Origin of the sequence: Pseudomonas knackmussii B13, assembly GCF_000689415.1 — a bacterium.
Taxonomy (GTDB): domain Bacteria; phylum Pseudomonadota; class Gammaproteobacteria; order Pseudomonadales; family Pseudomonadaceae; genus Pseudomonas; species Pseudomonas knackmussii.
Window position 1 is genome coordinate 4,964,412 of the sequence record NZ_HG322950.1, and the last position, 114,809, is coordinate 5,079,220.

Annotated in this window: 95 protein-coding genes, 4 tRNA genes and 8 pseudogenes (1 of these 107 only partly in view); 56 read left to right on the forward strand and 51 right to left on the reverse strand. The window is 64.3% G+C overall.

Annotated elements, in window-relative coordinates:
- The 8 genes from arnB to PKB_RS23260 all read left to right on the forward strand — a co-directional run.
- Nucleotides 1-223, forward strand: the 3' end of a protein-coding gene (gene arnB / locus PKB_RS23225; protein ID WP_043254912.1) for a UDP-4-amino-4-deoxy-L-arabinose aminotransferase. The gene continues 917 nt to the left of window position 1, outside the view; 223 of the gene's 1,140 nt are visible here — the last part of the coding sequence; its start codon lies beyond the left edge, outside the window; it ends in the stop codon at nt 221-223.
- A gap of 6 nt (nt 224-229) precedes the next feature.
- Nucleotides 230-1,237 carry an undecaprenyl-phosphate 4-deoxy-4-formamido-L-arabinose transferase gene (gene arnC, locus PKB_RS23230; RefSeq protein ID WP_043254914.1) on the forward strand — a complete coding sequence of 336 codons (1,008 nt, stop codon included), beginning with the start codon at nt 230-232 and terminating at the stop codon, nt 1,235-1,237.
- On the forward strand, nt 1,234-3,243 hold the full coding sequence (gene arnA / locus PKB_RS23235; protein ID WP_043254915.1) for a bifunctional UDP-4-amino-4-deoxy-L-arabinose formyltransferase/UDP-glucuronic acid oxidase ArnA: 2,010 nt from the start codon (nt 1,234-1,236) through the stop codon (nt 3,241-3,243). Before arnC ends, arnA begins: the two co-directional genes overlap by 4 nt.
- Nucleotides 3,243-4,124 carry a 4-deoxy-4-formamido-L-arabinose-phosphoundecaprenol deformylase gene (gene arnD / locus PKB_RS23240; RefSeq protein ID WP_043254917.1) on the forward strand — a complete coding sequence of 294 codons (882 nt, stop codon included), beginning with the start codon at nt 3,243-3,245 and terminating at the stop codon, nt 4,122-4,124. Before arnA ends, arnD begins: the two co-directional genes overlap by 1 nt.
- Nucleotides 4,121-5,767, forward strand: a complete 1,647-nt coding sequence (arnT, locus tag PKB_RS23245) for a lipid IV(A) 4-amino-4-deoxy-L-arabinosyltransferase (protein ID WP_043254918.1) — start codon at nt 4,121-4,123, stop codon at nt 5,765-5,767. Before arnD ends, arnT begins: the two co-directional genes overlap by 4 nt.
- Nucleotides 5,764-6,093, forward strand: a complete 330-nt coding sequence (gene arnE, locus PKB_RS23250) for a 4-amino-4-deoxy-L-arabinose-phosphoundecaprenol flippase subunit ArnE (RefSeq protein ID WP_043254920.1) — start codon at nt 5,764-5,766, stop codon at nt 6,091-6,093. The genes arnT and arnE overlap by 4 nt, the downstream gene beginning before the upstream one ends.
- Before the next feature lie 34 nt (nt 6,094-6,127).
- Nucleotides 6,128-6,532 carry a 4-amino-4-deoxy-L-arabinose-phosphoundecaprenol flippase subunit ArnF gene (gene arnF / locus PKB_RS23255; RefSeq protein WP_043254921.1) on the forward strand — a complete coding sequence of 135 codons (405 nt, stop codon included), beginning with the start codon at nt 6,128-6,130 and terminating at the stop codon, nt 6,530-6,532.
- Nucleotides 6,533-6,614: 82 nt separating this feature from the next.
- Nucleotides 6,615-7,973, forward strand: coding sequence for a UDP-glucose dehydrogenase family protein (locus tag PKB_RS23260; RefSeq protein ID WP_043254923.1), 1,359 nt, complete (start codon nt 6,615-6,617; stop codon nt 7,971-7,973).
- Between the two features lie 586 nt (nt 7,974-8,559).
- Here the strand turns inward: PKB_RS23260 and PKB_RS23265 are convergent.
- The 3 genes and pseudogenes from PKB_RS23265 to ptsP form a co-directional block, all read right to left on the reverse strand.
- Nucleotides 8,560-10,303: pseudogene (locus PKB_RS23265) on the reverse strand (PTS fructose-like transporter subunit IIB).
- 55 nt (nt 10,304-10,358) lie between these two features.
- Entirely contained in the window at nt 10,359-11,288 is a 930-nt protein-coding gene (gene pfkB, locus PKB_RS23270; RefSeq protein WP_043254924.1) for a 1-phosphofructokinase, read from the reverse strand.
- Nucleotides 11,288-14,167, reverse strand: coding sequence for a phosphoenolpyruvate--protein phosphotransferase (ptsP, locus tag PKB_RS23275; RefSeq protein WP_043254925.1), 2,880 nt, complete (start codon nt 14,165-14,167; stop codon nt 11,288-11,290). Before ptsP ends, pfkB begins: the two co-directional genes overlap by 1 nt.
- A gap of 229 nt (nt 14,168-14,396) precedes the next feature.
- Here ptsP and cra point away from each other — a divergent pair, with 229 nt between their 5' ends.
- Nucleotides 14,397-15,389: a catabolite repressor/activator gene (gene cra, locus PKB_RS23280; RefSeq protein ID WP_043254927.1), complete on the forward strand. Its 993-nt coding sequence runs from the start codon at nt 14,397-14,399 to the stop codon at nt 15,387-15,389.
- Nucleotides 15,390-15,394: 5 nt separating this feature from the next.
- Nucleotides 15,395-16,174: a TatD family hydrolase gene (locus tag PKB_RS23285; RefSeq protein WP_043254929.1), complete on the forward strand. Its 780-nt coding sequence runs from the start codon at nt 15,395-15,397 to the stop codon at nt 16,172-16,174.
- Between the two features lie 194 nt (nt 16,175-16,368).
- Here the strand turns inward: PKB_RS23285 and PKB_RS23290 are convergent, their stop codons facing one another.
- The 4 genes from PKB_RS23290 to PKB_RS23305 all read right to left on the reverse strand — a co-directional run bounded on the left by PKB_RS23290 (nt 16,369) and on the right by PKB_RS23305 (nt 22,389).
- Entirely contained in the window at nt 16,369-18,399 is a 2,031-nt protein-coding gene (locus PKB_RS23290; protein ID WP_043254930.1) for a methyl-accepting chemotaxis protein, read from the reverse strand.
- A gap of 156 nt (nt 18,400-18,555) precedes the next feature.
- Nucleotides 18,556-19,392, reverse strand: coding sequence for a regulatory signaling modulator protein AmpE (gene ampE, locus PKB_RS23295; RefSeq protein WP_043254932.1), 837 nt, complete (start codon nt 19,390-19,392; stop codon nt 18,556-18,558).
- Nucleotides 19,389-19,955 carry a 1,6-anhydro-N-acetylmuramyl-L-alanine amidase AmpD gene (gene ampD, locus PKB_RS23300; protein WP_043254933.1) on the reverse strand — a complete coding sequence of 189 codons (567 nt, stop codon included), beginning with the start codon at nt 19,953-19,955 and terminating at the stop codon, nt 19,389-19,391. The genes ampE and ampD overlap by 4 nt, the downstream gene beginning before the upstream one ends.
- 145 nt (nt 19,956-20,100) lie before the next feature.
- Entirely contained in the window at nt 20,101-22,389 is a 2,289-nt protein-coding gene (locus PKB_RS23305) for a DUF1631 domain-containing protein (RefSeq protein ID WP_043254936.1), read from the reverse strand.
- 284 nt (nt 22,390-22,673) lie between these two features.
- On the opposite strand from PKB_RS23305, the gene nadC reads away from it, so the two are divergent.
- Nucleotides 22,674-23,522 (forward strand): carboxylating nicotinate-nucleotide diphosphorylase, encoded by an 849-nt coding sequence (gene nadC / locus PKB_RS23310; RefSeq protein ID WP_043254939.1) that lies wholly within the window; start codon nt 22,674-22,676, stop codon nt 23,520-23,522.
- Here the strand turns inward: nadC and PKB_RS23315 are convergent, their stop codons facing one another.
- The 5 genes from PKB_RS23315 to PKB_RS23335 form a co-directional block, all read right to left on the reverse strand.
- A complete protein-coding gene (locus tag PKB_RS23315; RefSeq protein ID WP_242411187.1) occupies nt 23,523-24,593 on the reverse strand; it encodes a diguanylate cyclase in 1,071 nt (356 codons plus the stop codon).
- Between the two features lie 150 nt (nt 24,594-24,743).
- Nucleotides 24,744-24,819, reverse strand: a tRNA-Thr gene (locus tag PKB_RS23320).
- A 32-nt stretch (nt 24,820-24,851) separates the two neighbouring features.
- Complete coding sequence (locus tag PKB_RS23325) at nt 24,852-26,420, reverse strand: O-antigen ligase family protein (RefSeq protein ID WP_043254942.1); 1,569 nt, start codon at nt 26,418-26,420, stop codon at nt 24,852-24,854.
- A 12-nt stretch (nt 26,421-26,432) separates the two neighbouring features.
- Nucleotides 26,433-28,181, reverse strand: a complete 1,749-nt coding sequence (locus PKB_RS23330) for a sulfatase-like hydrolase/transferase (protein ID WP_167333376.1) — start codon at nt 28,179-28,181, stop codon at nt 26,433-26,435.
- A 197-nt stretch (nt 28,182-28,378) separates the two neighbouring features.
- Complete coding sequence (locus PKB_RS23335; RefSeq protein WP_043254945.1) at nt 28,379-28,783, reverse strand: pilin; 405 nt, start codon at nt 28,781-28,783, stop codon at nt 28,379-28,381.
- A 227-nt stretch (nt 28,784-29,010) separates the two neighbouring features.
- Here PKB_RS23335 and pilB point away from each other — a divergent pair, with 227 nt between their 5' ends.
- From pilB to yacG, 5 genes are all read left to right on the forward strand, one after another.
- A complete protein-coding gene (gene pilB / locus PKB_RS23340; RefSeq protein ID WP_043254947.1) occupies nt 29,011-30,714 on the forward strand; it encodes a type IV-A pilus assembly ATPase PilB in 1,704 nt (567 codons plus the stop codon).
- A 3-nt stretch (nt 30,715-30,717) separates the two neighbouring features.
- Nucleotides 30,718-31,935, forward strand: coding sequence for a type II secretion system F family protein (locus tag PKB_RS23345; protein WP_043254948.1), 1,218 nt, complete (start codon nt 30,718-30,720; stop codon nt 31,933-31,935).
- A 3-nt stretch (nt 31,936-31,938) separates the two neighbouring features.
- The gene (locus PKB_RS23350; RefSeq protein ID WP_043254951.1) at nt 31,939-32,811 is read left to right on the forward strand and encodes a prepilin peptidase; all 873 of its coding nucleotides are present in this window, start codon (nt 31,939-31,941) and stop codon (nt 32,809-32,811) included.
- An 85-nt stretch (nt 32,812-32,896) separates the two neighbouring features.
- Nucleotides 32,897-33,505: a dephospho-CoA kinase gene (coaE, locus tag PKB_RS23355; RefSeq protein ID WP_043254953.1), complete on the forward strand. Its 609-nt coding sequence runs from the start codon at nt 32,897-32,899 to the stop codon at nt 33,503-33,505.
- Nucleotides 33,502-33,711, forward strand: coding sequence for a DNA gyrase inhibitor YacG (gene yacG / locus PKB_RS23360; protein WP_043254955.1), 210 nt, complete (start codon nt 33,502-33,504; stop codon nt 33,709-33,711). The genes coaE and yacG overlap by 4 nt, the downstream gene beginning before the upstream one ends.
- 65 nt (nt 33,712-33,776) lie before the next feature.
- Here yacG and PKB_RS23365 read toward each other — a convergent pair whose 3' ends face one another.
- The 4 genes from PKB_RS23365 to PKB_RS23380 all read right to left on the reverse strand — a co-directional run bounded on the left by PKB_RS23365 (nt 33,777) and on the right by PKB_RS23380 (nt 35,690).
- Nucleotides 33,777-33,992: a hypothetical protein gene (locus tag PKB_RS23365; protein WP_043254956.1), complete on the reverse strand. Its 216-nt coding sequence runs from the start codon at nt 33,990-33,992 to the stop codon at nt 33,777-33,779.
- A 106-nt stretch (nt 33,993-34,098) separates the two neighbouring features.
- On the reverse strand, nt 34,099-34,806 hold the full coding sequence (locus PKB_RS23370) for an energy-coupling factor ABC transporter permease (protein ID WP_043254958.1): 708 nt from the start codon (nt 34,804-34,806) through the stop codon (nt 34,099-34,101).
- Nucleotides 34,803-35,270, reverse strand: a complete 468-nt coding sequence (locus tag PKB_RS23375; protein WP_242411188.1) for an FAD/FMN-containing dehydrogenase — start codon at nt 35,268-35,270, stop codon at nt 34,803-34,805. Before PKB_RS23375 ends, PKB_RS23370 begins: the two co-directional genes overlap by 4 nt.
- Nucleotides 35,271-35,273: 3 nt before the next feature.
- Entirely contained in the window at nt 35,274-35,690 is a 417-nt protein-coding gene (locus PKB_RS23380) for a GNAT family N-acetyltransferase (protein WP_043254962.1), read from the reverse strand.
- 97 nt (nt 35,691-35,787) lie between these two features.
- On the opposite strand from PKB_RS23380, the gene PKB_RS23385 reads away from it, so the two are divergent.
- The 3 genes from PKB_RS23385 (at nt 35,788) to PKB_RS23395 (ending at nt 38,006) form a co-directional block, all read left to right on the forward strand.
- Nucleotides 35,788-36,417, forward strand: coding sequence for a DUF1780 domain-containing protein (locus tag PKB_RS23385; RefSeq protein WP_043254964.1), 630 nt, complete (start codon nt 35,788-35,790; stop codon nt 36,415-36,417).
- A gap of 69 nt (nt 36,418-36,486) precedes the next feature.
- On the forward strand, nt 36,487-36,660 hold the full coding sequence (locus tag PKB_RS23390) for a DUF3094 family protein (protein WP_043254973.1): 174 nt from the start codon (nt 36,487-36,489) through the stop codon (nt 36,658-36,660).
- Nucleotides 36,661-36,707: 47 nt separating this feature from the next.
- A complete protein-coding gene (locus PKB_RS23395) occupies nt 36,708-38,006 on the forward strand; it encodes an NAD(P)/FAD-dependent oxidoreductase (RefSeq protein ID WP_043254975.1) in 1,299 nt (432 codons plus the stop codon).
- A 154-nt stretch (nt 38,007-38,160) separates the two neighbouring features.
- On the opposite strand, the gene cyoE is transcribed toward PKB_RS23395, so the two are convergent.
- From cyoE to cyoA, 5 genes and pseudogenes are all read right to left on the reverse strand, one after another.
- A complete protein-coding gene (cyoE, locus tag PKB_RS23400; RefSeq protein ID WP_043254976.1) occupies nt 38,161-39,048 on the reverse strand; it encodes a heme o synthase in 888 nt (295 codons plus the stop codon).
- Nucleotides 39,049-39,058: 10 nt separating this feature from the next.
- Nucleotides 39,059-39,397 carry a cytochrome o ubiquinol oxidase subunit IV gene (gene cyoD / locus PKB_RS23405; protein ID WP_043254978.1) on the reverse strand — a complete coding sequence of 113 codons (339 nt, stop codon included), beginning with the start codon at nt 39,395-39,397 and terminating at the stop codon, nt 39,059-39,061.
- A complete protein-coding gene (cyoC, locus tag PKB_RS23410; RefSeq protein WP_043254980.1) occupies nt 39,397-40,032 on the reverse strand; it encodes a cytochrome o ubiquinol oxidase subunit III in 636 nt (211 codons plus the stop codon). Before cyoC ends, cyoD begins: the two co-directional genes overlap by 1 nt.
- A gap of 3 nt (nt 40,033-40,035) precedes the next feature.
- Nucleotides 40,036-42,013, reverse strand: a pseudogene (gene cyoB / locus PKB_RS23415) (cytochrome o ubiquinol oxidase subunit I).
- Nucleotides 42,014-42,021: 8 nt separating this feature from the next.
- Entirely contained in the window at nt 42,022-42,948 is a 927-nt protein-coding gene (gene cyoA, locus PKB_RS23420) for a ubiquinol oxidase subunit II (RefSeq protein WP_043254982.1), read from the reverse strand.
- A 952-nt stretch (nt 42,949-43,900) separates the two neighbouring features.
- On the opposite strand from cyoA, the gene PKB_RS23425 reads away from it, so the two are divergent.
- Together PKB_RS23425 and PKB_RS23430 are read left to right on the forward strand one after the other, a co-directional pair.
- Complete coding sequence (locus tag PKB_RS23425; protein WP_043254984.1) at nt 43,901-44,980, forward strand: polyamine ABC transporter substrate-binding protein; 1,080 nt, start codon at nt 43,901-43,903, stop codon at nt 44,978-44,980.
- Between the two features lie 8 nt (nt 44,981-44,988).
- On the forward strand, nt 44,989-45,750 hold the full coding sequence (locus PKB_RS23430) for an MBL fold metallo-hydrolase (RefSeq protein WP_043254985.1): 762 nt from the start codon (nt 44,989-44,991) through the stop codon (nt 45,748-45,750).
- A gap of 102 nt (nt 45,751-45,852) precedes the next feature.
- Here PKB_RS23430 and PKB_RS23435 read toward each other — a convergent pair.
- From PKB_RS23435 to PKB_RS23445, 3 genes are all read right to left on the reverse strand, one after another.
- Nucleotides 45,853-45,928: transfer RNA gene (locus tag PKB_RS23435), tRNA-Lys, on the reverse strand.
- A 6-nt stretch (nt 45,929-45,934) separates the two neighbouring features.
- Nucleotides 45,935-46,011, reverse strand: a tRNA-Pro gene (locus tag PKB_RS23440).
- A gap of 9 nt (nt 46,012-46,020) precedes the next feature.
- Nucleotides 46,021-46,096: transfer RNA gene (locus PKB_RS23445), tRNA-Asn, on the reverse strand.
- 211 nt (nt 46,097-46,307) lie between these two features.
- Here PKB_RS23445 and PKB_RS23450 point away from each other — a divergent pair.
- The 3 genes and pseudogenes from PKB_RS23450 (at nt 46,308) to PKB_RS23460 (ending at nt 50,554) form a co-directional block, all read left to right on the forward strand.
- Nucleotides 46,308-48,659: a DUF1631 domain-containing protein gene (locus PKB_RS23450; protein ID WP_043254987.1), complete on the forward strand. Its 2,352-nt coding sequence runs from the start codon at nt 46,308-46,310 to the stop codon at nt 48,657-48,659.
- 3 nt (nt 48,660-48,662) lie between these two features.
- Entirely contained in the window at nt 48,663-48,995 is a 333-nt protein-coding gene (locus PKB_RS23455; protein ID WP_043254992.1) for a PilZ domain-containing protein, read from the forward strand.
- A 181-nt stretch (nt 48,996-49,176) separates the two neighbouring features.
- Nucleotides 49,177-50,554: pseudogene (locus tag PKB_RS23460) on the forward strand (IS1182 family transposase).
- Between the two features lie 110 nt (nt 50,555-50,664).
- On the opposite strand, the gene erpA reads toward PKB_RS23460, so the two are convergent.
- The 3 genes from erpA to PKB_RS23475 all read right to left on the reverse strand — a co-directional run bounded on the left by erpA (nt 50,665) and on the right by PKB_RS23475 (nt 53,686).
- Nucleotides 50,665-51,015, reverse strand: a complete 351-nt coding sequence (gene erpA / locus PKB_RS23465) for an iron-sulfur cluster insertion protein ErpA (protein ID WP_043254994.1) — start codon at nt 51,013-51,015, stop codon at nt 50,665-50,667.
- Between the two features lie 155 nt (nt 51,016-51,170).
- A complete protein-coding gene (gene argC / locus PKB_RS23470; protein ID WP_043254996.1) occupies nt 51,171-52,205 on the reverse strand; it encodes an N-acetyl-gamma-glutamyl-phosphate reductase in 1,035 nt (344 codons plus the stop codon).
- Nucleotides 52,206-52,282: 77 nt separating this feature from the next.
- Nucleotides 52,283-53,686 (reverse strand): chloride channel protein, encoded by a 1,404-nt coding sequence (locus tag PKB_RS23475; protein WP_084166705.1) that lies wholly within the window; start codon nt 53,684-53,686, stop codon nt 52,283-52,285.
- A gap of 184 nt (nt 53,687-53,870) precedes the next feature.
- Between PKB_RS23475 and hemJ the strand changes: the two genes are divergently transcribed.
- The 8 genes and pseudogenes from hemJ to PKB_RS23510 all read left to right on the forward strand — a co-directional run.
- Nucleotides 53,871-54,293, forward strand: coding sequence for a protoporphyrinogen oxidase HemJ (gene hemJ / locus PKB_RS23480; protein WP_197539286.1), 423 nt, complete (start codon nt 53,871-53,873; stop codon nt 54,291-54,293).
- Nucleotides 54,294-54,314: 21 nt separating this feature from the next.
- A complete protein-coding gene (locus tag PKB_RS23485) occupies nt 54,315-55,283 on the forward strand; it encodes an NAD(P)H-dependent flavin oxidoreductase (protein WP_043255003.1) in 969 nt (322 codons plus the stop codon).
- 101 nt (nt 55,284-55,384) lie between these two features.
- The gene (locus PKB_RS23490) at nt 55,385-56,461 is read left to right on the forward strand and encodes a DUF805 domain-containing protein (protein WP_043255009.1); all 1,077 of its coding nucleotides are present in this window, start codon (nt 55,385-55,387) and stop codon (nt 56,459-56,461) included.
- 64 nt (nt 56,462-56,525) lie between these two features.
- Entirely contained in the window at nt 56,526-57,314 is a 789-nt protein-coding gene (locus PKB_RS23495) for an SDR family NAD(P)-dependent oxidoreductase (protein WP_043255011.1), read from the forward strand.
- Nucleotides 57,315-57,372: 58 nt separating this feature from the next.
- Complete coding sequence (locus tag PKB_RS23500) at nt 57,373-57,711, forward strand: histidine triad nucleotide-binding protein (RefSeq protein WP_043255013.1); 339 nt, start codon at nt 57,373-57,375, stop codon at nt 57,709-57,711.
- A gap of 101 nt (nt 57,712-57,812) precedes the next feature.
- Nucleotides 57,813-58,460, forward strand: coding sequence for a 2-polyprenyl-3-methyl-6-methoxy-1,4-benzoquinone monooxygenase (coq7, locus tag PKB_RS23505; protein ID WP_043255014.1), 648 nt, complete (start codon nt 57,813-57,815; stop codon nt 58,458-58,460).
- 105 nt (nt 58,461-58,565) lie between these two features.
- Nucleotides 58,566-58,866, forward strand: a pseudogene (locus tag PKB_RS29350) (transposase); the annotation flags it as partial.
- 177 nt (nt 58,867-59,043) lie between these two features.
- Nucleotides 59,044-60,237: pseudogene (locus PKB_RS23510) on the forward strand (IS1182 family transposase); the annotation flags it as partial.
- Nucleotides 60,238-60,348: 111 nt separating this feature from the next.
- Here PKB_RS23510 and speD read toward each other — a convergent pair.
- Both speD and PKB_RS23520 read right to left on the reverse strand, forming a co-directional pair.
- The gene (gene speD / locus PKB_RS23515) at nt 60,349-61,143 is read right to left on the reverse strand and encodes an adenosylmethionine decarboxylase (protein ID WP_043255016.1); all 795 of its coding nucleotides are present in this window, start codon (nt 61,141-61,143) and stop codon (nt 60,349-60,351) included.
- A gap of 217 nt (nt 61,144-61,360) precedes the next feature.
- A complete protein-coding gene (locus tag PKB_RS23520) occupies nt 61,361-61,783 on the reverse strand; it encodes an OsmC family protein (RefSeq protein ID WP_015475289.1) in 423 nt (140 codons plus the stop codon).
- A 366-nt stretch (nt 61,784-62,149) separates the two neighbouring features.
- Between PKB_RS23520 and crp the strand changes: the two genes are divergently transcribed.
- Both crp and PKB_RS23530 read left to right on the forward strand, forming a co-directional pair.
- The gene (gene crp / locus PKB_RS23525; RefSeq protein WP_043255019.1) at nt 62,150-62,797 is read left to right on the forward strand and encodes a cAMP-activated global transcriptional regulator CRP; all 648 of its coding nucleotides are present in this window, start codon (nt 62,150-62,152) and stop codon (nt 62,795-62,797) included.
- Nucleotides 62,798-62,902: 105 nt separating this feature from the next.
- Nucleotides 62,903-64,174, forward strand: a pseudogene (locus tag PKB_RS23530) (transposase).
- A gap of 106 nt (nt 64,175-64,280) precedes the next feature.
- Here the strand turns inward: PKB_RS23530 and clpB are convergent.
- The 3 genes from clpB to rluD all read right to left on the reverse strand — a co-directional run bounded on the left by clpB (nt 64,281) and on the right by rluD (nt 68,710).
- A complete protein-coding gene (gene clpB / locus PKB_RS23535) occupies nt 64,281-66,845 on the reverse strand; it encodes an ATP-dependent chaperone ClpB (RefSeq protein WP_043255022.1) in 2,565 nt (854 codons plus the stop codon).
- A 180-nt stretch (nt 66,846-67,025) separates the two neighbouring features.
- Nucleotides 67,026-67,754, reverse strand: coding sequence for a peptidoglycan editing factor PgeF (pgeF, locus tag PKB_RS23540; protein ID WP_043255023.1), 729 nt, complete (start codon nt 67,752-67,754; stop codon nt 67,026-67,028).
- Entirely contained in the window at nt 67,751-68,710 is a 960-nt protein-coding gene (gene rluD, locus PKB_RS23545) for a 23S rRNA pseudouridine(1911/1915/1917) synthase RluD (protein WP_043255025.1), read from the reverse strand. Before rluD ends, pgeF begins: the two co-directional genes overlap by 4 nt.
- 147 nt (nt 68,711-68,857) lie before the next feature.
- On the opposite strand from rluD, the gene PKB_RS23550 reads away from it, so the two are divergent.
- The 4 genes from PKB_RS23550 to PKB_RS23565 all read left to right on the forward strand — a co-directional run bounded on the left by PKB_RS23550 (nt 68,858) and on the right by PKB_RS23565 (nt 73,183).
- Nucleotides 68,858-69,874: an outer membrane protein assembly factor BamD gene (locus PKB_RS23550; RefSeq protein WP_043255027.1), complete on the forward strand. Its 1,017-nt coding sequence runs from the start codon at nt 68,858-68,860 to the stop codon at nt 69,872-69,874.
- A 142-nt stretch (nt 69,875-70,016) separates the two neighbouring features.
- Nucleotides 70,017-70,247, forward strand: a complete 231-nt coding sequence (locus PKB_RS23555) for a PP0621 family protein (RefSeq protein ID WP_043255028.1) — start codon at nt 70,017-70,019, stop codon at nt 70,245-70,247.
- Nucleotides 70,240-71,829 carry a sensor histidine kinase gene (locus PKB_RS23560; protein ID WP_043255029.1) on the forward strand — a complete coding sequence of 530 codons (1,590 nt, stop codon included), beginning with the start codon at nt 70,240-70,242 and terminating at the stop codon, nt 71,827-71,829. The genes PKB_RS23555 and PKB_RS23560 overlap by 8 nt, the downstream gene beginning before the upstream one ends.
- Before the next feature lie 16 nt (nt 71,830-71,845).
- Nucleotides 71,846-73,183: a sigma-54-dependent transcriptional regulator gene (locus PKB_RS23565; protein ID WP_043255030.1), complete on the forward strand. Its 1,338-nt coding sequence runs from the start codon at nt 71,846-71,848 to the stop codon at nt 73,181-73,183.
- A gap of 110 nt (nt 73,184-73,293) precedes the next feature.
- Here the strand turns inward: PKB_RS23565 and thiO are convergent, their stop codons facing one another.
- A complete protein-coding gene (gene thiO, locus PKB_RS23570) occupies nt 73,294-74,403 on the reverse strand; it encodes a glycine oxidase ThiO (RefSeq protein WP_043255031.1) in 1,110 nt (369 codons plus the stop codon).
- A gap of 178 nt (nt 74,404-74,581) precedes the next feature.
- Here thiO and PKB_RS23575 point away from each other — a divergent pair, with 178 nt between their 5' ends.
- From PKB_RS23575 to PKB_RS29360, 8 genes and pseudogenes are all read left to right on the forward strand, one after another.
- Nucleotides 74,582-75,094 carry a GspH/FimT family protein gene (locus PKB_RS23575; RefSeq protein ID WP_043255032.1) on the forward strand — a complete coding sequence of 171 codons (513 nt, stop codon included), beginning with the start codon at nt 74,582-74,584 and terminating at the stop codon, nt 75,092-75,094.
- Between the two features lie 151 nt (nt 75,095-75,245).
- Complete coding sequence (locus PKB_RS30395) at nt 75,246-75,455, forward strand: pilus assembly FimT family protein (protein WP_043257687.1); 210 nt, start codon at nt 75,246-75,248, stop codon at nt 75,453-75,455.
- Between the two features lie 51 nt (nt 75,456-75,506).
- A pseudogene (locus PKB_RS29355) lies at nt 75,507-75,773 on the forward strand (GspH/FimT family protein); the annotation flags it as partial.
- A complete protein-coding gene (gene pilV / locus PKB_RS23590) occupies nt 75,764-76,252 on the forward strand; it encodes a type IV pilus modification protein PilV (protein WP_052355365.1) in 489 nt (162 codons plus the stop codon). The pseudogene PKB_RS29355 and the gene pilV, both read left to right, overlap by 10 nt.
- Entirely contained in the window at nt 76,249-76,941 is a 693-nt protein-coding gene (locus PKB_RS23595) for a PilW family protein (RefSeq protein ID WP_043255034.1), read from the forward strand. Before pilV ends, PKB_RS23595 begins: the two co-directional genes overlap by 4 nt.
- Entirely contained in the window at nt 76,938-77,402 is a 465-nt protein-coding gene (locus PKB_RS23600) for a PilX N-terminal domain-containing pilus assembly protein (protein ID WP_043255035.1), read from the forward strand. The genes PKB_RS23595 and PKB_RS23600 overlap by 4 nt, the downstream gene beginning before the upstream one ends.
- Nucleotides 77,403-77,422: 20 nt before the next feature.
- On the forward strand, nt 77,423-82,153 hold the full coding sequence (locus tag PKB_RS23605; protein ID WP_052355366.1) for a pilus assembly protein: 4,731 nt from the start codon (nt 77,423-77,425) through the stop codon (nt 82,151-82,153).
- 11 nt (nt 82,154-82,164) lie between these two features.
- A complete protein-coding gene (locus PKB_RS29360; RefSeq protein ID WP_084166710.1) occupies nt 82,165-82,581 on the forward strand; it encodes a type IV pilin protein in 417 nt (138 codons plus the stop codon).
- Between the two features lie 53 nt (nt 82,582-82,634).
- Here PKB_RS29360 and ispH read toward each other — a convergent pair.
- From ispH to murJ, 6 genes and pseudogenes are all read right to left on the reverse strand, one after another.
- Nucleotides 82,635-83,570: pseudogene (gene ispH / locus PKB_RS23610) on the reverse strand (4-hydroxy-3-methylbut-2-enyl diphosphate reductase); the annotation flags it as partial.
- A gap of 105 nt (nt 83,571-83,675) precedes the next feature.
- Nucleotides 83,676-84,113, reverse strand: coding sequence for an FKBP-type peptidyl-prolyl cis-trans isomerase (gene fkpB / locus PKB_RS23615; protein WP_043255036.1), 438 nt, complete (start codon nt 84,111-84,113; stop codon nt 83,676-83,678).
- Complete coding sequence (lspA, locus tag PKB_RS23620) at nt 84,106-84,624, reverse strand: signal peptidase II (protein WP_043255038.1); 519 nt, start codon at nt 84,622-84,624, stop codon at nt 84,106-84,108. Before lspA ends, fkpB begins: the two co-directional genes overlap by 8 nt.
- Nucleotides 84,617-87,451 carry an isoleucine--tRNA ligase gene (gene ileS / locus PKB_RS23625; RefSeq protein ID WP_043255040.1) on the reverse strand — a complete coding sequence of 945 codons (2,835 nt, stop codon included), beginning with the start codon at nt 87,449-87,451 and terminating at the stop codon, nt 84,617-84,619. Before ileS ends, lspA begins: the two co-directional genes overlap by 8 nt.
- Before the next feature lie 25 nt (nt 87,452-87,476).
- Nucleotides 87,477-88,415, reverse strand: coding sequence for a bifunctional riboflavin kinase/FAD synthetase (gene ribF, locus PKB_RS23630; RefSeq protein ID WP_043255042.1), 939 nt, complete (start codon nt 88,413-88,415; stop codon nt 87,477-87,479).
- A 105-nt stretch (nt 88,416-88,520) separates the two neighbouring features.
- Nucleotides 88,521-90,059 carry a murein biosynthesis integral membrane protein MurJ gene (gene murJ / locus PKB_RS23635; protein WP_043255044.1) on the reverse strand — a complete coding sequence of 513 codons (1,539 nt, stop codon included), beginning with the start codon at nt 90,057-90,059 and terminating at the stop codon, nt 88,521-88,523.
- Nucleotides 90,060-90,314: 255 nt separating this feature from the next.
- Here murJ and rpsT point away from each other — a divergent pair, with 255 nt between their 5' ends.
- On the forward strand, nt 90,315-90,584 hold the full coding sequence (gene rpsT, locus PKB_RS23640) for a 30S ribosomal protein S20 (RefSeq protein ID WP_009617555.1): 270 nt from the start codon (nt 90,315-90,317) through the stop codon (nt 90,582-90,584).
- Nucleotides 90,585-90,692: 108 nt separating this feature from the next.
- Here the strand turns inward: rpsT and PKB_RS23645 are convergent, their stop codons facing one another.
- The 5 genes from PKB_RS23645 to rplU form a co-directional block, all read right to left on the reverse strand.
- On the reverse strand, nt 90,693-91,157 hold the full coding sequence (locus PKB_RS23645) for a CreA family protein (protein WP_043255045.1): 465 nt from the start codon (nt 91,155-91,157) through the stop codon (nt 90,693-90,695).
- A 14-nt stretch (nt 91,158-91,171) separates the two neighbouring features.
- Nucleotides 91,172-92,290, reverse strand: a complete 1,119-nt coding sequence (proB, locus tag PKB_RS23650) for a glutamate 5-kinase (protein WP_043255048.1) — start codon at nt 92,288-92,290, stop codon at nt 91,172-91,174.
- Nucleotides 92,291-92,345: 55 nt separating this feature from the next.
- The gene (gene cgtA / locus PKB_RS23655) at nt 92,346-93,566 is read right to left on the reverse strand and encodes an Obg family GTPase CgtA (protein ID WP_043255050.1); all 1,221 of its coding nucleotides are present in this window, start codon (nt 93,564-93,566) and stop codon (nt 92,346-92,348) included.
- A gap of 151 nt (nt 93,567-93,717) precedes the next feature.
- Nucleotides 93,718-93,975 carry a 50S ribosomal protein L27 gene (rpmA, locus tag PKB_RS23660; protein ID WP_017521622.1) on the reverse strand — a complete coding sequence of 86 codons (258 nt, stop codon included), beginning with the start codon at nt 93,973-93,975 and terminating at the stop codon, nt 93,718-93,720.
- A 23-nt stretch (nt 93,976-93,998) separates the two neighbouring features.
- Nucleotides 93,999-94,310: a 50S ribosomal protein L21 gene (gene rplU / locus PKB_RS23665; RefSeq protein ID WP_043255053.1), complete on the reverse strand. Its 312-nt coding sequence runs from the start codon at nt 94,308-94,310 to the stop codon at nt 93,999-94,001.
- 240 nt (nt 94,311-94,550) lie between these two features.
- Here rplU and PKB_RS23670 point away from each other — a divergent pair, with 240 nt between their 5' ends.
- Together PKB_RS23670 and PKB_RS23675 are read left to right on the forward strand one after the other, a co-directional pair.
- The gene (locus PKB_RS23670) at nt 94,551-95,519 is read left to right on the forward strand and encodes a polyprenyl synthetase family protein (protein WP_043255055.1); all 969 of its coding nucleotides are present in this window, start codon (nt 94,551-94,553) and stop codon (nt 95,517-95,519) included.
- Nucleotides 95,520-95,660: 141 nt separating this feature from the next.
- Nucleotides 95,661-95,885, forward strand: coding sequence for a PA4570 family protein (locus PKB_RS23675; protein WP_043255057.1), 225 nt, complete (start codon nt 95,661-95,663; stop codon nt 95,883-95,885).
- 204 nt (nt 95,886-96,089) lie between these two features.
- Here PKB_RS23675 and PKB_RS23680 read toward each other — a convergent pair whose 3' ends face one another.
- From PKB_RS23680 to PKB_RS23705, 6 genes are all read right to left on the reverse strand, one after another.
- Nucleotides 96,090-96,707 (reverse strand): BamJ family beta-barrel-assembly machinery protein, encoded by a 618-nt coding sequence (locus PKB_RS23680; RefSeq protein WP_043255059.1) that lies wholly within the window; start codon nt 96,705-96,707, stop codon nt 96,090-96,092.
- Nucleotides 96,708-96,781: 74 nt separating this feature from the next.
- Nucleotides 96,782-97,081: a DUF6482 family protein gene (locus PKB_RS23685; protein ID WP_043255061.1), complete on the reverse strand. Its 300-nt coding sequence runs from the start codon at nt 97,079-97,081 to the stop codon at nt 96,782-96,784.
- 124 nt (nt 97,082-97,205) lie between these two features.
- Nucleotides 97,206-97,700, reverse strand: coding sequence for a TIGR00645 family protein (locus PKB_RS23690; RefSeq protein WP_043255062.1), 495 nt, complete (start codon nt 97,698-97,700; stop codon nt 97,206-97,208).
- Nucleotides 97,701-97,865: 165 nt separating this feature from the next.
- Nucleotides 97,866-98,207, reverse strand: coding sequence for a PA4575 family protein (locus PKB_RS23695; protein ID WP_043255064.1), 342 nt, complete (start codon nt 98,205-98,207; stop codon nt 97,866-97,868).
- Nucleotides 98,208-98,387: 180 nt separating this feature from the next.
- Nucleotides 98,388-100,874, reverse strand: a complete 2,487-nt coding sequence (locus PKB_RS23700; RefSeq protein WP_043255065.1) for a Lon protease family protein — start codon at nt 100,872-100,874, stop codon at nt 98,388-98,390.
- A gap of 99 nt (nt 100,875-100,973) precedes the next feature.
- On the reverse strand, nt 100,974-101,303 hold the full coding sequence (locus PKB_RS23705) for a TraR/DksA family transcriptional regulator (protein ID WP_043255067.1): 330 nt from the start codon (nt 101,301-101,303) through the stop codon (nt 100,974-100,976).
- A 233-nt stretch (nt 101,304-101,536) separates the two neighbouring features.
- Between PKB_RS23705 and PKB_RS23710 the strand changes: the two genes are divergently transcribed.
- The 4 genes from PKB_RS23710 to PKB_RS23725 all read left to right on the forward strand — a co-directional run bounded on the left by PKB_RS23710 (nt 101,537) and on the right by PKB_RS23725 (nt 105,561).
- Nucleotides 101,537-102,025, forward strand: coding sequence for a DUF3015 domain-containing protein (locus PKB_RS23710; protein WP_043255068.1), 489 nt, complete (start codon nt 101,537-101,539; stop codon nt 102,023-102,025).
- A gap of 55 nt (nt 102,026-102,080) precedes the next feature.
- Nucleotides 102,081-103,946, forward strand: coding sequence for an Lnb N-terminal periplasmic domain-containing protein (locus PKB_RS23715; RefSeq protein WP_043255070.1), 1,866 nt, complete (start codon nt 102,081-102,083; stop codon nt 103,944-103,946).
- A gap of 47 nt (nt 103,947-103,993) precedes the next feature.
- The gene (locus PKB_RS23720; protein WP_043255071.1) at nt 103,994-105,214 is read left to right on the forward strand and encodes an RtcB family protein; all 1,221 of its coding nucleotides are present in this window, start codon (nt 103,994-103,996) and stop codon (nt 105,212-105,214) included.
- Nucleotides 105,215-105,276: 62 nt separating this feature from the next.
- On the forward strand, nt 105,277-105,561 hold the full coding sequence (locus PKB_RS23725) for a hypothetical protein (RefSeq protein ID WP_242411191.1): 285 nt from the start codon (nt 105,277-105,279) through the stop codon (nt 105,559-105,561).
- 51 nt (nt 105,562-105,612) lie between these two features.
- Here PKB_RS23725 and ettA read toward each other — a convergent pair whose 3' ends face one another.
- Nucleotides 105,613-107,277, reverse strand: a complete 1,665-nt coding sequence (gene ettA, locus PKB_RS23730; protein WP_043255072.1) for an energy-dependent translational throttle protein EttA — start codon at nt 107,275-107,277, stop codon at nt 105,613-105,615.
- 380 nt (nt 107,278-107,657) lie between these two features.
- On the opposite strand from ettA, the gene PKB_RS23735 reads away from it, so the two are divergent.
- From PKB_RS23735 to PKB_RS23745, 3 genes are all read left to right on the forward strand, one after another.
- Nucleotides 107,658-111,785 carry an EAL domain-containing protein gene (locus PKB_RS23735; RefSeq protein ID WP_084166712.1) on the forward strand — a complete coding sequence of 1,376 codons (4,128 nt, stop codon included), beginning with the start codon at nt 107,658-107,660 and terminating at the stop codon, nt 111,783-111,785.
- Between the two features lie 148 nt (nt 111,786-111,933).
- Nucleotides 111,934-113,187 (forward strand): serine hydroxymethyltransferase, encoded by a 1,254-nt coding sequence (gene glyA, locus PKB_RS23740; protein WP_043255074.1) that lies wholly within the window; start codon nt 111,934-111,936, stop codon nt 113,185-113,187.
- 249 nt (nt 113,188-113,436) lie between these two features.
- Entirely contained in the window at nt 113,437-114,732 is a 1,296-nt protein-coding gene (locus tag PKB_RS23745) for an NCS2 family permease (RefSeq protein ID WP_043255075.1), read from the forward strand.
- Nucleotides 114,733-114,809: the final 77 nt, after the last annotated feature.

Here is a 114,809-nt window from a genome sequence, read left to right on the forward strand (position 1 = left end):
CCGCGAGGCCTTCATGCAGGCCCTGCAGCAACACCAGATCGGCACCGGCATCCACTTCGTCGCCACCCACCTGCACACCTGGTACCGCCAACGCTTCCCCGGGGTCAGCCTGCCCAACACCGAGTGGAACTCGGCGCGGCTGTGCTCGATCCCGCTGTTCCCCGACATGACCGACGCCGATCTGGACCGTGTGGTCGGGGCCTTCGAAACCATCCTTCGGTAATAGCTCGTGAAACCCTATCCGATCGACCGCGTCTCCGTGGTCATCCCCGTCTACAACGAAGAAGCCAGCCTGCCCGAGCTGCTGCGCCGCACCGACGCGGCCTGCCGCCAGCTCGGCCGCGACTACGAGATCGTGCTGATCGACGACGGTAGCCGCGACCGCTCCGCCGAGCTCCTCCAGGAAGCCGCCGAGGCGCCTGGCAGCCACGTGCTGGCAGTCATCCTCAACCGCAACTACGGCCAGCACGCGGCGATCATGGCCGGCTTCGAGCATTGCAGCGGCGACGTGGTGATCACCATCGACGCCGACCTGCAGAACCCGCCGGAAGAAATCCCGCGCCTGGTCGAGCAGGCCGCGCTGGGCTACGACGTGGTCGGCACCGTCCGCCAGAATCGCCAGGACTCGGCCCTGCGCCGCTGGCCGTCGCGCCTCATCAACATGGCCGTGCAGCGCTCCACCGGCGTCGCCATGAGCGACTACGGCTGCATGCTGCGCGCCTACCGCCGTGGCATCGTCGAAGCCATGCTGGCCTGCCGCGAGCGCAGCACCTTCATCCCGATCCTGGCCAACAGCTTCGCCCGCCACACCACCGAGATCATGGTCGGCCACGCCGAGCGCGAGCATGGCGAGTCGAAATACGACTTCCTGCGCCTGATCAACCTGATGTTCGACCTGGTCACCTGCATGACCACCACCCCGCTGCGCCTGCTCAGCCTGGTCGGTGGCGGCATGGCACTGGCCGGTTTCGCCTTCGGCCTGCTGCTGCTCATGCTGCGCGTGCTGTTCGGCGCCGCCTGGGCCGGCGACGGCGTGTTCGTACTCTTCGCCGTGCTGTTCATGTTCACCGGGGTACAGCTGGTCGGCATGGGCCTGCTCGGCGAATACCTGGGCCGCGTCTACAACGACGTACGGGCCCGCCCACGTTTCTTCGTCGAGCGCGTGCTGCGCGGCCAGGCCCTGCCTGGCAACACCCCCGCATCCCTTTCTCCTGTAGTTGAGTCCCTCGCCAAATGACCGCCAAGACCATCGTTTTCGCCTATCACGACATCGGCTGCGCCGGCATCGAGGCCCTGTTGGCCGCTGGCTACCAGATCGATGCTGTCTTCACCCACGCGGACGACCCGCGCGAGAACCGCTTCTTCGGCTCGGTAGCCCAGCTCTGCGCCCTGCGCGGCATCCCGGTGCACGCGCCGGAAGACGTCAACCACCCGCTGTGGATCTCGCGCATCCGCGAACTGCAGCCGCAGTACATCTTCTCCTTCTACTACCGCAACCTGCTCGGCGAAGAGCTGCTGGCCTGCGCCAGCCAAGGCGCCTTCAACCTGCACGGCTCGCTGCTGCCGCGCTACCGTGGCCGCGCCCCGGCGAACTGGGTGCTGGTCAACGGCGAGACCGAGACCGGCGTGACCCTGCACCGCATGGTCAAGCGCCCGGACGCCGGCGCCATCGTCGCCCAGCAACGCGTCGCCATCGCTGACGAAGACACCGCGCTGAGCCTGCACGGCAAGCTGCGCGAAGCCTCCCGCGAGCTGCTCGGCAAGACCCTGCCGGCGCTGCTCAAGGGTGACGTCCAGGAAACCGCACAGGACGAGAGCAAGGCCAGCTACTTCGGCCGCCGCACCCCGGCCGACGGCCAGATCGACTGGAACCGCCCGGCCCGCGAACTGCACAACCTGGTGCGCGCAGTCACCCAGCCGTACCCGGGCGCCTTCGCCCCGGTCGGCGAGCGCAAGCTGATCGTCTGGAGCTCGAAAGTGGTCGCCGGCAACGACGGCCGCCCGGCCGGCAGCGTGCTGAGCGCCGATCCGCTGCGCATCGCCTGCGGCCAGGACAGCCTTGAAGTCCTCGCCGGCCAGCAAGGCGACGCCGGCCTGTTCCTCGCCGGCCCGCAACTGGCCCGCGAAATGGGCCTGGTGGAAGGCTCGAAGCTGTATTCGGTGAGCAAGCCCAAGCGCAAGACCCGCGTGCTGATCCTCGGCGTCAACGGCTTCATCGGCAACCACCTGTCCGAGCGCCTGCTGCGCGACGGCAACTACGAGGTCTACGGCCTGGACATCGGCTCGGACGCCATCGAGCGCCTGAAGACCAACCCGGACTTCCACTTCGTCGAAGGCGACATCAGCATCCATACCGAGTGGATCGAGTACCACATCAAGAAGTGCGACGTGGTCCTGCCGCTGGTGGCCATCGCCACCCCGATCGAATACACCCGCAACCCGCTGCGCGTGTTCGAACTGGACTTCGAGGAAAACCTCAAGCTGGTCCGCTACTGCGTGAAGTACAACAAGCGCGTGATCTTCCCCTCGACCTCCGAGGTGTACGGCATGTGCACCGACCCGAACTTCGACGAAGACAAGTCGAACCTGGTGGTCGGCCCGATCAACAAGCAGCGCTGGATCTACTCGGTCTCCAAGCAACTGCTCGACCGCGTCATCTGGGCCTACGGCCAGAAGGGCCTGAGCTTCACCCTGTTCCGTCCGTTCAACTGGATGGGCCCGCGCCTGGACCGCCTGGACTCCGCGCGCATCGGCTCCTCGCGCGCCATCACCCAGCTGATCCTGCACCTCGTGGAAGGCACCCCGATCCGCCTAGTCGACGGCGGCGCGCAGAAGCGCTGCTTCACCGACGTGGTGGACGGCATCGAGGCGCTGGCGCGCATCGTCGACAACGAAGGCGGCCGCTGCAACGGGCAGATCGTCAACATCGGCAACCCGGACAACGAAGCCAGCATCCGTGAGCTGGGCGAGGAGCTGCTGCGCCAGTTCGAAGCCCACCCGCTGCGTAGCAACTTCCCGCCCTTCGCCGGCTTCCGCGAAGTGGAAAGCCGCACCTTCTACGGCGACGGCTACCAGGACGTGTCGCACCGCAAGCCGAGCATCGAGAACGCTCGCCGCCTGCTGAACTGGGAACCGACCGTGCACATGCGCGAAACCATCGCCAAGACCCTGGACTTCTTCCTCCGCGAGGCCATCGCCGAGCAGGAAGCAGCCAAGGCGGCGAAGGCGGGGAACAACGCCTGATGCAGGCGGGTCTGCGCATCGACGTCGACACCTACCGCGGCACCCGTGAAGGCGTGCCGCGGTTGCTCGAACTGCTCGACGAAGCCGGAATCAAGGCGACCTTCTTCTTCAGCGTCGGCCCGGACAACATGGGCCGGCACCTGTGGCGCCTGGTGCGTCCGCAGTTCTTCTGGAAGATGCTGCGTTCCAAGGCCGCCAGCCTCTATGGCTGGGACATCCTGCTGGCCGGCACCGCCTGGCCCGGCAAGCCGATCGGTCGCGATTTCGGCCACCTGATGCGCAAAGCCCAGGAGGCCGGCCACGAGGTCGGCCTGCACGCCTGGGACCACCACGGCTGGCAGGCCAACGCCGGCACCTGGAGCGCCGATCAGCTGCACAAGCAGATCGCGCTCGGGGTGGACACCCTCAGCGACATCCTCGGCCAGCGCGTGGACTGCTCGGCCGTAGCCGGCTGGCGCGCCGACGAACGCACCGTGCAAGCCAAGGAAGCCTTCGGCTTCCGCTACAACAGCGATTGCCGCGGCACCTCGCTGTTCCGCCCGCGCCTGGCGGACGGCAGCCTGGGCACCGCGCAGGTCCCGGTGGACATGCCGACCTACGACGAAGTGGTAGGCCCGAACCTGGCCGCCGCCGACTTCAACGACTTCATCCTGCGGCGCTTCAGGGCCGACGCACTGAACGTCTACACCATTCATGCCGAAGTGGAAGGAATCCTCATGGCAGAACAATTCCGCCAGTTGCTGGGCCGCGCCCGGCAGGGCGACATTCATTTCCAGCCGCTGGGCCAGCTGCTGCCGACCGATCCGGCGGCGCTCCCCGCGGGCCAACTGACGCGCGGCACGCTGGAAGGCCGCGAGGGCTGGCTCGGGGTCCAACGATGACCCAGCGCTTCTGGCCACTGGCAGTCGCGGTATTGCTGCTGTTCTTCATCGTCCCGCTAGGCCTGCATGGCCTGTGGATCCCCGACGAGTCGCGCTACGCGCAGATCTCCCAGGCCATCCTGCACAGCGGCGACTGGGTGTCGCCGCACTTCCTCGGCCTGCGCTACTTCGAGAAGCCCATCGCCGGCTACTGGCTGGTCGCGCTCGGCCAGATGCTGTTCGGCGAGAACCTCTTCGGCGTGCGCATCGCCTCGGTCGTGGTGACCCTGGCCAGCACCCTGATGGTGCTCTTCGTCGGCCGCCGCATGTGGCCCGACAGCCGTCGCGGCGAAGTCGCGGCGCTGCTCTACGCCAGCTTCGCGTTGATCGCAGGACAGGCCGGCTACAGCAACATGGACCCGCAGTTCACCCTGTGGACCAACCTCAGCATCGCCGCGCTCTGGCTGGCCTTCCAGGCCGAGGACCGGCGCGGCCGGCTGCTCGCCTGGGGCCTGCTGGGCGCCGCCTGCGCCATGGGCTTCATGACCAAGGGATTCCTCGCCGGCCTGCTGCCGGTGCTGGTCGCCCTGCCCTATGTATTCTGGCTGGGTCGCTGGCGCGAACTCTTCGGCTACGGCCCGCTGGCGGTGCTGGTCGCCGTGCTGCTAAGCCTGCCCTGGGGCCTGGCGATCTACGCCCGCGAGCCGGACTTCTGGAACTTCTTCTTCTGGCACGAGCACATCCGCCGCTTCGCCGGTGAAGACGCCCAGCATTCACGGCCATTCTGGTTCTTCGTGCCGCTGCTGTTCGCCAGCGCCCTGCCCTGGGCCCTGCTGATTCCCTCGGCATTCGCCCGCGGCTGGGCGCAGCGCCGCCAACCGCATGCGGTGTTCCTGCTGCTGTGGTTCGCCATGCCCTTCCTGTTCTTCAGCCTGGCCAAGGGCAAGCTGCCGACCTACACCATGCCCTGCTTCGCCCCGCTCGCCCTGCTGATGGCCGACGCAGTGCTCGCAGCCCTGGAGAGCGGACGCCTGCGCGTGCTGCGCTTCAACGGCTGGCTGAACCTGGTCGGCGGCCTGCTGGCCCTGGGCGGACTGGTGTTCATCCAGCTGCACAAGCCGGTTTACCACCACCAGACCGCTAGCGTTCTGCTGGTCGGCCTGGTGTGCCTGGCCTGGGCCGTCTGCGGCGGCCTGCAGCTGGCCCCCCCCCCCGCCCTCTGGGCCGCGCCGGCGGTGGCGGCCTGGCTGCTGGTGGCGGTGGTGCCGGCGGCCATGCCGGAGAAGATCGTCAACAGCAAGATGCCCGACCAGTTCATCGCCCAGTACCAGGACCAGCTCGCCTCCGCGCACACCTTGCTGAGCAACGACCTGGGCACCGCCTCGGCGCTGGCCTGGCGCACCGGTCGCGCCAACATCCAGCTGCTCAACACCGTGGGCGAGCTGAAGTACGGCCTGTCCCAACCGGACGCCAAGGGCCGCACGCTCAGTCTCGAGGAATTCCCCGCCTGGCTCGCCGAGGCCCGCAAACAGGGCTCGGTAGGCGTCATCATGCGGGTCAACAGCGCCGGCGACGAAGCCGAGCTCGCGCTGATGCCCAAGGACTCCATCAGCTACCGGGAAAACCACCTGGTGTTCCTGCTGATTCCACAGGCCGCACCATGACCGCCCTGCTGCTCGCCATCGCCTGCCTGCTCACCTGCCTCGGCCAGATCGCCCAGAAACTGGCCGTGGAGAGTTGGAGCGCACGCGAGCACAGCGCCCTGCAGAAAATTCTGTCGCCATGGCTGCTGCTGGCCATCGCCTGCCTGGGCTTCGGCCTGCTGGCCTGGCTGCTGGTGCTGCAACGCCTGCCGGTGGGCATCGCCTACCCGATGTTGAGCATCAACTTCGTATTGGTCACCCTCGCCGCGCGCTACCTGTTCCGCGAGCCGGTCGATGCCCGCCATTGGCTCCGCCTCCTGCTGGCCATTGGCTCGGCATCCTGCTGATCGGCGGCGGCGTGGTGCTGCTGGGAGTGCAGGCATGAGCCGCGCGACCGGCTTCATTCTCGCCCTGGGCAGCGTCGCCCTGGTCAGCTCGGCGCAGCTCGGCATGCGCTGGGCCATGAGCCGCCTGCCGGCACCACAGGAATGGCTGAATGCCCTGCAAGCGCTGGATACCAGCCTGCTGCCGATGCTCGGCGTGCTGCTCTGCGCCGTACTGGCCTACGCGCTGTCGATGCTGTGCTGGCTCGGCGCGCTCAAGTTTCTACCGCTCGGCCGCGCCTATTCGCTGCTGAGCATCAGCTACGCTCTGGTCTACCTCGGCGCAGCCCTGCTGCCCGGATTCGGGGAAAGCCTGAGCCTGTTCAAGACGCTGGGCGTAGGCCTGGTGATCGCCGGCGTGCTGGCGATCAACAGCCCGCGCCCGACGATGGATCAACCGTAATGAATTGCCCGCATGCTGCCGCCCCGCGCGGCGAGGCGATGCCGGCGCCAGCGCATCATTTGCAAGCTTTGGGATGTCCCGTATGAAAATCAGCGTATTCGGTATCGGTTATGTGGGCCTGGTGCAGGCCGCGGTGATGGCGGAAGTGGGCCACGACGTGGTCTGCATGGACATCGACGAGGACAAGATCGCCAAGCTCAAGCGCGGCCAGATCAGCATCTTCGAGCCGGGCCTGGCTGAACTGGTGAAAGAGAACCTGGAAGCCGGCCGCCTGCACTTCACCAGCGACGTCGCCACCGCCGCGGCCCACGGCCTGGTGCAGTTCATCGCCGTAGGCACCCCGCCCAGCGACGACGGTTCGGCCAACCTCAGCGCGGTGTTCGCCGTTGCCGAAGGCATCGCCCGTCACCGCAGCGAGCCGGTGGTGATCGTCGAGAAATCCACCGTCCCGGTGGGCACCGGCGACCGCATCAAGGCCCATATCGAGAAGATCCTGGCCGACAGCGGCCGCACGCTGAAATTCGATATCGTCTCCAACCCCGAATTCCTCAAGGAAGGTTCGGCCCTGGCCGACTGCCGCCGCCCCGACCGCATCATCATCGGCTGCGACAGCAACGAAGTGCTGGACGTGATGCGCGAGATCTACGCGCCCTTCAACCGCAACCACGACCGCACCATCGCCATGAACCTGCGCAGCGCCGAGCTGACCAAGTACGCGGCGAACTGCATGCTGGCGACCAAGATCAGCTTCATCAACCAGATCGCCGAGCTGGCCGAGCACCTGGGTGCCGACATCGAGTCGGTGCGCCTGGGCATGGGCGCCGACGTGCGCATCGGCTACCACTTCATCTACCCCGGCTGCGGCTATGGCGGCTCCTGCTTCCCGAAGGACGTCCAGGCGCTGATCCACACCGCCGCGGAAGCGAACTGCTCGAACGACCTGCTGCGCGCCGTGGAAGAAGTGAACCGCCGGCAGAAGAACAAGCTGTTCGAACGCATCAAGGCCTACTACAAGGGCGACCTCGCCGGCCGCACCTTCGCCCTCTGGGGCCTGTCGTTCAAGCCGAACACCGACGACATGCGCGACGCGCCGAGCCGCGACCTGATGGAAGCGCTGTGGCAAGCCGGCGCCAAGGTCCGCGCCTTCGACCCGGAAGCCATGTCCGAGGCCCAGCGCCTGTATGGCCACGACGAGCGCCTGACCCTGATGGGCACCCCGGAAGCGGTCCTGGGCGGCTCCGACGCGCTGATCGTCTGCACCGAGTGGCAGCAGTTCAAGGCGCCGGACTTCAAGCTGCTGGCCAGTCAGCTGAAAGCCCCGGTGATCTTCGACGGCCGCAACCTCTACGATCCCGAGCGCCTGGCGCGCTACGGCTTCGAGTACTTCCCGATGGGCCGCGGCGATTCCCATCGCCTGCCGGTGCCGACGCCCCGCGGCTGATCCCCGCCCCAACTCGCTCCTGCCCTGCGTAGGAGCGAGCCGACGCCTAGTTCTTGTTTGCGAACCTGATTCCGCGCCGATCTCCAACCTCGTCTTCCCAGTGAACGCGGGGATCCAAAAGGCTTCGTGTTTCTGCGCCGCTTATGTGTGTTCGGAGAGTCTTTGTTTCGCCTCTCGGCGAGTCACTTCTTTCAAACGCCAAAGAAGTAACCAAGAACGCTTGCCCCGTCATACGGGCCCGATGAAGCCGGGCTACCCTCACGAACTCCCCCGCACCGGAGGCCCGCCCCGAAAGTACGTCCCTGTACAAATCGGGGCTTGCGCGACATCCATGTCGCCCGACCTCCTCTACGGGGGTTTCGCTCGGCCTTCTGAAAGGGGCGTTCGGCGTGCTTGGATGTTTCGCTGGAAGTCCGAGAGCAAGAGCCGCCTGCGGTGCAGCTCTGGTAGGGCGAATAACCCCGAAGGGGTTATCCGCCGTTGTGCCGGGCTGCAACTCCAATCTCTGGGTCCCCGCGTTCGCGGGGAAGACGGATGGGCGTAGCGGACCTTGTCTGCGATCAGCAGGCGGTAGCCTGCCCAAACCTCACGCCCGCTCCGGCACCGCCATCGGCAATGCCGACTCGTCCCGCTTGAGCACCGCGTAAAGCACACCCGTCACCACACTCCCCGCGGCAATCGCCAGCAGGTACATCAGCGCGTGGTTGATCGCGTTGGGGATCAGCAGCACGAACAGCCCGCCGTGCGGCGCCAGCAACTTGCAGCCGAAGAACATTGACAGCGCGCCGGTCAGCGCACCGCCGGCGATGCTGGCCGGTATAACTCGTAGCGGATCCTTCGCAGCGAAGGGAATCGCGCCTTCGGAGATGAAGCACAGCCCCAGCACCAGCGCCGCCTTGCCGGCCTCCCGTTCGCTCTGGGCGAACTTGCGCCGGGCCAGCAGGGTGGCGATGCCCATGCCGATCGGCGGCACCATGCCGGCCGCCATGGTCGCGGCCATCGGTGCGTAGCTCTGCGAGGCGAGCAGGCCGACGGAGAAGGCGTAGGCCGCCTTGTTGATCGGCCCGCCCAGGTCGACGCACATCATCCCGCCGAGCAGCAGGCCGAGCAGGATGGCGTTGGCGGTACCCATGCCGGCGAGGAAGTCGGTCAGCGCCGTCATCAGCCCGGCCACCGGCTTGCCCACGACGTAGATCATCACCAGCCCGGTGAACAGGCTGCACAGCAGCGGGATCAGCAGGATCGGCTTGAGTGCCTCCAGGCTCTGCGGCAGCTTGAGGTACTGGCTGACCGCCTTCGCCGAATAGCCGGCGAGCAGGCCGGCGACTATGCCGCCGAGGAAACCCGCGCCCAGGCTGCTGGCCAGCAGGCCGCCGATCATCCCCGGCGCCAACCCCGGGCGGTCGGCGATGGACCAGGCGATGTAGCCGGCGAGCATCGGCACCATCAGCTTGAAGGCGGTCTCGCCGCCGATCTGCATCAGCGCGGCGGCCAGGGTGCCCGGTTCCTTGAATGCCGTGATGCCGAAGACGAAGGACAGCGCGATCAGCAGGCCGCCGGCGACCACCATCGGCAGCATGAAGGACACGCCGGTCAGCAGGTGCTTGTACAGACCGCGCGCCTCGCCCTTCACCGGCTTGGCCGTAGCTCCCGCGGTGTTCGCAGCGCTTTCCTCGACGCCCGCCTCCAGCGCCTTGCGCAGCATCGCTTCGGGCTGCTTGAGCGCCACGCCGGTGCCGCAGCGGAAGATGCGCTTGCCGGCGAAACGCTCGGTGTTCACTTCGATATCCGTGGCCAGCAGCACCACGTCGGCGGCGGCGATGTCCTCGGCGGCCAGCGGGTTGCGCGCGCCGACCGAGCCCTGGGTTTCCACCTTCAGGTCCCAGCCCAGTTTCTGCGCCGCCTGCTGCAGCGCCTCGGCGGCCATGAAGGTGTGCGCCACTCCGGTCGGGCAGGCGGTGATCGCCACCACTCGCGCCACCTTGGCCGGCACAGGTGCCTGCGTTTCGGCATTGCCCTGCCAGGGTTGCGCTTGGGCAGCAGCGCGTTGCAGGAAGGCAGCGGGGTCGCTCAGCGCTTCGGCGGGGCGCGCCTGCCAACAGGCGCTTGCCGGCAAAGCGCGCCAGATCCTGCGGCTGCGGGCTGATCACCACGACCAGCTCGGCAGCGGCGATCTGCTCGGCGCTCAAGCGCAGTTCCGGGCGTTGCGGCTCGTTGCTCTCGACGCACACCGACCAGCCCATGCGTTCGGCGGCGGCGCGCAACAGGCGCGCGCTGAGCAGGCTGGTGACCTGGCCGTTGGGGCAGGCAGTGATCAGGGCAAGTTTCATCGTCGTACCTCTTGTTATGGCGCCACCTCGGGCCCGCAAGCGGGCGGATGGCGAATCAATCGAGCGCGGACACCACGACCTGGCCTTCCAGCTCGGCCAGGCGCACGGGGTCGGCAACACCGAACTCGAACTGGGTGACAGCCAGCGCCGCGACCGCCGTTGCGTGGCGCAGCACTCGCTCGGCCGGCCAGCCGGCGAGCAGGCCATGGAGCATGGCCGCGAGCAGCGAGTCGCCGGCGCCCACGGTGCTGGCAACCTGCACGCGCGGAGGGCTCGACTTCAGGCATGCGTCGGGCGCGAACCAGTGAACACCCTCGGCGCCTTGCGAAAGCACCACATGCTCGATGCCGCCGTGCTGCAGTTGCCGGGCCTGGGCATCGACACCCTCGGCATCCGCCGGACCGCACACGGCAGCCAGCTCCTCGGCGTTCGGCTTGACCAGCCAGGGCTTGGCCGCAAGGCCATGACGCAGCGCTTCGCCGCTGCTGTCGAAAGCCACCCACAGCCCGAGCCGCTTGAGGCGCAGGATCAGCTCGGCGAGCCATTGCGGATCGACGCCACGCGGCAGGCTGCCGGAGACCACGGCAATGTCCTGCCCGGCGGCGAGGCGCGCGAGTTCATCCAGCAGGAGCTCCTGCGCGCCAGCGTCGACCAGGAGACCCGGGCCATTGATATCGGTAACGCGCCCGTCATGCTCGGCCAGCTTGATGTTGCTGCGGGTTTCGCCGGGCACGCGGACGAAGCCATCGCGAAAGCCCCGGCGCTGGAAAAGCGCATCGAAGGCAGCCGCATTGTCGGCACCGAGGAAGCCGGCCACGGTCAGCTGATGGCCAAGATCGGCAAGCACCTGGGCGACGTTCAGCCCCTTGCCGGCGGCCTGGGCCATAACCGCTTCGCTGCGATTCACCTCGCCCGGTTCGAGCCGCGGCAAGCGCACGGTCAGGTCCAGCGCCGGGTTCAAGGTCAGGGTCAGGATGCGGGCCATCAGCGATCCTCCCCCAAGGCCTTGGACACCAGCGCACGGACCTCGCCGGCAGACGCCAGGCCAAGCGCGGCCTGCGCCAGTTCGCGGGCCCGAGCCTGGTCGAGTTCGCGCACGCCCTGCTTGACCAGCGGAATGCTGCGCGCCGAAACACTGAGTTCATCGACACCAAGGCCGAGCAGGACCGGCAAAGCCTGGGCATCAGCAGCCAGCTCACCGCAGATGCCGACCCACTTGCCGTGGGCATGGGCCGCGCGCACGGTCATGTCGATCAGTTGCAGCACCGCCGGATGCAGGCCGTCGGCTTGCCCCGAGAGGCTCGGGTGGCCACGGTCGATGGCCAGCGCGTACTGGGTCAGGTCGTTGGTGCCGATGCTGAAGAAGTCCACCTCGCGCGCCAGGACCGGCGCCAGCAGCGCCGCCGAAGGCACCTCGACCATGATGCCGAGCTGCAGGTCGGCGCAGTCGTATTCGGCGCGCAGGGCCAGGGCCAGGTCGCGGGCCTGGCGCCACTCCTCGACCAGCCCGACCATCGGGAACATGATCCGCAGCGGGCGTCCGTCGGCCGCACGCAGCAGGGCGCGCAGCTGGGTCTCGAAGATTTGCGGGCGCTGCAGCGTCAGGCGAATGCCGCGCACGCCGAGATAGGGATTCGCCTCGTGTGGGATCGGCCAGTACGGCAGCGGCTTGTCGCCACCCACGTCGAGGGTGCGAACCACCAGCGGGCGTCCGTCGAGGGCGTCGAGTACGCGGCGGTATTCGGCCTCCTGGGCGACCAGGTCGGGCGCGCAGGGGCTGTCGAGGAAGACGAACTCACTGCGCAGCAAGCCCACACCTTCCGCGCCCAAAGCCACCGCCGTGGCGGCGCCGGCGCTGTCGCCGAGGTTGGCGCAGACCTCCACGGCATGGCCGTCACGGGTGTGCGCTGGCTCATGGCGGCGCGCTTCGGCAATTTCGCGGCGACGCTGCTGTTGGTCGCGTTGATGCAAGGCGTGCTCAAGCGTTTCGGCGCTCGGCGCGAGCATGAACTGGCCGCGCTCGCCATCGAGCAGCAAGGTGCTTCCCGGTTGCAACTGCAGCAGGCCTTCGCCGGCACCGACCAGCGCGGGAATGCCCAGGGCGCGCGCGATGATCGCGCTATGCGAGGTGGCGCCGCCGCGTACGGTGAGGATGCCCGCGACACGCTGTGGATCTAGGCGCGCCACATCCGATGGCCCCACCTCTTCCATGACCAGGATGTAGGGCTGCTCCGGCTCGGTCGCCAGCGCCACGCCGCACAGGCGCGCCAGCACGCGGCGACCGAGGTCGCGCAGGTCGGCGGCACGTTCGGCGAGCAAGGCATCGCCGAGTGCTTCCTGACGCTTGGCCGCTTGTTCGATCACCGAGTCCCAGGCTGCCTCGGCGCTGTCGCCGTGGACCAGGCGCTCGCTGACTTCGGCGGCCAGCTCGGGATCGTCGAGCAGGGCCTGGTGGGTGACGAAGATGTCGCGCACCGCCTTGGACTGGCTGCGCTGCACCAGGGTGTCGAGCTCGTCGGCGATGGCCGCCTTGGCCTCATTCAGCCGCAGCGCCTCGCGTTCGCTGGATTCGCCGCGCGGCGCATAGCTGAAGCGCCGGGTGACTTGCAGGTGCGCGGGCCCGCTAGCGATGCCCGGTGCTGCGGCGATGGCCGCCAGCCACTCGCCACTGGCCAGAGCCTGCGGCGGCTCTTCCGGCGCAGCGGCAACCACGGTTGCCGGCATCGCATCGGCGGGCAGGGGCATCACCTCCTCGCCCAGGCCTTGCTCCACCGCCTCGCGCAGCGCGGGAAGCGCGACCTCGGCAATCTCGGGTTCGGCAAAGAACTCCAGGATCTGCCCACGGCGAGCGCCCAGGCTGAGCAGCTTGCTGAGGCTGCGAATCGACACCGGCGCAGCATCGCTGTCGGCGACGCGCACACGCAACTCGCCGCTGAAGTCGCGAGCCATCGACATCAGCACCTGCGACGGCCGTGCGTGCAGACCGTGCGGGTTGGCCAGCGGCACACGCAGGCTCGGCCAGTCCACCGGCAACTCGCCGCCGAGTGCTTCGAGCACGGCGCGCGGCGAAGTGCTGTTGGCCAGTTCAGCGCCGCGCCCTTCCACCAGCAACGAGCAGAGGCGGTCGAGCACGGGACGCGCCGCGTCGCCATGCTCAGCCAGGCAGAACAGGCCACGCAGCGGTTGGCCGGCATGCTGCAGTTCGCGCTGGGCCGTGACGAAGGCGAGGCCCGGCCGGCTGACCTTGTCGCCACCGCTCAGCCACCAGATTGCATTGCCCAGGTACAGCGCCTCGCCCTGCTGCAGCGCCGCGAGAAAACCGCTTTCCGCGCAACCGGCGGCTTTCAGCCGGCGCGCGGCGAGCAGCAGGAGTTCGTCGAGGTCTTCGGCGCTCTGCTGCAGGCCAACCAGGCTGGAGTCGAGCGCCAGCGTTCCGGCGCCACCGCTCAGGGCCGCGAGCAGTTGATCGGCGGTCTGCGCCCCGCGCAGCTGCGCGCCGGTGTCGCCTTCGCCCAGGGCGCGGGTCAGCAGCTGCAACAGGTTCAGGTGCTCGTCGGAGCGCGCGGCTATAGCGATCGCCAAGTAGACGATCTGGCCATCGCCCCAGTCGACGCCTTCGGGGAAGTGCAGCAGGCGCACACCGGTACGCACCACCAGGTCGCGGGTCTGCGGCGTGCCGTGGGGGATCGCGATGCCCTGGCCCAGGTAAGTGGAGCCCTGCGCCTCGCGCGCCTGCAGGCCGGCGAGGTAGCCCGGTTCGACCAGGCCGTCGGCTTCCAGGGCCCGGCAGAGCAGTTCAAGGGCGGTCGGCTTGTCCGCGGCCCGCTGTTGCATGCGGACCTGCTGCGCGGTCAGTTCGAGCACATCGTTCTCCTCAGCGGCACGCCGGGCAGGAGCCGGGGCGGCCGTAACGGGGCGGTCATCCGCTTGTGTGGTGAACAGCCTTCGCGCTGTCCCCGATTGACCAGCATAGGCCGGTCCAGGCGAGGGGAAGCGCTTTGCTGAATCGTTTCACCTATTGAGACTGGCACGTTACTCGATAATGCGTGATCCTTGGAAGCCTCCAGTTGTCGGCAAGTGTCAGGGGTACCCGTTGAAACTCAGTGATATCGCTCGCCTGGCCGGGGTCTCGGTGACCACCGCCAGTTACGTGATCAACGGCAAGGCCGTGCAACGGCGCATCAGCGCGGCCACGGTGGAGCGCGTGCGCGCGGTGATCGACGAGCACGGCTACCACCCCGACCAGCAGGCCGCGAGCCTGCGCCGGGGGCAGACGCGCACCCTCGGTTTCATCCTCCCGGACCTGGAAAACCCCAGCTACGCGCGCCTGGCCAAGCTGCTCGAACAGGGCGCCCGGGCGCGCGGTTACCAGTTGCTGATCGCCTGCTCCGACGACGAACCGGAAAGCGAGCGCCAGGCGCTGAACCTGTTCCGCGCACGGCGTTGCGACGCACTGATAGTCGCCAGCTGCCTGCCGGCCGACGACGAGGCCCACCGGCAGTTGCTGGCCAAGGGCGTGCCGGTGATCGCCGTGGACCGCCAGCTCGATCCGCAACGCTTCTGCTCGGTGGTCAGCGACGACCGCGACGCCGCCCGGCGCCTCACCAGCACCCTGCTGCAACCGACGCCGCGTCACATCGCCCTGCTCGGCGCCCGCCCCGAACTGATCATCAGCCAGGAGCGCGCAGCCGGATTCGAACTGGCCACGCGGGGCTTCGCCGGCAAGCGCTTCATCGAGCACGGGGCGAACTTCAGCCGTGAATGCGGACGCCAGTTGATGGATGACCTGCTGCAGCGCCTGGGCTACCTGCCCGATGCGCTCATCACCACGTCCTACGTATTGCTCGAAGGCGTCTTCGACGTATTCCAGGCGCTGCCCGGCGGCTGGCCGAAGGACCTGCGCCTGGCCACTTTCGGCGACACCCAGCTGCTCGATTTCGTGCCGCTGAAGGTCAACGCGATTTCCCAGCAGCACGGGCTGATCGCCGAGCGCGTCCTGCAACTGGCGCTGGGCGCCATCGAGGACGCGCACTACCAACCGGGCGTGCAGCCGATTCCGCGCACCCTGAAACTGCGCGCCGAGTAAGCGCCATGCGCCTGATCGACACCCACAACCACATCGACTTCCCCGACTTCGACGCCGACCGCCCTGCCCTGCTCGAGCGCTGCCGCGCGCTGGGCGTGGAGCGCCAGGTGCTGCTGGGCGTGTTCCGCGAGAACTGGGAGCGGGTGATCGAGCTGGCCGAACAACACACCGAACTGCACGCCGCGCTCGGCCTGCATCCGATCTACCTGGCGCAGCACAAGCCCGAGCATCTGCGGGACCTGCGCGACATGCTGCAACGCCTGGCCGGGCACCCGAAGCTGTGCGCGGTGGGCGAGATCGGCCTGGACTACTACGTCGAAGAACTCGACCGCGAAGCGCAGCAGGCGCTGTTCGAAGAACAGCTGCGCATCGCAATCGATGTCGAGCTACCGGTGCTGCTGCACGTGCGCCGTTCGCACGCGGCGGTGATCGCCACGCTCAAGCGTCTGCGCGTGCCACGCCGGGGCATCGTCCACGCCTTCGCCGGCAGCCGCGAAGAAGCCCGCGAATACCTCAAGCTCGGCTTCCGCCTGGGGCTGGGCGGCGCGCCGACCTGGCCGCAAGCCAACCGCCTGCGCAAGGTGGTCGCGGAGTTGCCGCTGGAAGCGATAGTGCTGGAGACGGACGCGCCGGACATGGCGCCAGCGATGTACCCCGGACAAAGAAACAGCCCCGAGCACCTGCCGGCGATCTGCGAAGCATTGGCGGAACTAAGGGGTGTGAGTGCGGAAGAACTGGCCGCGGCCAGCACGCAAAACGCGCGGGAAGTGTTCGGCTGGAGCTGAAGAACCGCTTTTCGTAGGAGCGAGCTTGCTCGCGAAGGGGCTTCATCGGCGGCATCGGTGTCATGCGGTTCGCGAGCAAGCTCGCTCCTACATGAATCGTGCGCATCGCTACTTTCACCAACAACCCGGCATCCGTGGGATGGGGTGCATCCGTGCGGAACCACGGATGCCGGGTTGCAAGCGAAAACCCTGGGTCAGACGCGGAAGGCACCGATCAGGCGCTTCAGCTCGACCACCTGGCCGGCCAGTTCGCGACTGGCCCGCTCGGTCTCGCTGGCGCCTTCGGCGGTGCGCTCGCCGGCCTGGTTGATCTCGACGATGTTCTGGTCGATGTCGTGGGCCACCGCGGTCTGCTGCTCGGCGGCAGCGGCAATCTGCTGGTTCTGGTCGACGATCATGCCGACCGAACCGAGGATGTTCTCCAGCGCCTGTTGCACCTGGGTGGACTGGCTGACGGTACCGTCAGCGGTCTGGTGACTGCTGCCCATCGCCTTCACCGCCGCGTTCACACCGCTCTGCAGCTTGTCGATCATCTGCTCGATTTCTTCGGTGGATTGCTGGGTGCGCTTGGCCAGGGTGCGTACTTCATCGGCCACCACCGCGAAGCCGCGGCCCTGCTCACCGGCGCGCGCCGCCTCGATGGCGGCGTTGAGCGCCAGCAGGTTGGTCTGCTCGGCAACACCCTTGATCACGTCGAGCACGCGGCTGATGGAAGCGCTGTCGGCCGCCAGCTGGTTGATCACCGTCACCGACTGGTCGAGCTCGGCGGCCAGGCGCTGGATGCTGTTGACCTGCGAATCCACCAGGTTGCGTCCGCTGACGGTTTCCTCGTTCACGCTGTGCGCGCTGCCCACCGCGGCCGCGGCGCTGCGCGCCACTTCCTGGGCGGTCGCCGCCATCTGGTTCATCGCCGTGGCGACCTGCTCGATCTGGTTGCGCTGGCCGGCCACCGCCTGGTTGCTCTGGGTCGACACCGACTCCACGCGCTCGGTCTGCCGCTCCACTTCCGACACGGTGCGGCCAACCTGTTCGATGAGGTCGTGGATCTTGCGCACCGTCTCGTTGAACGCCTGGCCCAGCTCGCCCAGCTCGTCTCGGCTCTGCGCCTGGTAGTTGACGGTCATGTCGCCGGCGGCGACGCGCTCCATCATCTTGCCCAGGCTCTTCAGGGTCGAACGGGTGGAAACGTAGAAGCCGCCGTAGAGGTAGACGATGGCGAGGAACACCACCAGCAGGGCCACCACCAGCAGGACCATCTGGGCCTTCTTGCTGGCCAGGCGCTGCTGCAGCTGGGTGTCGAGGTAGCCGAGCACCTTGTCGTTGAGATGGTAGGTCTGGTCCATGGCCTGGCTGACCTGGTCGTAGAACTGCGTCCAGGGCATGTCGAGGGTGTCGGCCATCACGACCTTCTCCTCGAAGAACTTGCCGAGGCTCTTCAGCGTCTCGCGGCTGGCCACGGCCTGCTCGCCCAGCGCGGCGTGCGCGGCGGGGCTGGAGTCGAGCACTTCCTGGACCTTGAGCCCGTAATCGCCATGCAGCTTCTCGAGATCCTGCAGGAGGTCATCGAACTTGCTCGAAGAGGAAGAGTTGAGGAAGCCCTGCCCCAGGGCACCGGAGCCAATGACGCGGCCGCGGCTGATGGTTTCGCTGACCTTGGGCGTCACAGCCGTGATCAGTTCGGCGAGCTGGCGCACTTCGCCGCTGTCGTCCTGGCTCAATCCAGCCTGGCTGACAAGCATCTTGTTGAACACCTGGATGCTGGAGAGCAGATGCCCGGCCATGGCCGCCTTGCTCTGCAGCGCGCCTTCGGCGACCAGCGCCTTGAGCGCATTGAGCAGCTCGTCGCGCTTGGCATTGAAGGCGTCCACCTGGTCGGCATCCTGCACGACCGGCTGCATCCCGTTCAGCGACTCTTGCAGGCCTTGCTGCAAGTGCGTGATGCGGCTGTCGAGGTCGTTGGTGCGCTTGGCCTGGCCGAGGCTGACGTTGATCTGCAACAGGTCGTTGAAGGCCTCGGCATCGCGGCGCATCTGCAGGCTGGAGGCAATCAGCTGGAGACTCTGCAATTCGGCGCGCGTCGAAACGAACTGCCGATACGAATCACGCACCAGGTAGAAGTTGGTAACCAGCATCGGGAGGAAGAACAACACGCTGATCAGGCTGAACTTCATACCGAAGCTCAGGCGGTTCATCAGCGCGATGGCGGGGGCGAGCACTGTCTTCACGTAAGACGACTCCTGTTCACTTTATTGTTCTTGTCAGGATTTTCTAGCGGTGTTCGGTCACACCCCGAACGCGCGCAGGCCCCTGTGTAACCGATATCGGCAGGCAGTTCTGTAACTTAAGGTTAAAGGGCCATCACGGGCGACGTGCGGCACTGCTCAGAAGAACAGTGCCTCGAGGGCGAAGATCGAGTACCAGAGCAGGGCCGCGCGAACCAGCAGTTGCCAAAGGGCATCGAGGCTGGCAACACCGCGTGCGCCCAGGTCGCTGTCGTTGACGTCTTCGGCGACATAACCGGCCGCCGCAAGCAGGCGCGCCGCCGGCACGTCCCAGGCGAGCAGGTCGTGCAGCAGGATGCGCCCCACCGCGACGAAGTTGCCGACCAGGGCGAAGCTCAGCACCAGGGCGCGGGCCGGCAGCCAGTCGAAGGCGTGGCGCACTTGCGCGGCACGCTCACGGATTTCCGTGTGCGAAGCATGCTCGACGCTCAGCGCCAGCAGGCGGTAGACCAGCGCCGCCAGCGGACCGAGCAGCGCATACCAGAAGATCACCGCGAAGAAGCTCTGGAACGCCTGCCAGACCAACATGCCGTGGACCTGGGCGAAGAGCTCGCCGTCGTTGTCCGCCTGCACGCCCAGGTCACGCTCGGCAACATGGTAGGCGCCCTGCACATCCTCACGGCGCCAGGCGTCGCGGAACGGCCCGATGGCCCGGTGCACATCGCCACGCCCCAGGCTCCAGACCACCACCAGCAGGTGCACCGGCAGCGCCAGCAGCCCGTAGGCCACCGGCTGCAGCACGGTCAGCAGCAGCGCCAACAGCAACAGCGGCACCAGCAGCAGGACCAGCAGCCCGAGCCAAGGGCGCGAAGCTAGCGCAGGCATGCCTTCTACCCGCCGCAGCCAGCCGACAAAGAGACCGTCCCGCTGCAGACGCAGGCGCCAGCCAGAAAATTTCTCTACCAGCAGGACCAGCAACAACACGATGAAACTCATGCGGACTCCTTGGGCGAGTCGAGCGAAGCGAGAAAGCGCGGCCAGTCGAACGCAGGCCCCGGATCGGTCTTGCGTCCCGGAGCGATGTCGCTGTGGCCGCGGATGCGGTCGGCGGTGATGCCGGGATAGGCGCTCAGCAGTTGCCTGGCCAACTCGCCCAGCGCGGCGTATTGCGCGTCGCTGTAGGGCTCATCGTCCGTGCCTTCCAGCTCGATGCCGATGGAGAAGTCGTTGCAGTTGTCGCGCCCGTCGAAGAGGGAAACTCCTGCATGCCAGGCGCGCTCATTGCAGGAAACGAACTGGAAGACGCTGCCATCGCGCTCGATGAGGAAATGCGCCGACACCGTCATCGCGGCGATGCTTTCGAAGTAGGGATGCTCGTTGGCGTCCAGGCGATTCTGGAAGAAGCACTGCACCTTGCCGGTACCGAACTGCCCGGGCGGCAGGCTGATGTTGTGGATGACCAGCAGGGACACGAGCGTCCCTTCCGGGCGGGCATTGAAATTCGGCGAGGGGCAGTGGCTGACGCCCTGGCACCAGCCGCTCTGGGGATCGAACTGCATAGGGGCTCCTTGGCTGGGCCCACTCTAAAGCAGCTACTGACAGAAGAGAATTACAGCAGAAAGCCACACCGAGAAAACCCTGTAGAAGCGGACCTTGTCCGCGAAGCGCGGGCATGGCCGCCCCCAAGGGAGGTGTCGCTGCCTATCAGGCGTTCTTCAGCCGACGCAGGTTGCCGATCACCGATTCCAGTGCGCGATCGAACAGCAGGGCATCGTCCAGCAGGCGCACCGCGTTGCGGCGGAACTCCACGGCCAGGCCCATGCGGGTCTTCTCCAGCACCTTCATGCCGGTACGGTTGACGAAGATGTAGCGGCCGCTCGGCTTGATCACTGCAGCCAGCTTGCAACGCAGCTTGTGCTCCTCGTCTTCCTGGATTTCCACCCAGCTGCCGACGCGCAGCTCATCGACCTTGCGCAGCGACTCGTCGTCCTCCGCCAGCAGCTCCTCAGGCTCCGGCGCTCGGGTTTCGCCCGGTGCGACGAGAACGATCTCCTCCACCACGGCAACCATCGCCGGACCTGCCGGCACCGCCTCGACTTCTTCGTCGAGCAGCGGGATACCGTCGTCCAGCAGCGCTGCCGGTTCGGCGACCTGCGCTTCCTCGACCTGCTTGAAGCGCTGGAACGCCTGCACATGCAGGCTTTCCAGGCGGCTGAAGAACTCGCCGGTGGAGAACGGATCGAAGGCCGCGCTGGCCAGGCCGTCACGCAGCGACTTGAGCAACTGCGGCACCATCTCCAGCAGGCGCATGCGCGACTCCGGGTCCTCGTGCGGCTCGACGCTCCAGATCAGGTCGTCCATGGTCGCCAGGGCCGATTGCCACTGCTCGGACTCGATGCCGTGCTTGAGGCAAGTCAGCAGCAGCACCTTGCTCCAGGCTTCCTGCAGCAGGCGCACCACCACTTCCGGCAGGGTGCGGCCGAACAGGCGCTGGTTGAGCACATGCTCCACTTCCTGGCGCGCCATCTCGGCCCGCGCGCGACCTTCCTCGGCATCGCGGGTGCGCTGCTCGAGCAGTTCGCTGCGGCGACGCTCGTCACCGCTGAAGCTGGTGAAGTCCTCGAGCAGCTCGGCGAAGATCGCCGGGTCGTCGACGAAGTCGTTGAGCAGGCGCATCACCACCTGCTCGATCTTCTGGTACAGGCTGTCGCGCTGCAGATCGGTCTGCTCGGCCCAGCCCAGGGCCGCCGAAGCGATCTCGTTGAGCAGGCGGCGTGCAGGGTGGCTGCCACGGCTGAAGAAGGTCTTGTCCAGCACCGCGACCTTCAGCATCGGAATCTGCATACGGCCGATCAGCGCCTTGAGCGAGTCCGGCAGGGAGCGGTCGTCGAGGATGAACTCGAAGAGCATGGACACCAGGTTGATGACGTCCTCGTCGACCTGGCCGACCACGCGCGAGCGCCCGCTCTTGCTGCTGACGCGAGTGAGCAGGTGATCGAGCTGCTGGCGAACGTCGACTTCCTCGATGCTCTGCACCGGCAGGTGGGATTGCAGGTGCGACAGCAGGCGCATCAGGTCGCCGCTGGAAATCGGCATGGCATCGGCGGGCATCGCACGACGCGGAGCCAAGCTGCCGCGCGCCTGGGCGAGCAACGCCTGCAGGGTGCCGAAGGCTTCTTGTTGCTCGACGTCGACGTAGTCGCCGCCATCGGCAAGCGCTGCGCCTTCAGCGACGTATTCGGAAGCACTGCGCGATTGCGCGGTGCGTTGCTGCTGTTGCGGCGAGCGACGCAGCGGCGCGGATTTCAGCTCCGGCAACACGCCATGGGCCACCAGTGAATGGTTGGCTTCGGCGTAAAGCTGATCGGCCTCGCTGAGGACGTACTTCTCGAACAGCTTGAGGATGATCAGCTTGACCTTGATCTCCACGCCCAGGCCGCGACAAGCCTCGAGGAACGCCTCGCACAGCGGGCGCGGGCCCATCGGGTTGGTCTTGTCCTCCACCTTGCGGCTGACCAGGGTGTTCAGGCGCGTGGTAAGGTGCGCCAGGGCCACGCCGTCGCGGCTGAGAACCTTGTTGACCATGGCATCGACGGCTACCGACTCTTCCAGCTCGTCGTTCTGCACCAGCGACAGGTTGTCGAAAGACACCGCGTCCAGCTGCGGCGCCTTGCCGATCTCGTACTGGTTGAGGTTGGCGAAGTTCTCTACAAGCTTGTGCAGGAAGCCGCGCTCGATGCCCTTGCGCTTCAGGCGCAGGTCACGCATCGCCTCGAAGAAGGCGCTCTGCTCGGTATTGGTGGTGGCCCGATCGGCCATCTCGAAGAGGGTGTCGTCGGCGTTGTCGAAAAGCGCCTGCATGGCTTGGCGCAGCTGCAAGACGACCTTGTCGCGCACGGTGACCAGCGCAGCCGGCAGACGGCCGGCAGTAGAAGTCGGCGACTGTCCCGGAGCCGCTTTGTTCAGCGGCACTACGTTCGCGTCGTTCTGCATCGCAAGTCTCCTGCCACCGACCGGGCTCTGGCTGCCGGTGGCACAACGGTTCAGTGAAGCGTTGTCCGTAACGTCAATTGTATGGCGTCAAAAATAGAAATTCCCAGACGCATTATAGAGAAGCCTCCATGACAACCAAGACCCTTCTTACGCATTCTTGAGGAAATTCACACAAGTTCAGTCACCGTCCGTCAGACTCTTTCTTACCGACAGCGTTCCCCGACGAAACACACGAGCGCCGCGCCTGCCCGTATAATCGCGCCACCGCGAAACAGGAGCCCGTCATGCCGAACCTCACCCTTGCCGACCTCACCGGGGAAATCCAGGCCAACGTCCGTGCCGCCCTGGCCGAGGACGTCGGCAGCGGCGACATCACCGCGCAGCTGATTCCCGCCGAGCGCAGCGCCAGCGCCCGGGTCATCACCCGCGAAGACGCGACCCTGGCCGGCTGCGCCTGGGTGGACGAAGTGTTCCGGCAACTCGACCCGAGCGTGCGGGTGGAATGGAAAGCCCGCGATGGCGAGCAAGTCAGCGCCGACCAGACCCTGTTCACCCTGCAAGGCCCGGCCCGCGCCCTGCTCACCGGCGAACGCAGCGCGCTGAACTTCCTCCAGCTTCTCTCAGGCACCGCCACCCGCGCACGCCACTACGCCGACCTCGTGGAAGGCACCGGCGTGAAACTGCTGGACACCCGCAAGACCCTGCCCGGCCTGCGCCTGGCACAGAAGTACGCAATAACCTGCGGCGGCTGCCACAACCACCGCATCGGCCTGTACGACGCCTTCCTGATCAAGGAAAACCACATCGCAGCCTGCGGCGGCATCGCAGCAGCCATCCAGGAAGCCCGCCGCATTGCCCCCGGCAAGCCGGTGGAAGTGGAAGTGGAAGACCTGCAGGAATTCGACCAGGCCCTGAATGCCGGCGCCGACATCATCATGCTCGACGAACTGAGCCTCGAAGACATGCGCACCGCCGTCCGCCAAAGCGCCGGCCGCGCCAAGCTCGAAGCCTCGGGCGGCATCGACGAAAGCACCCTGCGCACCATCGCCGAAACCGGCGTGGACTACATCTCCCTCGGCACCCTGACCAAGGACGTCAAGGCGCTCGACCTGTCGATGCGGCTGAGCCTGTAATCAGGCCCGACAGCTTGTCTCCGCCGCGGAGGCGAGCACGATGCGGTCGCGCCCCTGCCCCTTGGCCTCGTAGAGCGCCTGGTCCGCACGGCGCAGCCACTCGGTCGAGTCCTGCATCGCCGGATCGAAGCCGGCGATGCCGATGCTCAGGCTGACGCGCAACTCCGGCACGTTCTCCCACTGCTGCGCGATCAGTTCACGACGCAGCCGCTCCAGCACATCGCGCGCGGCCTCCGGCTTCACCCGCGGCAGCAGGATGCAGAACTCGTCGCCGCCGAAGCGCCCGGCAAGGTCCTCGGCCCGCAGGTGCTGCCGAATGAATTCACTCAACCGGCGCAGCACCAGGTCGCCCACCACGTGGCCGTGCCGGTCGTTGGCGGCCTTGAAGTGGTCGACATCTATCACCGCCAGCGAGGCATCCTGCCGCGACTGCCGGCAATGCTCGAACTCCTGCTGCAGGCGCTCCTTCCAGTAGCCGCGATTGAACAGCTGCGTGAGGCTGTCCGTGCGACTCAGGTCGCGCAGCGCCTTCTTGTGCTTCGACAACTGGATGGCGAGTTGGTAGAGCACGAGGCCAATGGTCATCGGGTGGATGACCAACATAGGAATGCACGCGTAGAGAACGGCCTGGGACGTGTAAGGAGAGAAGCCGAAACCGAACAGTAGCCCCGCAACCAGCATGCCGACCGCCTGCAGCAGGAAGCCATTGACCACCAGGCGCGCACCGCCGTTGGCCGTATTGTTCATCGCGAGCATGGACAACATCATGACCGAAGGCAGCACATTGAACTGGATGGTGCCGATCCAGAAGCCGCCCATCAGCGAGTCGAAAAGCACGAACCGCCGCTCCAGCACCTTCACTGAAGCCGAACGTGACGAGATCTGGTAAGCCACCTGCGGCCACAGGAAGCAGAACCACAACAGCAGCGCCCAGACCCAGGCCGACCGTCCCTGCTCCCAGATCACCGCCGCCACACAGAAGAACCCGACCGCCAAACCGATGGCCCGCGGCAAAAGCACGCGTCGGGCAAAGGAACGACTGAACCTGGCGCTTTCGCTCGACTGCTTCACCGACCGCTCCATCCCCTACGGATGCATCAAAGGCTGCGGCAGTATAGTCCGGGCCCTGATGGCAATTCGACAGCCAACCAGCGGGAAGCAGTGAAAACAGGGCAGCCAGAAAGCAGAAAGCCCCGCCAAAGCGGGGCTTTCTGTTGAAGCTGGTGCCGGTAAGAGGAATCGAACCCCCGACCTTCTCATTACGAATGAGCTGCTCTACCGACTGAGCTACACCGGCGGCGGGGCGCTAAATTAACATCAGCCCCCCTGCTAGGCAATTGCCTCGGAATGGGCCCTAGATTCCCGCCCGCTCAGCAACATTGCATACCCCAGCGTCAGGAGAATGGAGGGCATGGCGTGATAAAGCACACCGTCGACCATCGAGAGTGCCAGCAGCGCGATGACAAGGGCACCACCGAGCACTCGCCTGTCGAAAAGCGAATCGACTGAACGCAGCGGAAATCGCGCTTTCACCAGTAGAGTCGCCAGACCGCCGCCGATGACCAGCAGCCCTGCAATCCCCCACTCGACCAGCAACTGCAGAAAAGCGTTGTGCGCTTGGACGAATCGCTTTCTAGCAAAGAACTCGTTGATGACATCGCCACCCCAGCCGAACCAGGGCTTTTCAACGACCAACTTCCACTGCAATGACCAGATTCGCAGGCGCCCAGTGCTAAGGGAGTTGACCGTACTGGCCTCCTCCGAACGCGCTAGCGCGGATAGCCACCCCAGCCCTGAGTCATAGACAGGAAACAGAGCCGCTAGAAGCAGCGCCAGCAAAAGCCCGATCAGCGCCCAGCGGAGTCTTTGCGATGAATAGAACCCGCGGAAAGCGAACAGCATGAAAGCCACACCAGCGGCGGAAGCGACGAATGCACCACGCCCACCCGACCAGAGCAAGAGGCCAGCGGCAACGACATAGGCCAGCCAGAACAGTAGAAATGCTCTGCCTTCGCAAGCCAGGAAAGCCCACAGGCAAAGGATTATGGCGGGACAGAGGAAATACCCGATGTGGCGGATATGTTTGAACAATGGCGGATTGAGGAACCAGTCGTACATGGACGGCTCCTCAAGGCGAAGCCAGAAGACCGAAACGACGACCAGATAAATGATCGCCATTGCAGCCAGGCCGGAGGCGACCCACAACGGCGCCTTGGCGTCGTGTCGAAACCAGCCAAGCAGGCAGCCAGCGAAAGCGATATGACCCAGGACCTCGAGCGCACGCCAGGCACTGATGGCTCCGGTACCCGATTGCACTGCTGCGAAGGTCGAGGGAAGTTGGACCAGCAGCACCGCGAGCAGCCACGCCGCCAATGCTTCCGCGGCCCTCGCGCCTAGACCGAAGGCGATCAGCCCCAGCACCACGCTGAAGGATTCGAACAACAGAATCTCTCGATGGAAGCGCTGGAGATCGCTGCCGGTCCCCAGCAGCAACCAGGAAAAGAGAAGAATCAGCGACGCACGAAAACAACGCCTGGCCGTATGAGCTTCGAAACGGGCCATACGCCAGAGAAGCACTATCAGCCAAAGCGCATGGGCCAACAGGAACTGTAGGACCAGCCAGGACCAAGGCTCTAGTCGCTCGGAGAGGATGGGCAGCAATCCGCCGAACAAAGAAAGCAGCCACATGCCAGCAAGGCCGAACCCGGCCGACCGCGAGACGTCGGGTACGGCGCGCCATACGGATACACCCAGCAGGAACAACTGGAATGCTGTGATCGGAGGGAAATAGAAGAGCTCAAGCGAGGCCTGAAGGAAAAGCCCGAGGAAAGCAAAAGTACCTACAACGGACCAACCCGAGATGGCCGAGCCCTTGCCCAGCCGCACCACTCCATCCATGGAGATTCCACCTTAGTGAACATACCGATTCCGATATGCCACTATTCTCGCGACATCCTCGTCTCGAGGCAATTGCTGCTGGGCGGGAATGCCCTTTTCATCGAGGCTGACGCTCAGGATGCGTTGACTGGCCGCTTCATACCAGGTGATCCGATCACGGCAGCGCAGGCCGATATCCTTGGAGGCCAACAGCTCTCCTATACGATCCTCGCGAATGCGCAGACGCCCTTGTGCATCGACCTCGTAGTAGGAGGCGGCTTGTTGGGCAATTTCCACTTCGCTGACAGTTCTGTAGTCGCTAGTTGCATGGAACCGAATACCGGTTTCCACCACCAGACAGGCGTCCTGGGGCGTTAGCGTAAATTCTCCGGTGCGCACATACCCCTCAACAGCACCACGCACATCGAGAAGCGATACCTGCTCAGAAACAGATGAGGAACTCGTAACAGGCCGGCCATTTTTGTAAGTGGTCGCGGCAAGCACGATGCGGTTTTGTCGATCACTCAGGATATTGGCCCCATGCCCAAAGCCGGAAATCTGCACGGGCTGGCCATCGAGCATGACAACGGACTCCACGTCCCCAAGCCCTTCGCCGTGATCGGATAGAACCAACACAAGCGCATCATCGAGCATGCCTTTTTTGCGCAAGCCACTCATCAATTGCCCAACCTGATGATCAACAGCAGTCAGCGCCTCCAACTGCTGCGCCAAGAACGAATTCTCGCGCTGCACCTTCGCTCGTGCATGCCTGGTTTTGAATGGGAAATGTGCTGACTCGAAGTGAACCGCCAGAAACAGCGGTCTATCGACCGTGGAAGAATTGAGCACCGACTGAACAAAACCGTCCGACGAATAGTTGGTATGGGCTGCCGAGTTGATATAGGAGTACGGCAGCAAAATTCGCCCCAGCCGAGTCTGAAGCAGTAGATTGTTCAATGGCGTGTCAGTCGGTGCCTGCAGAACAAAATCCAGTACCCCTGGTTTGGGCCCAACAACCTGATCGAAACCGAAGCTCTCATCAATATTGGAGAAACGCCGCTCATCGATGGCAAACACCGCACGATAGCCTTTACTCCGCAGTTCGGCCGGCAATAAACCGTCTTTCTGCACATGATCCATGTTGCGCAAGTTGAAAACGGCACCGTGCTCGCTAGGCGAGCGACCACTCAGCAAAGAGACCCATGCTGGGAAAGTACGCCCCAATGGCGTGTAAGCTCTCGTGTAATGGGTAGCATGAACCGTTTCCTGCGCGAGATTTGGCAGTAGATCAAGACTCCGATCGAATACATCTCCCGATAGAGAGTCCACGCCGATGATAATGACGTTTCGCTTGCTGGTAGCGTTGATCGACACTGCCCCCGAAAGACTTAACAGCCCCAGAGAAAAGCCGCCGCAAATCAAAACCCCGGCCAGGACGCTAAAGTGTCGAGCGCCATATACGCGTATGTAGACGAACACCAGCAACGCAACGAATATGCCCAGCAGAATCTTGCCGAGCAAGGCAGAGTCAAGCGTCGACAAAGTGATGGAATAGTTGGAGCGTGGGAAAAACCAAGCATTGGTGGATACAAGCAACATCCATCCGAAAAGCAAGGCAACCAATAAGGAAAGTGCTGGAGAGACACCCAGCAATCTGGCTAATCCGCGCGCCAGCCAAGTAAAGCAAGCCAGAGCAGCGGCACAAAGGATGGTGTTCGTCATCAGGAAAAGCAGCAGGTCTTCCCGCACTGTTGGTGATAATAGCGCTTCATCCAGGAGCATTCGCACCCGCGAATCGCCAATTGAAAGTGGACTAGGCTCCAGAAGCATGGGGAGGAAGTACAAGCCAAGGAACCCGCCCCACGCTATCCACCTTTTAAATGCCACTATTAGCACCTGCTTTATCGAACTTACACCGTACAAAAGAAAAACGCCCTGCATGGCAGGGCGTCTTCGAATACCGATAAGGCTATGCCTTATTAACGGCACTCAGCCGGAACGTACTTAGCATCAGAAGTAGTAGCACACTTCCAGGTGACAGGGCCGCCAGAGGCTTGGCTAGGAGTCAGCGTCAGAGTGACGCCGCCCGCCTTAGCAGTGGTCACTACAGTAATCTCGCCAGTATCACACTTCACCGACGAAACGTTATCAGTAGCAGTAGTGATATCAGTGAAGCCCTTACAAGAGTTTGCATCAATCTTGTTATTGCTCGCGATATTCTCACCAACTGTGGCCTTGACGCCAGATGCCAGAACCAGAGCTTCCGATACACGGGCACGGATGGTGTAGTCCTGATAGGCCGGCAGAGCGATGGCAGCCAGGATACCGATGATCGCAACCACGATCATGAGTTCGATCAGGGTAAAGCCTTTCTGAGCGTTCATATAACTCTCCTTGGAATGGGGTACGGTCTGTCGACCTGACTGGATCAAAGCACAAGCTGTGCCAAAACCGAAATAGCGCGAATTCCAGCGTCAACAGTCCATCACAAGTCAGCTGGCGAGCCCGAACCGGCAACAACTGACAAAAAATGGCACTCCCTGGGCAGGCATTTGGCACTAAATGGCAGGTGAGTTATAAGAACTGCACATTTTCTTTCGGCCCTTCCTCCATGAACGATCAAGTCGTCCTCTCCGGTCTCGCCCGCCAACTGGTGATTGCCGAGCTGCTCGATGAGAAGAGTGCGCAACAGGCTCAGCAGCAGGCACAGCGCAACAAGCTATCGCTGGTGACCTATCTGGTGCAGAACAAGCTGGTCAAGAGCCGCCCGCTGACCGAACTGGCCGCCGACCAGTTCGGCATCGCCTATTTCGATTTGGGCAGTATCGATAGAGATAGCATTCCCAAAGATCTGGTCAGCGAAAAGCTGGTGCGACAACACCGGGTCATTCCATTGTGGCGCCGAGGCAACAAGCTGTTCGTTGGCTTGTCCGACCCCACCAACCACCAGGCCGTCACCGATGTCCAGTTCAGCACGGGCCTGACCACCGAGGCCATACTGGTTGAGGACGACAAACTCGGCGATGCCATCGAAAAACTCTTCGAAAGTCCCACAGGAGGGCTAGATTCTCTCGCCGACGTCGACCTGGAAGGACTGGATATCGAGAGTGGCGACGCAGAGCGTAAGGAAGAGAGCATTGGCGGCGACGCCGACGACGCTCCCGTAGTGCGCTTCGTCAACAAGATGCTGCTGGATGCCATCCGAGGCGGCTCATCAGACTTGCACTTCGAACCCTACGAAAAGATCTACCGCGTGCGCTTCCGCACCGACGGCATGCTGCACGAGGTCGCCAAGCCGCCGATCCAGTTGGCCAGCCGTATCTCCGCACGCTTGAAGGTCATGGCCGGGCTGGACATTTCCGAGCGCCGCAAGCCGCAGGACGGCCGCATCAAGATGCGAGTGTCGAAGACCAAGTCCATCGACTTCCGGGTCAACACTCTGCCCACCCTGTGGGGCGAGAAGATCGTGATGCGGATTCTCGACTCGGCCAGCGCGCAAATGGGCATTGACGCATTGGGCTACGAGGACAACCAGAAGCAACTCTATCTGGAGGCGCTGAAACAGCCACAAGGCATGATCCTGGTAACCGGCCCCACCGGTTCGGGCAAGACGGTATCCCTGTATACCGGCCTGAATATCCTCAATACCCCGGACATCAACATTTCCACTGCTGAAGACCCGGTGGAGATCAACCTGGAAGGCATCAACCAGGTCAACGTGAATCCCAAGCAGGGCATGGATTTCTCCACAGCCTTGCGCGCGTTTCTGCGGCAGGACCCGGATGTGATCATGGTCGGCGAGATCCGCGACCTGGAAACCGCCGAGATCGCGATCAAGGCCGCGCAGACCGGGCACATGGTGATGTCCACCCTGCACACCAACAGCGCCGCGGAAACCCTGACCCGCCTGCTGAACATGGGCGTGGCCTCGTTCAACCTGGCTACCTCGGTCAACCTGATCATTGCCCAGCGTCTGGCACGCAAGTTGTGTTCGGCTTGCAAGAAGGAGCACGAAGTTCCGCGCGAAGCCCTGCTCCATGAAGGCTTCCCGGAAGACAAGATCGGCACCTTCAAGCTCTACTCGCCAGTGGGGTGTGAAAATTGCAACGGTGGCTACAAGGGCCGCGTGGGTATTTATGAAGTGGTTAAAATCACGCCGGCGCTGCAGCGGATTATCATGGAGGAAGGCAACTCCATTCAGATCGCCGAACAAGCCCGCAAAGAAGGCTTCAATGATCTGCGCACCTCGGGCCTGCTGAAAGCCATGAATGGCATCACCAGCCTCGAGGAAGTCAACCGCGTGACCAAGGATTAATCCATGGCGGAAAAAGCGTTGAAAACCAGTGTCTTCACCTTCGAAGGCATGGACCGAAAGGGTGGCAAAGTCAAAGGGGAGCTTTCGGGCACCAATACTGCCTTGGTCAAAGCACAGCTGCGCAAGCAGGGCATCAACCCAACCAAGGTTCGTAAGAAGGGCATGTCCCTGCTAGGCAAGGGCAAGAAGATTAAGCCCATGGACATTGCCCTCTTTACTCGCCAGATGGCGACCATGATGCAATCGGGTGTGCCCTTGCTGCAGTCCTTCGACATCATCGGCGAAGGTTTCGACAATCCGAACATGCGCAAACTGGTCGAAGACATCAAACAGGAAGTTGCCGCCGGTAACAGCCTGGCCAACTCCCTTCGCAAGAAGCCAATGTATTTCGATGACCTGTACTGCAACCTAGTCGATGCCGGTGAGCAGTCCGGCGCACTGGAAACCTTGCTGGATCGAGTCGCGACTTATAAGGAAAAAACTGAGTCGCTGAAAGCCAAGATCAGGAAGGCGATGACCTATCCAATTGCGGTCATCGTAGTCGCCATTGTGGTATCGGCAATCCTACTGATTAAAGTTGTACCGCAATTCCAGTCAGTATTCTCCAGTTTTGGTGCAGAGCTTCCTGCCTTCACAAGAATGGTGATCAGTCTTTCTGAAATGCTGCAAAAGTGGTGGCTAATCGTACTAATCGCCATGTTTGCCGCCGCCTTTGCTCTGCGAGAGTTCCACCGACGTTCAGAGAAGTTCAGAGACTCGGTTGATCGAAGCGTACTCAAGCTCCCTATTGTTGGGGGGATTCTCTACAAGTCAGCTGTTGCCCGTTACGCGCGCACGCTCTCAACCACCTTTGCCGCCGGCGTGCCCTTAGTAGAAGCGCTTGATTCGGTGTCTGGCGCCACTGGCAATGTCGTATTTCGCAATGCCGTATCCAAGATCAAGCAAGACGTGTCGTCTGGTACTCAACTTAACTTTTCCATGAGAACGACCGGCATATTTCCTACGATGGCCGTGCAGATGGCTGCAATCGGTGAAGAGTCGGGCTCGCTCGATGCCATGCTCGACAAGGTCGCAAACTACTACGAGGAGGAGGTCGACAACGCCGTCGACAACCTCACGACCCTGATGGAGCCCATGATCATGGCTGTACTGGGTATTCTCGTCGGCGGTCTTGTCATCGCCATGTACCTGCCCATCTTCCAACTCGGTCAAGTCGTCTAATACATGCCCGCACTTGAATTCCTGGCCAGCCACGCGCTGGCCTTTGTTTTGTGTGCTGCCCTCCTCGGCCTTCTGGTCGGCAGCTTTCTCAACGTAGTCATCCACCGCCTGCCGAAAATGCTGCAACTCGACTGGGAGCAGCAGGCCAGGGACACGCTCGCTCTTCCGCATCCCGAAAAGCGCGAAACCTACAACCTCATCCTGCCCAACTCGCATTGCCCGCATTGCGACCATGAGATTCGCCCCTGGGAGAACATCCCGGTGGTGAGCTACCTGGCGCTTCGCGGCAAGTGCTCTTCCTGCAAGGCGCCGATCAGCGCGCGTTATCCGTTGATCGAGGTGGCCACCGCCCTCCTCTCTGCTTTCGTTGCCTGGCACTTCGGTTTCACCTGGCAGGCGGGCGCGATGTTGCTGTTGAGCTGGGGCCTTCTTGCGATGAGCATGATCGATGTCGATCACCAACTGCTGCCCGATGCGCTGGTGCTTCCGTTGCTCTGGCTCGGTCTGATCGTCAATGCCTTCGGCCTCTTTACCTCGCTGAGCGATGCGCTTTGGGGCGCGGTTTTCGGCTACCTCAGCCTGTGGACGGTGTTCTGGGTGTTCAAGCTGGTGACCGGCAAGGAAGGCATGGGCTATGGCGACTTCAAGCTGCTGGCCATGCTCGGCGCCTGGGGTGGCTGGCAGGTGCTGCCGCTGACCATCCTGCTCTCCTCGCTGGTTGGGGCGGTGCTGGGCGTTATCATGCTGCGCCTACGCAATGCCGAGAGCGGCACGCCTATCCCCTTCGGGCCCTACCTGGCCATCGCCGGCTGGATTGCGCTGCTCTGGGGTGATCAAATAACCACTTCCTATCTGCAGTTCGCCGGTTTCCGCTGATCTTTCCTCGCTGCCTTTTGCTGGGTCCCCGCGTTCGCGGGGATGACCGCGGGCTCGGGGCTCGCGGGCCGGCACGAGGAGTACGATGAAACCCTGGATCCTTGGCCTCACCGGCGGCATCGGCAGCGGCAAGAGCGCCGCCGCCGCGCATTTCGCCAGCCTGGGCGTGCATACGGTGGATGCCGACCATGCCGCGCGCTGGGTGGTCGAACCCGGCCGGCCCGCGCTGGCGAGCATTGTCGAACGCTTCGGCGAGAGCATGCTGCAAGCCGATGGCACCCTGAACCGCGCCGCCCTGCGCGAGCGCATCTTCCAGTCACCTGAGGAGCGCCGCTGGCTGGAGCTGCTGCTGCACCCGCTCATTGGCCAGGAGATCGCCGCCAACCTCGAGCAGGCGCAGTCTCCTTACGCCATCCTCGTTTCGCCGCTGCTGGTCGAGTCCGGACAACGGCAGATGACCAAGCGCATCCTCGTGGTCGACACCCCGGAACACCTGCAATTGGAGCGCACCATGCGTCGGGACAGCGTTCCCGAGGAGCAGGTCCGCGCCATCCTCAAGGCGCAGGCGCAGCGCGACGAACGCCTGAAGCATGCCGACGAAGTACTGCTCAACGACAGCGACCTCGGCCACCTGCAGCGCGAAGTGGAGCGCTTGCACGATTTCTATCTGAACCTGCGTGGAGGACGCCCATGAGCCAGCCCCTGACAGTCGAATGCCCCACCTGCGGCGCCCCGGTGGAGTGGAGCGCGAAGAGCGCCAACCGCCCCTTCTGCTCCGATCGCTGCAAACTGATCGACCTCGGCGCCTGGGCCGCCGAGGAGCACGCCATTCCCGGCAACGACCTGGAGGACGACGTGTTCTCCACCGAGCTGGATGCGCCGCCGCTGCGCGGGCATTGATCGGCACCGCGCCAAAGCGTTCGCGAGCAAGCTCGCTCCTACGGGGAGCGAGCTCTAGCTCTCCATCACGGCCGCATGAAGGCGTAGTCGCGCTCTTCGTCGAGGTTGTCGGCGAGGAAGTGGAGTTCGTGTGCGAGGTCCTCTTCACTACGAACCTGGGCGTTACTCTGTACCACCGCGCTCAGCAAGGCGCGTAGCACCAGCTGCGTGTCCATCCCTGCAGCCTCCGCTTCGAGCAGCAGATCGTGAAGGCGTTGCTCGGCCCAGCTGTGAATGCTCATGGCGGTCTCCGTGGCTATGGCGCGCAGAGTTTCCCGGCGCGGCGCCGGCAGCGAACTGACCTGGATCAATCTTCGGAAAGGGATGCGCCCGGCGAATCAGGCGCCATCACGACGGACCATTGGAATCGTCGTCCTTGCTCTCGTCCTTCCACGGCGCCTGCAGGTAGCGGGTGCGATTGAAGGTTTCCAGCCAGTCCGGATAGAAGACCACCAGGGCGGTGACGACCATGCCGTTGATGAAGGCTTCCGGGAACATCACCAGCCACAGGTAGCCGATGAAGTCCTCGAGCCAGGGCGGCATCGGGAAGATCCCGTCCATCCACAAAAGCCCCAATCCCAGAAGAATGCTGCACAAGGCAGCCAGCGCCGCCGGGAAGAAGCCAGAGCAGAAGATGTAGACGAACAGGTTACGCGGCTGGCGGCGCTCCACGTAGATCGCCGCCAGCTCGGTGATGGTCACCGGCACCAGCACCAGAAGCACGCCGTTGACGCCCATGGCCGCCCAGTCCTGGCGACCGAGCAGGCACAAGCCGGTTTGCGCGGCCAGGCCGACGAGGAACGCCAGCGGCCAGTCGAGCAGCAGGGTCACGGCGGTCATGCCGATGAAGTGGAAGGACACCCCGGACGCGAAGTCGCGCCGCACCAGCCAAAGCAGGAACAGCGCCAGCATGGTGCCGAACACCAGGTGCTGGCGGCGGAAGTCGCTGATCAACTCAACCCAAGGGGCGCGCCAGGCAGCGAACGCCAGCGCCGGCAAATAGATCGCCCAGCCCAGCTCCAGGCTTTGCGCGGAGAGCAGCTGGGCGGCGATCACTGCGGTGCGCGCTCCAGGGCGTCACGAAGTTTTGGAGCGGCCGCAAAAGCCTGGCTCGAAACCACCTTGCCGTGCTCCAGGGTTACCCACAGCACGCCGTCTTCGGGAACCTGGTAATGGCTGACCACGCGCGACTCGCGGTCGAGCAGCACGCGGTAGTTGTAATCGCGCATGGCGGGCAAGGCGAACATCTTCGCGATCAGCGAAGGCATCTTGCTGATGTCGGCGACGAACACCGCGTGGCGCTGCTCCAGGTAATCCTTCGGCAGGCCATCCAGCGCCGCCTTGACCAGCTTGCCGCCCGCCATGTCGCGGGCGACGAGGAGGATGCGCAGGTCGTCGTTTTGCGTGTACGGCTTGTCGTACTGGTCGAGCAGCGTCCAGCCCGCCGGCGCGCCCTCCTCCGCAGCCATCCCCAGCAGGGGCACCAGCGACAACAGCAATACCATGCAGATTTTTTTCATGTGTCAGGCTCCAACTGAGTAAACCAGGATGTCGTCGCGCCGCCCCCAGTCGCGTTGCGCCTCCCAGAAGTCCAGCGCCTCGGGGGCGTCGCGCAGGACGAATACGTGGGATTTGCCGATGCCCAGTGCGGCAAGCCGCGCCAGCGCTTCGTCGAGCAGCAGGCGAGCGTAACCGCTTCCGCGATGCGGCAGGTCCACTACAAGGTGCTGCAAATAGCCGCGGCGACCGTCGTGACCGACCAGCAGGCTACCGATCACCACACCATCGACCTCCATCAACAGGCTCAGGTCGGGGTTGCGCGCAAGATAAGCAGCGAAGGGTTCGTACTCGTCGTCGCGGCGCAACTGGATGCCGGGCGTACGCTTCCAGAGCGCGACTAACGCGGCATGATCGGCGGCGGTGACGCTGCGCAGGCGCATGGCGGAACTCCTCGGCGAAATCGCCATAGTGTACACAGCGACTGGCATTCGGACCGGCGCCGCGCAGGCCCGGGTCGACGCAGGCTAAGCTTGGGGCATGAACGAGACCGACTATCTGTACCTGCTGCGGCGCCAGGCGGAACTCGCCAACGATTTCCTCTCCAATGCGCGCAAGTGGGAGCGGGAGTGCTGGATTTGCCAGCGACTGCTGCAGACGCTCCAGGTGGACTATCACCAGGACGAGTTCGTCGAGCCGGAGCAGCAGCCGCCGGACGTGCTGTTTCGCGACGCCTGCTTCGAGGTGTTCCTCGTCCTCGACGAAGGCCGCCGGCTGAACGAGGAATGGCGCGATGAGCTGCAGCGCCGACGCCTGGCGCAAAGCCTGCGTCAGCTGATTCGCCGCGAGCAGAAACCGCAACGGATCAACTGCAGTGAATTGCAGCGACGCCTAGCCCCGACCCTGCGCAAGAAGGCGCAGAACTACGGCGAACGCGGGATCGATCCGGGCGAGCTCGACCTGCTCGCCTTCGTCAGCCTCAAGCGTGACACGCCGGACTTCAACACCCCTTTTCCGCCGCCCACGGAGTACCTGCGCCAGGGCTGGCGCTCACTGTCGCTGGTCGGGCCGAACTTCGCCCGGGTGATCTTCGCCAACCGCAACGCGCCCGAATTCCTGCGCGATAACCTCGGCCGCGTGATCCTGCTGGATAACGGCGTCGGAATTTGACCAGCGAGTCGGATTGAGCGGCGCCGGGCGTCCGACTAGAATGCTCGACATTAGAAACGGAGGCCGCCCATGCCCAGTCGCTTGAGCCCCGAAGACCAGAAGAAGGTCGAGCAGTACCTGAGCTCGCCTGTTCACCAAGTCGAGCGTGCACCTTTCAAGCCCTGGCTGATGATGGCCGGGCTCACCCTCGTGGTCATCGCCCTGGGACTGCTCAGCCGCCTCCTGGCCTATCTGGTGAACTGACTCACCGCCCGGCCCGCACAGGATTCCCCAAGCTATGAGAATGTCCCATGTCCCATCGTATCGTGATCGTCGGCGGCGGCGCCGGCGGGCTGGAGCTCGCGACCCGTCTTGGCCGTACCCTGGGTAAGAAAGGCAAGGCGCAGGTCACCCTGGTCGACGCCAACCTCACCCACATCTGGAAACCCCTGCTGCACGAAGTCGCCGCTGGCTCGCTCAACTCCTCGGAGGATGAGCTGAACTACGTCGCCCAGGCGAAATGGAACCACTTCGAGTTCCAGCTCGGCCGCCTCAGTGGCCTGGAGCGCGCGACCAAACGCATCCAGCTCGCCGCCACCCTCGATGAAGATGGCCGTGAACTGCTACCTGCGCGCACCCTGAGCTACGACACCCTGGTCCTGGCCATCGGCAGCACGACCAACGACTTCGGCACCGCCGGGGCTGCGCAGCACTGCATCTTCCTCGACACCCGCGAGCAGGCCGAGCGCTTCCACAAGCAGCTGCTCACCCACTACCTGCGCGCCCACGCCAACCGCGACAAGGACGACCAGATCAGCGTCTCCATCGTCGGCGCCGGCGCCACGGGTGTTGAGCTGTCGGCGGAACTGCACCACGCCGCCCGCGAACTGGCTGCCTACGGGCTGAACGGCATCCAGCCGGAAAACATGCGCATCACCCTGATCGAGGCGGGTCCGCGCGTGCTGCCGGCGCTGCCCGAGCGCATCAGCCAGCCGGTGCACCGCACCCTGGAGAAGCTCGGTGTGCGCGTGATGATCGGCGCGCCGGTCAAAGAGGTCACCGCCGAGGGCCTGAAGACCGCGAACGGCGAGTTCATTCCCGCCAGCCTCAAGGTCTGGGCCGCCGGCATTCGCGCTTCGAGCCTGCTGAAAGACCTGGACGGCCTGGAGAGCAACCGCATCAACCAGTTGGTCGTGCGCCCGACGCTGCAGACCACTCGCGACGACGACATCTTCGCCTTCGGCGACTGCGCCGCCTGCCCGCTCGGCGATGGCAGCGAGCGCACTGTTCCGCCGCGCGCCCAGGCTGCACACCAGCAGGCTTCGCTGCTGGCCAAGGCCATCGCGGCGCGCCTGGAGAGCAAGCCCCTGCCGGAGTACAAGTACACCGACTACGGCTCGCTGATCTCGCTGTCGCGTTTCAGTGCGGTGGGCAACCTGATGGGTAACCTGATGGGCAGCGTGAAGCTGGAAGGTTGGCTGGCGCGGATGTTCTACGTGTCGCTGTACCGCATGCACCAGGTGGCGCTGTACGGCCTCACCCGCACGACGCTGATGATGATCGGCGATCGCATCGGGCGGAGCACCGAGCCGCGGCTGAAGCTGCACTGACCGCGGCGCCGCGGCAATTGTAGGAGCGAGCTTGCTCGCGAACCCGGCCCCGCTGCGGCGCCATTCGCGAGCAAGCTCGCTCCTACGAAAAGCGCAGAACGCAGGCACAAAAAAGCCGCCCCGAGGGGCGGCTTTTTCGTTGCCGGTGCGCCTGTTACAGCAGGCCCATCAGCGCATGGCCGGGGAGCACGCGGAAGTCGATCGACATCATCACGCTCAGCGCGCTGATGACGATGATCGAGAACGCGAACAGCTTGCGCGCCCACAGGCGGTCGTCTTCGGCCTTGAAGCCGGAGACGGCGATGAACGCCCACCAGGCGCTGACCGCCAGGGCCACCACCAGGTAACCGTAGCCGGCGAAGCCGGTCAGGGTCAGCAGCAGGGTGGCGGCGCCGAAGGCCAGCACGTAGTAGAGGATCTGCCGCTTGGTCGCTTCGATGCCACGGGCCACCGGCCAGACCGGGATGCCCGCGGCCTGGTAGTCGGCCAGGCGGAAGATGGCGATCGCGTAGGAGTGCGGCATCTGCCAGAGGCAGAAGATCAGCAGCAGCACCGCCGCGCCCATGTCGAAATGGCCGCTGGCGGCGCAGTAGCCGACCACCGGTGGCATGGCTCCGGAGAGACTGCCGACCAGGGTGCCGTACACCGAGCTGCGCTTGAGCCACAGGCTGTAGAAGCCGACGTAGACAATGAAGCCGAACGCTGCGAGCAGGGTCGCCTGCACGTTGGTCTTCCACCACAGCAGGCCGAAGCCTGCCATGCCGAGCACCACGCCATGGGCCAGGGCGGCCTTCAGCGAGATCTGCCCGGTCACCAGAACGCGCCCGCGGGTGCGTTCCATGTGGCGGTCGATGTCACGGTCGATGCAGTTGTTCAGCACGCACCCGCTGGCCACCACGAGGGACAGGCCGATCACCGTCGCCAGCAGCAGCATCGGGTCGACGCTGCCGCGGGCGGCGAGGAAGACCCCCCCCGCCACGGCGATCAGGTTGCCGAAGATGATCCCCGGTTTGGCGATCAGAAGGTAACGCTTGAGTTTCACGTCATTGGCCTCAGTGCATCGGCGCCATCATGAGGAAGTCGGCGCTGTAGATGATCCACAGCGACAGACCCACGACCAGCAGGATGACGATCAGCGTGAAGATGAACGCCATGACGTTCCAGCGGCCTTCCGAGGACAGGTTCATGTGCAGGAAGCACACGAGGTGCACTACTACCTGAACCAGGCCGAGGATGACCATGGTGAGGACGGTCGCGTGACGCGAGAAGCTGCCGTCCATGACCATGTAGAACGGGATCGCGGTCAGGATCACCGACAGCACGAAGCCGATCGCGTAGGAACCCAGGCTGCCGTGGCCGGCGCCATGGGAATCGTGTGCAGCAGCGCTCATTACAGGGCCCCCATCAGGTAGACGACGGTGAATACGCAGATCCAGACGATGTCCAGGAAGTGCCAGAACAGGCTCAGGCACATCATCCGGGTGTTGGTCTGCGGGGTCAGGCCGCGGGTAGCGATCTGCGCCATCAGCACCAGCATCCACAGCAGGCCGGCGGTCACGTGCATACCGTGCATGCCGACCAGGGTGAAGAAGGACGACAGGAAGGCGCTACGCTGCGGGCCGAAGCCTTCGGCGATCAGGTGGTGGAACTCGTTGAGCTCCATGCCGATGAACGCGGCACCGCAGAGGAAGGTCAGGCCCAGCCAGGCGATGGCCTTGCCCTTGGCGCCCTTGTTCGCGGCCAGCATGGCCAGGCCGTAGGTGCAGGAGGAGATCAGCAGGATCGCGGTTTCGACGGCCACGTACGGCAGTTCGAAGATGTCCTTGCCGCTGGGGCCGCCGGCCGTATGGCCGACGAGCACAGCGTAAGTAGCGAAGACACTGGCGAACAGGATGCAGTCGGTCATCAGGTACAGCCAGAAGCCGAATACCGTCATGCCACCCGTATCGTGGTGTTCGTGGTCGTGATCGTGGTCATGCCCCGTTTCGTGGGCGACCGAGTGTTGGCTCAATACTGCCGAAGACATGGTTTAGACCTGTTTGGCGAGTTGCTGGAAGTGGCGGTTCTCGATGCGCTCGATCTCGTCCGGCTGGACGTAGTAGTCCAGGTCGGTGACGTAGCTGCGCACGATGACGGAGGCGATCATGCCGACGAAGCCGACGCCTACGAGCCACCAGATGTGCCAGATCGCTGCGAAGCCGAAGATGAAGGCACCCAGGGCGATGGAGAAGCCCGCTGCGGTGTTTTTCGGCATGTGGATCGGCTTGTACGAGGCCGGAGCCTGGTAGGCGCGACCGTTCTGCTTCATCTCGTGGAAGGCGTCGATGTCACGCACGACCGGCAGTTCGGCGAAGTTGTAGTACGGCGGCGGCGAGGAAGTGGACCATTCCAGGGTACGGCCGCCCCACGGGTCGCCGGTCACGTCGGCCAGAGCCTTGCGGTTCTTGATCGAGACGAACAGCTGGATCAGCTGGCAGGCGATGCCGCAGAAGATCAGCACGGCGCCGAAGAAGGCCACGACCAGGTACGGCTTCCACATCGGGTTGTCGTAGTGGTTCAGGCGACGGGTCATGCCCATGAAGCCGAGGATGTACAGCGGCATGAAGGCCACGTAGAAGCCGACCAGCCAGCACCAGAAGGAGCGCTTGCCCCACTTCTCGTCCAGCTTGAAGCCGAAGGCTTTCGGGAACCAGAAGACGAAGCCGGCCAGGTAGCCGAACACCGCACCACCGATGATGGTGTTGTGGAAGTGGGCGATCAGGAACAGGCTGTTGTGCAGCAGGTAGTCAGCGCCAGGAATGGCCAGCAGAACGCCGGTCATGCCACCGATGCTGAAGGTGATGATGAAGCCCAGGGTCCACAGGATCGGGGTATCGAAACGCAGACGACCGCGATAGATGGTGAACAGCCAGTTGAACAGCTTCACGCCGGTCGGGATGGAGATCAGCATGGTCGCAACGCCGAAGAAGCCGTTGACGTCGCCGCCCGAACCCATGGTGAAGAAGTGGTGCAGCCACACGGTGAAGCCGAGGAAGGTGATCGCGGCGCTCGCCCACACCATCGAGGTGTAGCCGAACATGCGCTTGCCGGCGAAGGTCGAGGTGACTTCGGAGAAGATACCGAAAGCCGGCAGGATCAGGATGTACACTTCAGGATGGCCCCAGGCCCAGAAGAGGTTGATGTACATCATGGCGTTGCCGCCCAGCTCGTTGGTGAAGAAGTGCATGTCGAAGTAACGATCCAGCGACAGCAGGCCCAGGGCAGCGGTCAGGATCGGGAACGACGCAACGATCAGGACGTTGGCGAAGGTGCAGGTCCAGGTGAAGATCGGCATCTGCATCAGCTTCATGCCCGGCGTACGCATCTTGAACACGGTCACCAGGAAGTTGATGCCGGTCAGCAGCGTACCCATACCGGATATCTGCAGTGCCCAGATGTAGTAGTCCACACCCACGCCCGGGCTGTAGGCCAGCTCGGACAGCGGCGGGTAGGCCGACCCAGCCGGTACGGGCGAATTCGCCCAGGCCCAGGGATACGTTGACCAGCATCGCACTGACCACCAGCAGCCAGAAGCTGAGGGAGTTCAGGAACGGGAAGGCAACGTCACGGGCACCGATCTGCAGCGGCACGGCCAGGTTCATCAGACCGGTCATGAAGGGCATGGCCATGAAGATGATCATGATCATGCCGTGAGCGGTGAAGATCTGGTCGTAGTGTTCAGGCGGCAGGAAGCCTTTGTTGGCGCCTTCGGCCAGGGCCAGCTGGCCGCGCATCATGATGGCGTCGGCAAAGCCGCGCAGCAGCATGATCAGGGCGACGATGATGTACATCACGCCGATTTTCTTGTGGTCGATGGAGGTCAGCCATTCGGTCCACAGGTAGGTCCACTTGCGGTAGTAGGTGATCGCGCCGAAGACGCCGAGGCCCACCAGGGCGACGACGGCCAGCGTGATCATGATGATCGGCTCGTGATAGGGCACGGCCGACAGAGTCAGTTTCCCGAACATCTGCGCGGTTACTCCTGGATACTCGGATTGGATTGCGTGGCAGCTTCGCCTTCGGCGTGCTCACCCTTGCCTTTGCCCATGGCCAGACCGGCACGCTCGTGCTTGGTCAGGATGTGCATGAACAGGTCGGGGGTGACCGAGGAGAAGTAGGTAGCCGGAACGTTTTCGCTCGGCTTGGCCAGCTCGGGGAAGCCTTCCTCGGTCAGGCCGGCTTGAGCGGTCTTGACCTTGGCGACCCAGTCCTGGAAGCCCTGCTCGGAAGTGGCGATGGCCTTGAACTTCATGCCGGAGAAGCCTGCGCCGCTGTAGTTCGCGGAGATACCGTCGAACACGCCTTCTTCGTTGGCGATCAGGTGCAGCTTGGTCAGCATGCCGGTCATGGAGTAGATCTGGCTGCCGAGCTGCGGGATGAAGAAGGAGTTCATCACGGTGTCAGCAGTGATCTGGAAGTTCACCGGGGTGTCTTTCGGGAACGCGATCTCGTTGACGGTGGCGATACCCAGGTCCGGGTAGATGAACAGCCACTTCCAGTCCAGCGAGACGGCCTGGATGGTCACCGGCTTGACGTCGGACTCCAGCGGACGGTACGGGTCCAGCTTGTGGGTCGACTCCCAGGTGATCCAGCCGAGGATGGCGATGATGATGCACGGGATCAGCCAGACCACGACCTCGATGCGGGTCGAGTGCGACCAGTCGGGCATGTAGGTGGCTTTGGTGTTGGATGCGCGGTATTTCCAGGCGAATGCCAGGGTCATGAAGATGACCGGCACTACCACGAGCAGCATCAGCAGGGTGCAGGTGATGATCAGCGACTTCTCGTCGGCGCCGATCTGCCCTTTCGGGTCGAACAGGACCATGTTGCAACCGCCCAGCGAGAGCAGGGGGAGCAGCAAGGACAATCTCTTCAGGTATCCAGAGTACTGGTCTATTTTCATCTTGCGGCCTTAATGGATGAACATAGCTACACCGCCCATGAGATTTACCCACGCAGGGTTCATGCTCGACGAACTGCCCGCCGCGACATCCAAGGCGCGACGTTAGTAGATCCATGGGGTAGCGAATCGGCGCTGCAAGAAGACAAGGCAAAAGGAACCCAGCCCGGCTCTCGCGAAGCGAAACCGATCCGTGTGCTGATTCGTTCCGTGTTATTCAGCGTGGTGGCACCTGCCCTGCCGGCTCCGAAAAACCGAGCACTGCCGGTACCTGATTCACGAGCGGATTGCCCTACTCGTTGTTGAGCAGAAACCCACTACAGTCAGCCCCTCGTTGTTATTCGGCACCACCCTGCGGCGAGTGCCTGCCACGGATCCGCGACGCTGGAACCGGGGCGCTATGGGGTCTTGAGTGAGCGGGCGGTATTACAAGACATTTCAGAAAGGACTGGCAAGGCCCTGCCGTCTCATTTTTAACAAGACATTATCGCCGCAGGGTTAAAAGTCGCCGGAAAAAGCGGCGAAGAAATGACCAATCCTGACGGATTACGAAAGGGTCTGCGGAGCGCTCTGAAGGCCAATTCCGAATGTCATCCAATTCTGTCAGAAGCCCCAATCGGCGCGGCATGGCGCCGGATTGTCACGTTTCAGCGAAGCGCCCTTTACCCCTCAAAATCGCCACCGCCAATGATCTCGATCAAGGTTGAATTCGACAGTCTCAGGAAGCTGTCGCAGCAGCTGCGACACAACGCCGCATCGCGCTGTCGCAGGGGGAAAAACCGTTTCAAACGGCAGGCACCGGACGGTCGAAACGCGACCCGAAATGGCCGTCAGGAAGGCTGACGAATCGGACGAGAAACATTAAATCGCGTGAATGTCAGCTTGAATGAATTTGTATTTCACCAATGTTTCAGCCCCTCCATGCTCCCCCTCACCTACCCCTGGGAGCCTTGCCATGAAAGCCATCCTCTTGCCCCTTCTCGCCGCCCTCACGCTACCGGCCCACGCCGAGGAGAAGATCCTCAACATCTATAGCTGGTCCGACTACGTCGGCCCCAAGGCGCTCAAGGCGTTCGAAGCGGAAACCGGCATCCGCGTGCACTACGACACCTTCGACAACGCCGACGTGCTGGAGAGCAAGCTGCTCACCGGCCATAGCGGCTATGACATCGTGGTGCCGGGCAGCGCCATGCTTGGCCGCGCCATCCAGGCCAAGGCCCTGCAGCCCATCGAGTTGAGCAAGATGTCCGGCTACGAGAACCTCGACAAACAGGTGCTAGCCAGCCTGCAGGGCGCCGATCCGGGCAACCAGTACGCCCTGCCCTACACCTGGGGCACCACGGGGCTGGCGATCAACCGGCAGGAAGTGGAGAAGCGCATCCCCAACCCGCCGCTGGACAGCTACGACCTGCTGTTCAAGCCCGAATACGCCAGCAAGCTGAAGGACTGCGGAATCTCGGTGATCGACTCGCCGCAGGAAGTCCTCAGCGTCGCCCTCCACTACCTGGGCAAGCCGCCCTACAGCAAGGACCCGGAAGACCTTCGCGCCGCCGGCAAGTTGCTCGGCGACCTGCATCCCAACCTGCGCTACATCGGCTTCGGCACCCAGAGCAGCGACCTGGCCAACGGCAATCTCTGCCTGGCGCTGACCTACAACGGCGACGCCGTCATCGCGCAGACCCAGGCACAGGCGGCGAAAAAGCCGTTCGACATCACGTACAGCATTCCCAAGGAAGGCACCTTGATGTGGGTGGATACCCTGGCCGTGCCGGTCGACGCGCCGCACCCGGACGCCGCGCGCGCCTTCATCGAATACATGATGCGCCCGCAATCAATGGCCGAACTGACCAATGCCATGTTCTTCGCCAACGCCAACCAGGCCGCCACACCCATGGTGGACAGCTCGATCACCGGCAACCCGGCGGTCTATCCGCCACAGCAGGTGCGTGACACCCTGTTCGGCGAGCAACTCATCCCCAGCCGGCTGCTGCGCGAGCGCCCCCGCCTGTGGGCAAGTTTCCGCACTCAGCACTGAGAGGAACCATGGGCCTGAAAATCGCCGACCGCTGGTTTGAACGTCGCACGCTGGACGACGGCATCACCCTGCTTTGGGAGCCCCACGTGCACCCCATGCTGCGCTGCAACATCTGGCACGTGCGCGGCCGCGACCGCGACCTGCTGGTGGATACCGGCATGGGCGTCGCCAGCCTGCGCGAGTCGGCCCGGGACCTTTTCCAGCGGCCCTTGGTGGCTGTTGCCACCCATAGCCACCTCGACCACATGGGCGGCCTGCACGAGTTCGACTGCCGCCTCTGCCATGCAGCGGAAGCAGGCGAGTTCCAGCAGCCGGACCAGGACGTGGGATTGGTTCTGGACCGGGAGCACTGGTTGGCCGAGTACATGGACGACCTGGACGACTCGCGCCTGGTGATAGACGCCCTGCCCTACGCCGGCTTCGACCCGGCCGGCTGGCGCCTGCGATCGGCGCCAGCCACCGGCCTGCTGGAAGAAGGCAGGGTCATCGACCTGGGCGATCGCAGCTTTGAGGTGCTTCACCTGCCCGGCCACTCGCCGGGCAGCATCGGCCTGTTGGAGCGAGCAAGCGGAACGCTGTTCTCCGGCGACGCCGTGTATGACGCCGGACTGCTCGACCAGATACCGGGAGCTGACGTGCCGACGTACCGCCGCACCATGCAACGCCTGCGCGAATTGCCAGTAACCCAGGTACATGCCGGACACGAAGCCAGCTTTGGCCGCGAACGCCTGCGCGAACTGGCGGACGCCTACCTGGCCAGCACCGAGTGACACGCTGCGGGATATAAAGGAAGGGGAATGAAAAAAGCCCGCAGCCTCAATGAAGACTGCGGGCTTTTTCCATATCGCCTACCGAAGCAAGCGACTTGAAGATGGTGGGTCGTGTAGGATTCGAACCTACGACCAATTGGTTAAAAGCCAACTGCTCTACCGACTGAGCTAACGACCCGGAATATGGTCGGGGTAGGGGGATTCGAACTCCCGACATCTTGCTCCCAAAGCAAGCGCGCTACCGGACTGCGCTATACCCCGTTTGAAAGTTGGCTCCGCGACCTGGACTCGAACCAGGGACCCAATGATTAACAGTCATTTGCTCTACCGACTGAGCTATCGCGGAACGACAAGCCTTTCAATCTCTTCTACAGTTCCGGCTGCGCCGTTTCCCGTATCAGAGGCGCGCCATTTTACGGTTATCGAGAGGACTGTCAACCCTCTGATCCAAAAAAGTTTTTCTTCTTTTGCAGGCGCCCGCGCCGATTGCTATATGTGCTTAAAACTAAAGTGACCTCCGCCTCCCCGCGAAGGAAGGTTCACGGACAGGATCGCCCATGAGCGTCAAGGACAACCCGCCTACCTCCACTGTCGCCAGCCGCGCCATACAGCCTCGCTTCGGCGAGCTGATCCAGGCATGCCGGCAACTGACGATGAACCACCTGGCAGAACTGCTGGGTGCGGTCTTCGCACAGGTAGACGACACCCTCTTCGAGTGCGCCGAGAAAGCCGAGAACAATCAGGTCCAGAGCCTGTTCTTCGAAAGCATGCGCGAAATCCGCCGCCAGCGGCCGGCACTCGAACGCCAGTACCACCAGCGATTCGCCAAGGGCCTCAGCGACTTCATGCAGGGCACCCTGCCACCCAAGCGGCCGCTGGAGGAACTGGATGTCGACCAGCTGACCCTGGTCGGCAACGAGGAATATGAAGAGACGCTGCTGATCACCAACATGGTGAATCAGGTCAAGGCGCAGTGCGCGCAGTCGCTGTTCGCCCTGGAGCAACGCCTCGCCCTGGTGAACAACGGCAGCAAGCTGGCCGAGGACAGCAACCCCTTCGGCCCCCTAGCCATTGCCCAGGCATTTCGCGACACCCTGGCCGAGAGCCCATTCTCGCTACGCATCAAGACTGTGCTTTATATGCTCTTCGATCAGCAGGTCATGCGTAACCTGGCGCCGCTCTACGAGCGCCTGAACCATCGCCTCACCGAGGCCGGCATCCTGCCCAACCTGAAATTCCGTGCGCAGCAGAGTCCGCGCGCAACGCCTCGGCCGGCCGCCCAGCCCAGCGAAAGCGGCGCAGCGCCGGCGGCAACGTCCGCCACCGCGCCTGCCGGAAGCGCTGGCACAGATTCAAGTACAGCCGCGCCAGCCGGAATCCCGACACTCACCGATACGGTGTCCGACCCGCACGACACCTCGCCCCGTCCACCCGGCAACCCGCAAACCCTATACGGCGGCCTCGCCGCCCTGCTCGCCGAACATCGCCGGCAAGGCGTGCAGACCCTCGGCAGCAGCCAGAGCATTGCCAGCTTCAACCCGCGCTCGGCAACCCGAACCTACAGCGCCGACGAACTGCTGGAAGCCCTGAACCGCCTGCAGCGCATTTCCGCCCAGGACCTCGCCCAGCGCCTGCGACAGCCACAGGCGGTGCAGCAGGTGAAGACCGACCTGCACCAACAGCTGGAGGCCGCCAGCGCGCGCCCCGGACAGAATCGGCTGACCGACCAGGAAGCCGATGTCATCGACCTGGTGGGCATGGTCTTCGACTTCATCCTCGACGACGAAAGCCTGCCCGACAGCTGCAAGACCACCCTCTCCCACCTGCACACGCCTTATCTGAAGGTCGCGCTGCAGGACAAGGCACTGTTTACCCAGCACCACCACCCGGCGCGGCGCCTGCTCAACGCCATGGCCCAGGCCGGTTCGCTGTACAGCGGCGAAGGCGAGGAACGCGGGTTGCTCGCCAAGATGCATTGGGTAGTCGAACGCGTTATCCAGGACTTCGTCGGCGACCTGCGCCTGTTCGACGAGCTGCTGACCGACTTCAACGAATTCGTCGCCAACATCCGCCAGAAGGCCGAACTGCGCGAAAGACGCGCCATGGAGGCGGCCCGCGGACGTGACCGCCTGCTGGGCGCACGCGAGCAGGCGCTGGAAGTGGTGACCAAGGCCGTACAGGGGCGCGAGCTGCCGCAGCTGATCCGCAACTTCCTGGAGCTGAGCTGGAGCGACGCCCTGACCTTCATCCTCCTGCGCAACGGCGAGGACAGCGATGAGTGGCGGCGTGCCGGCGAAGTCGCCGAACAGTTGGCCTGGAGCGCCACACCACTCGACAACGCCGGCCGCGAGCGCCTGCAAGCCCTGCGCGTGCCGCTGCTGGAAGACCTGCGCAAAGGCCTGGAGGTACTCGGTGGCTATCACGAGGACGGCATCCGCCGCCTGCTGCAGGACATAGTCGCCTGCCAGCACGCCGTGCAGGCACAGCAACCGCAAATCGCCAACAGTCTCTGCCCAGACCTGCCGGAAAGCCCGCTGGGCGCCATGCTCGACGGCGAAGGCGAGATCGAGCGGCATGCCGAGCAGCTGCTTTCCGAGCGCGGCAAGACGTTGCTCGAAGAGCTGCGCAAGGTCGAGTTCGGTACCTGGTTCGAATTCAGCGACAGCCAGCCGGCACGTCGCCTGAAACTCTCGTGGTTCAGCCCCACGACCCGCAACTACATGTTCGTCGACCATCTCGGCCAACGGGTCGCGGTCAAATCCATCGGCCAGTTGGCCCTGGAAATGGAGCAGGGCAAGGTCCGCCTGCTCGGCCCCGACAGCCAGGACGCACCGCTGGTGGACCGGGCCCTCAACGCCATCTATCGCATGTTGCAGCGCTTTGCCGGGCGCAACCAATCCAAGGAGTAAGCGATGGAAGAACGTCGCCAGCATCAACGGCGTCGCACCGATCTGACCGTGGAGGTCTACGACCGCCACACCGGAGCCAGTCTTGGCCGCCTGGCCGATCTATCCAGCGATGGCTTCATGCTCTGCGGAGCCCAGGTTCCTGCCGCCGACTCGGTGCTCGAGTGCAGGCTCGTGCCTTTACCGCCGCTGCACGAAACCGGGGAAATCCATCTCGGTGCCGACTGCCTGTGGAGCCGCGGCGGCCAGGAAGGGCAACTCGGCTGGGCCGGGTTCCACATCATCGACATTGCCGAGGACCAGGCCGCCGCGCTGGAGGAGCTGATCTCGCACCTCTGAAAGCCTCTCACCGGAGCGCGTATGCTCGCGAATAAGTCCGCAGCGGAGATGCTCACGTGCAAACTCGCTCCTACAGCCTCCGGAATGAAAAAGCCCCGCCTCGCAGGCTGTGTGAAAACCTAGCCGTCTGAGCACAAGCCAAAGACAATGCCCGTATCGATCGATACGGGCATTGTCGTTCATGGGCTATATCCGCGGTGAAGGGCAATGCCTTCCCGAAGAACATCTGGTCCGCGTGATCGAGGCCTACGTGGCGCGGTTGGATCTGCAGCGACTGGGCTTCAGCAAGGCACAGGCGAGCCGGACGGGGCGCCCGGCCTATGATCCGGCCGACCTGCTCAAGCTGTACCTGTATGGCTACTTCCAGCGAATTCGCTCCTCGCGCCGACTGGAAGCCGAATGTCAGCGCAATGTCGAAGTGATGTGGCTGCTGGGTCGCCTGTCGCCGGACTTCAAGACCATTGCCGACTTCCGCAAGGACAATGGCGCGGCGTTTCAGGCGAGCTGTCGTGCAGTTCTGCCGCCAGGTCGGGTTGCTCGGTGGTCAGTTGGTCGCCATCGATGGCAGCAAATTCCAGGCGGTGGCTTCGCGGCGCAAGCACCTGAGCCTGGCGCGACTCAAGCGTCAGCAAGCCCGACTGGAGGCCGAGATAGCCCGCTATCTGAGCGACCTAGATGAAGCCGACCGCGCCGACGCGGGCGATGGGGTCGACCGGCGTGCCGTGATGACTGCGCTGGAGCAGTTGCAGGCTCAACACGCGGACAACCTGACCTGCCAGGTACTGATGCAGGCCCAGGGGCTTGAACAATTCGTGATCGGCGAGGCCGATGCCCAGTTGATGCGAACTCACCAGGGCGCGCGGGTCGCCTACAACGTGCAGAGAGGGGTCGATGACAAGCACTGCCTGGTCCTGCACCACGAGGTGACCCAGGACGGCAATGACACTCGCCAACTGCAGCCGATGGCCGAGGCTGCTCAAGCCGTGCTGGAGCAGGCACAACTGGCGGTCACGGCGGACGCCGGATACTCCAATGGCGAGCAATTCCAGGCGTGCGAGGATGCGGGCATCACGGCGTATGTACCGCCGAACCGTGGTGTTAACAATCACGGCAATGGCACGGCGCTGTTCGACCGAAGCGCCTTCACCTACGACGCGGAGCACGACCGCTATCAGTGCCCGGCAGGCCAGTGGCCCCTGCTCAAACAGGCACGAGGCACAGAGAGGCTTTATGCGATCGCCGGCGACTGCCGCGCTTGCCCTTTGAAGGCGCGTTGCACGAATAGCCAGCGTCGCCCTCTCAGCCGTCATTCCCATGAGTCAGCGTTCGAGCGCATGCAGCAACGCCTGAAGGCCCGGCCGGAGATGATGGCCAGGCGCCGATCCATCGTCGAGCACCCTTTCGGCAACTTGAAACAGTGGATATTCGGCAACTGCCGCTTCCTGCTGCGGCAGTTAGCGGGTGCCAGGACAGAGATGGCCCTGGCCGTGCAGGCCTACAACCTCAAGCGCGCGATCCAGGTGCTCGGCGCTCGGCGCCTGATCGAACTGATGGCCTGAGGCTCCCCAGAAACACCAACGCCCCGAATCGGTCGGGGCGTTGGTATGGCCTCGCTCTCAGCGTGTTCTCACACAGCCTGAGATGCGCGGCGTTTTCGTATCAGGTGCAATCAGATCGAGAACGACTGGCCACACCCGCAGGTGGTGGCGGCGTTCGGGTTCTTGATCACGAAGCGCGAGCCTTCCAGACCTTCCTGGTAGTCCACTTCGGAACCGGCCAGGTACTGGAAGCTCATCGGGTCGACCACCAGGCTGACACCATCGCGCTCGACCACGGTGTCATCGTCCGCGGTGTCTTCGTCGAAGGTGAAGCCGTACTGGAAGCCCGAGCAACCGCCGCCGGTGACGAATACGCGCAGTTTCAGGCGCGGGTTGCCTTCTTCGTCAATCAGCGTCTTCACCTTGTTTGCGGCCCCGTTGGAGAAGATCAGGGGAGTGGGGGTGAAGGTCTCGATGGTCATGTCAGATGTCTCCCGGCCGAAGCCGTACGTTACAACATTGCCGGCTATTATCCGCTTACCCGAGAAAAATGGTCAACTTAGCCGGATCATCCTTCAGCCTAATGGCGAGCCTGGGGATGAATCGGGCTCCCGCGCAGGGAGCCCGGAAGCGCCACTCAGGGCAGCAGCGCGACGTTGGACAGCCCCATGCGCTCGTCCAGGCCGAACAGGATGTTCATGTTCTGGATCGCCTGGCCGGACGCGCCCTTGACCAGGTTGTCGATCACCGAAAGAACCACCACCAGATCGCCGCCCTGCGGACGGTGCACCGCGATGCGGCAGACGTTGGCGCCACGCACGCTACGGGTTTCCGGATGGCTGCCGGCCGGCATCACGTCGACGAAGGGCTCGTTGGCGTAGCGCTCTTCGAAGAGTTTCTGCAGATCCACGCTGCGATCGGCGACGTGCGCGTACAGGGTCGCGTGAATACCGCGGATCATCGGGGTCAGGTGCGGCACGAAGGTCAGGCCGACATCGCCCTTGGCGGCGCGGCGCAGCCCTTGGCTGATCTCCGGCAGGTGGCGGTGCCCCTTCACCGAGTAGGCCATCATGCTTTCGCCGGCCTCGCAGAACAGCGAGCCGACCTTGGCACCACGACCAGCACCGCTCACCCCGGACTTGCAGTCGGCGATCAGGCGCGAGGTATCGGCCAGGCCTGCCTCCAGCAGCGGGATCAGACCCAGTTGGGTAGCGGTCGGATAGCAGCCCGGAACAGCGATCAGGCGGGCCGACTTGATGGCCTCGCGGTTCACTTCCGGCAGACCGTAGACCGCCTCGGGCAGCAGTTCAGGCGCGCCGTGTGGCTGGCCGTACCACTTGGCCCACTCGTCGGCGTCCTGCAGGCGGAAATCGGCAGACAGGTCGATGACCCGGGTGCCGGTGGCCAGCAACTCACCGGCCAGGGCATGGGCAACGCCGTGCGGGGTGGCGAAGAAGACCACGTCGCAAGCACCCAGGCGCTTGGCGTCCGGCACGCTGAAGGCCAGACCGTCGTAGTGGCCTCGCAGGTTCGGGTACATGTCGGCGACTTTCACGCCCTCTTCGGAGCGCGAGGTAATCACCTCGACGCGAGCCTCTGGATGCTGTGCCAGCAGACGCAGCAGTTCCACGCCCGTATAACCCGTACCACCTACGATACCGACCTTGATCATCTATCCGTCACTCCACCTTATGGGGACCACTCAGAGCGGCCAATGATAAGAGCGTGGGCCACGCCTGAACAGGCTGATCAGGCCGATGCGGCGGGCCGTTTGGCGGAGGGCAGATTCTCGAGGAGCTGACGTGCCAGGGCGTGGTAGATCGGAACGGGGCTGATCTGCCGGGATATTGCGCTGGCCAGCAACGTGGCGGCGAGAATAGGCATGAGCATGTCCGGGCTGTGCGAGAGCTCGATGGTGATCACGCTGGCGGTCAGCGGCGTGCGCGTGACACCGGCGAGATAGGCGGACATGCCTAGCAATCCCACTGCCGGCAAGCTTGCGCCGGGGATCAGCGACGTCAACCAGGGCGCCAGGCTCGCGCCGACGGTCAGCGAGGGCGAGAACAGCCCGCCGGGAATGCCGGCGACGAAGGACACCACGTTGGCCAGGAACTTCCACAGCAGGAAGTCGTACCCGACCGTAGGATGCCCTTCGAGGATCGAGCGGGTCTCGGCATAGCCAGTACCGAAGATGTGCTGCCCTGAAAGCAGACCCAACGCTGCGAGCAGCAGACCGCAAGCGGCGGCAAAGCGCACGGGCCAGCGTCCGCGCCAGCGCGCGACGAAGCTCAGCGGGCCGGTCTTGGCCGGCAGGATCAGCCGACAGTAGGCGCCGCCCAGAATGCCGCCGAGCACGCCGCAGGCGACCACCGCGATCCACGCCGGGCCGAATGGCATGGTCTCGGAGAGCGCGCCGAAGTAGCTGTAGCTCCCCATCAGACCGAGGGTGACCACACCGCCAAGCAGCACCGCGGTGAGCAGCAGGCCGCTGAAACGCTGCTCGAACGTCTTGCTCAGCTCCTCGATGGCGAACACCACGCCGCCCAGCGGAGTATTGAATGCCGCGGCGATGCCCGCCGCGCCGCCAGCGAGGATCAGCCCGGAGACGGTGCGCTTGTCGTACAGGCCGAGACGCCGCCCGAAGGAGTACATCAGCGCAGCGCCAATGTGCACGGTCGGGCCTTCGCGACCGGCCGAAGCACCTACCAGCAGCGCGCCAAGCGTCAACACCAGCTTGCCAAGGGCGATGCGCAGCGACAGCAGCCTGTTGCGTGTACGACTGCTGCGTACAGTGAGAGCAACAATGGTCTGAGGAATCCCCGAGCCTCGGGTGTCCTTCAGCGCGCCCTGGGTTATCCAGGCCAAAGCGGCGAACCCCGCGGGGCATAGCAGCCAGGGCCACCACTGGCTATGCGCAACCACGCCACGGAACGTCGCGCTGGCAAGATCGGCAAGGAAGGCAAAGGCCAACGCCACCAAGCCAACCAGCACGGCACCGATCCAGAACGCGACGCTCTGGCGCCAGGGGCGTACCACGGGATGTCGGCGCCAACGGCGGAAAAGGCTGCGCCGGCGGACGGGTGAAGCGGCGTTCTCACCGGATGCTTCGGGATGAGCCGGTGTAGGGTCGGAAGCGGGTGTAGGGTCGGACATGAGGCCGGTCCGGGCATCTGCCGGATGCCCAACGGCACGCCCGTGTGCAGAACGGACATGGCGGGGAATGGATGGTCAGCAGTGTAACCGCCCTTCACACATAGGCAGGCGGGTTTCCGGGGATGACGCTGCCCCGGTGGGGCCACTACTATCACTGCTTCCCCGGCCCAAGGAGTCGTCAATGCTGTACCTGTGGATAAAGGCCTTCCATCTCATCGCGGTGATCTGTTGGTTCGCCGGCCTGTTCTACCTGCCGCGCCTGTTCGTCTACCACGCCATGAGCGAGGACCAGGCCAGCCGCGAGCGCTTCAGTGTGATGGAGCGCAAGCTCTATCGCGGCATCATGGGGCCCTCGATGATTCTCACCATCCTGTTCGGCGCCTGGATGCTCTACCTGAACCCAGCCTGGCTGAGCCAGGGCTGGCTGCATGCCAAGCTGACGCTCGTGGTCCTGCTGATCGGCTATCACCACGCCTGCGGCGCCATGCTCAAGCGCTTCGCCCGCGGCGAGAACAAGCGCAGCCACGTGTTCTACCGCTGGTTCAACGAAGTCCCTGTGATCTTCCTGCTGGCGATCGTCATTCTCGTGGTGATCAAACCTTTCTGAAGCCCCGTCCAGGAGCCCGTCATGTCCCTGCCTGCCCTGCTCGACCGTCGTCTGCGCCTGCCCCTGGTGGCGGCGCCCATGTTCCTGGTGTCCAACCCGCAACTGGTGCTGGCCTGCTGCCGCAGCGGCATCGTCGGCAGCTTCCCGGCGCTGAACCAGCGCGAGAGCAGCGGCTTCAAGGCCTGGCTGGAGGAGATCGAAGCCGGCCTGGCCGGCGATGCGCAGGCCGCGCCCTATGCGGTCAACCTCATCGTCCACCACAGCAACCCGCGGCTGCAGGCCGACCTCGCCTTGTGCGTCGAACATCGCGTACCCATCGTCATCACCAGCCTGGGCGCGGTGCGTGAAGTGGTGGATGCCGTGCACAGCTACGGCGGCCTGGTATTCCATGACGTGACCACCCGCCGCCACGCCGAGAAGGCCGCCGAGGCCGGCGTCGACGGGCTGATCGCCGTGGCCGCAGGCGCCGGTGGGCATGCCGGCACCTGGAGCCCCTTCGCGCTGATCGCGGAGATCCGCCAGTTCTTCGACAAGACCCTGCTGCTGGCCGGCTGCATAAACCATGGCCACGAGATTCTCGCCGCGCAGACGCTCGGCGCCGATCTCGCCTACCTCGGCACGCGCTTCATCGCCACGCGCGAGAGCAATGCCTCCACGCCCTACAAGCAGATGCTGCTGGAAGCGCGCGCCGCCGACATCATCCACACCCCGGCCGTCTCCGGCGTACCGGCCAGCTTCATGCGCCAGAGCCTGGAGGCCGCCGGCTTCGACATGGCGCGCCTGAACGACAAGGGCGAGCTCAACTACGGCGAGAAGCTCAAACCGGTGAACGACGAGGCCAAAGCCTGGAAGACCGTGTGGTCCGCCGGCCAGGGCGTCGGCAACATCAAGGACCTGCCGTCCGTCGACGAACTGGTGGCGCGCCTGGATCGCGAGTACCGCGACGCCCTGCAGCGCAGCAACGCCCTGATCGGCACACTGCGTCCCTGAGACGCGTCGCAAATCGGCGGTAGCTGGCTTGTTGCCGCCATCGCCGCCGATTAGGCTTCATCCAGCGTCAGTAACCGGCCAACCGACAAGGATGCCCCTCGATGGACGACCCGCGTTTCAAAATTGTGTTCGACGGTGCGGTAATGCCCTCCACGCCCCTGGAGACCGTCAAGGAAAACCTCGCTCGCCTGTTCAAGAGCGATGTCTCGCGCATAGAAGCCCTGTTCAGTGGACAGTTGGTGGTGCTCAAGCGCGGCCTGTCCGCGGACGAAGCGGACAAGTACCTGAGCGCGCTGCATGGCGCAGGCGCCAACGCACGCAAGGAAGCGGACGGGCTGAGCGGACTGACGCTGGTGGAAACGGACGATCACCCCAGCGATGAGACTCTGGCCGCACGTGCCACAAGCCAGGCCGCGAGCAACGACAGCATGGTTTGCCCGAAGTGTGGCCACGAGCAGGCCAAGTCCAGCGAGTGCAGCGCCTGCGGCATCATCATCGACAAATACCTCGCGCGTCAGGCAGAACTCGCGGCAATCCAGCCCGCCACCCCGGCAGCCAGCTCTGCTCCGGCGCAGTCGCCGTACACGCCACCGCAAGCCCAGGTAGGCGAGAGCCTGCCGGAGTTCGGCGAGCTCAAGTACTTCACAGCCCAAGGGCGCATCGGCCGCGTGCGCTACCTGGGCTGGAGCATGGGGCTGATCCTCGCGCTGATTCCGCTTTTCGCCGTGATCGCCGGTCTCGCCTCGATTGCCGCTCCGGTGGGAATGCTGCTTGGCGTTGCCGTCTGCGTTGGCATGGTGGTGGCGAGCGTTTTCTTCGGTGTGCAGCGCCTGCACGATATCGGCTGGTCCGGCTGGCTCTGGCTGGTCAACTTCGTGCCGCTGGTAGGTAGCGTGTTCGCCCTGCTGATGCTGCTGCTTCCCGGCACCGCCGGCGCCAACCGCTATGGCCCGCCGCCACCGCCGAACAGCCGTGGCGTATTGCTGCTGGCCTGGGGCAGTGTGCTGCTGCCGTTCCTTATCGGCATTGGCGCCGCCGTCTCCATTCCGGCCTACCAGGACTATGTGAAGCGCGCCCACGACGCAGCTTCCTATAGTCAGAACCAAAGCGCCGATCCAGCAGCCACTGCCGATGACGAACAAGACTCCGGCGACGCCTCGGAGTCGGACAGCGAGTAACCTCCGCGATAGCTCGCACGCATGGGGCGCGCTAGAATCCGCGCCCCATTCCGGAGACCCGTTCATGCCACGCTATGCCTTGATCACCGGCGCCTCCAGCGGCATCGGCCTCGCCCTCGCCGAGGCCCTGGCGCGTAACGGCCAGGCACTGATCCTGGTGGCGCGCCAGCGTGACGCCCTGGAAAGCATCGCTTGCGAACTGTCCCAGCGCTTCGGCGTGGACGTGCTGTTCCGCATCTGCGACCTCGCCGAACCGCTGCAGCTATCAGGCCTTCTGCACGAACTGGAGCAGAGCGGCCGGCAGATCGAGCTACTGGTGAACAATGCCGGCTTCGGCAGCAGCGGCGCCTTCATCGACCAGCCCTGGACGCAGGAGCAGGAGATGATCGAACTCAACGTGTTGGCCCTGGCGCGCCTGTGCCACGCCATCGGCGGGCAGATGGCGCGCAATGGCGGCGGGCAGATACTCAACGTCGCGTCAGTCGTCGGCTTCATGCCGGGCCCCTGGATGAGCAACTACTACGCGACCAAGGCCTATGTACTGCATTTCTCCGAAGCGCTGCGCAATGAACTCAAGCCGCGGGGCGTGAAGGTGTCGGTGCTCTGCCCCGGGCCGACCCGCACCGCCTTTTTCCGCACCGCCAATGTCCGCCTCGGCCGCCTTGAAGGCAGCAAGCTGATGATGAGCCCCGAGGAACTGGCGCAACTGGCGGTCAGGGCGCTGCGCAAGAACAAGGCGATCATCGTGCCCGGCTGGCGCAATCGCCTGATGACCTTGAGCCCGCGCCTGGCTCCGCGCTGGCTGGTGCGCCTGATTGCCGGTCGCCTGAACCGCTCGGTGTTGCCGGGCTAACACGCACTCTGCCAGCCGCTAAACTCAGCCCGCCATGTCCCTGACAGGAGGAAGTACTGTGGACTGCCTGTTTTGCAAGATCGTCGCGGGGCAAATCCCCGCGCGCAAACTCTACGAAGATGACCAACTGATCGCCTTCCACGACATTGGCCCGCAAGCGCCGGTGCACTTCCTGGTGGTGCCGAAGAAGCACATCGCCACGCTCAACGACCTGACCGAAGCCGACAAGCCGCTGGCCGGGCACATTCTCTTCACCGCCCAGCGCCTGGCTGCCGAACAGGGCTGCGAGGAAGGCTTCCGCGTGGTGATGAACTGCAACGACCTCGGCGGGCAGACCGTGCACCACATCCACATGCACGTCCTCGGTCAGCGCCAGATGCACTGGCCGCCGGGCTAAGCGCTTGCGCCACGACGGGGTGGCCCGGCGCCATCCCGTCGCAAGACCTGTCATCCACATTCCGCTAGAATGGCCGCCGAATGTTCTTCCGGAGGTGCGCCATGTCCGCCGACCGTCACTACTCTCCCGCCGACCGTATCCTGCTGCAGGCCGATGCCGCGCTGCGCACCCTGCTGCCGTTCAGCGGTCACCCTGCACGGCCCTCGCCGGCCATCGTGCAGCCCGATGTCGAGCTCAACGAAGACGACAGCCGCCACGTTGCCGGGCTGATGCGCATCAACCACACCGGCGAGGTCTGCGCCCAGGCGCTGTACCAGGGCCAGGCGCTGACCGCCAAGCTGCCGCAGGTGCGCAAGTCCATGGAAGCCGCCGCCGACGAGGAGGTCGACCACCTCGCCTGGTGCGAGCAACGCATCCGCGAGCTGGGCAGCCGCCCGAGCCTGCTCAACCCGCTGTTCTATGGTCTGTCGTTCGGCGTCGGCGCCGCTGCCGGCCTGATCAGCGACCGCATCAGCCTCGGCTTCGTCGCCGCGACCGAAGACCAGGTGTGCAAGCACCTGGACCAGCACCTGGCCGAACTGCCTGCCGAGGACCAGAAGAGCCGCGCCATCCTCGAACAGATGCGCGTCGATGAAGAGCAGCATGCCAGCAGCGCCCTGGATGCCGGTGGCGTGCGCTTCCCGGCACCGATCAAGTTCGGCATGACCCTGCTGTCCAAGGTCATGACCAAGACCACCTACCGGATCTGATCCGGCAACGAAAAAGGGCGCCCGAAGCAGACTGTGTGAAAACCTAGCCGTCTGAGCACAAGCCAAAGACAATGCCCGTATCGATCGATACGGGCATTGTCGTTCATGGGCTATATCCGCGGTGAAGGGCGTGATCAGGGCAGCTTGTTTCCAGTGTCGCTGGATGAGTTGGTTCCCGAAGAACATCTGGTCCGCGTGATCGAGGCCTACGTGGCGCGGTTGGATTTGCAGCGGCTGGGCTTCAGCAAGGCGCAGGCGAGCCGGACGGGGCGCCCGGCCTATGATCCGGCCGACTTGCTCAAGCTGTACCTGTATGGCTACTTCCAGCGAATTCGCTCCTCGCGCCGACTGGAAGCCGAATGTCAGCGCAATGTCGAAGTGATGTGGCTGCTGGGCCGACTGGCGCCGGACTTCAAGACCATTGCCGACTTCCGCAAGGACAATGGCGCGGCGTTTCAGGCGAGCTGTCGTGCAGTTTTGCCGCCAGATCGGGTTGCTCGGTGGTCAGTTGGTGGCCATCGATGGCAGCAAATTCCAGGCAGTGGCTTCACGGCGCAAGCACCTGAGCCTGGCGCGGCTCAAGCGTCAGCAAGCCAAGCTGGAGGCCGAGATAGCCCGCTATCTGAGCGACCTGGATGAAGTGGGTCGCCTGTCGCCGGACTTCAAGACCATTGCCGACTTCCGCAAGGACAATGGTGCGGCGTTTCAGGCGACCTGCCGTGCCTTCGTGCAGTTCTGCCGCCAGGTCGGGTTGCTCGGTGGTCAGTTGGTGGCCATCGATGGCAGCAAATTCCAGGCAGTGGCTTCACGGCGCAAGCACCTGAGCCTGGCGCGGCTCAAGCGTCAGCAAGCCAAGCTGGAGGCCGAGATAGCCCGCTATCTGAGCGACCTGGATGAAGCCGACCGCGCCGAAGCGGGCGATGAGGTCGACCGGTGTGCCGTGAAGACTGCGCTGGAGCAGTTGCAGGCTCAACACGCGGACAACCTGACCTGCCAGGTACTGATGCAGGCCCAGGGGTTGGAGCAGTTCGTGATCGGCGAGGCCGATGCCCAGTTGATGCGAACTCACCAGGGCGCGCGGGTCGCCTACAACGTGCAGAGCGCGGTCGATGACAAGCACTGCCTGGTCCTGCACCACGAGGTGACCCAGGACGGCAATGACACACGCCAACTGCAGCCGATGGCCGAAGCCGCCCAAGCGGTTCTGGAGCAGGCGCAACTCACGGTCACGGCGGACGCCGGCTACTCCAATGGCGAGCAATTCCAGGCGTGCGAGGCTGTGGGCATCACCGCGTATGTACCGCCGAACCGCGGCGTTAACAATCATGGCAACGGCACGGCGCTGTTCGACCGCAGCGCCTTTACCTACGACGCGGAGCACGACCGCTATCAGTGCCCGGCAGGCCAGTGGCTCCCGCTCAAGCAGGTACGCAGCACAGAGAAGATTTATGCGATCGCCGGCGACTGCCGCGCTTGCCCTTTGAAGGCGCGTTGCACGAATAGCCAGCGTCGCCATCTCAGCCGGCATGCCCATGAGTCAGCTTTCGAGCGCATGCAGCAACGCCTGAAGGCCCGGCCGGAGATGATGGCCAAGCGCCAGGCGATCGTCGAACACCCCTTTGGCAACTTGAAACAGTGGGTATTCGGCAACGGCCGCTTCCTGCTGCGGCAGTTAGCGGGCGCCAGAACGGAAATGGCCCTGGCAGTACAGGCCTACAACCTCAAACGCGCGATTCAGGTGCTCGGCGCGCGTCGCCTGATCGAGTTGATGGGATAAACCCTCAGAAAAGCAAACGCCCCGAACCAGTCGGGGCGTTTGTTTTGCCTTGCTCACAGCGTGTTTTCACACGGCCTGGAAGGCGCCCTTTTCATGTCCGAGGATCGGCGATCAACGCGGCATGTTGCGGCCGTAGAAGATTTCCAGCATCTCGTGACGGACCCGCTCTTCCACCTGCTTGCGCTGCTCGGGCGAAAGGTTGCTAGTGGCGTCGCCGAACAGGTAGTTGTCCAGGTCGAACTGCTTGAGCAGCATCTTGGTGTGGAACATGTTCTCCTGGTAAACGTTCACGTCGGTCATCTGGTAGGACTCGTACGTGTCGTCGGAGAGGTAGTTCTGGATCGAGTTGATCTCGTGGTCGATGAAGTGCTTCTTGCCTTCCACGTCACGGGTGAAGCCGCGCACGCGGTAGTCCACGGTGACGATGTCCGAGTCGAACTGGTGGATCAGGTAGTTCAGCGCTTTCAGCGGCGAGATCACCCCGCAGGTGGAAACATCGATGTCCACGCGGAAGGTCGCGATACCTTCCACCGGATGGATCTCCGGGTAGGTGTGCACGGTGATGTGGCTCTTGTCCAGGTGCGCCAGGATGGTCTCAGGCAGCGGCCCGGGCGATTCCTCGATCTGGCTTTCGGTCGGGGTGACCGGTTGCTCGGAGATCAGGATGGTCACGCTGGCGCCTTGCGGGTCGTAGTCCTGACGGGCGATGTTCAGGATATTGGCGCCGATGATGTCGACAACATCAGTGAGGATCTGGGTCAGACGCTCCGCATCGTACTCTTCGTCGATATATTGCACGTAGGCCTGTTGGTCCTCCGGCGTCTCGGCGTAGCAGATGTCGTAGATGTTGAAGCTCAAGGTCTTCGTCAGGTTGTTGAACCCGTGGAGCTTGAGTTTGCTTTTCACCGTGGAAACTCTCTTCAATGCGGCTCCGCCGCGTGGTTGAGCATGCCCGTCAGGCGCATAAGGCGCACCTGCGTAGGACGGTTTACACCTCTTCGCGTTGGCGATTGTGGTTGTCTGATTTGGGGCTTGGCCCCGAAAAAGGTGGCGCATTATGCAGAGGACGACTGCCCTCCGCCAGAGTTTGCGCCACCGGCGTGATGATCGGATGACCGGGCAATCAGCCCAGTTCGACGATCTCGTAGTCGTGGGTGATCTCGACGCCCGCGCGGCCGAGCATGATCGAGGCCGAGCAGTACTTCTCCGCCGACAGCTCGACGGCGCGCTTGACCTGCGCCTCCTTGAGGCCGCGGCCCTTCACTACGAAATGCACGTGGATCTTGGTGAAGACCTTGGGGTCCTCGTCGGCACGCTCGGCTTCGAGGAAGGCCTCGCAGCTTTCAACCGGCTGGCGGCCCTTCTTGAGGATGCTGACCACGTCGAAGTTGGTGCAGCCGCCCAGGCCGAGCAGCAGCATCTCCATCGGGCGCACGCCCAGGTTGCGACCGCCGGCGTCCGGCGGACCGTCCATCACCACCACGTGGCCGCTACCGGATTCACCGAGGAACATGGCCTCGCCAGCCCATTGAATGCGCGCTTTCATCGAAAGAATTCCGCCGGAAAAAAGGACGCACAGATTAACACAGGGCCCGGTAGCCCATGACCGTGTTACCCACTTCTCAAATTGAAACGTCAGTACAGCATTTATCTATTATGCTGGCGCCAGTTAACTGGCACACTCGTCAGACCTTTCTGACATCCTGGCCAGCTTCGGATTGTCGGCATTCAAACACCTGATTAAGCTCTAGCCCTTTGGCGTAGGAGCTCTGCGGTAGAAAACGGCAACGCATCGGATACGACGAACAGGGGAGTCGTCGAGCCAGTACGCTGGGTTGCCAGGGATGCTTCATAAGAAATCGAAAAATCACCTGTCGCGCACAGGACCATTCTTATAATTCGGGACCCGGGCATGGTAGCTATTACCCTTTCACCCAAACCAAAGAACCTCGACAAGCTGCTAGCGCACTGTCACCGCCGCCGCTACACACCCAAGAGCACCATCATCTACGCGGGCGACCGCTGTGAAAGCCTGTTCTTCATCATCAAGGGCTCGGTCACCGTGCTCATCGAGGACGACGACGGCCGCGAGATGATCATCGGCTACCTGAACAGCGGCGACTTCTTCGGCGAGATGGGCCTGTTCGAGAAGGAAGGCAGCATCGCCCAGGAGCGCAGCGCCTGGGTGCGCGCGAAGGGTGAGTGCGAAGTCGCGGAGATCAGCTACGCCAAGTTCCGCGAGATCTGCCTGCAGGACCCGGAGATTCTCATCACTCTCGGCAGCCAGATGGCCGAGCGCCTGCGCAAGACCACCCGCAAGGTCGGCGACCTGGCTTTCCTCGACGTCACCGGACGGGTCGCCCGCACCCTGCTGGACCTGTGCCAGCAGCCGGACGCCATGACCCACCCCGACGGCATGCAGATCAAGATCACCCGCCAGGAGATCGGCCGCATCGTCGGCTGCTCGCGGGAAATGGTCGGCCGCGTGCTCAAGAGCCTGGAGGAACAAGGGCTGGTGCACGTGAAGGGCAAGACCATGGTGGTCTTCGGCACCCGCTGAAACCCACCCACGAAAAGGCCGGCATATCAGGCCGTGTGAAAACCTAGCCGTCTGAGCACAAGCCAAAGACAATGCCCGTATCGATCGATACGGGCATTGTCGTTCATGGGCTATATCCGCGGTGAAGGGCGTGATCAGGGCAGCTTGTTTCCAGTGTCGCTGGATGAGTGGGTTCCCGAAGAACATCTGGTCCGCGTGATCGAGGCCTACGTGGCGCGGCTGGATCTGCAGCGACTGGGCTTCGCGGCGCAAGCACCTGAGCCTGGCGCGGCTCAAGCGTCAGCAAGCCAAGCTGGAGGCCGAGATAGTCCGCTATCTGAGCGACCTGGATGAAGCCTCCCGAAGAACATCTGGTCCGCGTGATCGAGGCCTACGTGGCGCGGCTGGATCTGCAGCGACTGGGCTTCGCGGCGCAAGCACCTGAGCCTGGCGCGGCTCAAGCGTCAGCAAGCCAAGCTGGAGGCCGAGATAGCCCGCTATCTGAGCGACCTGGATGAAACCGACCGCGCCGAAGCGGGCGATGGGGTCGACCGGAGTGCCGTGAAGACTGCACTGGAGCAGTTGCAGGCTCAACACGCGGACAACCTGACTTGTCAGGTACTGATGCAGGCCCAAGGGCTTGAACAACTCGTGATCGGCGAGCCCGATGCCCAGTTGATGCGTACCCACCAGGGCGCACGGGTCGCCTACAACGTGCAAAGTGCCGTCGATGACAAGCATTGCTTGGTGCTGCACCACGAGGTGACCCAGGATGGCAATGACACTCGCCAGTTGCAGCCGATGGCGGAAGCCGCTCAAGCCGTGCTGGAACAGGCGCAACTGACGGTCACGGCGGACGCCGGCTACTCCAATGGCGAGCAATTCCAGGCGTGCGAGGATGCAGGCATCACGGCGTATGTACCGCCGAACCGTGGCGTTAACAATCATGGCAACGGCACGGCACTGTTCGATCGCAGCGCCTTTACCTACGACGTGGATCATGACCGCTATCAGTGCCCGGCAGGCCAGTGGCTCCTGCTCAAACAGGTACGAGGCACAGAGAGGCTTTATGCGATCGCCGGCGACTGCCGCGCTTGCCCTTTGAAGGCGCGTTGCACGAATAGCCAGCGTCGCCATCTCAGCCGTCATGCCCATGAGTCAGCTTTCGAGCGCATGCAGCAACGCCTGAAGGCCCGACCGGAGATGATGGCCAGGCGCCGATCCATCGTCGAGCACCCTTTCGGCAACTTGAAACAGTGGGTATTCGGCAACTGCCGCTTCCTGCTGCGGCAGTTAGCAGGCGCCAGGACAGAGATGGCCCTGGCCGTGCAGGCCTACAACCTCAAACGAGCGATTCAGGTGCTCGGCGCGCGTCGCCTGATTGAGCTGATGGGATGAACCCTCAGAAAAGCAAACGCCCCGAACCAGTCGGGGCGTTTGATTAGCCTTGCTCACAGCGTGTTTTCACACAGTCTGATCAGCGGGGCTTTTTCGTGGGCGGGGATCAGGCGAAGACGATTTCGTCGTTCTCCACCTTCGCGTGGATCTTCGCGCCCGGGAGGAACTTGCCAGCGAGGATCAGTTGCGCCAGCGGGTTCTCGATCCAGCGCTGGATTGCGCGCTTGAGCGGACGGGCGCCATACACCGGGTCGAAGCCGACGGCGATCAGCTTGTCCATCGCCTCGCTGCTCAGCTCCAGGCTCAGCTCGCGCTCGGCCAGGCGCTTGCGCAGGCGGCCCATCTGGATCTCGGCGATACCGGCGATCTGCTCGCGGGCCAGCGGCTCGAACACCACCACCTCGTCGATCCGGTTGATGAACTCCGGGCGGAAGTGCGAGTTCACCGCATCCATCACCGCCGCGTGCTGCGCTTCGCGGTCGCCGACCAGCTCCTGGATCTGCGCCGAACCGAGGTTGGAGGTCATCACCACCACGGTGTTGCGGAAGTCCACGGTACGGCCGTGGCTGTCGGTCAGACGGCCATCTTCCAGCACCTGCAGGAGAATGTTGAAAACGTCCGGATGGGCTTTCTCAACCTCGTCCAGCAGCACCACCGAGTACGGCTTGCGACGCACAGCCTCGGTCAGGTAGCCGCCCTCTTCATAGCCGACGTATCCCGGCGGGGCACCGATCAGGCGAGCCACCGAGTGCTTCTCCATGAACTCCGACATATCGATGCGCACCAGCGCCTCTTCGGTGTCGAAGAGGAACTCGGCCAGCGCCTTGCACAGCTCGGTCTTGCCCACCCCGGTCGGGCCGAGGAAGAGGAAGGAACCGCTCGGCCGGTTCGGGTCGGCCAGGCCAGCGCGGGAACGGCGCACGGCGTTCGCCACGGCGACTACAGCCTCGTGCTGGCCGATGACGCGCTTGTGCAGCTCGTCTTCCATGCGCAGCAGCTTCTCGCGCTCGCCTTCGAGCATCTTCGACACCGGGATGCCGGTCCACTTGGACACGACCTCGGCGATCTCCTCGTCGGTCACCTTGTTGCGCAGCAGCTGGTTCTCCGGCTTGCCGTGCTGGTCGACCATCTGCAGGCTTCGCTCCAGGTCCGGGATCACCCCGTACTGCAGCTCGGCCATGCGGTTGAGGTCGCCCTTGCGACGGGCCGCCTCGAGTTCGGTTCGAGCCTGCTCGATCTTCTGCTGGATCTGCGCCGAGCCTTGCACCTCGGCCTTCTCCGACTTCCAGATTTCTTCCAGGTCGGCGTATTCGCGCTCGAGCTTGGTGATCTCTTCTTCGAGCTTGGCGAGGCGCTTCTTGGTGGCCTCGTCGTCCTCTTTCTTCAGTGCTTCGCGCTCGATCTTCAGCTGGATCAGGCGGCGATCCAGGCGATCGAGCTCTTCCGGCTTGGAGTCGATCTCCATGCGGATGCGGCTGGCCGCCTCGTCGATCAGGTCGATGGCCTTGTCCGGCAGCTGGCGATCGGTGATGTAGCGGTGCGACAGCTTGGCCGCGGCGATGATGGCGCCGTCGGTGATGGTCACACCGTGGTGCACTTCATAGCGCTCTTTCAGGCCACGGAGGATGGCGATGGTGTCTTCCTCGCTCGGCTCGTCGACCAGCACTTTCTGGAAGCGCCGCTCCAGCGCCGCATCCTTCTCGATGTACTGGCGGTACTCGTCCAGGGTCGTGGCGCCGACGCAATGCAGCTCGCCCCGAGCCAGGGCCGGCTTGAGCATGTTGCCGGCGTCCATGGCGCCTTCGGCCTTGCCGGCGCCAACCATGGTGTGCAGTTCGTCGATGAACAGGATGATCCGACCTTCCTGCTTGGACAGCTCGTTCAGCACCGCCTTCAGGCGCTCCTCGAACTCGCCGCGGAACTTGGCGCCGGCGATCAGCGCGCCCATGTCCAGCGCCAGCAGGCGCTTGTCCTTCAGGCCGTCGGGCACTTCGCCGTTGATGATGCGCTGGGCCAGGCCTTCGACAATGGCGGTCTTGCCGACGCCGGGCTCACCGATCAACACAGGGTTGTTCTTGGTGCGCCGTTGCAGGACCTGGATGGTCCGGCGGATCTCGTCGTCACGGCCGATAACCGGGTCGAGCTTGCCCTCTTCGGCGCGCTTGGTCATGTCGACGGTGTACTTGTCCAACGCCTGGCGCGATTCCTCGGCATTGGGGTCGTTGACCGCCTCGCCGCCGCGCAGGTTGTTCACGGCGTTTTCCAGAGCCTTCTTCGACACCCCCTGGCCGAGCAGCAGCTTGCCGAGCTTGGAGTTGTCGTCCAGGGCGGCGAGCAGCACGAGCTCGCTGGAGATGAACTGGTCACCCTTCTGCTGCGCCAGGCGGTCGGCCTGGTTGAGCAGGCGCGCCAGGTCCTGCGAGAGGTTCACGTCGCCAGTGGGGTTCTGGATCTTCGGCAGCGTATCCAGCTCTTTATTCATCGCGCTGCGCAGGGCCGGGATATCGAAGCCGACCTGCATCAGCAGGGGCTTGATGGAGCCGCCCTGCTGCTCGAGCAGGGCGGAAAGCAGGTGCACCGGCTCGATGGCCGGGTGATCGTGGCCAACGGCCAGGGACTGGGCATCGGAGAGCGCCAGTTGCAGCTTGCTGGTCAAGCGGTCGATTCGCATGGGATATGTCCTTCCTTCTGAATAGCGGGTCGGAGCGATCGCTGCCCCTGGTGAAGAGAAACCCGCCGGGATGCCAGATAGATAAGGACAATTTTGGCCGCTTCAAGGCATTCGGCCATGACGCCGGTCAGTTCGTCCTACAGGTAGTTCCTACTTGTAGGAGCAAACGTGGCCTTGGGATCAATCCAGCCAGACCAGACTGGCCAGGCGACCGGTGCGCGAATTGCGCCTGTAGGAATAGAAGCGCTCGGTGTCGCTGAAGGTGCAGAAGCCGCCGCCATACACAGCCGTTACGCCGCGCGCGGCCAGGCGAATACGCGCCAGCTGGTAGATGTCGGCCATGAAGCGCCCGTCATTGCGACTGGGCACGAAGGCGACGTCGGTTTCAGCGTGTTCGGCAAGGAAGGCATCGCGCACTTCCGCCCCGACCTCGAAGGCTTGAGGGCCAATGGCCGGGCCGAGCCATACGAGCACTTCCTCGGGCGCAACTGCCAGCTTGTCGAGCGTTGCCTCCAGCACGCCACCGACCAGCCCGCGCCAGCCGGCATGGGCTGCGGCCACGCGGGTTCCGGCGCGATTGCAGAACAGCGCGGGGAGGCAGTCGGCAGTCAGCACTGTGCAAGCGATGCCTGGAGTCGAGCTCCAGTTGGCGTCCGCCGTCATCACTTGAGAAGGATCGGCCTCGACCACTTCGATGCCATGCACCTGGCTCAGCCAGGCGGGCTGGCAACCGTGCGCGGCGACCAGACGCCGACGGTTCTCCGCCACAGCGGCCGGATCATCGCCGACATGGTCGCCAAGGTTGAGGCTGTCGAACGGCGCCTGGCTCACTCCACCGGCGCGGGTGCTGACGGTGGCGCGCACGTTGGCCGGCGCGGGCCAGTCCGGGGTGATCCAGGCAGCGTTCATACGAAGGATTCGGCGTCCTGGCGCAATAGGCTGAGCAGCCAGGTGAAGTCGTCCGGCAGCGGCGACTCCCACTTCATGCGTACGCCGCTGGCCGGGTGATCGAGCTCCAGGAAGCGCGCGTGCAGGGCCTGACGTGGGAAATCACGCAGCGACTCGACCAAGGTCGGGCTCGCGCCCGGCGGAATGCGGAAGCGCCCGCCATAGACGGGGTCGCCCACCAGCGGGAAGCCGATGTGCGACATGTGCACGCGGATCTGGTGGGTGCGACCGGTCTCCAGCTTGACGCGGGTATGCGTGTGCGAACGGAAGCGCTCCAGCACGCGGTAATGACTGATCGCCTGCTTGCCGGTCGGGACGACTGCCATCTTCTGGCGCATCACCCCGTGGCGGCTGATGGGCGCGTCGATCTTGCCGCCAGCGACGATCACGCCGACCACGATGGCCTCGTACACGCGGCTGACGCTGCGCGCCTGCAGCTGGGAAACCAGGTTGGTGTGGGCTTCCAGGGTCTTGGCGACCACCATCAGGCCGGTGGTGTCCTTGTCCAGGCGGTGGACGATGCCGGCGCGCGGCACGTTGGCCAGCCCCGGCACGTGGTGCAGCAGCGCGTTTAGCAGGGTGCCGTCCTGGTGCCCGGCAGCCGGGTGCACGACCAGGCCGGCGGGCTTGTCGATCACCAGGATGTGCTCGTCCTCGTAGATGATGTCGAGCTCGATGTCCTGGGCCTTCCACTCACCCTGGGCCTCCAGCTCGACTTCCAGCGCCAGGCGCGAGCCGGCGTGGACGATGTCCTTGGGTCGCAGCACGGCGCCGTCGACCGTCAGCCGGCCGTCCTTGATCCAGCCGGAAAGGCGCGAGCGGGAGTGTTCGGGGAAAAGTTGTGCGGCGATCTGGTCGAGCCGTTGGCCGCCCAGATCGAACGGCACTTCGGCCGCCAGTTGGATGAGATCAGACATGTTGGGACGCGCTGGGCGCGCCACCTTTTGATAGGCGGCACGCTGTGGTTAAATACGGGGCCTTTGTCCCAGGGGGTACCCCTGGGGCGCCAATCATAACAGACGGATGCGGCCGCGACAGCCGACCGTCCAGGGACGCAAGCCGCCATGCAAGTGAAACACCTGCTGCTGATCGCCACCCTCGCCTTCGTCGGCGCGTGCTCGTCGAAAGGCGACAAGGTCGACGAGAACCTGAGCGAAACCCAGCTGTACCAGCAGGCGCAGGAAGACCTGAACAACAATAGCTACACCAACGCCACCAACAAGTTGAAGGCGCTTGAGTCCCGCTATCCGTTCGGCCGCTACGCCGAACAGGCTCAGTTGGAGCTGATCTACGCCAACTACAAGAACAACGAGCCGGAAGCCGCACGTTCGGCCGCAGAGCGCTTCATCCGCCTGCACCCGCAGCACCCCAACGTCGATTACGCCTACTACCTGAAGGGTCTGGCGTCCTTCGACCAGGACCGTGGCCTGCTGGCGCGCTTCCTGCCGCTGGACATGACCAAGCGCGACCCGGGCGCGGCGCGTGACTCCTTCAACGAGTTCGCCCAGCTCACCAGCCGCTACCCCAACAGCCGCTATGCCCCGGACGCCAAGGCGCGCATGGTCTACCTGCGCAACCTGCTGGCCGCCTACGAAGTGCACGTCGGCCACTACTACCTGAAGCGCAAGGCCTACGTAGCCGCCGCCAACCGTGGCCGCTACATCGTCGAGAACTTCCAGGAAACCCCAGCCGTCGGCGATGGCCTGGCAATCATGACCGAGGCCTACCAGCGCCTGGGCCTGAACGACCTGGCCGACAGCAGCCTGCAGACCCTGAAGCTCAACTACCCGGACAACCCCAGCCTGAAGGACGGCCAGTTCGTGCCCCGCGAGCGCGGCGACGACGACCGCAGCTGGCTGGCCAGGGCCACCCTGGGCCTGATCGACTCGCATACCGCGCCCTCCTCTGCCGTGGAAACCCAGGCGAGCAAGGACGTTGCCAAGCAGTACCAGGACGCCCTGCAGCAGATTCCGCCGGAACTGCAGCCGGAGAACCAGGGCAAGTCCACCGAGGCGCCAGACACCAGCGGCCGGAAGAAGCACTCCTGGATGCACTATGTGACCTTCGGCCTGGTCGACTGACCCATCCGAGGACACCGAAAGGGAGGCGCAAGCCTCCCTTTTTCGTTGCCGGGAGCACGATATGGGAAACCTGGCACGCGGGTGCTTGCCCGGCGTGCTGGCTTGGTTACACTGCGGCTCTTCCGAAAAGAAAGGGACCACCATGACCCGACTGCTGTTCTGGCTCATCCTGTTCGCCCTGGCCTGGTGGTTCTGGCGCAAGGCGACACGCCCGCAGCGGCCTGCGGCGAAGCCCCGGGACGAGCAAGCCGAGCCCATGGTGCGCTGCGCCCAGTGCGGCGTGCACGTGCCGCGTGCCCAGGCGCTGCAGAACGAACAGCGCTGGTACTGCAGCCAGGCCCACCTGCAACAGGATCAGACCCGACATGGCTAAGGCCATCCCGCTCAGCGGCCAGCAGGGGCAGCGCATCCTTCGCCTGTACCACCTGTACCGCCTGAGCATCGGCCTGGCGTTGGTGCTGCTGATTTCCAGCAACCTCGACAACCACATCCTGGCGCCCCGCGACATCGAGCTATTCCACATCGGCTGCTGGGGCTACCTGATCATCAATATCCTGATCGCCGTGCTGATGCCGTCGCCGCGCCAGCTGCTGCCGATCTTCTGCATCGCCCTGCTCGACATCATCCTGCTCTGCGGCCTGTTCTTCGCCGCCGGCGGGGTGCCTAGCGGGGTCGGCAACCTGCTGGTGGTGGCCGTAGCTATCGCCAATATCCTGCTGCGCGGGCGCATCGGCCTGCTGATCGCCGCGGTCGCCGCGATCGGCATGATCTACCTGACCTTCTACCTGAGCCTCAGCCAACCGTCGGCGGTCAACCATTACCTGCAGGTCGGCGGCCTGGGCGCCCTGTGCTTCGCCGCCGCCTTGTTGCTGCAAGGCCTGACGCGCCGCCAGCAGCTCAGCGATTCGCTCGCCGAGGAGCGCGCCACCACCGTGGCCAACCTGCAGGAGCTCAACGCGCAGATCCTCCAGCGCATGCGTACCGGCATCCTGGTACTCGACAGCCAGCAGCGCATCCTGCTGGCCAACCAGAGTGCGCACAGCCTGCTGGCGGAGTCGGAACTCGCCGCGCGACGCCTCGCGACCTACAGCCAGGACCTGCTCGACAGCCTGCAGCAATGGTCGCAGAACCCCTCGCTGCGCCCACCCAGCATCCAGGCCCCGGACAGCGGCCCCACGCTGCAGCCGAGCTTCATTCCGCTGCGCCATGGCGAAGAGCAGCACACCCTGGTCTTCCTCGAAGACATCTCGCAGATCGCCCAGCAGGCACAACAACTCAAGCTTGCGGCGCTCGGCCGGCTAACCGCCGGGATCGCCCACGAAATCCGCAATCCGCTGGGCGCAATCAGCCATGCCGCACAACTGCTGCTCGAGTCCGAAGCGCTGGACGCCCCCGACCGCCGGCTGACGCAGATCATCCAGGACCAGTCACGGCGCATGAACCTGGTGATCGAGAACGTCCTGCAATTGTCGCGGCGACGCCAGGCGGAGCCACAACTGCTCGACCTCAAATACTGGCTGCAGCGCTTCAGTGCCGAGTTGTGCGAAAGCCTGCGACCGGACCAGCAAATCCACGTGCAAATGGGCGACGGCAGCATCCAGACGCGCATGGACCCGAACCAGCTCACGCAGGTACTCGGCAATCTGGTGCAGAATGGCCTGCGCTACAGCGCCAAGCAGCACGGCAAGGGCCAGGTGTGGCTGAATCTGTTCCGCGACAGCGAGAGCGACCTGCCCGTCCTCGAGGTGCTCGACGACGGTCCCGGCATAGCGGAGGAGCAGCTGGGCAAGCTGTTCGAGCCGTTCTTCACCACCGAAAGCAAGGGCACGGGCCTCGGCCTGTACATTTCCCGGGAGCTGTGCGAAAGCAACCAGGCCCGCATCGACTTCAAGAACCGCGACGAGGGCGGTGGCTGCTTCCGCATCACCTTCGCCCACCCGCTCAAGCAAAGCTGAAAGAACGATAAAGACCATGAGCCGGCAAAAAGCCCTGATCGTCGACGATGAACCGGATATCCGCGAGCTGCTGGAGATCACCCTCGGCCGCATGAAGCTCGATACCCGCAGCGCCCGCAACATCAAGGAGGCGCGCGAGTACCTGGCCCGCGAACCCTTCGACCTGTGCCTGACCGACATGCGCCTGCCCGACGGCACCGGCATGGACCTGGTGCAGCACATCCAGCAGCGCCACCCACAGGTACCGGTGGCCATGATTACCGCCTTTGGCAGCCTGGATACCGCGGTCAACGCGCTCAAGGCCGGCGCCTTCGACTTCGTCACCAAGCCGGTCGACCTCGGCCGCCTGCGCGAACTGGTCGCCACCGCGTTGCGCCTGCGTTCGCCGAGCGCCGAAGAAGCACCGGTGGACAACCGCCTGCTCGGCGAGTCGCCGCCGATGAAGCAGATGCGCAACCAGATCGCCAAGCTCGCGCGCAGCCAGGCGCCGGTGTACATCAGCGGCGAATCGGGTAGCGGCAAGGAGTTGGTGGCACGGCTGATCCACGAACAAGGCCCACGCAGCGAAGTGGCCTTCGTCCCGGTCAACTGCGGCGCCATCCCGTCAGAGCTGATGGAAAGCGAGTTCTTCGGCCACAAGAAAGGCAGCTTCACCGGCGCCGTGGAAGACAAGCAGGGCCTGTTCCAGGCGGCCAACGGCGGCACCCTGTTCCTCGACGAAGTCGCCGACCTGCCGCTGCCGATGCAAGTCAAGCTGCTGCGCGCCATCCAGGAGAAGGCCGTACGCGCGGTCGGTGGCCAGCAGGAAGTGTCGGTCGACGTGCGCGTGCTCAGCGCGACACACAAGGACCTCGCTGCAGAAGTCGCCGCCGGGCGCTTCCGCCAGGACCTCTACTACCGCCTGAACGTCATCGAGCTGCGCGTGCCGCCGCTGCGCGAGCGCCGCGAGGATATTCCGCTGCTCACCGATCGCGTGCTGCAGCGCCTGGCCAGCGATAGCGGCCTGGCGCCGGCGAAGGTCAGCGCCGATGCGCTGGAAAAGCTGAAGAGCTACCGTTTCCCCGGCAACGTACGCGAACTGGAGAACATGCTCGAGCGCGCCTACACGCTGTGCGAGGACGACCTCATCCAGCCGCACGACCTGCGCTTCGCGGAAACCGCGAGTGGCGGCGAAAGCGGCGAAGCCAGCCTGGCGCAGATCGACAACCTCGAAGACTACCTGGAAGAGATCGAACGCAAGCTGATCATGCAGGCACTCGAGGAAACCCGCTGGAACCGCACTGCGGCCGCCCAGCGTCTGGGCCTGACCTTCCGCTCCATGCGCTACCGGCTGAAGAAGCTCGGTATCGATTGATCGCCGCCCTTCTGCAGGAGCGCGCTTGCTCGCGAACGCTTCTTCCGGCTGCTGCGCCATCGAGCCGGTTCGCCAGCAAGCTGGCTCCTACGACAAGAATTGCCCCAGCCTCAAACTAACGGCGTATCCACCAGCCGCCCTTCCGGCGCATAGGGCTGCGCCTCGATGATCGGCTCGCGCCGCTGCAGCAGATCCACCAGCAGCCGGCACGAAGCCGGCGCCAGCACCAATCCATTGCGGTAGTGCCCGGTGTTCAGCCACAGGCCGGGGTATTCCGGCACAGGCCCGATGAAGGGAATCCCCTGCGGAGAACCCGGCCGCAGCCCGGCCCAATGCAGCACGGGCGCTTGTCCAGCCAATGCCGGCAACAGCTCCTCCGCCGACGCGCGCAGGCTCGCGAGGGCATCTTCGGTCGGCGTCTTGTCGAACCCGGCATGCTCCAGCGTGCTGCCGATCAGGATGTGGCCGTCACGCCGGGGAATCGCGTAGCGCCCCTTGGCCAGCACCATGCTGGAGAGGAAGTGTTCCGCACACTTGTAGAGGATCATCTGCCCCTTCACCGGCACCACCGGGAGGGTCAGCCCCAGGCTGGCCAGCAGCTCTCCACTCCAGGCGCCGGCGGCCAGCACCGTAGTCTCCGACCGCAGTTCGCCCTGAGCGGTGCGCACGCCGCGAACCGCCCCCTGCTCCTGGATGAACCCCAGCACCTCGCAATCCTCGCGAAGCTCGACCGCCGGCATGCGCAGCAGCGCCTCTCGGAGCGAACGCGCCAAGCGCGGATTGCGCACATTGGCCACGCCGGGCATGTGGATCGCACGCTGGAAACCGGGCCCCAGCGCCGGCACGGCGTCGTGCACGGCAGAGATGTCCACTTCATCCAGCGGACGACCATTGGCGCGCGCCCAGGCCAGCGCTTCGGACTGATCTTCGAGATCCAGCCAGTAGAGGCCGGTGACATGCACCTCCGGATCGATGCCGGTTGCCTCGAGCAACTGCTGCCCGAGCGCGGGATAGAAGTCCTGCGACCAATGCGCGAGGTTCGCCACCGCACTGCTGTAGCGCCAGGGGTAAAGCGGCGAGACGATGCCGCCGCCGGCCCAGGATGATTCCCGGCCCGTGGCACCGCGCTCGACCAGAGTCACCCGGCAGCCTTCCCGCGCCAGCGACCAGGCACTCAACAGACCGACGACTCCGCCCCCGACAACCAGCAAATCCGACATCGCGCGACACCTCGAAGCAAAGAAAACGGCGGGCCCCACGACCCGGCGCGCACTATAGCAAGCCGCCCCGCCGGAAAGTCCCTACGCCCTATCGGGAACGCTCTCCCGAGCCAAGAGCCGCCGCCCCGCTGCAGCCCCGCCGATACTCCCGCCAACGGAAAGTACTGGGGACCTGACCATGCTCAAATGCCGCGGAATCAGTCTGGTGGAACTGCTGATCTGCCTTGCTCTGCTCGCGATCCTGATGTCGATGGCCGCTCCATCCTTCAGCGATCTACTCGCCCGACAACGCACAGAGACCGCGGCACACAGCCTGCGAAGCGCACTCAACCTGGCGCGAGAGACAGCAGTAATGACCGGCCAGGTAGTCAGCATCGCCGCGATCGATGGCGACTGGAGCGCGGGCTGGCGAGTCTTCCATGACCGCAACAACGACGGCATGCGCCAGGACGACGAGCACCCGCTGGCCAATCAGGCAGCCATCGAGGGCGTCTCAATCCAGGCAGACCGAACCAGCAAAAGCTACATCCACTTCCGCGCCGACGGCGTCAGCATTCAACCCAGCGGCGCCTTCCACGCCGGCCACCTGGCGGTATGCGGCAAGGGTTCCAAAGCCTACAAGCTGCTCATCAACCGCAGCGGCCGAATCCGCCAGGAAAGCGCCGAGCCCGCCACGCTCTGCCCACGCTAACCAGCGCACAGCCTCAGCGCGACCGGCATCACAGAAGCTCGCACCCGACGACCGGATATCGTGCGATCGGCAACGATCATCCAGACAAATAGGATTTTTCCTGCCGGAATAGGCAGCATTACCTCTAGTCAAAAGATCGAGGAATGCGCCTATGTCGCGCAGCAAGGAGATGGCGGGGTTCACGCTGATCGAGCTGATGGTGGTGGTGGCCGTCGCCGCCATCCTGGCGAGCATCGCCATTCCCAGCTTCCGTACCCTGATGATGGACAACCAGATCACCAGCCAGACCAACATGGTCATCGGCCTGGTGCAGGCCGCGCGCAGTGAAGCCATTACCCAGCACTCGTTCGTGCGGGTCTGAGGCAGCAGCGACGCAGCTACCGATCAAAGCAACTACAGCTGCAACAGCAGCAACTGGGAAGACGGCGCCATCATCTTCCGTAGCCCAGATAACACCACCACCACGGTCGCCAAGGCATCCTTGATCAAGGTCCTGCCGCCCAACGACAGCGGCTTGACCCTTAGCAGCAGCGGCACCATCACCATCAACCCCAACGGCACCCTGAACAATTCCGTGACCCTGCGCGTCTGCGACTCCCGTGGCACTGATAGCTCGCGCGCCGTGACGGTCAACATCGCCGGCGTCGCCACCAGTGGAGCGAACAGCACATGTCCCTGATTCGCGGCCGTCAAGGCGGCTTCACCCTGATCGAAGTGCTGATTGCATTGCTGGTCCTGGCGATCGGCCTGTTGGGCATGGCCTCGCTGACCATGACCAGCCTGCAAAGCAACCAGAGTGCCTACCAACGCGGCCAAGCCAGCCAACTGGCCTTCGACCTCGTCGAGCGCATGCGCAGCAATAGCGATCAGGCGACGCTTGGCCAATCGCCTTACGCCGCGACACTCGACACCGATAGCACCCTTAACAACCCGGACTGCAAGACCAAGACCGCCGGCTGCACGCCATCCCAACAGGCGGCGCAGGATATGTACGAATGGTGGGCGAACCTGCAGGGTGCCCTTCCCGGCGCTTCCGCCACCATCACAAAAAACAACGCCAACGAGTACCAGATCGTCATCAGCTGGACCGAATCGGACTCGCAGCAACGCTCGACGAGCACCCAGACCAGTAGCTTCACCCTGAGGGTCAATCTATGACTGTCCGCCATCACAGCGGCCGGGCGAGCCAGCGCGGTCTGTCGATGATCGAACTGATGGTCGCCCTGCTGCTCAGCTCGCTGCTGCTGCTTGGCGTTCTGCAGATGTTCAGCAACAGCTCGCACTCCAATAAGGTCAGCACCGCGCTGATCCAGGTGCAGGACAGCGGCCGCGTGGTGCTCGACATGATCGCCAGCGATGCCCGTCGTGCCGGTTACCAGGGTTGTGTCATGCCGAGCAACGTGGTCACTGTGAGCAACGGCACCAAGTTTCCGCGCGATGCCGTCACCACGATTGCTGGCAACAACACCAGCATCACCTTCAACTATGCCGTTACGACCAATACCGGCATCGCCATGCCCGGTACCAACAAGGGCTGCGTCAACGGCACAACCCCGACGCTCTATCTCTACTCGGTCACCTACAGCAACTGCGCGAACGGCACCTCCATCTGCATGAACTCCACCACCAGCGGCGGCACCCAGACCATTGTCGATGGCGCGCAGATCACAGGGTTCAACCTCGGTTACGAGTCCGGTGCCAACACCGTATGGAAGTCCGCCGGCACCATCACCAGTGCGCAGCTCCAGAGCGCCGATCGCCTGCAGGTCAGCCTCACCGCGACGGAAAGCACGCAGAACGTCTCTCGAAGCTTCGTCAACACCATCGAACTGAGGAACCGGCCATGACCTCCCTGAAGCCACAACGCGGGATGGCCCTGATCGTCAGCCTGCTGCTATTGCTGATTCTCACGGTGCTGGCGATCTCCATGGCCAGCACCTCTACCCTGCAGCAACGCATTTCCGGCAACGCCCAGCAGCAGAACCTGGCCTTCCAGGCTTCGGAGAGCGGGCTCAAATATTGGGTCCAGTGGTACAAGGACCACGGCAACAAACCTACCGAGCCCGCTACCGTGGATTTTTCCTCCGGTGACTCCGGCAACGCGCGCGCGAGCGTGACCTCGTCCAGCCTGGAATGCTCGCGAGTCATCCCGCCGCAGAGTCTCAGCGTCGGAGGCCTCGTCTACAACTGCTACCAGGTCAGCAGCCAGGCCAAAGCCTGCAAGAGCCTGTCCGGCTGCGACCCGACTACTTCGACCGGCCAGGCCCGCGCCCTGCATCGTCGCAGTTACATCCAGGCCACCTATTAAACGACCGCCAGGTGCACAGCATGAGCCCCCATCTGTCCTTCATCCGTAGCCTGCTGAGCGGAGCCCTGCTGACTGCAGGCATCGGATTCGCCACCGCGAGTTATGCCGACGACACCGAGATCTTCTTCGGCGGCCAGTCGATCGACAGCAGCGTCCGCCCCAATGTGCTTTTCGTATTGGACAACTCAGGCTCCATGGCCTGGCGTACCGACAGCAACAACAATCCTTGGGGCAACGAGCAATCGCGGATGACGGTGCTCAAGCAATCCTTTTCCGACATCATCACGAGCACCAACGGCATCAATGCCGGCCTGATGATCCTCAACCCCGATGACGACCAGCGTCTGCTCTACCCGGTCACCAATATCGACAACGCCGTACCCAGTGGCGCAACCCAGTACGCCGGCGCCCCCGAAATCGCCCAGGGCAGCGACGACGCCACCCAGCGCACCGATATCTCGTCCACCGCCAGCATCAGCGAGACCAGCCTGCCGATGGGCTATATCGGCAGTACCACCACGGCAACCAATGATGGCACCTCGATTCTCGGCGATACCGATGCATTCTTCGTCAGCACGGCCAATGCCAACTACGCCTGCCGAATGCGTGCGACCGGGGTATCGAACCGAAATACGTCGATCTGTAATAACAGTGACCTCACCGAGCTAAACATCAACTCGACCTCCAACACGAACAACCGCACCGCACTGTTCTATTTCCGCTCGCTAGGCCTGCCGGCAAACGCCACCATCAACAGCGCTTACCTGCAGCTGACTCCCACCAATGGCGGCAGAAATACCACGCCTCCGACGCTTGCCCTGAGAATCGAGCAATCGAAAACCCCGGCCGCATTGAACGACAGTACAACCATTGGCACGAGAACCTTCGCCAGCGCCAACCTCACCGCCCCCAGCTGGCGAAGCGGCCGTACGATTCAGGTTGACATCCAGAGCCTGCTGCAGACGATGCAGGGCTTGAACCCCACGGACAGCGCCGTTAGCGATATCCTGCTGAGCTTCCGCGCCACCCAGGCAAACGACTACACCTTCTGCGTGCGCGGTTGCGCCACCGGCACCTTCCCGACCCTGGTGGTGAACTACACCACCACCTCCAACGTCACCTTGACCCGCATGGGCGCCGTACGCTTCCAGAACGTGGCCATTCCTCAGGGTGCAACAATAACCTCCGCACGAATTTCCTTTGCCCCTGCGACTAGCAACAGCGATCCAGTGACTTTCCAAGTGAAAGGACAACTGGCCAGCGACGCAGCCACCTTCAGCGCTACGGAGAACCTGGCTGCACGCGCGAAGACCAACGCAGTTACCAACTGGATCCCTGACGCCTGGGCCAGCGCCAGCCCGCCGGTTCCCGTACAAGGCCCCGATGTCACCAGCGTCATGCAGGAAATCGTCAGCCAGAGCGGCTGGTGCGGTAACAACTCGGCCGCGTTCTTCTTCACGCCCAACGGTGGTAGCGGTTCCCGTACGGCTTACAGCTACGAAGGCGGGGTGGGCCTGCAGCCCACTTTGACAGTCACCTACACCGGAGGCAGCAGCGGCTGCCTGAACCCGATCGTGGAGGCCCGCGTCACCGATGCGAAGAACGACGGCTTCGAGACCGCTCCGGGGCGTCGCTACAACTCGCCAACCCTGGGCGCCACCACACTGCCGCTAGATGCCGGCATCATTGCGGCGCGCTATACCAACCTGCTGATCAACAAGAATGCGACCGTACTGGATGCCAAGCTGTTCATTACGCCGAGCGCCACCGTCACATCGCCCAGCGTCAGCACCAATATCAGCTTCGAGGATGCGGACAACTCGGCCGCCTACCAGTCCGACTCAGGCAACTTTGCCCTGCGCTCTCAGACTTCGTCAGTCGCTTGCACTATCAATAACAGCAATGGTGGTTGGACTTCCGGCACGCCGTTCAGCTGCCCCGGCCTCGCCTCTTCACTACAGACGGTGTTCAACCGCAGCGGCTGGGCACCGGGTAACGCCCTGTCGGTGTTCATGAACCAGAGCGCGGACAGCACCCTCAATGCCCGCGCCTACGAGAGCAACCCGGCACAGTCCCTGCGCCTGCGCATCAAACTTGCCAGCGGCGGCCTGAGCACTACGCCCTATACCGTACGTAATGCGTTGAACGCGCTGGTGCAGAACCTTACCCCGACTGGCAGTACACCTATCGTCCCGACGCTCGACGATGCCGTGAATTACCTGCGCAATGGGGCTAACGGGAACCCCAGCCCGATCAATAGCGCTTGCCAGACAACGCACCTGGTATTGCTGACCGATGGCCAGGCCAACCTGAACACCGATGCAGCGAAAAATGACATCGCCTCGCTGACCGGTGCCAGCTGTACGGGTGACGCCACCGACGACGGCGAAAAATGCGCCCGCAGCCTGGCCACCTGGATGGCCAAGAACAACCAGATCTCGAACATCGACGGCAGCACCATCACCACCCATACCGTTGGCTTCGCCCTGGATGCGAGCGGAGCAACGGCTAGCGCCAATATCAAGAAGTTCCTCAGCGACCTGGCCACCAATGGCGGCGGCGGCAGCTACAACGCCAGCACTGCCGGAGACCTGTCGAGTGCTTTCAACGACATCATCCAGCACGTGATTTCCACCGACAGTTCCTTCGTGGCCGCCAGCGCGCCGGTGAACACCTTCAACCGCCAGGACAACAAGGACCAGCTGTACTTCTCGGTTTTCCGTCCGAAGGAAACCGATACCTGGCCGGGCAACCTGAAGCGCTATCGCCTGGACACTGCCTCGGCAACAATCGTCGACGCCGACAACGTGGCCGCAGTCAACCCGCTGACCGGGTTCTTCAAGGACAGCGCGCGCAGCTTCTGGAGCGCGACAGCCGACGGCAACGACACCACCGCCGGAGGTGCAGCAGCAAACCTGCCAGCCGCCGCATCGCGCCACCTGTATACCTTTATCGGTAACTCGCCAGCCGCGGCTACCGCCCTGAGCGCGCTCGACACCTCGAACACCGCCATCACCAATAGCCTGCTGGGGATCACCGATCCCAACGACACCGCCTCGCGCACCGCAGCCATCAACTACATCCGCGGCCTGACCACCACCGGTTCGCAGCGCAAGGCCCTGGGCGATCCGCTGCACTCCTCGCCGCGCCTGGTCACCTACGCCTGCAACAGCTACACCGATACCACCTATACCGCGTGCGACACCGAGGACCAGAGCGCGGTAATGGCGACCAACGAAGGCTATCTGCACATGTTCGACACCAGTAACGGCCAGGAGCAGTTCGCCTTCATGCCCGAGCCTCTGCTGTCGAACATCACGCAGTTGGCGGCGAACGCCAAGTCGACGACCGCCAAGCCACGCCCTTACGGGATGGATAACACCGTCACCCTGTGGGTCAACGACGCCAACAAGAACGGCGTCATCTACGGCGGCCTGGATCCCACCAAGACCACCCCGACCCTGCTCACCGGCTTGAACACCGGCGAGTTCGTCTACGCCTACGGCACCATGGGGCGTGGCGGTCGCAATATCTATGCATTGGATGTCACCGACCGCTCCGCGCCGAAGCTCCTGTGGCTGATCAAGGGCGGCGTGACCACTGGCTTCGAGCAACTGGGGCAGACCTGGTCTGCGCCGGTCAAGACGAAGATCAACGTCGGCGGCACCATCACCGATGTGCTGATCTTCGCTGGCGGCTACGACCCCAACCAGGACAACGTCAGCATCCCGACCGCCGACACCATGGGCAACGCGGTCTACATCGTCAACGCCAAGACCGGTGCGCTGCTCTGGTCCGCCAGCAAGTCGAGCGGTAGCGTGTCGCTTAGCAGAATGAGCTACAGCATGCCTGCACCGGTACGAGTCATTGATCTGCAGCAGAACAGCAACGGCACGCTGATCAATGACGACCAGCAACTCGCCGATGAGTTCTTCGTCGGCGACATGGGCGGACAGGTCTGGCGCTTCTACATCAACAACGGCGCCAATGCCGGCAATACCCTGGTCACTCCGGGTGGCACCAGCAACAACGGTGTCTTCGCCAGTGTCATCCCGGCCGACACCGGCAGCACCACCGATGCCGATCGCAAGCTCAAGATGCGGCGCTTCTACAACGAGCCAGACGTGGCAATCCTCAACGTCAACGGAACCCTCATGCTCACCGTCAACATCGGCTCGGGCTACCGCGGCCACCCGCTGAGCAAGCTGACCGAGGACCGCTTCTACTCGTTCCGCACCCCAGTGCTGACCAAGCCCTCGACCAGTGAAGGCACCCTGACCGAAAGCAGCCTGTACGACGCCACCAGCAACCTGGTGCAGGCCGGCACGGATGCCCAGAAGGCAGACGCCAGTAACGCCTTCAGCACCACCACTGCCGGCGGCTGGATGATCAAGCTGAACAGCTCTGGCGGTGAGAAAGTCTTGACCCGAGCACTCACCGTTAACGGCTTCGTCTTCTTCAACACCTACGAACCGACCGCCAACGCTAACTCATGCCAGGCCGCGGTGGGCGTCAACCGCTCCTACGTCGTCAATCTGGCCGATGCCACGCCGTACTCCACAGACACCAGCGGCAACACCAACACTTCTCCATCAGCACGCTATAACGTGGTGAACACCACCGGCCTGCTGCCCGACCCAACGTTGGTAACCATTGGCGGCACCAGCTTCGTGATCAACGGCACCGACATCCGCAAGCCACCGCAGCTGAATACCAGCGAGTTCTACTGGATCGACGAGGACAAATTTTGAGAACGCCGGCAATGAATAAGCAAAGGGGTTTCACCCTGCTGGAACTGATGATCGCGGTAGTGGTGGTGGCTATTCTCGCCGCCATCGCCCTACCTAACTACACGGCATACGTGCGCCGCACCGCCTGCGAGGACGTCAAAGGCACACTTACTGGAGCGGCAGGATTGATGGAGCGCTACAGGGCGCAGAACAACTCCTATGCTGGTGCCGATCTTGGTGCCTATGCACAGAGTCCTGTCGATTCGACAGCGATCTTCACCATTTCACTAGAGAATCTGACATCTACCAGTTATGACCTGAAAGCCTCGCCCGTCGCTGGCGGAGTGATGGCAGGCAAAGGTGAACTGTACTTGAGTTCAAATGGCGTCAGGTCAGGGGAAGCAGGTACAGCTATGGCCAATGCCTGGAGCAGCTGCCGCGGTATCTGACCTTTCGCCCCAATAAAAAACCCGCCACTGGCGGGGTTTTTTTTTTGTTTTTTCTTCACCCGCAGTTCCTTCGGCATCGAGAAGGTAATGTTCTCTTCCCGGCCGTCCAGCTCGACCTCCGGCTCGGCGCCCCATTCGCGGAGCTGCTCGATCACGCCGCGCACCAGCACTTCCGGGGCGGAGGCGCCGGCGGTGATGCCGATGCGGTTCTTGCCTTCGAACCACTCTCGCTTGAGGTCTTCAGCGCCATCGATCAGGTAACCCGGGGTGCCCATGCGTTCGGCCAGTTCGCGCAGGCGGTTGGAGTTGGAGCTGTTCGGGCTGCCGACTACCAGCACCAGGTCGCACTGGTCCGCCAGGTCCTTGACCGCGTCCTGGCGGTTCTGGGTGGCGTAGCAGATGTCGTTTTTGCGCGGGCCCTTGATGTGCGGGAACTTGGCTCGCAGCGCGTCGATCACCTTGGAGGTGTCGTCCATCGACAGGGTGGTCTGGGTCACGAAGTGCAGCGCTTCGGGGTTGCGCACTTCCAGCGCGGCAACATCTTCCTCGTCTTCGACCAGGTAGATATCGCCGCCGTTGGCGTTGTCGTACTGGCCCATGGTGCCTTCCACCTCGGGGTGGCCTTCGTGGCCGATGAGGATGCACTCGTCGCCGTCTCGGCTGTAGCGCACCACTTCCATGTGCACCTTGGTCACCAGCGGGCAGGTCGCGTCGAATACCTTCAGGCCGCGGTTCTCGGCTTCCTTGCGTACCGCCTGGGACACGCCGTGGGCGCTGAAGATGACGATGGTGTCGTCCGGTACCTGGTCGAGTTCCTCGACGAATACCGCGCCGCGGTTGCGCAGGTTCTCCACCACGAACTTGTTGTGCACCACTTCGTGACGCACGTAGATCGGCGGGCCGAACACGTCCAGCGCGCGATTGACGATCTCGATCGCGCGGTCGACGCCGGCGCAGAAGCCGCGGGGGTTGGCGAGTTTGATTTGCATGGTGGCCTCGTCGGCGCTGGGCGCTACGCAAGCCGGCCCACGAGGGGCCGGAAGAATGTCTCTGCCTGAGTGGGCCGGTCTGGGGACACCAGGCCGGGCGCCGGATCAGGCCAGTTTGACCTCGATGATTTCAACGTCGAAGGCCAGGGTCTTGCCGGCCAGCGGGTGGTTGAAGTCGATGGTCACGCGCTGCTCGTCGAACTCTTTCACAACGCCCGGCAGCTCGGTCTTGGCGGCGTCGTTGAAGATCACCAGCAGGCCGTGGGACAGCTCCATGCCTTCGAACTGGTCACGCGGCATGATCTGCACGTTGGCCGGGTTCGGCTGGCCGAAGCCCTGCTCCGGGTCGATGCTCAGCGTGCGCTTGTCGCCGGCCTTCAGTCCGTAGAGCGCCAGCTCGAAGCCGGGGAGCAGGTTGCCGTCGCCGACCTTGAAGGTGGCCGGCTGCTTGTCGAAGGTGCTATCGACGACGTTGCCGTCTTCCAGCTTGAGGGCGAAGTGCAGGGTGACTTCCGTCTCCGCTCCGATGCGAACATCAGCCATGGGCGGCTTCTCCGGATTTCTTGGTCTTGAACATGTCCAGCGCGAGCATGGCCGCGCCGACGGTGATGGCGCTGTCGGCCAGGTTGAACGCAGGGAAGTACCAGCGGTTCTGCCAGTGAACGAGGATGAAGTCGATCACGTGGCCAAGTACGATGCGGTCGTACAGGTTGCCCAGTGCGCCGCCCAGTACCAGCGCCAGGGCGATGGCGAGCCAGGTGTCGCTCGGTTTCAGGCGCTTGAGCCAGACGAGCAGCACGGCGCTGACCACCAGGGCGATCAGGGCGAACAGCCAGCGCTGCCAGCCGGAGCTGTCGGCGAGGAAGCTGAAGGCCGCACCGGTGTTGTAGGCCAGGGTCCAGCTGAACAGGTCGGGAATGACCACGATCTGCTGGTACAGGCTCAGCGTGCCTTCGAAGTAGGCCTTGCTGGCCTGGTCGAGGACCAGGACCAGCACGGTGATCCACAGCCAGCCGAGGCGACCGAAGCGCCCGTTCGACAGGGCATCAGGCATAGTGACGAACCTCGCCTTTGCCTTCGATGTTGTCTACGCAGCGGCTGCACAGCTCCGGATGCGCGGCGTGGGTGCCGACATCGGCGCGATGGTGCCAGCAGCGGCCGCACTTGGCGTGGGCGGACTTGACCACCTTCAGCTTCAGGCCCGGCACATCGCTCTCGACGGCATCAGCCGGCGCGGAGGCCAGCGGTGCAACGGTCGCGGTGGAGGTGATCAGCACGAAGCGCAGCTCGTCGCCCAGCTTGTTCAGGTCGGACACCAGGGCCTCTTCGGCGAACAGGGTCACTTCGGCCTGCAGGTTGCCACCGACGGCCTTGGCCGCGCGCTGGTTTTCCAGTTCCTTGTTGACCGCGGCCTTGACCGCCATGACCTTGTCCCAGTACTCGCGGCCCAGTTCGGTGCCGGCCGGCAGCTCGGACAGGCCCTCGTAGGAGGTGCTGAGCATGACCGACTCGGCGCGCTCGCCCGGCAGGAACTTCCAGATTTCCTCGGCGGTGAACGCCAGGATAGGCGCGATCCAGCGCACCAGCGCCTCGGCGATGTGGAACAGCGCGGTCTGGCACGAACGGCGCGCGACGCTGTTGGCCTGGGTGGTGTACTGGCGATCCTTGATGATGTCCAGGTAGAAGCCGCCCAGCTCCTGCACGCAGAAGTTGTGCACCTTCGAGTAGACGTTCCAGAAGCGGTAGTCGCGGTAGGCTTCTTCCAGCTCGCGCTGCAGCAGCAGGGCGCGGTCCACGGCCCAGCGGTCCAGGGCCAGCATCTGGTCGCCCGGCAGTAGGTCCTTGGCCGGGTCGAAGCCGGACAGGTTGGAAAGCAGGAAGCGCGCGGTGTTGCGGATGCGGCGGTAGGCATCGGCGCTGCGCTGCAGGATGGTCTGGGAAACGGCCATCTCGCCGGAATAATCGGTGGCCGCGACCCACAGGCGCAGGATGTCGGCACCCAGGGTGTCGGTGACCTGCTGCGGGGCGATGACGTTGCCCAGCGACTTGGACATCTTGCGGCCGGACTCGTCCACGGTGAAGCCGTGGGTCAGCAGCTGGCGGTACGGCGCGTGGCCGTCGATTGCGCAGCCGGTCAGCAGCGAGGAGTGGAACCAGCCGCGGTGCTGGTCGGAACCTTCCAGGTAGAGGTCGGCGGCCGGACCGCTGGCGTGGCCGAGCTCGGCGTGCGAGCCGCGCAGCACGTGCCAGTGGGTGGTGCCGGAGTCGAACCAGACGTCCAGGGTGTCGCTGATCTTGTCGTAGTGCGCGGCCTCGTCACCGAGCAGTTCGGCGGCGTCGAGCTTGAACCAGGCCTCGATGCCTTCCTTCTCCACACGCTGGGCCACGGCTTCCATCAGCTCGATGGTGCGCGGGTGCAGCTCGCCGGTGGCCTTGTGCAGGAAGAACGGGATAGGCACGCCCCAGTTGCGCTGACGCGAGATGCACCAGTCGGGACGGCCGGCGATCATGCCGTGCAGGCGCGCCTGGCCCCAGCCGGGCACGAACTCGGTTTCGGAGATGGCTTGCAGCGAGCGCTCGCGCAGGGTGGCACCGCTTTGCGGCTGCTTGTCCATGCCGACGAACCACTGCGCGGTGGCACGGTAGATCAGCGGAGTCTTGTGACGCCAGCAGTGCATGTAGCTGTGGCTGATGGAGGCGTGCTTGAGCAGCGCGCCCACTTCGTCCAGCTTGGCGACGATGGCCGGGTTGGCCTTCCAGATGAACTGGCCGCCGAAGAACGGCAGGTCCTGGACGTACACGCCGTTGCTCTGCACCGGGCTGAGGATGTCGTCGTTGACCATGCCGTACTGCTTGCAGGTACGGAAGTCGTCCTCACCGTAGGCCGGTGCGGAGTGAACGACACCGGTGCCGGCGCCCAGCTCGACGTACTCGGCCAGGTAGACCGGCGAGAAACGCTCGTAGAACGGGTGGCGGAAGCGGATTTGCTCCAGCGCATCGCCCTTGGCGGTGGCGATGACCTGCCCTTCCAGGCCGTAGCGCTGCAGGCAGGACTCGACCAGTTCCTCGGCCAGCACCAGCAGGCGCGCGCCGGTGTCGACCAGGGCGTAGGTGAATTCGGGGTGAACGTTCAGCGCCTGGTTGGCCGGGATGGTCCAGGGGGTGGTGGTCCAGATGACAATGGCAGCGGGCTTGGCCAGGCTGGCCAGGCCGAAAGCGGCGGCCAGCTTGTCGGCGTCCTCGACCGGGAAGGCGACGTCGATGGCGTCGGACTTCTTGTCGGCGTACTCGACCTCAGCCTCGGCCAGCGCCGAACCGCAATCGAAGCACCAGTTCACCGGCTTCAGGCCCTTGAACACGAAGCCCTGCTTGACCATCTCGGCGAGGGCACGGATCTCGCCGGCCTCGTTACTGAAGTTCATGGTCTTGTAGGGGTTGTCCCATTCGCCGAGCACGCCCAGGCGGATGAAGTCGGCCTTCTGTCCTTCGATCTGCTGGGCTGCGTATTCGCGGCACAGCTCGCGGGTCTTGTCCGCCGGCAGGTTCTTGCCGTGGGTGGTCTCGACCTTGTGCTCGATCGGCAGGCCGTGGCAGTCCCAACCCGGCACGTAGGGCGCGTCGTAGCCGGCCAGGGTCTTGGAGCGAACGATGATGTCCTTGAGGATCTTGTTGACCGCGTGACCGATGTGGATGCTGCCGTTGGCGTAGGGCGGGCCATCGTGCAGGACGAATTTCGGACGACCTTCGCCGGCTTTCCGCAGTTTCTGGTACAGGCCGATGTCGTTCCAGAACTTCAGGGTTTCCGGCTCGCGCTGCGGCAGGCCGGCTTTCATCGGGAAGTCGGTTTCGGGAAGGTTCAGGGTGGCTTTGTAATCGGTCATCTCAGGGCCTGTTCTCAGGAGCTCTTCAATCAAGCGGTTGGCCCAGCCAGTAGGCCCGGGCGGCGGCGATGTCGGCGAGAATCGCCGCCTTCAGTGCCTCAAGGGAGGCGAAACGCTGCTCATCACGCAGCTTCTGGTGGAAGGTCACATCCAGGTGCCGGCCGTAGAGGTCGCCAGCGAAGTCCAGCAGATGCACTTCCAGGTGGGGTCGACCGTCGCCTTTGACCGACGGACGCGTGCCTATGTTGGCTACCCCGTTGAAACGCTGGCCATCCACGAGGGTGCTGACCAGATAGACGCCATTGAGCGGCGCCTTGCGGCGCTTGAGCTGGATGTTCGCGGTCGGCGAACCCAGCGTGCGACCGAGCTTCTGCCCATGCAGCACACGGCCGCTGAGGCGGAACGGCCGACCCAGCAGACGCTCGGCCAGGTGCAGATCGCCCTCGGCGAGCACCTTGCGAATGCGCGAACTGCTCACCCGCATGCCGTCCACTTCCACAGTAGTGGCGGCCTCGACGGTAAAACCCTGCTCGGCACTGGCCTTGACCAGGAAGGCGAAGTCACCGGAGCGGTCGCAACCGAAGCGGAAATCGTCACCGACTTCCAGGTGGCGCACGGCCAGGCCGTCGACCAGAACCTGGCGGACGAACTCGGCGGCCGAAAGTTCGCGCAGGCGGCGGTTGAACGCCAGGCACAGGACGAAATCGACACCCTGGCCGCGCAGCAGCTCGAGCTTCTCGCGCAGACGCGCCAGGCGCACCGGCGCTGCATCTGGAGCGAAGTACTCGCGCGGCTGCGGCTCGAAAATCACCACGCAGCTGGGCACGCCCAACTCAAGCGAGCGCTCGCGCAGACGCGCCAGGATCGCCTGGTGGCCGAGGTGGACGCCGTCGAAATTGCCGATGGTGGCGACACAGCCCCCGGACAGGGGCCGCAGGTTGTGGAGGCCTCGAAGCAGCTGCATAGCGCGCGTATTGCTCAGAAAGTGGTCGATTATACCCGCACCCGCCGCCGCGCGACAGGCACAATGCCGCCGTGCGTCACGGATGCGCCCAACAGCGACGCCAGATCAGCTGACCGAGCGTCGGGAAAAGTCCCGCAGGCGGAAGCCCAGCAGCGCCAGCATACCGAAGTAGACAACGATGCCAGCCGCCACCAGCACACCCAGGCGCGCCAGGCGCACGGGCATGCCGCCAAGGTCCCAGGCCGGCATGAAGTGCATCATCAGCAACAAGACTGCGGACATCGCCAGCACCGCCAGCACCAGCTTACCGAGGAACTTCGCCCAGCCCGGCTGCGGCTCGAACAGGTTGTTCTTGCGCAGCTGCCAGTAAAGCAGTCCGGCGTTCAGGCAGGCAGCCAGGCTGATAGCCAGGGCCAGGCCGGCATGTTTGAGCGGACCGATGAAGGCGAGGTTCATGAGCTGGGTGGAAGCCAGCGTGAACAGGGCGATCTTCACCGGCGTGCGGATGTTCTGCCGCGCATAGAAGCCCGGCGCCAGCACCTTCACCAGGATGATGCCGAGCAGCCCCACCGCATAACCGATCAGCGCGCGCTGGGTCATGAGCGCGTCATTGGCGCTGAACTTGCCGTACTGGAACAGCGAGACGGTCAGCGGCTCGGCGATTAGCGCCAGCGCCAGCGCGCAAGGCAGCACCAGCAGGAAGCAAAGGCGCAGCCCCCAATCCATCAGGCGCGAATATTCATGGCGGTCATCGCTTGCATAAGTCTTGGCCAGCGACGGCAGCAGGATGGTGCCCAGCGCCACGCCGAGCACGCCGGAAGGCAGCTCCATCAGGCGGTCGGCGTAATACATCCAGGACACGGAGCCGGCAGCCAGGAAGGACGCGAAGATGGTGTTGATGATCAGCGAGATCTGGCTCACCGAGACCCCCAGAATCGCCGGCCCCATCTGCTTGAGCACGCGCCAGACGCCGGCATCCTTGAAGTTCAGGCGCGGCAGCACGAGCATGCCGATCTTCTTCAGGTGCGGAAGTTGGTAGAGCAATTGCGCCAGGCCGCCGGCGAGCACTGCCCAACCCAGCGCCATCACCGGCGGATGGAAGTACGGCGTCAGGAACAGCGAGAAGATGATCATGCTGACATTCAGCAGGGTCGGCACGAAGGCCGGCACCGAGAAGCGGTTCCAGGTATTGAGAATCGCCCCGGCCAGCGACGCGAGCGAGATCAGCAGGATGTACGGGAAGGTCACGCGCAGCAGCGAGCTGGTCAGCTCGAACTTCTCCTGGGAATCGACGAAGCCCGGCGCCGTCACCCAGATCACCCAGGGCGCTGCGAGGATGCCGAGCAGCGTGACGACCGCCAGAGCGAGGGTCAGCATGCCGGAGATATAGGCGATAAAGGTGCGAGTGGCCTCCTCGCCCTGCTGCGTCTTGTACTCGGCGAGAATGGGCACGAAGGCCTGGGAGAATGCACCCTCGGCGAAGATGCGGCGCAGCAGGTTGGGCAGCTTGAAGGCGACGAAGAAGGCATCGGTGGCCATGCCGGCGCCGAACATGCGCGCGACAATAGTGTCGCGGACGAAGCCGAGCACCCGCGAGATCATGGTCATGGAGCTGACCGCGGCCAGCGATTTGAGTAGATTCATTGCATCCGGAACTTGTCAGCGCAGGGTCGTCCCCGCCCGCACGGCGCCCTAGACACCGGCCGCCACCAAAAGGCGTCGAGTGTATGGCCGCCGGTCGAATAAATCACCCTTCGACGAGCACGACTTCCGGGTAGAGCGCCCGCCAACCCGATCGCCGGCAGGTGTACATACCCTTGACAAGGCACGGACTCGACGGCATCATTCGCGGCCTTAATTTATTCGCAACATCCCAAGATTTTCTCGAGGAGCTCGACGGTGGCCAACACACCTTCCGCCAAAAAACGCGCCAAACAGGCTGAGAAGCGTCGCAGCCACAACGCCAGCCTGCGTTCCATGGTTCGCACCTACATCAAGAACGTAGTCAAGGCTGTCGATGCCAAAGACCTGCCGAAAGCCCAGGCTGCCCTGGTTGCCGCTGTTCCGGTAATCGACCGCATGGCCGACAAAGGCATCATCCACAAGAACAAGGCCGCTCGTCACAAGAGCCGCCTGAACGCCCACGTGAAGGCCCTGGCCACCGCGTAAGCGTTCCGTTCTTGAAAAACCGGCCCCAGTGGCCGGTTTTTTATTGCCTGCGCTTTCCCACGAACAAGAGCGCGAGCATGAAAAAGGGCGGTCACCCGCCCTTCTCGCTTACTGCTTCGCCGACCAGGGCATGATCGGAATGGCCGTCACCGCATTCTGCGGACTGCCCTCGATCACGCGATCGCTATAGACGAGATAGACCAGCGCGTTGCGCTTCTTGTCGAAGAAACGCACCACCTGCATGGACTTGAACACCAACGAGGTGCGCTGCTTGAACACCTCCTCGCCATCCTTGAGCTCCTCGGTGAAGCGGATCGGGCCGACCTGCCGGCAGGCGATGGACGCCTCGGCACGATCCTCGGCCAACCCCAGGCCACCCTTGACACCGCCAGTCTTGGCCCGCGACAGGTAGCAGGTCACACCCTCGACCTTGGGATCATCGAAGGCCTCGACGACGATCTTGTCGTTCGGCCCCACCCACTTGAATACCGTGGAAACCTCACCGATCTCCTCGGCCCGCACCAGCGCCGGCAGCAACAGCAGCCCCGCGCACACGCCCTTCCATAGCTTCATGCTAAAGCGCCTCTTCAGACCAGCACCAGGTTGTCGCGATGCACCAGCTCCGGACCGTCGACATAGCCCAGCAGGCTCTCGATGGCATCCGTCGGCTGACCGATGATCTTCTGCGCCTCCAGGGCGCTGTAGTTGGCCAGGCCACGGGCGATTTCGCGCCCCTCCTGATCCACGCAGACCACCATCTCGCCGCGACGGAAGCTGCCCTGAACCAGCTTTACCCCCACCGGCAGCAGGCTCTTGTGGTCATGCGCCACAGCCTTCACAGCACCCGCATCGAGCACCAGAGTGCCGCGCATCTGCAGGTGACCAGCCAGCCACTGTTTGCGCGCCGCCTTGCGGCTCCGCTCCGGCGTCAGCAGCGTGCCAAGACGCTCACCGCCACGAAGGCGATCCAGCACGCGCTCGATGCGCCCGCCGATGATTACCGTATGCGCACCGGAGCGCGCCGCCAGGCGAGCTGCGCGCAGCTTGGTCTGCATGCCGCCACGACCGAGGGCGCCAGCGCTGCCGCCGGCAACCTGATCGAGCTGCGGATCGTCAGCTCGCGCCTCGAAGATCAGCTGGGCATCTGGATTGTTGCGCGGGTCAGCATCGAACATGCCGTCGCGATCGGTAAGGATCACCAGCAGGTCGGCCTCGACCAGATTGGCCACCAGGGCTGCCAGGGTGTCGTTGTCGCCGAAACGGATTTCGTCGGTGACCACGGTGTCGTTCTCGTTGATCACCGGGATCACACCGAGATCGACCAAAGTGCGCAGGGTGCTGCGCGCATTGAGATAGCGCTTGCGATCGGAAAGGTCGTCATGGGTCAGCAACACCTGGGCGGTCTGCAGGCCATGCTGGCCGAAGCTCGACTCCCAAGCCTGCACCAGCCCCATCTGACCAACAGCGGCGGCCGCCTGCAGCTCGTTCATGTCGCTCGGACGGGACACCCAACCCAGGCGGCTCATGCCTGCCGCCACCGCACCAGACGACACCAGCACCAGCTCGACACCAGCATTGCGCAGGGCGACCATCTGCTCGACCCAGACCGCCATGGCGTCGCAATCGAGCCCGCGACCGTCGGCCGTGAGCAGGGCACTGCCGATCTTCACCACCCAGCGCCGCGCGCCGGTCACTTTCTCACGCATACATCAACCTTAGAAGTCAGAACACGTTACTTCGGGACCGGCACGGCCGCGCCGGTCAGGGCACGTAGAAGATCTCCGGACCGTCGCCATCGTCCTCGTCGTCGAAATCATCGTCGTCATCGAGGTCGTCGGCATTCTTCAGACCGGCACGACGCAGCGCACGCGCGTCGTCCATGGCCTGCAGGCGCGCACGCGCCTCGTCCTCGATACGCTGATCCAGCTCGGCCAGGGCCTCGCCGTAGGCCGGCTCTTCCTCGATGCGCAGGTTGCGCTCATCGAGGTACTTCATGATGTCCTGGCTGAGCGCCTCGGTACCTTCACGCTCGAGCGCAGAGATCACGTAGACCGGACCTTCCCAACCCAGGCGCGCAACCACGTCCTGCTTGCGACGCTCCTGCTCCTCGGGCTCGAGGATCTGGTCCATCTTGTTCAGCACCAGCCAGCGGTCGCGCTCGGTGAGCGCCGGGCTGAACTTGGTCAGCTCGTTGACGATGGTCTCGGCAGCATCGGCCGGGTCGCTTTCATCCAGCGGCGCCATGTCGACGATGTGCAGCAGCAGACGGGTGCGAGCCAGGTGCTTGAGGAAGCGAATACCCAGGCCAGCACCTTCGGCAGCACCCTCGATCAGACCGGGAATGTCGGCAACCACGAAGCTTTTGAAGCGACCCACGCTGACCACGCCCAGGTTCGGCACCAAGGTGGTGAACGGGTAGTCGGCAACCTTCGGCTTGGCTGCAGAAACGGCACGGATGAAGGTGCTCTTGCCGGCGTTCGGCAAGCCGAGCAGACCGACGTCCGCCAGCACCTTCAGCTCCAGCTTGAGGTCACGCGCCTCGCCCGGCTTGCCCGGCGTGGTTTGTCGCGGCGCACGGTTGGTGCTGGACTTGAAGCGGGTATTGCCCAGGCCGTGCCAGCCACCCTGAGCGACCATCAGGCGCTGACCGGGAGCCGTCAGGTCACCCATGACTTCCTGAGTGGTCGCGTCGATGACAGTGGTTCCGACCGGCACCGGCAGGATCAGGTCCTCGCCCTTGGCACCCGTGCAGTCCTTGCTGCCGCCGTTCTGCCCGCGCTGGGCATCGAAACGACGGGTGTAGCGGTAGTCCACCAGGGTATTCAGGCTTTCGTCGGCCTCGAGATACACCGAGCCGCCGTCGCCACCGTCACCGCCGTTGGGACCGCCTTTCTCGATGAACTTCTCGCGGCGAAAGCTCATGAGGCCATTGCCGCCGTCACCGGCTTTCACGTGGATGGATACTTCGTCGACGAATTTCATGGGAACGCCTCCCGCCAATAGGGCGGGTTGAATAAGAAAAGGAGCATAGGATACAGCCAAGTCCGCACAAGCGCGCGAGCCGCCCTACGCAGGAAACGCCAGAAACAAAAAAGCCCCGTCGCGAGACAGGGCTTTTTCAGTGAAGGCTCGCTTAGGCAGCGACGACGCTTACATAGCGACGGCCAAAGGCGCCTTTCACTTCGAACTTGATCACGCCGTCGACTTTAGCGAACAGGGTGTGATCCTTGCCCATGCCAACGCCGTAGCCAGCGTGGAACTGGGTACCGCGCTGACGCACGATGATGTTGCCTGCTTTCACAGCCTGGCTACCGAACAGCTTCACGCCAAGGCGTTTACTTTCGGAATCGCGGCCGTTGCGGGTACTACCGCCAGCTTTTTTGTGTGCCATGAGTCAAATCTCCTAAAAAGGAATTAGGCCTGGATGCCGGTGATTTTGATTTCAGTGAACCACTGGCGGTGGCCCTGACGCTTCATGTGGTGCTTACGACGGCGGAACTTGATGATGCGCACTTTGTCGTGACGGCCGTGGGATACCACTTCCGCGGTCACTTTCGCACCTTCAACCACCGGCAGGCCGATCTTGACGTCGTCGCCGTTGGCAACGAGCAGAACGCGGTCGAGATTGAACACTTCGCCGGTCGCTACGTCGAGTTTCTCGACCTTGAGGAATTCGCCTTCGGTGACTTTGTATTGCTTGCCACCAGTAACAATAACTGCGTACATCTGGATGTCTCCGTTAGACCTGCTCACCCGACGCTTTATAGAAAGAGGAATCGGTCGGCATGGCTGCATGGGGCTGGAAAGAAGCCCGTGCAATTGCGTAAGGCAGGATATGCCATGGAAGTTCGGGGCCGCGATTGTACGCAAAGCGCCGGAGCGATACAAGCCTTCCGGGACGTTCCTTGACAGCCCCTGACCCGACACCTAGCATGCCGCGCATTCTACGAGGAGCGCCTTTTCAAGATGCAACCCCAGGCTTTCTATCGGGTGGTGGCGGACGACTTCACCGCCGTCGACGGGATCATCCGCCGCCAGCTCAGTTCGCGAGTGCCCCTGGTGGAAAAGATCGGCGACTATATCATCTCTGCCGGTGGTAAACGCCTGCGTCCGCTGCTGGTGCTGCTGAGCGGCAAGGCCCTGGGATGCTCCGGCGATGACCTGCGCCTGCTGGCCGCCACCATCGAGTTCCTGCACACATCCACCCTGCTGCACGACGATGTGGTCGACGCCTCCGGCCTGCGCCGCGGCCGCGCCACCGCCAATGCACAGTGGGGCAACGCGCCCAGCGTTCTGGTCGGCGACTTCCTCTACGCCCGCTCGTTCGAAATGATGGTCGAACTCGGCTCCATGCCGGTGATGCGCATCATTTCCCAGGCCACCCGAGTCATCGCCGAAGGTGAAGTGCTGCAGCTGACCAAGATCCGCGACGCCAGCACCACCGAAGCGACCTACATGGAAGTCATCCGCGGCAAGACCGCGATGCTCTTCGAGGCCTCCACCCATAGCGCCGCCGTGCTCTGCGGGGCTACCGAGGAACAGGCCGAGGCGCTGCGCCAGTTCGGCGACGCCTTGGGCATCGCCTTCCAACTGGTGGACGACCTGCTCGACTACCGCGGCGATGCTGCCACCCTGGGCAAGAACGTCGGCGACGACCTCGCCGAAGGCAAGCCTACCCTGCCGCTGATCGCCACCATGCGCGACGGCACTCCGGAGCAGGCCGCACTGGTGCGCAAGGCCATCCAGCAGGGCGGCAGCCAAGACCTGGAAGGCATCCGCGCCGCGGTAGAAGCGGCCGGTGCGCTGGATTACACGGCGAAACTGGCCCGTGAATACGCCGCACGCGCCATCGATTGCCTGAAGGTGCTGCCGGACAGCGAATACCGCGCCGCGCTCATCGAGCTCAGCGAGTTTGCCGTCGCCCGCACACACTGATCCAAGCGTTTCACCAGAACGCCCGCCCGGCTCGCCGCGCGGGCGTTTTGCATTTCGGCACCGAGAAAATTTCGCATAGGGGCTTGCTATCACGCTAATGAGAATTATTATCACTAACTCGACAACCAAGGAGATACCGACATGACCTACATGATCGATGCCTGGCTGGACCGCCCCCATCCCTACCTGCGCATCCTCAACCGCGACACCGGTGAAGTCTGTGCACTGCTGGAGGATGACGCCCTCGACGAACTGCGCGACCAGGGCGGCCTGGACCTGCATGAGCTTGGCACCAGCGAACCACAAGTGATCAAGGAGCTGGTGCGCAACCTGTTCCTGTTCTGCTACGCCCGCGCGCTGCGCTGATGGCGGACTGCAGCGGGGGAGCGAACCTGCTCATGGCTGAGCGCGCGCTAACGGTTAGCGAGCAAGATCGACATATTGGGATTCTGAGATGGCGCAGGACGCGCCATCCGCGCAAACGCGCCGCCCGGGCAGCGGTTGCGGACGGGGCAACGTGGAGCCCCGCGGCAGACCGTGGCGACCAGGGACGGCCGCCTCGGAGTGCACTTAGAGGATGTCGAGCAGTTCGACGTCGAACACCAGGGTGCTGTGCGGCGGGATGCTGCCGACGGCCTGGCCACCGTAGGCCAGCTCGGCCGGCACGTGCAGGCGCCACTTGCTGCCGGTGTTCATCAGCTGCAGAGCCTCGACCCAACCGGCGATCACACCACCGACCGGGAACTCGGCCGGCTGGCCGCGCTGGTAGGAGCTGTCGAACACGCTGCCATCGATCAGGGTGCCGTGGTAGTGGGTGCGCACGGTGTCTTCGCGGGACGGTTTGGCGCCTTCGCCGGCAGCCAGCACTTCGTACTGCAGACCCGACGGCAGAACGGTCACGCCTTCGCGCTTGGCGTTCTCGACCAGGTAGGCCTTGCCATCGGCGGCGGCAGCTTCAGCCTTGGCCTGAGCCTCAGCCTGCATGCGCTCACGAATGACCTGGAAGCTTGCCGACAGCTGCTCGACGGGCACCCGGCTATCGACACCGCCGAAAGCATCGGACAGGCCGGCGAGCACCGCGTCCAGGCTCATGCCCGGAACCGGGTTGTCGCGCAGCTGGTCGCCCAGCTGGCGGCCAATGCCGTAGCTGACGCGGGCTTCGTCGGTGGAAAGGTTGAGGTCGCTCATGGCGGGGCTCCGCAGGGTAAAAAGGGCGGCCAGCCTAGCACAGTTGCCCGCACTGCCCCACCGCCGGAGCGGCGTCAATGCAGTGGGATAGGCACACCGTCATCGTTGACCGCGCTGCCGCTGTGAGAGCCGCACATTTCGTCCTGGACCACCGCATGCACCAGTTGGAAGGGGATCGCCGGCAAGGGCGCCAGCAACTCGCGGGCATGTTCCACCGAACGCACGCCGAGCACATGCCCCTTGGCGTCCTGGATTGGGAAGTAACGCTGCCCGATGCGCGCTTCGAGCACATAGATACCGCCCTCCATGGACACCAGATGCAACTCGTCGACATCCCCGGCGAGTGAACGGTTGGTCAGCTCTTGCAGGTTCATTGCGCACCTCCAGGCAGGGCTCCACGCTGACCAGTCTCGTACAGCGCGGGCGGTGCGCCCAGCGTAAACGACACCGCCCGTCCGGTTCGGCGGACGGGCGGTGTGCGGCAGGCGGGAAAAGCGATCAGTGGTCGTGGCGGGTCAGCTTGTCCAGGTAACCCATGACGAATGCCGAGAGCACGAAAGTCAGGTGGATGATCACGTACCACATCAGCTTGTTGTCGGGGATGTTCTTCAGGTCCATGAAGATGCGCAGCAGGTGGATCGACGAGATCGCCACGATGGAGGCCGCCACCTTGTTCTTCAGCGAGCTGGCGTCCATCTTGCCCAGCCAGCTGAGCTTTTCCTTGCCCTCGGCGATGTCCAGCTGCGACACGAAGTTCTCGTAGCCGGAGAACATCACCATCACCAGCAGGCCGCCGACCAGCGCCATGTCGATCAACGACAGCAGCACAAGAACCAGGTCTGCTTCGGCGATGGAGAAGATGTCCGGCAGGATGTGGAAGATTTCCTGGAAGAACTTGATGGTCAGCGCCAGCAGAGCCAGCGACAGACCGACGTAGACCGGCGCCAGCAACCAGCGGGCACCGTACATGGTGTTTTCGATGAAGCGTTCCATAGCATTCGCGACAGAGTTGGAAATGGCCGCGAATTATAGCGAAGCCGTCTTCGGAGTTATCCAGTTATTCTGTGGATAAATATGTGCAAGAACCTGGGATGAACGGCTCCGGACCGCGTGGCGCCAACTTTCGCGCGCTGTGATCAGGGACTGCGCAATGTCGCTTCAGGGCTCCGGATGGAACTGGAAGTCCCCGAGGTTGCGCGTGCGTTCGCCATTGATGCGGCGCAGTTCGGCCTGCAGATGCAGTTGCCAGATGGGCGGATCGTCGGCGACCACGTAGCCCTGCTGGGCCAGGCAATCGGCGATCGCTTCGAGCACGCCTTCCGCGACGAAAGGCCCGTAGAACGGGCCTTGCGCCTTGATGGCGGTCGGCTGGGCGCCGGCCATTCCGGCGGCGCAAAGCAAGGTCCAGAGTCCATTCTCTCCGGCCAGCGGCCTGATCTCGCACTCGATGCGCGTGGTCAGCCCCAGACAAGGGCGGATAAGGCAGAGGTTACGCGGCATGGCGGCACCCTCGCGGTGATCCTGCTTTTGAGCCTACACCCAGGTCCGGAACCGCGAAAGGTTGGAATTATCCACGTCTGCTGTGGATAACGCTGTGAATACCGCGGGGGCAAGGCCAGCAGTCCACCGCGGCGCCTGGGCGCCGCGGTGATGATCAAGCTCTGTACAGGTGCGAGCGTCTCACTCGCCGTCCTTCTTCTTGCGAGCGCGCTCCTTCTCCACCGCCGGCTGCTTGGCCACCTTGGCCGGTGCCGGAGCTTCCTTGGCAGCTTTTTCTTTCTCCTTGTCGTCCTCTTCCATGCCCATGGCATCGATTTCCTTGAGGCGCTCGACTACACGCGCATTGACGCTACCGGCCGGAAACTCGCCCTTCTCGTTGGGGGCCCCTGCCGGCTGGCCGACCAGCAGACTCAGCGCTTCATCCACGTGGCGCACCGCGTAGACGTTGAACAGGCCATTGCGCACAGCCTGCAGCACGCGCTCATCGAGCATCAGCGTGGTGACGTTGGAGCGCGGGATGATCACCCCCTGCTCGCCGGTCAGGCCGCGCGCTTCGCAAAGACGGAAGAAGCCTTCGATCTTCTCGTTGACCCCGCCGACCGCCTGCACCTCGCCAAACTGGTTGATCGAACCGGTGATGGCGAAGCACTGCCGCAGCGGCGTGCGCGACAACGCGGAAATCAGCGTGCAGACCTCGCCCAGCGAGGCGCTGTCGCCGTCGACGTAACCGTAGGACTGCTCCAGGGCGATGCTCGCGGAAATCTCCAGCGGATACTCCTGCGCATAGCGGCTGCCCAGGTAGCCGGTGAGGATCATCACGCCCTTGGAGTGGATCGGCTGGCCCAGGCTGACCTCGCGCTCGATGTCTACGATGCCGCTGCCGCCCGGGTACACGGTGGCGGAGATGCGCGCCGGCACGCCGAACACCGAATCGCCCACTTCCAGCACGGTCAGGCCGTTGCACCGGCCAATGGAGGCGCCTTCGGTATCGATCAGCACGATGCCGGCGAGGATGTCGTCGAGAATGCGCGCCGAAACGCGACCGGTACGGGTTTCCTTGGCCTTGAGGGCGCGCTCGATGTGGCCGAGGGCGGTGACTTCTTCATTCGCCAGCTGGCGGATGAAGTCCGCCTCGCTGACCAATTGGAACAGGTCGCCGATCCGCGCCGAGAGCCGCCCCTGGTGTTCGGCCAGGCGCGCGCTATAGGTAGCCAGGCGGGCGACCGCCTCGCGGGTCAGCGGCGCCAGCCCCTCTTCCGAGGTGCGCGTCTTGAGCAACTGGGCAAACTGCTCGAGGCTGTCGTCGCCCAGCGGGATGTCTTCGTCGAAGTCGACGAGCACGCGGAACATCTCCTGGAAGTCCGGATCCAGGTCCTGCAGCGTGTAGTAGATCTGCCGCGAACCGATGATGATGACCTTGATGTGCAGCGGGATCACCTGCGGCGTCAGGCTCATGGCGGCCAGGCGGCCGAGTTCGGCCAGCGGCGATTCCATCTTCAGCTGGCGCGACTGCAGGGCGCGCTTGAGCGCATCCCAGACGAAGGGTTCGCCAAGCAGCTTCTCCGCCTCCAGCACCAGGAAACCGCCATTGGCACGGTGCAGCGCGCCCGGGCGCAGCTGCCGGTAGCTGGTATAGAGCGCGCCCTGGTCGGAGGCGTATTCGATACGGCCGAACAGGTTGTCGTAGGTCGGGTGCGACTCGAACACCACCGGCGCACCGCCGGTGGCGTGGTGGCCGATTACCTGGTTGGGTGCGTATTGCTCCTGCAGCATCTGCTTGCGCTGCGCGTCGCTGCGGTTCTCGTCGACCAGTTGATCGACCACGGTCTTCAGCAGGTTGAGCTGGAGAGCCTGCAGGTAGGCGCAGACCCCGGAGTTGTTGTTGTACTTCTCCACCAGGGGCGCCAGCAGCGGCTGCAGTGCCAGGGTGATGGTTTCCTCGTTGAGCTGACGCAGCTGGTTGCTCGATTCGCGCTTCCATTGCGGCAGGCTGGCCAGTTCCTCGTTGAGATGCTCCTCAAGGTCGGAGATGTCTTCATGGAAGCGCTCGCGCTCGGCTTCCGGCAGCTGGGCGAACTCGGCCTCGTCGAGGGCCTTGCCGTCCTTCATCGGGGTGAAGGCGATGTTCGCGCTGTCGCGGTAGAGCGCTACGTCCTTCTCCAGGGCCAAGCGCTCGACGGTATCCAGGGCCTTGTCGTAGCGCTGGTTGAAGGCACGGTCGATGGCGCTCTTCTTCTGCTGGTAGGCCGGGTTTTCGAAGACCGAGGGGAAGGTGGACAGCAGGTTGTCGATCAGTTGCTCGAGGTCTTCGCCGAACTCGGCGGCGCTGCCCGGCGGCAGCTCGATGGAGCGCGGCTCGCGGCTCTCGTCGAAATTGTTGACGTAGACCCAGTCGGCCGGCGTCGGCAGGCGCTTGGCCTCGGCCTTCAGGTAACGCTGTACGAACGAGAAGCGCCCGGTGCCCGGCTCGCCCATGACGAACACGTTGTAGCCCGGGCGCGGCATGGCCACGCCGAACTGCAACGCCTCCACCGCCCGTTCCTGGCCAAGCACGCCGAGGAAGGGTTCCAGATCGTCGGTGGTAGCGAAGGGAAACTGCTCGGGCGAGAAGGGACGGGTCAGTTCTTCGGGCGCCAGGCGCAGGCCGGCGGCAATCGAATGGGGCATCGGAGGTCCTTGCGTCGAGCGGCGGGTAGCCGCGAAAGATTGACGGCATTCTCGCGCTCGCCGCGCGCGACTGGCAAGGCGCTTGGCAGCGCCTTCGGCTCAGTGCTGCAGATCGGCGCAGCGCAGGCAGTGCTCGGCGGCAGGCAGGGCGCGCAGGCGCCGGCTTTCGATGGGCTCGCCACAGCGCGCGCACTCGCCGTAGGTGCCATCGGCCAGGCGCAACCGAGCCAGGCCGACCTGGCGCATGCCGGCCTCGGCCTCGGCCAGCAGGGCGCGCAGCACATCGTCGTTCTGCCGCTGTTGCGCCTGTTCGGCGAAGTCGGGCGAATGGATTTGCCCCAGGTCGCGACGAATCGCCTCGGCACGCTGTGAGTATTCAGCCGCAAGCGCGTCCAGCGCCGCGCGCGGATCGAAATCGGGTACGCCCATGGCCCCCTCCTAATAACAAGGAACTCATTACAGTGTGGCCGGTTCCAAGCGTTTCGCCGCTGATGCCGATCAACAGCCGGTTGCGACCGGCGTCACGCCAAAGAGCCAGACCTGCTGCGGCACCGGCGTTCGCCTTGACACCTTCGGGGCATTCCGAAAAGCTCTGCGGGCGCTGTTTGCTGTCAGCGGATTCCTACGGCTAAGCATTCGAATAACGAAAGAGAGACACCACCATGAAAAGGATTCTCCTCGGTACCCTCCTCGCCACCGTTTCCCTCGGCGCCCTCGCAGATGCCCCTGGCAGCGATGGCTGCGGCTGGGGCCAGATGCTCTTCAAAGGGCAGCGCGGCACCGCCACCCACGTGCTGGCAGCAACCACCAACGGCAGCTCCGGCAACAACACCTTCGGCATGACCACCGGCACCAACGGCTGCCACACCAACGGCGCGCTGACCTATGGCGGCAAGCCGATGATCGTCGTCAGCGGCATGATGGACGAGCTGTCCGAAGACATGGCCAAAGGCAACGGCGAAGCCCTGACCACCTATGCCGTGGTACTCGGCGTGAAGCCAGAAGACCGTGCCCACTTCGCCGAAGTGACCCACGAGCACTTCGCGCAGATCTTCACCAAGTCCGACGTGACTGCCGAAGACGTCCTCGCCAACACCCAGGCTGTCCTGAAGCAGGACGCCCGTCTGGCCAAGTACGCCGACCAGGCCTGAGCCTGAAGGCCCGCCCCAACGGGCGGGCCCCCATTCCCTGACCAGCAAGGTCCCCATGCCCAAACGCCTGTTGCCATGGTTGGCGCTGTGCGCCTGCATGTCCCTGCAAGCCGCTCCCGAGCTTGCCCAATCCCGTATTCAGGCCCTGGCCGCGCAACCCTACTGGCTGGCGATCGGGCACTACACCCCGGCCAAGCTCGGCGGCTGGCGCAGCTACGTGGACGATCCGAAGTTCTTTCTCGCCGACGACGGGGAGCACTCCCCGGAGCACGAGCTGGCCGCCACGCTGAAGGCGCTCTACGCCTCGCCCAGCCTGGGCGACAAGCATGCCCAGTGCGTCTACCCGGCGCGCACCCGCTGGCTGAAGCAGCAGCTGCAGCTGACCGACCTGCCGACGGTCGAGTGCAAGGAATTCGCCACCTGGTATCACGACATCAACCCGCACAGCGCGGTGCTGGTGTTCCCGGCGGCCTACCTGAACAGCCCGTCCTCGATGTTCGGCCATACCCTGCTGCGCATCGACCAGGCCGATGTCGACAGCAACAACACCGCGCTGCTCAGCTACGCGCTGAACTTCGGCGCCTTCATCGAAGGCATGGACAACAGCATCCTCTATGCCTGGAAGGGCCTGATGGGTGGCTATCCGGGGCTGTTCGCGCTGGTCCCGTACCGCGAGAAGCTCTCCGAATACAGCCGTCTGGAGAACCGCGACCTCTGGGAATACCGGCTGAACCTGACGCCCGAGGAAACCGGGCGCATGGTCGAGCACGTCTGGGAGCTCAAGCAGGTCCGCTTCAAGTACTTCTTCTTCGACGAGAACTGCTCGTTCCGTCTGCTCGAACTGCTGGAGATCGCCCGCCCCGGCGCCGAGCTCACCGACCACTTCCCGCTGTACGCCATCCCCACCGACACGGTGCGCGCGGTGAAGGACGCCGGGATGATCGACAAGATCGACTACCGCCCCTCGCGGGAAAAGGAACTGCTCGCCCGCGCCGAACCATTGGACAGCGCCGAGAAGCACCTGGCGGTGCGCCTGGCCGACGACGACAAGCTGCTCGACAGCGCCGAGTTCAAGGCCCTGCCACCCGACCGCCAGGCCCTGGTGCAGGACGCAGCCTTCCGCCTGCTGCGCTACCGCGCCACCGGCAAGGAACGTGACGAAGCCGATGCGGCGCGCAGCTACCAGTTGCTGCGCGCGATCAACGTCAACCCGCCGCCGGCGCTGCAGGTGGAGCGCCCGGGGCAACCGGAAGAAGGCCACCAATCGCTGACCTGGCAGCTCGGCGCTGGCAGCCGCGACGGCCAAGCCTTCGGCGACTACGGCCTGCGCATGGCCTATCACGACCTGGAAGACAACAGCTACGGCTTCCCCCAGGGCGCGCAACTGGAACTGGGCGACCTGCGTGTGCGCCAGTACGAGGGCAACCGCTGGCAGCTGCAGAACCTCGACCTGGTCAGCATCCGTTCGATGACGCCGCGCAGCACCATGCTCAAGCCGCTGTCCTGGCAGGTCACCGGCGGCTGGGAGCGGGTGCTGGGCAAGAACAGCGACAACCACGACGACACCCTGGTCGGGCATATCAACGGCGGCGCCGGCGGCAGCTGGAAGCTCACCGATGGTTTGCAGGCTTACGCCCTGGGCACCGCGCGCATCGAGACCAACCCCGACTTCGCCGCCACCATCGCTCCCGCGCTGGGCTTCGACAGTGGCCTGTTGTGGCGCAACGACCTGGGCAACCTGTCCCTGGAGGGCAGCGGCGACTTTTTCCACAACGGCGAGGTGCGCCGCAACCTGAGCTTCGGCCAGCAGTTCGAGCTGACCCGCGACCTCGGCCTGCGGCTGTCCGCGGAGCGCGAGTTCAGCCACCAGGCCGGGCCGGTCAACGAGGTCATGCTGCAGCTGCGCTGGTACCATTACTGAATCCACGAGATTCGATGCCCGCCGCAACGACGGGCAGGTAGCCCAGCATGAAAGCCAACGCCCCCACCCTGCTCGAAGTCGCCGGCGGCAAGCCGATCAAGCTCTGGACCCAGGGCGTGCCGGTCGAGGACGACGCCCGCAAGCAACTGATGAACACCGCGCGCCTGCCGTTCATCTTCAAGCACCTGGCGGTGATGCCCGACGTGCACCTGGGCAAGGGCTCGACCATCGGCAGCGTGATCCCCACGGTCGGCGCCATCATTCCTGCTGCGGTCGGCGTCGATATCGGCTGCGGCATGATCGCCGCGCGCACCTCGCTGATGGCTGCTGACCTGCCGGACAACCTGCACGGCCTGCGCAGCGCTATCGAGAAGGCCGTCCCCCACGGCAAGACCTTCGGCCGCCACGACCAGGGCGCCTGGGATGACGTGCCCGCCCATGCCGACCAGGCCTGGAAGAGCCTGGCGAAGCGCTTCAAGGCGATCACCGACAAGTACCCACGCCTGGAAAAGACCAACAACCGCAACCACCTCGGCACCCTGGGCACCGGCAACCACTTCATCGAGGTGTGCCTGGACGAGGCCGACTGCGTCTGGTTCATGCTGCACAGCGGCTCGCGCGGGGTCGGCAACGCCATCGGCTGCCTGTTCATCGAGCTGGCCCAGGCCGACATGCGCCAGCACCTGGCCAACCTGCCGGACCGTGACCTGGCCTACTTCGAGGAAGGCAGCCGGCATTTCGACGATTACGTGGAAGCGGTCGGCTGGGCGCAGGACTTCGCGCGGCAGAACCGCGAACTGATGATGCAGGCGGTGATCGCCGCGGCGCGCAAGGTGATCCGCAAGCCCTTCGAGGCCAGCCTGGAAGCGGTGAACTGCCACCACAACTACGTGCAACGCGAGCAGCATTTCGGCCGCGAAGTGCTGGTCACGCGCAAGGGCGCAGTTTCCGCGCAGAAAGGCCAGCTCGGCATCATCCCCGGCTCGATGGGGGCGAAGAGTTTCATCGTTCGCGGCCTGGGCAACGAGGAAGCCTTCTGCTCCTGCAGCCACGGCGCGGGTCGCAGCATGAGCCGCACCCAGGCCAAGAAGCGCTTCAGCGTAGAGGATCAGGTGCGCGCCACCGCGCATGTCGAATGCCGCAAGGACAAGGACGTGATCGACGAGATCCCGATGGCCTACAAGGACATCGATGCGGTGATGGCGGCCCAGCGCGACCTGGTGGAAGTGGTGCACACGCTGCGCCAGGTGGTCTGCGTCAAGGGCTGAACCGCAAGCGGGGGTTGGAGTCATAGCATTGGGCCAGTTGCCCGATAGCCAAGGAACCCGCCATGCCCCGTTCGCTCCTCCTTCTCCTGCTACTCGGCGCCGCATCGGCCCACGCGGAAATGCAGCTCGGCACCTTCAGCGCCTCCGGCCCCCTGCTGGTGGCCGACACCTTCGACAACCAGGTTATCCACAAGTCGGACTTCAGCAGCGACGACCTCAAGCGCATGGCCGAGCGTCTCGAAACCCAGCAACGCGCGCTCGACGAGCAGTCGCGCACCATCGAACGCCTGGAGAGACAGCTGTCCGATCAGCAGCGCACCCTCGACGATCTCAAGCGCAGCCGCTGACGGCAGAAACGAAAACGGGGCCCTCAGGCCCCGTTCTCGTATCTAAGCGGCTTACGCCAGCTTCTTGTAGCGCACACGGTGCGGCTGCGAGGCAGCGTCGCCCAGGCGCTTCTTGCGATCGGCTTCGAACTCGGTGTAGTTGCCTTCGAAGAAGACCACCTTGCCGTCGTCCTCGTAGGAGAGGATGTGGGTGGCGATACGGTCCAGGAACCAGCGATCGTGGGAAATCACGATGGCGGCGCCGGGGAAGTCCAGCAGCGCTTCTTCCAGCGCACGCAGGGTTTCCACGTCGAGGTCGTTGGACGGTTCGTCGAGCAGCAGGACGTTGCCGCCCTGCTTCAAGGTCAGGGCCAGGTGCAGACGGCCGCGCTCACCACCGGAGAGGTCCTTGACGAACTTCTGCTGGTCGCCGCCCTTGAAGTTGAAGCGGCCGACGTAGCTGCGCGACGGAACTTCGTAGTTGCCGATCTTGATCTGCTCGAAGCCGTCGGAAACCTGCTCCCACACGGTCTTGCTGCCGTCGAGGATCTCGCGGCTCTGGTCGACGCTGGCGATCTGCACGGTTTCGCCGATCTCGATGGTGCCCGAGTCCGGTTGTTCCTTGCCGGTCAGCATGCGGAACAGGGTCGATTTACCCGCGCCGTTGCCGCCGATCACGCCGACGATGGCGCCCTTCGGAATGCTCAGCGACAGATTGTCGATCAGGACGCGATCGCCGTAGCCCTTGCTGACGTTGTGCAGCTCGATGACCTTGTCGCCCAGGCGCGGACCGGCCGGGATGTAGATCTCGTTGGTCTCGCTGCGCTTCTGGAATTCCTGCGATTGCATTTCCTCGAAGCGTTGCAGACGGGCCTTGGACTTGGACTGGCGAGCCTTGGCGCCCTGGCGCACCCACTCCAGTTCGGCCTTCATGGCCTTGGCGTGGGAGGCCTCCTGCTTGGCTTCCTGGGCCAGGCGGTTGGCCTTGGATTCCAGCCAGCCGGAGTAGTTGCCTTCGAACGGGATGCCCTGGCCACGGTCCAGCTCGAGGATCCAGCCGGCGACGTTGTCGAGGAAGTAGCGGTCGTGGGTGATCGCCACCACGGTGCCCGGGAAGTCGTGCAGGAAGTGCTCCAGCCAGGCTACCGAGTCGGCGTCCAGGTGGTTGGTCGGCTCGTCCAGCAGCAGCATGTCCGGGGCGGACAGCAGCAGGCGGCACAGCGCCACGCGGCGCTTCTCACCACCGGAGAGGTGCTCGATCTTGGCGTCCCACGGCGGCAGACGCAGGGCGTCGGCGGCGACTTCCAGCTGACGCTCCAGGTTGTGGCCATCGGAAGCCTGGAGGATGGCTTCCAGCTTGGCCTGCTCGGCGGCCAGGGCGTCGAAGTCGGCGTCCGGCTCGGCGTAGGCGGCGTAGACCTCGTCCAGGCGTGCCTGAGCCTGCTTGATCTGACCAACGGCCTCTTCGACGATGTCGCGCACGGTGGCCTGCGGGTCGAGCTTGGGCTCCTGCGGCAGGTAACCGACGTTGATGCCCGGCATCGGACGGGCTTCGCCTTCGATCTCGGTGTCGACGCCGGCCATGATGCGCAGCAGGGTGGATTTACCCGCGCCGTTCAGGCCGAGCACGCCGATCTTGGCGCCGGGGAAGAACGACAGGGAAATGTTCTTGAGGATTTCACGCTTGGGCGGCACGACCTTGCCGACCCGGTGCATGGTATAGACGTATTGAGCCATGGATACCTAGCTTCTGGGATAAGGGTGATCGGGGCAGTGTCGCTTCGACGGTTTCGATCCGGGAGAATCCGGAAGGCCTGAAGCGACCATTCGTCGCGGGCGACGGGCGAAACGCAGGACGGCATGGCCGGTTTCGCGGAAAATGGGCGCGCTGATCACCACGCGCGTGCGGCAAAGCTACCGGAAGCGACCGTGAAGGGCAAACCACGCTCGTCGGCGGTGCTGGCACTTGGCCTTGCTTCCGGGCATGCTTACGCGCGCCGAGTCCAGTCGTTTCCTCGTCAGGTAGCCGCTTCTTGCCCAAACCCACCCGTTCCTCGGCCAGCCTGGCCCGACCAGGACGGCTGGCCACCAAGAGTGCGCTGCTGCTGCTCGTGCCCATGATGCTCGGCCTGCTGATCTGGCAGCTGCGCCAGGAGTACCTCGGGCAGCAACGCTATGAGCGCGAGCGCGCCACCGTCTACAGCCAGGAACTGGCCCGCCAACTCTCGCTGACCCTCGAGCTCAAGGCCCTGGCCGCGCGTACCCTCGCCAGCCAGCGGTTGCGCCAGGGCGAAGAGCCGGTGCTGCTGCTCGACGACCTGAAGCACATCTTCCCGGCGTTGAGCAGTTTGGCCTGGCTGAACGCCGACGGACGGATCGAGCGTGACACCGCCCCCACCTCCGCGGATGACGCCTTCATCGCCGGTCTGCTGAAGCGTAGCGCCGGTCAGGCCTATCACTACGCCTACAACGAAACTGGCGACCGCTTCTATGTGCTCCTGCGCCCCTGGAGCGATACCGACGGCCCGCTTGCGATATTGCGCATGGACGCCAACGTGGCTCGCCAGCAGTGGGTCGGCAAGATGCCGCCAGGCGCGCAGCCGTGGGTGCTGGAAGATCGCGCGGGCCACCGCTTGCTGGCCCGTTCGCCCGCCACGCCGCAAGCACCGGGCGCCGACACTGGCACAAGCGAAGTCGCCCTGGACGGACTGTTGGTAGCCAACAGCGACTGGCGGATACGCCCGCTGTTCGAGGACCTGCACGCCGGGCGCTCGCTGCTGCCGCGCCTGGCTGGCGAACTGGCCCTGCTCCTGCTGCTGGCCGGTATCGCCGCCTACGCCCTGTTCCGCCTGCAGCGCGAACAGCAGAGCCTGCGCGCGCTCACGGCCGACTCCCAGTCGCGCCTGCGTCAAGCCGCCCAGGCCCTGGCCGCGATCGAGGAAAGGGTGTTGGTGGAGCGCCCCGATGGCCGCCTGGCCTACCTCAACCCGCAAGCCGAACAACTGCTCGGCGTCCGCGTCGCCGACGCCGGACGCCATCACCTGATGACGCTGTTACCACAGCTCAAGCAGGCGCAGCAGCCCGAACATATCGAACTCGAACACGACGGCCAGCGCCGCCTGTTCGCCGTCAGCCGCCACGCCCTGGACGACACCCAGTTGCCGGGCGAGCTGGCCTGGGTGCTGCGCGGCAACCTGTCCCAGGGCGGGCAGGTCTGGGTTCTGCGCGACGTCACCGAGGAGCAGCGCTCGCTGCAGGTGCTGGAAGAAACCCGGCGGCGCTACCAGGACATCTTCCAGGATGTCGGCGTGGCCCTCTGCGTGCTCGACCTGTCCGGGCTGCGGCGTTACCTGGACGAACGCGCGCTGCGGACTCCGGAAGAACTCGACGCCTGGCTGGCCCAGAGCGAAGAGCGATGGCCGCAGCTGTTGCGGCAGATCCGCATCACCGAGATCAACGACATCGCCAAGCGCCTGCTCGGCGTGCAGGACACCAAGCAGGCCTGGCAGCAGATGATCGGCTCCAGCGCGCGGCGCGCGGACAGCGTGCGCGCCAAGCTGATCAACGCGACCCTGACCGGAGGCGCCCTGGTCGAACAGGAAGTCAGCCTGCGCAGCCGCAGCGGAGACCCCCAGCACTTCTGGCTGCAGGTGCGCATGCCCGAGCGCCAGGAAGACTTCGGCGCCATCACCCTCAGCCTGTCCGACATCGGCAGCCTCAAGCAGGTCGAGCTGTCGCTGGTGGAGCGCGAGAAGTTCTGGTCCGACGCCGTGCGCGCGGTGCCCGACACCCTGTACATCCACGACATCACCGCGCGCCGCGTGATCTTCAGCAACCACCACCTGGGCAGCCAGCTCGGCTACAGCGAGGCCGAGCTCGCCCAGATGGGCGAACGGTTCTGGGAATGCCTGTTGCACCCGGACGACGTCGAGTACTACTGGCGCGTACGCAACCTGCAGCAGGTGATCGGCGACAGCCTGCTGCTCGACAGCCAGTTGCGCTGGCGGCACCGCGACGGCACCTGGCACTGGTTCGACATCCGCGAGCAAGCCTTCAGCCGCGACGAGTCCGGCCGCGTGGCGCGCCTGATCGGCGTGGCCAAGGACATCACCGCCTCGGTCGAGGCGAACAACTCGTTGCTCGAAAGCAGTCGCCGCTACCAGATGCTCGCGGAAAGCATCAGCGACGTGATCCTCACCACCGACGCCCATTTGCGCGTCGACTACATCAGCCCGTCCATCCAGCAGACCTTCGGCTACAACCCCGAAGCGCTGCTCGGCAGCGGCTTCCAGCAGATCGCCACCAACCCGGCGCAGATGGCCCGGATCAACGACCTGCTGGAGCGCGTCGAGGACGCGACCGGCAAGCCCGAGCGCCTCGCCGCCCTGCGCGAGTCCAGCTCGGTGCACCTGTTCACCCTGGACTGCCTGCGTGCCGACGGCCGCAAGATTCCGGTGGAGCTGCGCATCGCCCTGATGTGGGACGAAGGCGGGCGCTTCGTCGGCCTGCTCGGCGTGGCCCGCGACATCAGCCAGCAGCGCCGCGCCGAGCGCGAGATGCGCATGGCCGCCACGGTATTCGAGCACTCCACGGCGGCGATCATGGTCACCGACCCGGCCGGCTACATCGTCCAGGTCAACGACTCCTTCTCGCGCCTGACCGGCTACTCCGCCGCCGAAGTGCTGGACCAGCAGCCGCGCATGCTCACTGCCGACCAGCAGGAAGCCAACCAGCTCAAGCACGTGCTCGACAGCCTGCAACTGAGCGGCAGCTGGGAAGGCGAGATCCTGCAGAAGCGCAAGAGCGGCGAGCTCTATCCCTCCTGGGTCGGCATCACCGCGGTGCAGGACGAGGAAGGCGACCTGGTCAGCTTCGTCTGCTTCTTCAGCGACATCAGCGAGCGCAAGGCGAGCGAAAGGCGCATCCACCGCCTGGCCTACTACGACGCCCTCACCCACCTGCCCAACCGCACGCTGTTCCAGGACCGCCTGCACACCGCGCTGATGCAGGCCGAACGGCACCAGCAGTGGGTCGTGCTGATGTTCCTCGACCTCGACCGCTTCAAGCCGATCAACGACTCCCTGGGCCACGCCGCCGGCGACCGCATGCTCAAGGAAGTCGCCGAGCGCCTGAACCAGTGCGTCAGCGATTCCGATACCGTGGCGCGCATGGGCGGCGACGAGTTCACCCTGCTGCTGCCGGCGCTCGGCAACCGCGAGATCGCGCTCAAGCGCGCCATCCAGGTCGCCGAGCAGATCCTCGCCAGCCTCGCCCGCCCCTTCACCCTCGAAGGCCGCGAGTTCTTCGTCACCGCCAGCATCGGCGTGGCGCTCTCGCCGCAGGACGGCGCCGAGCTGAGCCAGCTGATGAAGAACGCCGACACGGCGATGTACCACGCCAAGGAAATGGGCAAGAACAACTTCCAGTTCTACCAGGCGGAAATGAACGCCCGCGCCCTCGAGCGCCTGGAGCTGGAAAGCGACCTGCGCCGCGCCATCGAGCTGAACGAGTTCGTCCTGCACTACCAGCCGCAGTTTACCGGCGACGGCCGCCGCCTGACCGGCGCCGAGGCCCTGCTGCGCTGGCAGCACCCGCGCCGCGGGCTGATTCCGCCAGCCGAGTTCGTCCCGGTACTGGAAGAGCTTGGCCTGATCGCCCAGGTCGGCGACTGGCTGCTCGCCGAAGCCTGCCGCCAGCTCAAGCGCTGGCATCGCGACAAGGTGCGGGTGCCCAAGGTCTCGGTGAACCTGTCGGCCCGGCAGTTCGCCGACGGCCAACTCGGCACGCGCATCGCCGGCATCCTGATGGAAACCGGCATCCCGCCGGCCTGCCTGGAGCTGGAGCTGACCGAAAGCATCCTGATGAGCGACGTGTCCGAGGCCATGCACATCCTCTTCGGCCTCAAGCGCCTGGGCCTGGCGATTGCGGTGGACGACTTCGGCACCGGCTACTCGTCGCTGAACTACCTCAAGCAGTTCCCCATCGACGTGCTGAAGATCGACCGCAGCTTCGTCGACGGCCTGCCCCACGGCGAGCAGGACGCGATGATCGCCCGCGCCATCATCGCCATGGCCCACAGCCTGAACCTGATGGTGATCGCCGAGGGCGTGGAAACCCAGGCACAGCTCGACTTCCTGCGCGAGCACGGCTGCGACGAGGTACAGGGCTTCCTGTTCGGCCGGCCGATGACCGCCGAGCAGTTCGCCGCGCTCTTCTCCAGCAATACGCTGTTCCTGCTCGGCTGACGCCGGCATTCGCGAACATCGCCCCGCTGATTTCCCGCCCCGCGTGAGGCCCGCTTATCCGCCGCATGACTGCCTTTCATATGCCAGCACTGGCGGCATGGGGTAGAATGCGCCCCTTTCCCTAGCACCGATCCTTAAGAGGACCGCCATGTTCAGCCGTGATTTGACCCTCGCCCGCTACGATGCCGAACTCTTCGCCGCGATGGAGCAAGAAGCCCAGCGCCAGGAAGAGCACATCGAGCTCATCGCCTCCGAGAACTACACCAGCCCGGCGGTGATGGAAGCCCAGGGTTCGGTGCTGACCAACAAGTACGCCGAAGGCTATCCGGGCAAGCGCTACTACGGTGGTTGCGAATACGTCGACGTCGTCGAGCAACTGGCCATCGACCGCGCCAAGCAACTGTTCGGCGCCGACTACGCCAACGTCCAACCGCACTCCGGCTCCCAGGCCAACAGCGCCGTCTACATGGCCCTGCTGAACGCCGGCGACACCGTGCTGGGCATGAGCCTGGCCCACGGCGGCCACCTGACCCACGGCGCCAGCGTCAGCTTCTCCGGCAAGATCTACAACGCCGTGCAGTACGGCATCGACAGCAACGGCCTGATCGACTACGACGAAGTCGAGCGCCTGGCCGTCGAGCACAAGCCGAAGATGATCATCGCCGGCTTCTCCGCCTACTCGCAGGTCCTCGACTTCCCGCGCTTCCGCGCCATCGCCGACAAGGTAGGCGCCTACCTGTTCGTCGACATGGCCCACGTGGCCGGTCTGGTCGCTGCCGGCCTGTACCCGAACCCGGTTCCGTTCGCCGACGTCGTCACCACCACCACCCACAAGACCCTGCGCGGCCCGCGCGGCGGCCTGATCATCGCTCGCAAGAACGAAGAGCTGGAGAAGAAGCTGAACTCCGCCGTCTTCCCGGGTGGCCAGGGTGGCCCGCTGGAGCACGTGATCGCCGCCAAGGCCGTGTGCTTCAAGGAAGCCCTGCAGCCCGAGTTCAAGGAATACCAGGCGCAGGTCATCAAGAACGCCCAGACCATGGCCCAGGTGTTCATCGAGAACGGCTACGACGTGGTTTCCGGCGGTACCCAGAACCACCTGTTCCTGCTGTCCCTGATCAAGCAGGACATCACCGGTAAAGACGCCGACGCCGCCCTGGGTCGCGCCTTCATCACCGTGAACAAGAACAGCGTGCCGAACGACCCGCGTTCCCCGTTCGTCACTTCCGGCCTGCGCATCGGCACCCCGGCCGTAACTACCCGCGGCTTCAAGGAAGGCGAGTGCCGCCAGCTGGCCGGCTGGATCTGCGAGATCCTCGCCAACCTGGGCGACGAGGCCGTCGAAGGCCGCGTACGCGAGCAGGTCAAGGCCCTCTGCGCCAAGTTCCCGGTATACGGCAACTAAGCCTTAGTACCGCGAACACGAAGAAGCCCGGCATCCGCCGGGCTTCTTCTTTTCCGCCCCCCGCCGGCGGGCCTCGCTGGCAGCCTCGACGCCGGCCAACTAGGCTCGTGCAGGAACCACCGACCGGGCTCAATACCCCAGGCTGCGGGGAGCTGGTATGATGCCCGCCTTTTTTGCCCAGGCCGCGCAAGACGGCTATTCCTGACTGACCGGTCGACTGAAAAAGACGCCCAACCATAGGAGCACGACATGCTCGAAAAGCTGTTCCAACTCAAGGCGCACAACACCAACGTACGCACCGAGATCCTGGCCGGGATCACCACCTTCCTGACCATGGCCTACATCCTCTTCGTCAACCCGAGCATCCTCGGCGAGACCGGCATGGATAAGGGCGCGGTGTTCGTCGCCACCTGCCTGGCCGCGGCCATCGGCTCGGCGATCATGGGGATGATCGCCAACTACCCGATCGCCCTGGCGCCCGGCATGGGCCTGAACGCCTTCTTCACCTACACCGTGGTGCTGCACATGGGCCACACCTGGCAGGTAGCGCTCGGCGCGGTGTTCCTCTCGGCGTGCATGTTCTTCGTCATTTCGATCTTCCGCATCCGCGAATGGATCATCAACAGCATCCCGCTCGCGCTGCGCTCGGCGATTGCCGCCGGTATCGGCCTGTTCCTCGCGCTGATCTCGCTGAAGGAAGCCGGCATCGTCGTCGCCAATCCGGCCACACTGGTCGGCATGGGTGACCTGGCCAAGCCCGAACCGCTGCTGGCGATCCTCGGCTTCATCCTGATCGTCGCCCTGGAAGCCCGCCGCGTAACCGGCGCGGTGATGATCGGCATCCTCGCCGTGACCTTCGCCGCCATCGCCCTGGGCGTGTCCAAGTTCGGCGGCGTGGTGTCGATGCCGCCGTCGCTGGCGCCGACCTTCCTGCAGCTGGACATCAAGGGCGCCCTGGACATCGGCCTGACCAGCGTGATCTTCGCCTTCCTCTTCGTCGACCTGTTCGACAACTCCGGCACCCTGATCGGCGTGGCCAAGCGCGCCGGCCTGATGGGCCCGGACGGGCACATGCCGAAGATGGGCCGTGCACTGATCGCCGACAGCACCGCCGCCATGTTCGGCTCGCTGCTGGGCACCTCCACCACCACCAGCTACATCGAGTCGGCGGCGGGCGTTTCCGCCGGCGGCCGCACCGGTCTGACCGCCATAGTGGTCGCCGTGCTGTTCCTCCTGGCGCTGTTCTTCGCCCCGCTGGCGGGCAACGTGCCGGCCTTCGCCACTGCGCCTGCGCTGTTCTTCGTCGCCGTGCTGATGGCCTCGGGCCTGGCCGAGATCGACTGGGACGACCTGACCGTCGCCGCACCGGTAGTTGTCACCGCGCTGGCCATGCCGCTGACCTTCTCCATCGCCAACGGCATCGCCTTCGGCTTCATCACCTGGACCGCCTGCAAGCTGCTGTCCGGCCGCTGGCGCGAGCTGAACTGGGCGCTGGTGATCCTGTCGGTGCTGTTCGTCATCAAGCTGGGCTGGTACAACGCCTAATCAGCGACCGCCTAATTTCTGGGTCCCCGCATTCGCGGGGATTACGGCTCGGTTCCGTCACTCCCGCGAATGCGGGA

What these genes read in the sequence shown, in the direction of transcription:
- coaE (WP_043254953.1), top strand. Translation starts at nt 32,897, where the DNA reads ATGAAACCCTGGATCCTTGGCCTCACCGGCGGCATCGGCAGCGGCAAG.
- PKB_RS23375 (WP_242411188.1), bottom strand. Translation starts at nt 35,270, where the DNA reads ATGAAAAAAATCTGCATGGTATTGCTGTTGTCGCTGGTGCCCCTGCTG.
- arnA (WP_043254915.1), top strand. Translation starts at nt 1,234, where the DNA reads ATGACCGCCAAGACCATCGTTTTCGCCTATCACGACATCGGCTGCGCC.
- pfkB (WP_043254924.1), bottom strand. Translation starts at nt 11,288, where the DNA reads ATGGCCCGCATCCTGACCCTGACCTTGAACCCGGCGCTGGACCTGACC.
- cyoD (WP_043254978.1), bottom strand. Translation starts at nt 39,397, where the DNA reads ATGAGCGCTGCTGCACACGATTCCCATGGCGCCGGCCACGGCAGCCTG.
- pgeF (WP_043255023.1), bottom strand. Translation starts at nt 67,754, where the DNA reads ATGAACGCTGCCTGGATCACCCCGGACTGGCCCGCGCCGGCCAACGTG.
- PKB_RS23555 (WP_043255028.1), top strand. Translation starts at nt 70,017, where the DNA reads ATGACCCGACTGCTGTTCTGGCTCATCCTGTTCGCCCTGGCCTGGTGG.
- coq7 (WP_043255014.1), top strand. Translation starts at nt 57,813, where the DNA reads ATGTCCGCCGACCGTCACTACTCTCCCGCCGACCGTATCCTGCTGCAG.
- PKB_RS23720 (WP_043255071.1), top strand. Translation starts at nt 103,994, where the DNA reads ATGAAAGCCAACGCCCCCACCCTGCTCGAAGTCGCCGGCGGCAAGCCG.
- PKB_RS23710 (WP_043255068.1), top strand. Translation starts at nt 101,537, where the DNA reads ATGAAAAGGATTCTCCTCGGTACCCTCCTCGCCACCGTTTCCCTCGGC.
- PKB_RS23695 (WP_043255064.1), bottom strand. Translation starts at nt 98,207, where the DNA reads ATGCCGCGTAACCTCTGCCTTATCCGCCCTTGTCTGGGGCTGACCACG.
- arnD (WP_043254917.1), top strand. Translation starts at nt 3,243, where the DNA reads ATGCAGGCGGGTCTGCGCATCGACGTCGACACCTACCGCGGCACCCGT.
- cyoC (WP_043254980.1), bottom strand. Translation starts at nt 40,032, where the DNA reads ATGTCTTCGGCAGTATTGAGCCAACACTCGGTCGCCCACGAAACGGGG.
- argC (WP_043254996.1), bottom strand. Translation starts at nt 52,205, where the DNA reads ATGATCAAGGTCGGTATCGTAGGTGGTACGGGTTATACGGGCGTGGAA.
- cyoA (WP_043254982.1), bottom strand. Translation starts at nt 42,948, where the DNA reads ATGAAAATAGACCAGTACTCTGGATACCTGAAGAGATTGTCCTTGCTG.
- PKB_RS29360 (WP_084166710.1), top strand. Translation starts at nt 82,165, where the DNA reads ATGAATAAGCAAAGGGGTTTCACCCTGCTGGAACTGATGATCGCGGTA.
- PKB_RS23305 (WP_043254936.1), bottom strand. Translation starts at nt 22,389, where the DNA reads ATGCAGAACGACGCGAACGTAGTGCCGCTGAACAAAGCGGCTCCGGGA.
- PKB_RS23285 (WP_043254929.1), top strand. Translation starts at nt 15,395, where the DNA reads ATGCGCCTGATCGACACCCACAACCACATCGACTTCCCCGACTTCGAC.
- clpB (WP_043255022.1), bottom strand. Translation starts at nt 66,845, where the DNA reads ATGCGAATCGACCGCTTGACCAGCAAGCTGCAACTGGCGCTCTCCGAT.
- pilB (WP_043254947.1), top strand. Translation starts at nt 29,011, where the DNA reads ATGAACGATCAAGTCGTCCTCTCCGGTCTCGCCCGCCAACTGGTGATT.
- PKB_RS23700 (WP_043255065.1), bottom strand. Translation starts at nt 100,874, where the DNA reads ATGCCCCATTCGATTGCCGCCGGCCTGCGCCTGGCGCCCGAAGAACTG.
- PKB_RS23705 (WP_043255067.1), bottom strand. Translation starts at nt 101,303, where the DNA reads ATGGGCGTACCCGATTTCGATCCGCGCGCGGCGCTGGACGCGCTTGCG.
- PKB_RS23565 (WP_043255030.1), top strand. Translation starts at nt 71,846, where the DNA reads ATGAGCCGGCAAAAAGCCCTGATCGTCGACGATGAACCGGATATCCGC.
- glyA (WP_043255074.1), top strand. Translation starts at nt 111,934, where the DNA reads ATGTTCAGCCGTGATTTGACCCTCGCCCGCTACGATGCCGAACTCTTC.
- PKB_RS23575 (WP_043255032.1), top strand. Translation starts at nt 74,582, where the DNA reads ATGCTCAAATGCCGCGGAATCAGTCTGGTGGAACTGCTGATCTGCCTT.
- PKB_RS23380 (WP_043254962.1), bottom strand. Translation starts at nt 35,690, where the DNA reads ATGCGCCTGCGCAGCGTCACCGCCGCCGATCATGCCGCGTTAGTCGCG.
- rplU (WP_043255053.1), bottom strand. Translation starts at nt 94,310, where the DNA reads ATGTACGCAGTTATTGTTACTGGTGGCAAGCAATACAAAGTCACCGAA.
- PKB_RS23645 (WP_043255045.1), bottom strand. Translation starts at nt 91,157, where the DNA reads ATGAAGCTATGGAAGGGCGTGTGCGCGGGGCTGCTGTTGCTGCCGGCG.
- PKB_RS23670 (WP_043255055.1), top strand. Translation starts at nt 94,551, where the DNA reads ATGCAACCCCAGGCTTTCTATCGGGTGGTGGCGGACGACTTCACCGCC.
- rpmA (WP_017521622.1), bottom strand. Translation starts at nt 93,975, where the DNA reads ATGGCACACAAAAAAGCTGGCGGTAGTACCCGCAACGGCCGCGATTCC.
- lspA (WP_043255038.1), bottom strand. Translation starts at nt 84,624, where the DNA reads ATGCCTGATGCCCTGTCGAACGGGCGCTTCGGTCGCCTCGGCTGGCTG.
- ampE (WP_043254932.1), bottom strand. Translation starts at nt 19,392, where the DNA reads ATGAGTTTCATCGTGTTGTTGCTGGTCCTGCTGGTAGAGAAATTTTCT.
- murJ (WP_043255044.1), bottom strand. Translation starts at nt 90,059, where the DNA reads ATGAATCTACTCAAATCGCTGGCCGCGGTCAGCTCCATGACCATGATC.
- PKB_RS23350 (WP_043254951.1), top strand. Translation starts at nt 31,939, where the DNA reads ATGCCCGCACTTGAATTCCTGGCCAGCCACGCGCTGGCCTTTGTTTTG.
- ettA (WP_043255072.1), bottom strand. Translation starts at nt 107,277, where the DNA reads ATGGCTCAATACGTCTATACCATGCACCGGGTCGGCAAGGTCGTGCCG.
- PKB_RS23675 (WP_043255057.1), top strand. Translation starts at nt 95,661, where the DNA reads ATGACCTACATGATCGATGCCTGGCTGGACCGCCCCCATCCCTACCTG.
- PKB_RS23605 (WP_052355366.1), top strand. Translation starts at nt 77,423, where the DNA reads ATGAGCCCCCATCTGTCCTTCATCCGTAGCCTGCTGAGCGGAGCCCTG.
- arnF (WP_043254921.1), top strand. Translation starts at nt 6,128, where the DNA reads ATGAGCCGCGCGACCGGCTTCATTCTCGCCCTGGGCAGCGTCGCCCTG.
- arnE (WP_043254920.1), top strand. Translation starts at nt 5,764, where the DNA reads ATGACCGCCCTGCTGCTCGCCATCGCCTGCCTGCTCACCTGCCTCGGC.
- PKB_RS23485 (WP_043255003.1), top strand. Translation starts at nt 54,315, where the DNA reads ATGTCCCTGCCTGCCCTGCTCGACCGTCGTCTGCGCCTGCCCCTGGTG.
- PKB_RS23385 (WP_043254964.1), top strand. Translation starts at nt 35,788, where the DNA reads ATGAACGAGACCGACTATCTGTACCTGCTGCGGCGCCAGGCGGAACTC.
- PKB_RS23450 (WP_043254987.1), top strand. Translation starts at nt 46,308, where the DNA reads ATGAGCGTCAAGGACAACCCGCCTACCTCCACTGTCGCCAGCCGCGCC.
- PKB_RS23490 (WP_043255009.1), top strand. Translation starts at nt 55,385, where the DNA reads ATGGACGACCCGCGTTTCAAAATTGTGTTCGACGGTGCGGTAATGCCC.
- cgtA (WP_043255050.1), bottom strand. Translation starts at nt 93,566, where the DNA reads ATGAAATTCGTCGACGAAGTATCCATCCACGTGAAAGCCGGTGACGGC.
- PKB_RS23335 (WP_043254945.1), bottom strand. Translation starts at nt 28,783, where the DNA reads ATGAACGCTCAGAAAGGCTTTACCCTGATCGAACTCATGATCGTGGTT.
- PKB_RS23475 (WP_084166705.1), bottom strand. Translation starts at nt 53,686, where the DNA reads ATGTCCGACCCTACACCCGCTTCCGACCCTACACCGGCTCATCCCGAA.
- pilV (WP_052355365.1), top strand. Translation starts at nt 75,764, where the DNA reads ATGTCCCTGATTCGCGGCCGTCAAGGCGGCTTCACCCTGATCGAAGTG.
- PKB_RS23430 (WP_043254985.1), top strand. Translation starts at nt 44,989, where the DNA reads ATGGGCCTGAAAATCGCCGACCGCTGGTTTGAACGTCGCACGCTGGAC.
- PKB_RS23745 (WP_043255075.1), top strand. Translation starts at nt 113,437, where the DNA reads ATGCTCGAAAAGCTGTTCCAACTCAAGGCGCACAACACCAACGTACGC.
- nadC (WP_043254939.1), top strand. Translation starts at nt 22,674, where the DNA reads ATGCCGAACCTCACCCTTGCCGACCTCACCGGGGAAATCCAGGCCAAC.
- PKB_RS30395 (WP_043257687.1), top strand. Translation starts at nt 75,246, where the DNA reads ATGTCGCGCAGCAAGGAGATGGCGGGGTTCACGCTGATCGAGCTGATG.
- PKB_RS23600 (WP_043255035.1), top strand. Translation starts at nt 76,938, where the DNA reads ATGACCTCCCTGAAGCCACAACGCGGGATGGCCCTGATCGTCAGCCTG.
- ileS (WP_043255040.1), bottom strand. Translation starts at nt 87,451, where the DNA reads ATGACCGATTACAAAGCCACCCTGAACCTTCCCGAAACCGACTTCCCG.
- thiO (WP_043255031.1), bottom strand. Translation starts at nt 74,403, where the DNA reads ATGTCGGATTTGCTGGTTGTCGGGGGCGGAGTCGTCGGTCTGTTGAGT.
- rluD (WP_043255025.1), bottom strand. Translation starts at nt 68,710, where the DNA reads ATGTCTGATCTCATCCAACTGGCGGCCGAAGTGCCGTTCGATCTGGGC.
- PKB_RS23715 (WP_043255070.1), top strand. Translation starts at nt 102,081, where the DNA reads ATGCCCAAACGCCTGTTGCCATGGTTGGCGCTGTGCGCCTGCATGTCC.
- PKB_RS23725 (WP_242411191.1), top strand. Translation starts at nt 105,277, where the DNA reads ATGCCCCGTTCGCTCCTCCTTCTCCTGCTACTCGGCGCCGCATCGGCC.
- PKB_RS23520 (WP_015475289.1), bottom strand. Translation starts at nt 61,783, where the DNA reads ATGAAAGCGCGCATTCAATGGGCTGGCGAGGCCATGTTCCTCGGTGAA.
- PKB_RS23390 (WP_043254973.1), top strand. Translation starts at nt 36,487, where the DNA reads ATGCCCAGTCGCTTGAGCCCCGAAGACCAGAAGAAGGTCGAGCAGTAC.
- PKB_RS23330 (WP_167333376.1), bottom strand. Translation starts at nt 28,181, where the DNA reads ATGCTCCTGGATGAAGCGCTATTATCACCAACAGTGCGGGAAGACCTG.
- PKB_RS23345 (WP_043254948.1), top strand. Translation starts at nt 30,718, where the DNA reads ATGGCGGAAAAAGCGTTGAAAACCAGTGTCTTCACCTTCGAAGGCATG.
- PKB_RS23365 (WP_043254956.1), bottom strand. Translation starts at nt 33,992, where the DNA reads ATGAGCATTCACAGCTGGGCCGAGCAACGCCTTCACGATCTGCTGCTC.
- PKB_RS23325 (WP_043254942.1), bottom strand. Translation starts at nt 26,420, where the DNA reads ATGGATGGAGTGGTGCGGCTGGGCAAGGGCTCGGCCATCTCGGGTTGG.
- PKB_RS23560 (WP_043255029.1), top strand. Translation starts at nt 70,240, where the DNA reads ATGGCTAAGGCCATCCCGCTCAGCGGCCAGCAGGGGCAGCGCATCCTT.
- PKB_RS23495 (WP_043255011.1), top strand. Translation starts at nt 56,526, where the DNA reads ATGCCACGCTATGCCTTGATCACCGGCGCCTCCAGCGGCATCGGCCTC.
- ribF (WP_043255042.1), bottom strand. Translation starts at nt 88,415, where the DNA reads ATGCAGCTGCTTCGAGGCCTCCACAACCTGCGGCCCCTGTCCGGGGGC.
- ampD (WP_043254933.1), bottom strand. Translation starts at nt 19,955, where the DNA reads ATGCAGTTCGATCCCCAGAGCGGCTGGTGCCAGGGCGTCAGCCACTGC.
- proB (WP_043255048.1), bottom strand. Translation starts at nt 92,290, where the DNA reads ATGCGTGAGAAAGTGACCGGCGCGCGGCGCTGGGTGGTGAAGATCGGC.
- arnT (WP_043254918.1), top strand. Translation starts at nt 4,121, where the DNA reads ATGACCCAGCGCTTCTGGCCACTGGCAGTCGCGGTATTGCTGCTGTTC.
- PKB_RS23690 (WP_043255062.1), bottom strand. Translation starts at nt 97,700, where the DNA reads ATGGAACGCTTCATCGAAAACACCATGTACGGTGCCCGCTGGTTGCTG.
- PKB_RS23685 (WP_043255061.1), bottom strand. Translation starts at nt 97,081, where the DNA reads ATGAACCTGCAAGAGCTGACCAACCGTTCACTCGCCGGGGATGTCGAC.
- erpA (WP_043254994.1), bottom strand. Translation starts at nt 51,015, where the DNA reads ATGACCATCGAGACCTTCACCCCCACTCCCCTGATCTTCTCCAACGGG.
- PKB_RS23595 (WP_043255034.1), top strand. Translation starts at nt 76,249, where the DNA reads ATGACTGTCCGCCATCACAGCGGCCGGGCGAGCCAGCGCGGTCTGTCG.
- fkpB (WP_043255036.1), bottom strand. Translation starts at nt 84,113, where the DNA reads ATGGCTGATGTTCGCATCGGAGCGGAGACGGAAGTCACCCTGCACTTC.
- yacG (WP_043254955.1), top strand. Translation starts at nt 33,502, where the DNA reads ATGAGCCAGCCCCTGACAGTCGAATGCCCCACCTGCGGCGCCCCGGTG.
- PKB_RS23425 (WP_043254984.1), top strand. Translation starts at nt 43,901, where the DNA reads ATGAAAGCCATCCTCTTGCCCCTTCTCGCCGCCCTCACGCTACCGGCC.
- PKB_RS23455 (WP_043254992.1), top strand. Translation starts at nt 48,663, where the DNA reads ATGGAAGAACGTCGCCAGCATCAACGGCGTCGCACCGATCTGACCGTG.
- PKB_RS23680 (WP_043255059.1), bottom strand. Translation starts at nt 96,707, where the DNA reads ATGAGCGACCTCAACCTTTCCACCGACGAAGCCCGCGTCAGCTACGGC.
- PKB_RS23260 (WP_043254923.1), top strand. Translation starts at nt 6,615, where the DNA reads ATGAAAATCAGCGTATTCGGTATCGGTTATGTGGGCCTGGTGCAGGCC.
- PKB_RS23550 (WP_043255027.1), top strand. Translation starts at nt 68,858, where the DNA reads ATGCAAGTGAAACACCTGCTGCTGATCGCCACCCTCGCCTTCGTCGGC.
- PKB_RS23395 (WP_043254975.1), top strand. Translation starts at nt 36,708, where the DNA reads ATGTCCCATCGTATCGTGATCGTCGGCGGCGGCGCCGGCGGGCTGGAG.
- crp (WP_043255019.1), top strand. Translation starts at nt 62,150, where the DNA reads ATGGTAGCTATTACCCTTTCACCCAAACCAAAGAACCTCGACAAGCTG.
- PKB_RS23735 (WP_084166712.1), top strand. Translation starts at nt 107,658, where the DNA reads ATGATGCTCGGCCTGCTGATCTGGCAGCTGCGCCAGGAGTACCTCGGG.